The organism is Methylocella sp. (genome assembly GCA_037200525.1).
Lineage (GTDB): Bacteria > Pseudomonadota > Alphaproteobacteria > Rhizobiales > Beijerinckiaceae > Methylocapsa.
In genome coordinates this window covers 1,142,428-1,255,967 of record JBBCGG010000001.1, presented here as the reverse complement: position 1 = coordinate 1,255,967, position 113,540 = coordinate 1,142,428, and the positions used below count along the sequence as shown (strand labels likewise).

Below are 113,540 nucleotides of genomic sequence, written 5' to 3'. Positions count from 1 at the left end.
TCTGGCGAATGGCAGGCCGCCGCCGTAGGCCAACTCCATTCCAATCTTGTAGAATGACGCGCTGTCGCCGAGCGCGCGCACCATTGCTTCTGCTTCCGGCAGCGTCGCAAAATCGAGCGCGACGATGAGCTTATCTCTTGCGGCGGCTCGCTTTTGATCGGTCAAAGCTGCGGCCGCGCCGATCATAGCGGGGTTGATTTGGAGTTGCGCGATTTCCCAGAGTCCGGCTTCTGTGTTGTCGGCGCCGGCCGGTCTTGCCCCTTCTTCAACGTTAGCCGGGCTTTGGCCCCGTCGATCTCACGTTTCAGGTCGATATGAATTTTCTCGGCGCCCGTTCGAAGCCTCTCAAAGAAATCTTGCGCCGGCTTTGCTCGCCGCGCGGCCAGATCCTCTTCGGTTGCGGGTCGATAAACCCAAACGCGCGCGGGCGGCAGATTGAGCCAAACCGACGGCGAACGCTCGGCTGCAAACGCCGGCGGCAAGGCTTTGTCGCGCGGCATGGGGGAGGCGGGACCATAGGTGAACTGGATGAAACATCCGTCCGGCGCCATGCAATCGAAGGCGTCGGCGAGCAGATCCAGCCGTTGCTTTTCTGGTTTCACCAGCAGCGGCAAACTCGACACCACAGATGTCGCAGGCTCGCTCAGCCGATCGGCGACAAGCGCCTTGAAATTATAAGCATCGCCCCTGATGACATGAACGCCGGGAAAGCGCTGCTGCAAACGTTCGCAGAAATTGGGGTCGAATTCGATCAGAAAGAGCCGGCCTGGGGCGACGCCGCGCGCCAAAAGCCCCTCAGTAATTGCGCCCGTCCCCGGCCCGAGCTCAATCACCGGCCCAGTTTTCAGAGGATCGACATAGCGCGCCATCATTCGCGCCAAAGAGCGGCCCGACGGCGAAACAGCTCCCGCTCTCAGCGGATTGTCGAGCCAAGACCGAAAAAACCGCGCCTCGTCGGCGAGGCGCTCTTCAATGGGCATATCGATCCTTGACGGGTCGCGCTGGTCCGCGCGGGAAGGTCGGTTTTGCAAGAGAGATCACCGCTTCTGAGACAGGTCACAAAAGATGGCGCAAGATAGCGACAATGCGGAAGGCGTCAAGCAACCGCGCGGTTAAAGCCGCGCACGCCCTCCCGACCAGCGCTTGGCGGCGCTGGAAAAGCGCAGATTTTTCGGAGACGAATATGTGTTGGAGGAAAGAGATCTCGAACATGATCACTTCAAGTTGAAGTGATCATGCTTTAGAAAAGATCCTTCATCTTGGCGAAGAATCCCGAAGCTTCCGGATGGGTTTTGTGTGAGGATTCCGCCTCGAATTCCGCCAGAAGCTCGCGTTGCCGTTTAGTAAGATTTTGCGGCGTCTCGACGGTGGCTTGAATGTAAAGATCCCCAACATCGCGCGAACGCAGCACGGGCATGCCTTTGCTCTTCAGCTTGAACTGCTTGCCTGTCTGGGTGCCTTCAGGAATTTTGACCTTGGCCGAGCCGCCGTCGAGCGTGCTGACGCTGACTTCGCCGCCGACGGTCGCCTGCACCATCGAAATCGGAACGCGGCAGAACAGGTCAGCCCCATCCCGCTGAAAGAATGGATGTGGTTTGATCGAAACAAAAATATAGAGATCGCCCGCCGGACCGCCTCGCGATCCGGCCTCCCCTTCCCCGCTGAGCCGGATGCGCGTGCCATCCTCGACGCCCGACGGAATATTGACCGAAAGGTTGCGTTCGCGCGTGACCCGGCCCGATCCGCCGCAGGACGCGCACGGATCGTCGATGATTTCTCCGCGTCCATGGCACTGGGGGCAAGCCCGCTCAATCGCGAAAAAGCCCTGCTGAGCGCGCACGCGACCTTGGCCGCCGCAAGTCGGGCAAACCCTTGGCTTTGCTCCAGACTTCGCCCCAGACCCAGAACATGCTTCGCAGGTGACTGAGGTCGGCAAGGTCAGCGACGCAGTCTTGCCGTGGAATGCTTCCTCGAGCGCGATTTCCATGTTGTAGCGGAGGTCCGAGCCCCGCGCCGGACCGTTGCGGCCGCCCCCGCGCCGATTCATCACATCGCCGAAAAGATCGTCAAAAATATCCGACATTGACGCGGCGAACCCATCGCCGCCGCCAAATCCGCCGCCGCCCTGCTCGAAAGCGGCGTGGCCGTAACGATCATAGCTCGCGCGCTTTTGCGCATCGGAGAGCGTCTGGTAGGCCTCGTTCAATTCCTTAAATTTGACTTCGGCGCCCGCATTGCCAGGGTTGCGATCGGGATGACAATCCATCGCCGCCTTGCGGAAGGCGGATTTCATCTCGGTTTCCGTGCAACTCCTGGAAACGCCCAAAATTTCGTAGAAGTCGCGTTTCGCCATCGTCCGTAGAGTTCCAATCGTTACGGCCGGCGCCGCCTTGCTTTGGTCGCGGCTGGCCAATCGTTCTTGACGTTATGTAGAAGCGGAAAACTACCGCAAAGCATATTCAAGTTTTGGCGGCGGGATCAAATCGAATCCGCCGCCAAAGAAACTATGCTCAAGCAAAATCCGTGCTTGCGCAACATAAAAGGAACAGCAAACCAGTTAGTCCGCAGCGCCCCAACATTCGGCTCGCAACGTCTTCCGACGTCTTCAGCCTCAATGCTCACGCGCCCGGCGGAGACCCAGAGGTCCCCGCCGGCTCATATCAATCAGGCCGATTTTTTCTTGTCGTCCGGTCCGACTTCCTTGAAGTCGGCGTCGATGACGTCGTCCTTGGGAGCCTCCTGCCCGGCTTCCGCGCCCGGCTCCGAGCTTCCAGCCTTATACATGGCCTCGCCCAGCTTCATTGAAGCCTGCACGAGATCATTGGTCTTGGCCTTGATCGCCTCGACGTCTTCGCCTTCCAGAACGCCCTTCAAGGCCGCCACAGCGGTCTCAACCGCGCTCTTGTCGGCGTCGGAGACCTTGCCGGAGAACTCCGTCAGGGATTTCTCGGCCGTATGGACCATCGCCTCGCCCTGGTTGCGGACGTCGACGAGCTCGCGCCGTTTCTTGTCTTCGGCGGCGTGCAGCTCAGCATCCTTGACCATCTTGTCGATGTCGGATTCGTTAAGGCCGCCCGACGCCTGAATCCGGATCTGCTGCTCTTTATTGGTCGCCTTGTCCTTGGCGGTCACATTGACGATGCCGTTGGCGTCAATATCGAACGTGACTTCAATCTGCGGCACGCCGCGCGGAGCGCCCGGAATGCCGACGAGATCGAACTGGCCGAGCAACTTATTGTCGGCCGCCATCTCGCGTTCGCCTTGGAATACGCGAATGGTCACCGCGGTCTGATTGTCTTCGGCGGTCGAGAACACCTGGCTCTTCTTGGTCGGAATGGTCGTATTGCGATCAATCAGACGGGTGAAGACGCCACCGAGCGTTTCAATGCCGAGCGACAGTGGGGTCACATCGAGCAGCAACACATCCTTCACGTCGCCCTGAAGCACGCCGGCCTGCACCGCCGCGCCGATCGCGACGACCTCATCCGGATTGACGCCCTTGTGCGGCTCCTTGCCGAAGAAGTTTTTGACGATCTCTTGCACTTTCGGCATGCGCGTCATGCCGCCGACGAGAACCACTTCGTTGATTTCGCCTGCCGTGAGGCCGGCGTCCTTCAGCGCCTTGCGGCACGGCTCCACTGTCTTCTGAATGAGATCATCGACCAGCGCCTCGAATTTCGCGCGCGTCAGCTTCAGGGTCAGATGCTTCGGTCCCGTAGCGTCGGCGGTGATATAGGGCAGGTTGATTTCGGTCTGGGTCGCCGAGGACAATTCGATCTTGGCTTTTTCGGCGGCTTCCTTGAGCCGCTGCAGAGCGAGCCTGTCCTTTTTCAGGTCGATGCCGTTTTCTTTCTTGAATTCATCTGCCAGATACTCGACGAGACGGGTGTCGAAATCTTCGCCGCCGAGGAAAGTATCGCCATTGGTCGACTTCACCTCAAAGACGCCATCGCCGATCTCCAGGATCGACACGTCAAAAGTGCCGCCGCCGAGATCATAAACGGCGATGATCCCCGCAGCCTTCTTGTCGAGGCCATAAGCGAGCGCGCCCGCAGTCGGCTCATTGATGATGCGCAGGACTTCGAGGCCGGCAATCTTGCCAGCATCCTTGGTCGCCTGACGCTGTGCGTCGTTGAAATAGGCGGGGACCGTAATCACGGCCTGGGACACCGGCTGACCGAGATAGGCCTCGGCGGTCTCCTTCATCTTTTGCAGAATGAAGGCGGAAATCTGCGAAGGGGAATATTGCTTGCCATCGGCCTCGACCCAGGCGTCGCCGTTCGAGGCGCGAATAATTTTGTAGGGAACAAGACCCATATCCTTTTTGGTCATCGGGTCTTCAAAGGTGCGGCCGATCAGCCGCTTAATGGCGAAAAAAGTGCGCTCCGGATTGGTGACGCCCTGGCGCTTGGCCGGCTGCCCAACGAGACGCTCCCCATCATCCGTGAATGCTACTATGGAGGGCGTCGTCCGCGCGCCCTCGGCGTTCTCGATTACTTTCGGCGTCGTCCCCTCCATGACGGCCACGCAAGAATTCGTGGTGCCAAGGTCGATTCCGATAACTTTACCCATGATCAATCTTCCTTTCGATCCGCAAGACCACCGGATCCCGAAGCGATCCGACAAATGGGCGGACGGATTTCCGCCCGGTCCCCGACTATGTTCAAATTGGCATCGCAGCGCGTGAACGCAAGATGGCCGGTATATAAGAGGACGATCCGACGACGCAAGGCGAGCCGTGGCTGCAAAGCGCCCCTATTTAGCGCCTTCCCCTAGGCCGTGGTGACGAATTCGGCGTTTGGGGGATTCTCGCGAGGATCTTTCCATGATTCAAGGCTGATTTTTGGAGATCAGCCTTGATGATTCGGGATGTCGATGCGCTGCGAGACGATCAATGGGAGCGGCTTTGTGATCTTGTGCCAGGCGGAAGAGCCGGCCAGCGCGGGCCGCGCTGCGACAATCGACGCTTCGTCGACGCGCTGTTATGGATGGCCCGCTCGGGCGGCCGCTGGCGCGATCTGCCCGAACGCTTCGGCGACCATCAGGCGGTGAAACGCCGCTACTATCGCTGGATCGAGCGCGGCGCCTTGGACGGATTTCTTGAGGCATTCACCGCCGAGGCCGATCTCGAATGGCTGATGATCGACTCAACAATCGTGCGCGCCCATCAGCACGCGGCCGGCGCAAGGATCGCCAAAGGGGGGCGGATGCCCAAGGCCTGGGCCGCTCTCGCGGTGGTTTGAGCACCAAAATCCACGCCGCGACAGACGCACTCGGCAACCCCGTTCGGCTCCTTCTCGGACCTGGGCAGCGCAACGACATCACAAAAGCGCACGCCCTGATCGAAGGCTTTGCGGCCGATGCGATCATCGCCGATAAAGGTTATGACGCCAATCACTTGCGCAAGGCTGTTCTTATGCGTGAGGCTGAGCCGGTGATCCCATCAAAATCCAATCGCCGCGCGCCGCTCCCCTACGACAAGGCGCTCTACAAGGAGCGCAATCTCGTCGAGCGTTTCTTCAATAAACTGAAGCAGTTCCGGCGCGTCGCAACCCGATACGACAAGCTCCTCGCAAACTACCGAGGCTTCGTATTGCTCGCCGCTATTGCTATCATGCTCAGGTAATTCGTCACTACTGCCTAGCTTGAGCAGGGCCTGACCGAAAGCGCCGTTGGAGATTTCGCTTACCATGATTTCTTTTGCCTGGTCCAAAGGTTAGTGTGTTCCGCGATGATCAAAGCGGGAGTTCTTTTGAAACCTCTTATTTTGCCGGCGCTGCTGGCCTCCGTTTTAACCGCATCGCCGGCGTTTGCGCAGATGCTGTTGCCGGGCGCTCTACAGACAGGGCCGGATAGCGCGGGAAAGCCGCTAAATTCATCAGGAGCCGATTCCGGCGGCGGCCCGGCGAAGCTGAGACCCATAACTCAACGGCCGCCCGGGGAAGAGACGGTCATCGGCCGAGACCTCTCGCGCAACGGGTCCGAAGGACTCATTACGTTTCAGCGGGCTCCGGAGAAAACGCTCGAAGTTACTGGTTTGTCGATGAGCGGCGAGGAAATCGCGCATCCCGGAGAACCATGCCGCATCGATGTCGTCGCCGGCGCGCCGATCGACGCCAAACCGATGGGCAGGCCGAGGGGCCTCCTCCGCTACGACGTCGAGATCGAAGCCTGCCGATTTTCGCTCGAGGTTTTGGATGGCGCCGTCCTGGTCGCGCGGGAGCCGCGAACCTGTGATTTCGTCGCCGCGGATTGTCGGGTCGATCCGACGGGACTTTGGGGCCCCTCTGGAAAATCGATCGACGCCGCGCAGATTAAGCAAATGGAGCGCGCTCGCGGTTTCGCGGAGACGACCATGCGGAGTAATTTTCGCGCTTTATTGTCGAGCGCGGGCAAGGACAAAGTCGCGATCAAAAGGATTGCGGGCGAGCAGGCCGGATTTTCGTCCGAGCGCGAAGTGACGTGCCGCAATTACTCGGGCGAAGATGTCCACGGATTTTGCGCGCTGCATCTGACGCAAGGGCGTGCGCTGAACCTTCAGGCTGAATTCGAGGCGAACGCCAAGGATCGCGGCGACGCCAAGCCCACAAAGGCGGCGCTGAAAAAAAAGCAGCAGCCTTGATGCCTGGCAGCCTGTAACAGCGAAAAAATCCCGCTAGCGTGAACGAGGGCGAGTTTATCTTGCGGTTGCGCTGTTTGCGAGAACCTATAGCTTGACAAGGAAAGCAACTAGCGCTGTTCGCGGAGGTTTGGGGCATGGCTACAATGGGCGAATTAAACCAGCATTCCGCCGATCGCCCCCAGGCGGACGCTGTTCAATCTGCGCCGCATGGGATTCCTGTGATTCGCACGATCGCGATGCCGGCGGACACCAATCCTGCAGGCGACATCTTCGGCGGCTGGCTGATGGCGCAGATGGATCTTGCGGCAGGCAGCGTCGCGACTCGCCGGGCGCGGGGTCGTTGCGCCACGGTGATGGTGGAGGGAATGACTTTTCTGAGCCCCGTCTTCGTCGGCGATGAGGTCAGCCTTTACGCCGAACTTGCGAACGAGGGGAGAAGCTCCATGAAAATCAAGGTCGAAGCCTGGCGACGTCATCGCGAGGAGGAGTCTTTAACCAGAGTTACCGAAGCCATCTTCACCTTTGTCGCGATAGGCGGCGACCGACGGCCGCGAGCGTTGCCTCCGGCCGATCCGGCGCCAAGGACAACTGCCTGACGCCCCGCAACCCTTTGCTTGACCGTATGAAATCCCGCAAATTTTAAGGCCCGCGGCGCATCTGACGCCAAGCTTCTCCAGAGCCCATTCGCGACAATTTAGGCAGCTCTCGGCGACAGGATCGCATGGAGCAAATCGCCGCGGTTCAACAAATCCGCGACCGTATATTTGTCGAGCACCGCTATAAAAGCACGGGTGGCCTCCTGGAGAATCACAGGCAGCGCGCAGGCTGGACGGATGGGGCAGGCGCTGCAATCGACCAGCTTGAACCCAGCGCACCAAGGTTGATCTCCTCCGGCGCCCGACCGAGGCGCAAGCCCCCATTTCGGATCGCATTCACTGTGAGTTCTTCCGCCCCGCCAGCGAACTGTTGGCCGCCTAGTTCTGGGGAGAGTTCGGCATCGGGGGGGCAGGTGCGGCGCCGCCCTCGCGCAGGAGGAATCAGGGCCGGGCGTCGCCGTTGGGTTGCCGAGCCCATGATCGTCGAGGCGGCGCATCTCTACGGTCGAATGCGTCAGGATCTGGCAGTTCAACCGTCCGAGCGGACCCAGCGCCGCATAAAACCTGGGGCAACGTCAGTCCACCCGGACGATTTCCGGGCGTTGGCGATGCGAAGCGGCGGTTTTACCGAGCGTCTTGTGGGGTGGGTGAGGCGGTTAGGTTTGGTTGCGGGGACAGGATTTGAACCTGTGACCCTCAGGTTATGAGAATGAAAGTCTTGCTATCCTGAGCATTCCCTAACGTTCTTTGTCGTACACAATCTCTTGCAAATCAAACGTTTACTTAATACGTGGGTTGACGACGCCGCCTCCAGTTTCTTTTCTGGTGGCGACTGGGTGGCGACACGAGGCCCATGCGATGCCTGTTACGAAATTAACCAAGCGCATGATCGATGCGATCAGCGCGGACGTCTGTCCCCTCACTCTATACGACACCGACCTCAAGGGTTTCGGGCTCCGGGCGGCAAAAAGCGGTGCGAAAAGCTGGTTCGTCGAGTACCGGCCGGGCGCTGGAGGGCGTAGCGTGGCAAAACGGCGCATGGTGCTCGGCGCCGTCGGAACGCTGACGCCCGACCAGGCCCGCGCCGCGGCAAAGGAGATATTGGCCGAGGCTGCGCTTGGCGCAGACCCGGCGGCGTCACGCTCGCGCGCGCGGAAAACGCCAATATTCCGCGACTTCGCCGAACGCTATCTTGCCGAACAGGCTGTTGCTAAGCTTAAGCCGAGGACGGTGGTCAACTACCGCATTTACCTCCGCAAGCACGCCGCTCCTGTTATCGGCGCCATTAAGCTCGACGTTGTCAGCGAAAGCGACATCGTAAAATTGCACCATCACATCGGGGAGACAAAGCCGATGACGGCAAACCGCGTCATCGAATGCATTGGCTCTGTCTACCGCTACGCGGCTGCTTGCGGGTTGGTGAAACGCGGGCACAATCCGGCGGCCCATATCGAGGCCTTCCGCGAGCAGCGCCGCGAGCGCTTCCTCACATCAGAAGAGCTTGCGCGTCTCGGCGACGCCGTCCGCGAGGCGGAAACCACAGGGATCCCATGGCAAATCGACGCTACGAAGCCAACGGCCAAGCACGTTCCGAAGAAGAATCGCGTGACCAACATTGGTCCGCACGCCGCGGCTGCTCTCCGGCTCCTTATCCTCACCGGCGCCCGTCTACGCGAAATCCTCGAGCTTAAGTGGGATTATGTCGATATCGAGCGGGGTTTGTTACTGCTGCCGGACAGCAAGACTGGCCGCAAAACCATTGTGCTCAACGCACCAGCTATGAAGGTGCTGGCGGACTTGCCGCGGATGGGCGTCTACGTCATCGCCGGCCAAAGCAGCGGCGCCGATCGCGAAACTCCACGCGCTGACCTCCATCGTCCTTGGATTCTCGTCGCAAAGCGCGCTGGCCTGATCGGCGTGCGCCTCCACGACCTGCGGCACACCCACGCCAGCTTCGGCGCCGCCGCCGGGCTTGGGCTGCCGATCATCGGTAAACTGCTTGGCCACGCGCAAGCGACGACAACCGCACGCTACGCTCATCTTGACGCAGACCCACTGCGCCGGGCCTCCGAGCAAATCGGCGGCATGTTGACCACCACAATGGGAGAGTCGGACAAGGGCGCCGCAGATGTGGTTGTGCCGCTGCGACGCGCGGACCGAATTTGAAGGGTGAACAGGGCGTTGAAGCGGGAGCCGGTCCCCTTGAAGAGTATGCAATATACGCCATTTCCAAACATTGCTAAAAATATAATCCGGTCCGGTTGGGGCCGAGAGCAGTCGGTCTGCTTCGAAGTCGCCAGTACGTCAAAGCAGACATTCGCACCGTAGTTTTGCACAATATATAACTGATTTGTTTGCTTAGAATACTCGGTGCAAAACTCTTGATTTCCGCGCCTTCAAGATCGGGGTAGCAAAGTTGCGGGAGTCCGGGCAACGTGAGATTGTAGGCTAAGATAGAAAGTTTTTGGACTGTGGACCAGCTTCGGAGTGCGAAGCCGCACGCGCATGCTCAAATCAATCCGATTGTTTTAGAATTAAAGCGCAGCAGAATGCGGCACATCAGGCTGCCGCCGAGGCTTGCAGAGCAAGCCACCAATAAATCGATGGCGCACCACGTGTTGCTTAATTCTTGATACATGCACGAGCCGAATCGGTCGATACGCCTTCGGCGGCTTGCAGCTAAAGTGCCCTGGCTTTGCCGGGGGAACATGCCCCAATCGCAGTCGGCGCGCCGACGCATTTTGATTTACACTGTATAGCGATGGGCGAGGCGAAGCGCAAAAGGGAAGCCGTTTTGAATGGACCGTGTCCATGCGGGTCGGGAAAGCCTGCGCGTCTTTGCTGCTTCAACGGACACGACTGGCATAAACCCCCCGTCGTCCTTGGACTCAAAGCGCTGCCCCCGGCCCAGCGTGTAGAAAAGTGCTACATGAGGGAGTTGGGTTCGTGCGTTCCGCCTATATCGAGCGAACATATAATTTCTGCCTCCGTCTGTCAGGTATTGATGGGAGACGGTGAGTTCTCCATCTCCGGTGTGCCATGGCTTGAGGCAGACGAGGTGAAGATAATCGCTCCGCCACAAGCGAAATGTCTTTGTACTAAACACAACAGCGCGCTTAGCCCTCTCGATGCTGCCGCGAATTACTTCTTCGCCTCGCTTAAGTCGTATCTCGAACATGATGGTGGGTCGCGTCATGCAATTATTTCGGGGCATGACCTAGGCTCAGGACCTATTAAATTTGCCTGAGATGTGATTCCTGGTCTCCGCATGGGGAGGCTGGGATGAGTGATTTGTTTTTGTTGGGCGAGCGGCAGATGGCGCGGCTTGCGCCGCATTTTCCTCTGTCGCATGGCGTTCCGCGGGTTGACGACCGTCGGGTGGTCAGCGGAATCGTCTATGTGATCCGCAACGGCCTGCAATGGAAAGATGCGCCCAAGGATTACGGGCCGCACAAGACGCTTTACAATCGCTTCATCCGCTGGAGCCGGCTCGGCGTCTTCGACCGCATATTCGCCGCGCTCGCTGGCGAAGGTCCAAAGCCCGAGCGCATCATGATCGACGCCACGCATCTGAAGGCGCATCGCACAGCGGCGAGCCTGCTCAAAAAGGGGCTCTTCCCCGCCGTATCGGGCGCACGAAAGGCGGACTGAACTCGAAGCTCCACGTCGTTTGCGACGGCGCCGGCAAGCCCCTCGTCATGTTGCTCTCGGAGGGCCAGATGAGCGACCACAAGGGCGCGCGGCTGATGCTCAAGGCTTTACCGCCCGCTTCAATGTTGATCGCCGACAGGGGCTACGACAGCAACTGGTTCCGCGCCGCGCTGAAGGCCAGGGGCGTCGAGCCCTGCATCCCGCCAACCAGAAGCCGCAAGCTTCCCATTGCCTATGACAAGACGCTCTACCGCCAGCGTCACAAAATCGAGAACATGTTCGCCAAGCTCAAGGACTGGCGGCGCATCGCAACCCGCTATGATCGATGCGCCCACACCTTCTTCTCCGCCATCTGCATCGCAGCCGCCGTCCTCTTCTATCTCAATCAATGAGTCCTGAGCCTAGAACGCTGGCTTTTGAAAACGGCAAAAGCTGCGGCCGTCTCAAGGAATCTAGCACGCGGAGGGGAACGACTGTCCGGCGCATTCTCACGGGACAAAGCGATACTCGACATGCTAGACGACCCTAGCTCCTGGCCGGAAGGGGCTGGGCTGTACTGCATCATGAACCCGGGCGACCTGACCGAGAATACGCTACGATTCCAGCTCCAGCCCCTTACGAACAAGCGCGACGACATTGAAGCTTTGGCAGTCAACATACTTGGGTTTCGCTTCGTGTTGCTGCTCGACGCCCAGGAATTAAACAAATATCCAGGCCTGCGCGACGCTCAATATCGGCCAGGACGGATTTTGATCTCGTATCCCGTTTCAACAAATTGGGTTACCCTGAGCTGGGACGATGGCAAGGCGCATGATGCGCTGACCGTCCAATGGGTTCAGCCGCGCTGACGGGATGACCGCATATGAATTCAACACCGATTGATGTTTGGAATCTGGGCACGCCCGACGAGGCTCTCATAAGCCTGGATTGACGGTAGAAGGAGACCAAAGGAGGTCAAGCATGAAGATCGACCATAACTACCTGAAGAAGCTTTTGGAAGCATGTCAGGCGTCCGAAAAGCCTACCTTCGACATCGAAGATTTAAAGGCAGCCGGTTTTGATTATAACGACCTAGATTTTGAATTTCACATGGCTATTTTAGCTGACAAAAGGTTCATCCAGCAAGATGATTGCGATGGGGGGTTCGGGCTAACAAGAAGTGTAGATGGTTTCTTATCGTGGTCTGCTCTTCTTTTGCGCCTAACCGCCTCGGGGCATGATTTCCTAGATACCGTTCAGAATCCTGAAGTTGGGTCTAAGACGAAAGCCGCCGCAAAGAAAGTCGGTGGTGTCGGGTTTGACCTTTTTCTTCAAATTGCCGAAGCCGAAGCAAAACGATTTGCCGTTGCGAATTTGGGCCTGCCGTTCTACGAGGTCATTCAGCACGAGCCAGGGGACGCATTCGATCCAGAGATTGTTGGGTTGTTTGCCTCGATTGGGATCAAAAAGGGCAAACCCTTCGCGCCGGACGATCGAATGAAGTCCATCCTTACCGATGCGATCGGCGTGGCCAATGCGACGGCCCGCGCCATCGTATTCGCTCCCCGGGACGATCGCGTCAAGTTCTATTCCGATCGACAGTGGGCGACGGCGTTTATCCGTGGCAGCTACGCATTCTACGACAAGGGCGAGCGAATGCTCGATGCGCGTACGCTCTTCCACTACTACGCAACCGGCATCACGCCGGCGATGGCGAACTCCACACCGGGGACCGGCTCCGCCTATGCCTATGCCACTCGCGATAGCAAGGGCGAGTACCTCGACGGCGCCAAGACTTACAAGATCACACTTCCAGCGCCGATCCCGGCGAAGCAGTTCTGGTCATTCATGGTCTATGACGGGCAAACGCGCTCGATGTTAGAGACAGATCAGAAGCTCGCCGGTCTCGATAGCAATGACAAGAACATCAAGTCGAACCCGAACGGGTCGGTGACGGTGTGGTTCGCTCCGGAGCCGCCGGCGGGCCAAGAGACCAACTGGGTGCAGACTATCCCCGGAAAGGGGTGGAACACGCTTCTTCGCCTTTACGGTCCGCTGGAGCCCTGGTTCGACAAGACGTGGAAGCCGGGCGACTTTGAGCTTGTGAACTGAAACGAGTTGGGTCGAGCTATGCCATGACAGTACGTCGAGGCTATCGAAGGCTAGGAAGTGGCGGGGTTTGAAGCCGCTGGAATTGCCTGAACGGGGCCTTTCGGGAATCATGCTGAAAGCGCGGAACGGCCAGAATGGGCGCGAAGCGGCTATTCATTCGCGCGGTGAACCTCGCCTTTGGGTCTCAGTTCGCCCGGGCGATGCTTCGGCCTTGGGGTCAAGAGGATGCTGTACGGCCGTTCGGATTTCCGGCAACCGAATAGCTCGCGCGAAGTCGATTGCGCTAGCATGGTTATTCCGCTTAAGCTTCTATAGCGGCACGGAGAGGTGCGGCAGAGAATCGCTAAACGGCGAGTTCGTCCTGCGCCGCGGCCATAGCCAAGCCAAGTCTTAAAACAGGAAGAGCATGACCGCGATTATTCCAATCGGCTTCGTCACGATTGACGAAGCGGCGGAGATGATCGCCAAATTGCTCTATATGGGCGTCGAGGACGGGGAACTGGTCGCGACGCTTTGGCAATCCGGACTGAATGTCGTGGCGGAGGGGCATTGGACGCCGCCATCTCAGAGATCTGGCGGGCGGCGGACGCCGGACGACTGAGAGTGATGGGCATTGGCGGTAATTCCCGCAAAATCGTTAAGCTTGACCCCGAAGATCTCAAAGAAATTCCCTTCCTCAGGAGCCCGCGAGGCGGCAATTTCCATTTCCTTCGCCCTTCAAACAAAGTCTACGGACAAGTGACGAAATGGTTTGGCCCGCAATGGGCCGATGCCATCATCGCATTCCGCGAGAAAGAAGTGGCGGCTCTTACACGCTTTGTCTTGCGAAACCGCAGAAAGAAGCTGGCGTCCGGCGACGCTAAGAAATCAGGACGTCCGGCGCTGCGTCCAGAGATGATCGGCGTCATCAAAAAAACTATCGAAGGCGGAAAATGGAATCCCACGATGTCGCTCAAGGCGCTGACGCGGCTTGTGAACGTTCACGGTGGATTGGCGCAGAATGTCAGCGAAGACACAGTGACCCGCGCGATCGATGATCTCTTCGACCAGACGGACAATCGGCTCTTTCAACGACGAAAAAAAGTTCAGCGCGGCGCCCGCTAAGCAGGGATCTATCCTCTCCTGACGCGGATTTTTTCGGGCGCGGCGCCAAGTGCGATCCCCTCCTCTATTTTCGAACAGATCGGCAGCCTTCGCATGACGTTCGGCGATTGACCGCTCGGCGCCCCGATATTCGGCGCGAGCCCGTCAGTCTTTCAGTCAGGGCCAGCACGTCATAAGCGGTCAAACTTGCGGGGGTGGCCCCCGCCGATTTTTATTTTGCGGCAACAAACCGAAATTTTGCGACGAGGCCTATGAGATCCTTCGTCCATGGCAGACAGACGAAAGAAAGGCCTCATGGAACCGTTAATAAAGGCGAGCAGCGCCGATTCCCTTTTGCACCCGAAAGACGCGGCGAAAGCCCTCAACCTTTCATCATCATGGCTGGCGAAGGCGAGACTGTCTGGAACGGGTCCGAGGTTCGTGAAAATCGGACGCTCGGTTCGATATCCGGATTCGAGCCTGCGCGAGTTCATGAAGGCGCGGATGTGCGGATCGACCAGCGAATATTGATCGAAAATTATGCGCCATCCGGGGGCGCGAGGGACCAGTTCGGGCTCTCGCGCCCTTGGCAATTGAGCGGGGATGAGTTTCCATCCTTATACATCCAAATACTACAGGATGACACAAGAAGAACTAAGATTAGGATCGTATATATTCTTACATAAAGCCAGTAAATGCTTGACGTAATCCTAATTTACTTCCATATGATACCCAATCCACCCAAATGAACTCCGGCGCTCGACGAGGCTCCCCTAATGAACGATCTCAGTCCCCTGGCTTCCGTTGCCGCACGTTCGCTCGGCTCCGTAATTTCTTTAATAGAGCCCTCTTTCGAGGACGCCGCCGTCGCGATCGCCGGCGATCCAGATTTGTCGGACGACCTGAGGCGACACTGGCCCTGCTCGCTGCGCCGAATAGCCGCCGTCCTCGACCGGCCAATGGTTTTGATCCCGGCGCGGTGGTCGGCCGTTCGCATTCAAATCAGCCAATTGAAAGCCGTTCGACTTGGAATAACCCAGAAAACGTTGAGCAATCACGCATCGAATGTGCGCGCCGCGCTGGCCTGGATGCACAAAGAAAAGCAGACGCCAGCGCGCGGCGCCCCGCTGACGCCGGAATGGCGGGCGTTGTACGATGAGTGCCCGAGTTCGCCTCAACGGACGCGCCTGGCGTCGCTGATGCGATACTGCTCAGGGCGAGATATCTCGCCGGACTGCGTCGACGAAGCAGTCATCGACGCTTTCTTTGCTTATCGCCTGCGCACCACATCGCTTTCTGCGGACGCGGCGGCGCGGCGGGTATTAGCGCATCATTGGAACGACCGCGCTCGAACCATTGCCGGATGGCCAAGCCATTTTTTGGTCGAGCCCCCGTCTCGACAATGCGAAGCCTTCCCGCCTTGGGCGGATTATCCGATCGGATTGCGCGACGACATCGAAGCCTATTTGACCTCTCTCACGCGCGTCCGCAAGACTGCCAAAGGCAGGCGGCTGCGCCCGGCCAAAGCAACGACCATCCGCGGTCGCCGCGCCATGCTCGAGGCGGCGATGCGCACGGCGACGCGAATCGGGGTCGGCATGGAGCAACTGACGTCGCTCGCCTCTCTTTTGCATCCAGACGTCAGCCGCCGCATTCTCGACGCCTATTGGGAAAAGAGCGGCGAGCGGCCGTCAATTTTCACCATTGACCTGGCTCGGCTGTTTGTCAGCCTCGCGCGGAGCGCCCAGCATTTGTCCGCGGCAGAGTTTGAAGCGCTCGACGACATGCGCTCCGAACTCGAACACCATAGTCCCGCGGCGATGACGGACAAAAATTTGGCCGCCATCCGAACCTTTATGCAAAGCGACGCCTGGCGCGCGCTGCATCATCTGCCGCGCCTTCTGATGGATCAGGCGAAAGAGGCGTCATATTCGTCTCCGGTCAAGGCGGCGGTGCGAGCCCAGATGGCGGCAGCGATCGGGATTCTCAACGTCGCTCCGATTCGCCGCGCCAACCTTGGGCAAATTCGCATCGGCGAAAATCTCATCCGCAGCGGCGGCCCGAAAGCGCCTTACCGACTCGTTTTCCCGGGCTATGACGTCAAGAACCGCGTAAACCTCGACTTTCCTCTGGACGCCGAACTGACGGCGCTGATCGACGACTATCTGTTCAACTATCGCCCTGCTCTCGTCGACCAAGCGGATGGTTCATGGCTGTTTCCGGGAGAACGGGACGACCACAAATGTCTTGCGACGCTGAGCGGTCAGATCACCGCCTGCATCGAGAAATCGATCGGCCTTCGCCTCACCGTTCATCAGTTCCGCCATTTGTCGGCGGCGATCATCCTAAAACACCAACCGGGTAACTACGAGCTCGTCCGCCTGCTTCTCGGCCACCGCACCGTGCAGGTCACGATCCGCAATTATATCGGTCTGGAAACCACGCACGCCAGCGAGGTCTACGGCGATCTCGTCCGCAATCTGCGCGCTCGGCGCGCGGAGGAGGAAGACGATGCATAAACTAGCGGGCGATCAACCCTCTTGTGGACAAAGACGTCTAGCCGCCTCTCCGCCGCACCGTCCTCAAGCGCCGCAAATCCGCTCAGCGCCAATCGCCGAATGGTCGATTGCTGACCGCGCGGCCTGGGCGCGCGCGATCGCGCCGGGCGTTCGCCTCCGCAAGGGCGGCGCCGGCGCGCATCTGGCTCGCATTACGCAGGGCGATCTCGCCCGCCGCTATGGTTATTTTGTCGATCATCTGATGCGCACGGGTCGCTTTGAACCGGACGCTGCGGCCGCTGGGCAGGTGACCCCCGACCACATTGAGCGGTTTCTAGAGGAGCTCCGATCGCGGATCGGCTCGGTCACTCTCGCCGGTACGATCTATAAGGTGCGTCGCGCGTCCGAATTGCTTGCCCCCGAACGAGACTTTGCGTGGCTCGGGGAGATTGAGAAGGACCTTGCCCTGGTGATGCGGCCCCTCTCAAAAAGCCATCGCGTCGTTGATCCTGATCGCCTCGTTGAAGCCGGGCTCACTCTCGTGCAAGAGTCGAACGACGACCCGACTCTCACGCCGTTGCGCCGAGCCCGTCAGGTCCGCAACGGCGTGATGATCGCCCTTCTCGCGCTCTGTCCGATCCGTCTTAAGAACTTCGTCGCCCTCGATCTGCAGACCAGTTTTCGCAGAATTGGATCGAGGTGGTGGATTGTGCTCGATCGCAAGCACACCAAAAGCGGTCGTCCGGACGAACGCCGCGTGCCGCGCGACCTCGACGCCGCGATCGCTTCGTATCTTTTGATCCATCGTCCTGTGCTGAGGGCGATTGAGAGGAGGAAGAATGGCGCAATGTCTGACATCGGGCATTTGCTCGCCAACGGCGAAGACGCCGCATTGTCCTCCGCCGAGACGCTGGATGCAGCCGCAGGCCCGCTTTGGTTGTCGTCAAACTCAGGCCAGCGCATGAGCTATTCCAGCGTCGAGCTCGTCATAACCGAGACCACTCTATTGACGCTCGGCGTCAAAGTCAGCCCCCATCTGTTTCGGTCCTGCGCAGCTTCCGCTATTTGCACTTACGCCGGAGACAACCCGAACCTCGCCAGCGCCGTCCTGCAACATACCGACCGAAGGGTGACTGAAGAGCACTACAACCGCGCAAGCAGCGCCCAGGCGGCGCGACAATATGCCGAGATCGTGAAAAGCGCCGCTCGTTAATGAAGCCGTGAACGTCATGGCGTACTTCGCCGAGACGATCGTGTTCTTATCTGGGCTCGCTACACGGATTCTGCTGAAACGACAGTGCCAACTCCAATGAGCCGAAAATAGTTCTCACACGACGAAGCAACCAGAGCGCAACCTTGCCAAGGTTGGGGTCGAGGGTTCGAATCCCTTCGCCCGCTCCAGTTAAACCAATGGCTTGACCGATAGGCCGCCAAGATTCCCAACCGCTTGGCGAATGGGTCGCCGTCAACAATCTGACGGTTCGCGGCTTGAGCGACCTTGCCACAGACTCTCACCTCCCGCGCGGGCAACCGCGCAAGTCATGGCGGCAAGGCTCCCGCATTGTCGCGGACGCCGAAACCCGCGCGGCGGTGACTCTTTCGAGCGGACCGCTCTTTCACGGTGACCGCCTCTACAGCCTGCGCGAGGGGCGACTTTGGGCTCGAGGGTCGCGCACTTCTAACCTGTTGCAACGGCAGCTCCGTTTGACGCCCTTTGACATTGCGGCGTAACAGTCGCCCACGACAAACGCTCGGGGGCAAAGCGCTAAGAGCTTGCATCGGGCGGGCCGCCTCCCTCCAAAAGGTTTCATATGAGCTTCAACATCAGCAAGATCGTCTCGGCGTCGTGCGGCCTTCTTCTGCTTAGGTCCGTCGCCTGCGCCGGAGATTTAGCGTCTGTCTGGCCAGACACTCTGCTCGCGCGCGTAGAGGCGTTGGCGTTGGTGCAAACGCTGAACAGCGATCTGCTCAGCCATGACAGCGCGACGCTGACCCTCGATCGCTGGTGCGAGAGCCATCAACTTGCATCCCCGGCGCGAATTGTCGCGGAGCGGGTGCGCGGCGAGGACAAGACGGCGACCCCGGAGCAGCGCCAGCTCCTCGGACTAAGCCCGAACGACGAGGTGAAATATCGCAGGGTTCGCCTGCATTGCGGCGAGCATGTCTTGTCCGAGGCGGACAACTGGTATGTGCCGAGCCGCTTGACGCCGGAAATGAATCAGCAACTCGAAACAAGCGACATATCGTTCGGCCGCGCGGTGCAGGCACTGCATTTTCGCCGGCAAACGCTGTCGGCGAACCTATTGTGGATGCCCCTCCCGCAAGGCTGGGAGATGGGCGCTTCCGCGCGGGATGACGCTGGCGCGGCGCTTAACATCCCCTCGAAAGTTCTAGGCAGTAGTGACGAATTACCTGAGCATGATAGCAATAGCGGCGAGCAATACGAAGCCTCGGTAGTTTGCGAGGAGCTTGTCGTATCGGGTTGCGACGCGCCGGAACTGCTTCAGTTTATTGAAGAAACGCTCGACGAGATTGCGCTCCTTGTAGAGCGCCTTGTCGTAGGGGAGCGGCGCGCGGCGATTGGATTTTGATGGGATCACCGGCTCAGCCTCACGCATAAGAACAGCCTTGCGCAAGTGATTGGCGTCATAACCTTTATCGGCGATGATCGCATCGGCCGCAAAGCCTTCGATCAGGGCGTGCGCTTTTGTGATGTCGTTGCGCTGCCCAGGTCCGAGAAGGAGCCGAACGGGGTTGCCGAGCGCGTCTGTCGCGGCGTGGATTTTGGTGCTCAAACCACCGCGAGAGCGGCCCAGGCCTTGGGCATCCGCCCCCCTTTGGCGATCCTTGCGCCGGCCGCGTGCTGATGGGCGCGCACGATTGTTGAGTCGATCATCAGCCATTCGAGATCGGCCTCGGCGGTGAATGCCTCAAGAAATCCGTCCAAGGCGCCGCGCTCGATCCAGCGATAGTAGCGGCGTTTCACCGCCTGATGGTCGCCGAAGCGTTCGGGCAGATCGCGCCAGCGGCCGCCCGAGCGGGCCATCCATAACAGCGCGTCGACGAAGCGTCGATTGTCGCAGCGCGGCCCGCGCTGGCCGGCTCTTCCGCCTGGCACAAGATCACAAAGCCGCTCCCATTGATCGTCTCGCAGCGCATCGACATCCCGAATCATCAAGGCTGATCTCCAAAAATCAGCCTTGAATCATGGAAAGATCCTCGCGAGAATCCCCCAAACGCCGAATTCGTCACAACGGCCTAGAGCATCGCGCTTTGCTGACGCTACCTGACGGCACGCCCTTTAGCGAAGTCGTCGAGACCTACACGAGTGAAGTGCTGTCTTTTCCGCCGCCTACGCGGCCCTGACCAATTTTAGACTTTTGCCGCGGAAGATCGAGCCCGCGCGATCCATAAAGTTTTCTGGGCGCCATCGAATCGAACATTGTGCGGCTGCTGCGTCACGGCGTGCGGCCGCTGTAGGAAAGCCTGCGATCTGAGCAAAAACTCAACCGTTTGGCGCCAGACTGTCGGCCTCAGGCGCGCGGGATGTTTACGCCTCCCCAAAGCGAACCACTCCAACAAAATTTTGAAATTCGGATCCTCACGCAGCACGATCAAAATAGCGCCGCGCCCAGAGCGGAGTCTCGGCTGGATTCGATACAGCCAAATTGCGCAAATGGCCTTTTTGCGCCGGTAAGGCTCACAGGCCCCGCCGCGCCACTCGCATTCGATCCATCCGCCTCGTGTTGAGAGCGCGCGTGCGGAGGAGCCGGTCGCGATCAAAGCGCTGCAACCGGTAGGATACTCAGAAATGTCCACAGATGTGATGTTGGCGTTGTTGTCTTAATGCGCAATCGAGTAAGGTCGAGGTTGTCGTTAGACCATGCAGGCATCATAGCTCCAACTATTCCAAGATGTTATCATGTAAAAGTTTTGTCGTTTCTGAATAGCAACGAAATTTTATAGTTTTTTTATTTCTAACCGCCCCTCATCTTTTTGACTTTTACGCCCACTCCGCTTACGCTTAAGACGCTGCGCCTGGTTTGACCGAGTCGGTTCGAGAACCCCTCGCCAAGTGAACCGGCTTGAGCGCCATCATCGATCTGTGGCCAGCCCCATTGCCGGATCGACGGCTTGGTTAGTCATTTGAAGAAGGAATCATGGAATTGCTATCGAGAGACCTCCTGACCGATCAGATCTTCGGGTTGAACGGCCTGGTCAATCTCTCAAATTTGGCGTTTCTATTGGCCTTCTCGGTGCGAGATTTCCTCAAGCTGCGCATTCTATCGTTCGCATCCGACGTCATGATACTGCCGTACTACTATTTCCAGCACGAGCCGCTCTGGCCGCCGATCTTCTGGGCGATGGCGTTCATGGTCGTCAACGGTATTCGGATCGTGACCCTGATCCTGGATAGGCGCCCTGTAATCCTCACCGATAAAGAAGAGGAACTGCACCGCGTGGCCTTTAGCTCCATCAGCAAGCGAGATTTTGTAAAAATGGCCAGCCTTGTCCGCTGGGTCGACTGCTCGCCTGGCGATGGAATCCTCAAAAAGGGTCGGCCGATATCTGACGCGATCGTCCTTATTTCCGACGAAATTGAAGCGGTTGCCTATGATAAAGCTATTTTGACGTACCATCCTGGACAGCTCATCGGGAGCGTCAATGCGTATAGCGGCCTTGTCAGCCCAATCGACGTGGTGGCGCGCGGGCCGGCAAGGCTTGCGATGTGGGATTTGGAGCATCTCATAGAGTTCACGCATAGCAGGCCGGAACTCCGCGCTAAACTTCTGCAAATTACCAGCGCCGATCTCGCCGCGAAATTGCGCGAAACTCTCGCCATTGAATTGAAACGAGTTGAATCAGAGTCATTCCTGATCGATTAGAAGTAGGCGGTCGACTCGTTCGGATCGCTTCACGCCAAGATCGCCGAGCAGGCGAAGGCGCTGAACATCAGCCGCAACAGCATCTGTCGTCTGCCCGGGCGCCGCCGTTCCCACCTTATCCCGGTCGCATGAGACCGAGCCGCATGGGCTGTCGGCTTGACCGTGATGGGCAGGGATATGTCCTAGACGCCGCGATCGACGAGCCGTTCGAACAGCTCCCGCGAAATCATGGCTTGACCCATCTCGCGGCGGTAGGCGTTGCGGTCATCATGATCGATTTGTCCTGAGCTTTGAGCCCCGCGACCCTGCCGCCGACGTCGACGGCATGTCGCAGAGCTCGATCAAATCCCTACTCAGCTGAATTTGACTTCGCTGATGTTGATGAAGACCATCAGCATGTCTTTGATCGGTCGGCGGTCGGGGCCGCGCGTATAAGCCAGTCGTTTGCTCGGCAGGCGCAGGCCCTGAACTTCGACGTAGTCGGATGTCAGCTGCGCGGCGCCGAAACCGCCGGCGACATCCACGCTGTAGTCGTGTCGGCGCACCAGGAAATCGTCCCCGAAGAAAAAATCCTGCACGGGGCTATGGGTTGCGATGGAATCCGGAAAGTGAGCCCTAAGCACTCGCCACGTTTCCGCGCCCTCGGTCCAGGGCTCCGTCTCCTCGACTTCGACGCCGGGCAAACCAAGCAAGAACGGGGTGGTAAAGTAGGTCCACAAAGCTTCGCCGTTAAAGTAGGCGTAGTGCAGAGGATCCCAAGGCGTGCTCATCTGGTGCCCTGCGAACGCATCGTGCGGATGCAGGCGTTCAGCGACCATTGTTCCCTCGAGCTTCTCGATGGCGACGCGCTCCGGCGCGAAAGTCATGCGCAAATCCGGCGCGCCACAAGGCTGCAGCGACGTCTTTTCCTCGTGCAGCCAAATGCTCGTGCGGGGGGGTTCGAGTCCGGGAGAAATCCCTTCAGCGGAAAGAACCCGCCGCCGCTCACGATGGTGGCCTCGACTTTCTGGAAGCGGTCCCAAGTCGAGTCGCCGTGAGCTGCGATAATTTTTTCTAATAAAACGTTCATCGAAGTCCTCTGCTGATGCGAAATAAAACGTGAGATCAAGATGCTTTGATCCGCCTCGATTTCAGCTGACCGGGGAGGCGCTCGCGAGGCGCGCTTTCCATTGGGCGATCTGCTTCGGGCGACGCCGCAGACAGCAGCATCCTATCTTTATGCGACCTTCGGTCTATGCTTTTTTCTTGTTGTAGACGTCGAAGAACACGGCGATCAGCAGAACGGTCCCCTTGATGACCTGTTGCCAATCTATGCCAATGCCAAGGATCGACATCCCATTGTTCATGACGCCCATCACGAAGGCGCCGATCACCGCCCCCGTCACTTTTCCGACGCCTCCAGAAGCGGAAGCGCCGCCGATGAAACACGCGGCGATCACGTCAAGCTCGAAGGACACGCCGGCTTTGGGGGTCGCAGTGTTCAAACGCGCAGCGACAACAAGCCCGGCCAGCGCGGCGAGAGACCCCATGATGGCGAAGGTGAAAAACACCAGCCGCTCCGTATTGATCCCCGACAGCTTGGCCGCTTTCTCGTTGCCGCCTAGGGCATAAATCCGGCGCCCGAAGGTTGTCCTTGTTGTCACGAAGGCGAAAAGCACGATCAGTCCGAACATCAGCATCGCCACGTTCGGCAGACCGCGATAGGACGCGAGAAGGTAACTCGCGTATAGAACGACCCCGACGAGGATCGCGTTTTTGACCCAGTATACCGCGGCCGGCTCAAGGTCGACTCCGTGACGCTGGTTATTGGCGCGTTCGCGCCATCCGGCGTAAACCGAAAGCCCGGCAACCGCCGCGCCAATCAGCATTGTCGTGAGGTGGAATCCGGCGACGCTGAAAATGTCAGGGATGAACCCCGAGCTGATCTTCTGGAACGCCACCGGGAACGGCCCGATCGACCGGCCATCGAGAAGCCAGAGGCTCAGTCCGCGGAATATCAACATGCCGCCGAGGGTCACGATGAAGGCGGGCATCTTATGGTAGGCGACGAGGTAGCCCTGACCAGCGCCGATGATCGCGCCGACCAGCAGGCACAAGAGCGCGGCGATTGGGGCCGGCACATCGGCCTGAACGATGAGGACCGCCGCCAGCGCTCCTATGAAACCAACCACCGAGCCGACGGACAGATCGATGTGCCCGGCGACGATGATCATCATCATGCCAAGGGCCATGATGATGACGTAGCTGTTTTGTAAAATGATATTGGTGACGTTCAGCGGCGACAACAGCGCGCCATGCGTCGCCACCGCAAAGAAGCCGATGATGGCGATGAGCGCGATCATCATGCCGTAATCGCGCAGGTGGATGGCGAAGCCCATGCCGCCCGATTGTTGATTCTGTTCCGGGATGCTCGTCATGCTAAATGTCCTGCGGACTGGACGATGGATCGCATGATCCGTTCTTGCGAGGCTTCGGCGATGTCCATTTCGTCGACAAACCTTCCTTCGTTCATAACGTAGATCCGGTCGGAAATGCCCAGAAGCTCCGGCATCTCTGAAGAAATGACCAGGATCGCCTTCCCCGCATCAGCGAGTTGGTTGATGATCGTGTAGATCTCATATTTGGCGCCAACGTCGATCCCGCGCGTCGGTTCGTCGAGCATCAGAACCTCAGGATTCGAAAACAGCCATTTCGAGATGACAACCTTTTGCTGATTGCCGCCGGATAAATTCACCGTTTTCTGAAAGACGCTGGAGGATCTGATATTGGTCTTGCGACGATAATCCTGCGCCACGCTCAATTGCCGGATTTTATCGATGACGGAAAATTTCGAGGCTACGGCTTCAAGATTCGCGAGAACGATATTGTCTTTGATGTCTTCACTCAAAACCAAGCCATATTGCTTTCTATCTTCGGTGACGTAGGCAATTTTATTGGCGACGGCCTTGCGGACAGTGGAGACATCGATTTCCTTGCCATGAAGGCGAACTTTGCCGCTGATGTTCTGCCCATAGGCGCGGCCAAATACGCTCATTGCGAATTCGGTTCGGCCGGCCCCCATGAGGCCCGCGATTCCGACAATCTCGCCCCGGCGCACATCGAGGGACACGCCCTTGACCATCTTGCGCGCCGGATGCTGCGGATGATCGACGCTCCAATCGGAAACGCTGAAGACGATCTCGCCGATCTTGGGTGAGCGCTTGGGGTAGCGATCGGACAATTCCCGCCCGACCATTTGCCGGATGATGCGGTCCTCGCTGATTTTTTCGTGCCGGCAGTCGAGAGTGTCGACGGTCGATCCATCGCGCAAAACGGTGATGCGGTCTGCGACCCGTGAAATCTCATTCAATTTATGCGAGATGATAATCGAACAGATGCCCTTTTCCTTGAATGCGAGCAGCAGCGACAATAGCGCGGCGCTATCGATTTCGTTCAAGCTCGCCGTTGGTTCATCAAGGATCAACAGCTTCACGTCTTTCGCCAAGGCTTTGGCGATTTCCACCAACTGCTGTTTGCCAACGCTCATGTTGGTGATCAAAGTGTCGGGGGATTCATTCAGACCGACTTTCTTCAAAAGCGCCCGGGCGCGGGATTTGGCCATTCCCCAATCGATGACGCCATAGCGCGCCGGCTCATTGCCAAGAAACAAATTCTCGGTGATCGACAAAAGCGGCACCAACGCCAGTTCCTGATGGATGATGACGATGCCCAGCGCTTCGGAGTCCGCGACGTCATGAAACCGGCATTCCTTTCCCTCATAGCGAATGGCGCCGCTATAAGTTCCGTGGGGGTAGACGCCGCTCAGCACCTTCATGAGCGTTGATTTTCCGGCCCCGTTTTCTCCCACGAGAGCGTGGATTTCACCGCGATTGATGCTGAGGTTGACGTTGTTCAACGCCTTGACGCCAGGAAACGTCTTGGTGATACCCTGCATCTCCAAAATCGCATCCATGTCTTCCCCCTATTATCATTAGTTGGAGCAAGGCCCCGCGCAACGCGCCAATCGCGGGAGGCCTGTTCGACGAGCGGGATCAGTGAATCTGGTTTTCTTTATAATATCCGCTGCCGACGAGAATTTCCTTCCAGTTGGACTGATCGACGCTAACCGGCTTCAACAAATAGGCTGGCACAACTTTCTTGCCATTGTCGTAAGTCTTAGTGTCATTGATCTCCGGAGCCTTGCCACCCATCAAGGCGTCGACCATTCCGACCGTCGCCTTGGCGAGGGCGCGGGTGTCTTTGAACACGGTTGAAGATTGCTCGCCGGCAAGAATCGACTTCACCGATGGGACTTCCGCGTCCTGCCCGGTCACCACCGGCATTTTGAGGCCGCCGCTGCCATAGCCGACGCCTTTCAGCGAGGAGAGAATGCCAATCGACAAGCCGTCATAAGGCGACAGCACGGCGTCGACATGCTCTTTCCCGTAATAGGCGCTGAGGATATTATCCATGCGCGACTGCGCCACCGCGCCGTCCCAACGCAAAGTCGATACTTTGTCCATGCCGGTTTGGCCGCTGCGGACAATGAGCTTCTTGCTGTCGATATAAGGCTGCAACGCCGACATCGCGCCATTGTAGAAGAAGAAGGCGTTATTATCGTCAGGCGATCCGCCAAAAAGCTCGATGTTGAATGGACCCTTGCCATCCTTCAAGCCGAGGGCGTCGACGATGTACTGGCCCTGAAGGACGCCAACCTGGAAATTGTCGAAGGTGGCGTAATAATCGACATTCTCCGAATTGCGGATCAGCCGATCATAGGAGATGAGCTTGATCCCCTTTGTATGGGCCTGGTCCAGAACATCGGACAGAGTCGTGCCATCGATCGCGGCGATCACCAAAACCTTGGCGCCTTTCATGACCATGTTTTCGATCTGGGCGAGTTGGTTCGGAATATCGTCATCGGCATATTGCAGGTCGGGCGTGTAGCCGGCGTCCTTCAAATATTTGATCATGTTATCGCCGTCGGTAATCCAACGCGCGGAAGATTTAGTCGGCATCGAAACGCCGACCATCCCCTTGTCGGCGGCGATCGCCGGCTGCATTGCATTGACGAGGCTCAACGCCACGCCGGCCAACATCGCTTTGACGCTATTTTTCATTTCGTTTCCTCCGATATTGCGGTGAGGTTCTTATGGGCGCCTCACCTTCGGCCCCTCCCGGCCCCCGAACTGAATGCGGTACGGATCTCCGGCTCGCGTCTCGGCTGCGCGTCGCTCGCCGGCCAGCGGACGCCAGGGGGAGGTCACAAACAGGGCGCGCAAATCGGCTCCCCCGACGGCGAAGCGAGTTCATAGGCCGCAACCAATTCTCGCGCCCGCTCTGCAACAACCGCAGCCGCATCGCCAGGCCGGTAAAGCGCTGCGCCAATGCCGAATCCGTGCGCGCCGGCGGTTTTCCAGGCCCCAAAATCCTGCGGTCCGACTCCGCCAACCGCGTAGCAACGGGTCTCAGACGGCAGCACTGCGGCCAGCGCTTTGAAGCCATCGAGGCCGAGCTTGAACGCGGGAAACAGTTTCAGCCCGTTCGCCCCGGCCTTCAGCGCGGCGAAGCACTCGGTGGCGGTGAAGACGCCTGGCAAAACGGTCAGGCCGTGGTCGCGCGCGGCGCGGATAACGTCGGGATCGCAATTTGGCGCGAGGATCAAGCGCGCCCCGGCGGCTGCCGCCTGCGCCACGTTCTGCGGGTTGAGAACGGTGCCGGCTCCAATCAGCGCTTGCGCGCCGAAGCGGGCGCTCAAAGTTGCAATGCTGGCGAAGGGCTGTGGCGAATTCAGCGGCACCTCGATCTGAGTAACGCCGGCCGCGATCAGGGCCGCGCCGACGGCTTCCGCGTCTCGCGGCGGCAGGCCGCGCAGAATGGCGATGATTTCACGCATATTTCAGTCCTTCCCAGGCGGCGGATAGGCCGGCGAGGGTCATGGCCTCGGCGGAATGCGTTTCGGCATGAACTCCGACTTGCGCGAACGCGCGTCGATACAGCGCGCAGAGCGCGTCGGCTCCGATCAGCGCGATAGGCGGGCCGGAAACGCTGCGCAGGCCATAGCTTACTTCCGCCCCGATCAACTCTCCCGACAAACGCGCGCGGGCGGCTCTCCCGTCCAACCCGCGCAGCAAAGCCCGCGCGCGAAGACCAAAGAGGCGCCGGGTAAGCCCAGCCGGATCAGCCAGAGCCCCTTGCACGGCATCGTCGAACTGCTCCAAATTCCAATCGCTCTCGGAAATTGAGTTTTCAGCATGGACCAACCGGCGCAAGATGGAATGAGAGCCAAGGAGCTGGAACAGCTCCCCGGTCATGCAGGTAAAGAAATGGCGCAGGCGACCGCCGTCGACTCTCGCCCATTTGGTATGCGTGCCGGGCAGCACGATCCAGCCGTCGAAATCCGGTTGCGTCGCCATTAGTCCGGCGATCTGGGTCTCTTCGCCGCGCATCACATCCGGCGGATCAGCCTGACTGACGCCTGCGAGGATATAAACCCGCAGCCGGGCGGAGCGCGTCGGCGCGATCGTCGCGGCCGTGGGCGTCCCGAGGACCGCCGGCGCGGAGCGATAGCCGGCCTCGACCCAACCTTCGCGCGCTCCGGCCATGCCGCAGACGATCGCTCTCGTCGTTGCATCTGGATCGGCCCAACCCGCGATCATCTCCAAGAAGCGATCCTCGAATTGATCGGCGGCGAGGTCGCCCATGCCTTGACCGCTCTGGCGCGCGGCGATGACCGCTCCATCAGCCGTCATCGCCCAGCCTCGCAGGCGACTTGTGCCCCAATCGACTGCGATCCAGTCCGCCGCGATTGCGTCGGCCCTCGTCCGCCTCGCCATCGCCTCAGTGGCTGTCACGGGGAAGCCCCTTGGTTTCGGCGATATTCTGGTATTTGACCGAAAGTTCGAGCGTCGCGCCGGTTTCAAACTGCCCAACGAAACTGCGCTGAATCTCCTGCCACGGCGTTTGGTGGGCGGGATAAGCGTAGCCCCCTTCGGCTTCCAGCGCCGCGCGTCGTTCGGCGAGCTCTTCGTCCGAAATCAGAACATTCACCGTGCCCACATTGAGATCGACTCTGATCCTGTCTCCCGTGCGCAACAGAGCGAGATTGCCGCCCGCCGCCGCCTCGGGCGAGGCGTTCAGGATCGAGGGCGAACCGGAGGTGCCAGATTGCCGCCCGTCGCCGATGCAGACCAAGGCGCTGACGCCCTTGCGGATCAGATAATCCGGGGCGCGCATATTGACGACCTCGGCGCCGCCTGGATAGCCGATCGGACCGGCGCCGCGCATGAACAACAACGTGTCGGCCTCGATACCAAGCGCTGGATCGTCGATGCGAGCATGGTAATCTTCCGGACCGTCGAAGACGACCGCCCTGCCTTCAAAGGCGTTCGGGTCGGCGGGGTTACTCAAATAGCGGTCGTAAAACTCCTTCGAGACGACGCTCATCTTCATAATCGCGGATGAGAAAAGATTGCCGCGCAGAACGCGAAACCCAGCCTTTTTCCTCAATGGCCGATCGAACGGGCGAATGACCTCCTCGCTCAGGATTTCAGCGCTGCGGCAGTTCTCCCCGATGGTCTTGCCGTTGACCGTCATCGCATTTTCGGCGATCAGGCCTTTGTCCATCAGCTGGCGCACGACGGCAGGAACGCCTCCAGCGTGATAATAATCCTCGCCAAGATATTCGCCGGCCGGCTGAAGATTGACCAGAAGCGGAATGTCTTCGCCATAGGTCTGCCAATCATCGAGCGAGAGTTTCACTCCGAGATGGCGGGCGATCGCATTCAAATGGATCGGCGCGTTCGACGAACCGCCAATGGCGCTGTTGACGCAAATGGCGTTGATGAAAGCGTCTCGCGTCATGATGTCCGACGGCTTCAGATCGTCGTGCACCATCGCCACAATCCGCTTGCCGGTCCGCCATGAAATTTCCTGGCGATCGCGATAGGGCGCGGGGATAGCCGCCGAGCCCGGCAATTGCATCCCGAGCGCCTCGGCGAGGGAATTCATGGTCGTTGCGGTGCCCATGGTGTTGCAGTAACCCGTGGACGGCGCGGAAGAGGCGACGAGATCTATAAATCCGGTGTAGTCGAGCTGCCCCTTCGCCATCATCTCGCGCGCCTTCCAGACGATGGTGCCCGATCCGGTGCGCTCGCCCCGGAACCATCCGTTCAGCATCGGCCCAACCGACAAGGCGATGGCGGGAATATTGACGGTCGCCGCCGCCATCAGGGCCGCCGGAGTGGTCTTGTCACAGCCGATTGTGAGGACGACGCCATCGAGCGGATAGCCGTAAAGAACTTCGACGAGCCCCAGATAAGCCAGATTGCGGTCAAGTCCTGCGGTCGGGCGCTTGCCGGTTTCCTGGATCGGATGCACCGGAAATTCCAGCGGGATCCCGCCGGCTTCGCGGATGCCATCTCGCACGCGTTCCGCCAACACCAGGTGATGCCGGTTGCACGGGGAAAGATCAGAACCCGTCTGGGCGATGCCGATGATTGGCTTGCCCGATTGCAGCTCCTCGCGCGAAATGCCGTAATTCATGTAGCGCTCGAGATAGAGCGCCGTCATATCGGCGTTATGCGGATTGTCGAACCAGGCGCGAGAACGCAACCTGCGCAGAGCTGGCGTAGTCATTGTTTCCTGTTCCTTCAATAAAATGCTTTGGCGATTTCACGCGCGGCGATGAGATGCGCGTCGGCGACGAGGTGCAGCGGGCGCGCATCGACCCCGATTCGACGTTGATCGATCAAGGTCGCGAACCGTTCGTAAACGCCATCATATTCAGCTTCAGGAGGCAGGATGGCGGCTTTGCCTGCAAGGGTTAAAGCGCCGCCGCCTTTCGACAGATGCAGCTGGCCCGCATCGGTTTCGACCGTGATATCCCAGGTCTGCGGCCCGGTTTGCCGCCAATCGAACTCCGCTTCGACCACCACGTCATCGAGACGAAGAGATAGCCGCGCGGCGATTGGGGTCTGGCGGTTTTCCGGGAAGATCAGGGTTGCGCTGGCGACACTGAGATCGCCCGGCAAAATCACGCTGGCGATCGACAATGCGTTGATGCCCGGATCGAACACGCCGAAACCGCCCGGCTCCCAGATCCATTCCTGGCCGGGGTGCCAAAAATTGACATCCTCCTTCCAGATGATGCGCGCCGAGCGGATTTTGCGGCCCGCCAACCACGCTTTGGCCACTGCCGGCGCCGGCGCGAATTGCGAATGCCACGCCGCGAACAAACATAGCGACCTCTCGCGGGCGAGTTCGATCAGATGATGAACCTCGCTGGTCGAGGCGCCGGGCGGCTTTTCCAACAACACATGTTTGCCGGCGAGCAGGGCGGCGCGGGCCAGGGCGTAGCGGGGCGCGGGCGGCACGCACAAAGCCACTGCCCCCAAGTTCGGGACTGCCTCCAGCATCGCCGCAAGGCTTGGATAGGAGGGGATTTTGTCGATGCGATTGACGCCATGATCATGGCTGGCGGTGGCCGCCAGAACATAACGGGGATTGCGGCTGAGGGCTGGGACATGCTGGTCGCGAGCGATCTTTCCGACCCCTAGGAGACCGACGGCGATGCTTTCTGCGGTCATGGCTTGGAGTGTCCGGTCTTGGCAGCGAACGCATCGCCGGCTTCGATCCTGCCGACGGCGGCAAGAGACAAAAGCGCAGCCCCAAAGACCAGCCTCCACTGGCCGGGCCTGCGCGCAAGATTTCCGACGATCGAGCCTCCCATATGCCTCACTCTTTCGAATTCATCCTTGCGAATTCATCCTTGTTTTTTTCATTGATTGTATATTATATGATAAATAGCAAGATGGATTTTGGTGACGCTTAATGAACGATGCGCAAGGGCTGATCCAACTCGTCGATGGCGAGGGAGTTGAGGCCGACATCCTGCCTTTCGGCGCCGCCTTGCAATCTCTGCGGGTCAGAGATCGCGAAGGGCGGACAGCGGATGTCGTTCTTGGACACGCGAGCGTTGAAGGCTATCGGGCGCATCGGAACAGCTTCTTCGGCGTCACCATCGGGCGGGTCGCCAATCGGATCGCCAAAGGCTCATTCTCCCTCGACGGACAGGCATATCGAATTGCCGCCAACAACGGGCCGAACGCCCTGCACGGAGGACTGAAGGGGTTCGATACCGCAGTCTGGCGGCTGATGCGGCGCTCCGAGAATTCGGTGCAGTTTGGCTATGCGAGCCCCGATGGCGACGAAGGCTTTCCGGGGAGCCTTGAGGCGCGAGTTAGCTACAGCCTTGAGGGGAATGCGCTGGTCATTTCCTATGAGGCGCGCTGCGATCGCCCAACGATCGTCAACCTTACCAATCACAGCTATTTCAATCTCGCCGGCGAGGCGTCTTCCGAAGGCATATTGGATCATGTGCTGACCTTGGAGGCCGACAGTTATTTGCCGGTCGACGCCACCGCGATTCCGCTCGGGGCCGAAGCTCCGGTGAAGGGAACCGCCTTCGACTTCCGAGCTCCTGCCGCGCTCCGCGCGCGAGTTCTCGACTTGGGCGACCCGCAGATTGCGATCGGCGGGGGCATCGACCATAATTTTTGCCTGCGCGGCGGCGTGACCGTGACCCCTCGGCTTGCCGCGACGGTCTATCATCCGGGCTCTGGCCGCGTAATGACGATGTCGACGACGACGCCCGGCGTTCAAGTCTACAGCGGCAATTTCCTCGATGGCTCGATCAAAGGCAAGACGGGACGGCCCTATCCTCGCCATCACGCGCTGTGTCTTGAATGCCAGCACTACCCTGATTCCCCGAACCAACCGAATTTTCCGTCCATCCGCCTCGATCCTGGCGAGGTCTATCGCCAGACAACCATCTATGCCTTTTCCAACGCGGCAGGCTGAGCGGCGTAAGTCATAGAAAGGATTTTTGGTCTGTTTCACGTTGTTGGTAATGCCATCCTTTGGGTCTCCGGCCGGAAGCGTCAGACGATGCAACACATTGCGGCTTCACCATGAGCATGCTTGAAAACGGGTTTTCGGCCCACAAGGCGCGCAACAGCCACGCCGACGTCGCCGAGCAGCTTGGTCGGGCCATCACGCATGGCGATTTCCCGGTTGGCCAAAATTTGCCCGGCGACGCCGAATTGCTGGCGAGGTTCCAGGTTTCGCGAACGGTGCTGCGTGAGGCGATGAAAACCTTGTCGGCGAAAGGGTTGATCACATCCCGCGCCAGAGTCGGCACGCGCGTCTGCGAACGCAACCGCTGGAACTTGTTTGACGCCGACGTGCTCGCCTGGCATCTCGAGACGGAATTGGACAGCGCTTTCTTCGCCAACATCAGCGAAGTCCGCCTGGCGTTTGAACCATTCGCAGCGGCGCTCGCCGCTGAACGAGCGAGCGCGGACGACATCTCCCGTCTGAAAGACCTCGCCAAGGAAATGGGCCGCCAAGATCACACGCCGGAAACCCTGGCGGTGGCAGACTTGAACTTCCATCTTGCGCTTGCCGAAACCTCGAAGAATCCATTTCTGCGTTCGGTGGGCTCGATCATTGAAGCCGCCTTGTTGGCGGCTTTCCGGCTCAGCTCCTCGGACAAGGTGGCGGAGCGGACGGAAGTCATCAGCGAGAATCATCTGCGGATCGTCGAAGCCATTGAGCAACGCGATCCGCAAGCCGCGCATGCCGCGATGAAGAAGGTGATCAGCATCGGCGTCGAACGCGTTACCCCAGGCGCCGATCGGAGCGCCTTCGCCCATTGGCTCAATCCGCTAGACATGACGGCGACGGTCGAGCGGCAAGCTTCATCAAAGCTTGACGGCGGTCGTCGGGGAGGCCTGCGCAAGACCTGAACAGACTCGCGCGAAACGGGCGTGGACGCCGCAGGCGACGCGCGAATTGTGCAAGAGGACAGGCAGCCCGGCCAAAAGATGCGGCTCGGCGGACAGAACCAGACGACCGTCGCCGCTTGAATTGAAAGAATCGAAGAATGAACAAGATTGATTTGAATGGTCGGGTTGCAATCATCACCGGAGGCGCGCGCGGGCTCGGCTTTGCGGCAGCTGAGCGCATGCTCGCCTCTGGCGCGATTGTCGAGCTATGGGATGTCGACGCAGGCCGATTGGCCGAAGCGACAGCCGCTCTCAAGACGCTTGGCGTCGTCACGGCAAGGAGCGTGGAGTTGACCGACGAAGCTTCCGTCCAGAAAGGCGCGAAAGCGCTCGCCGAACAGCGCGGCAGAATCGATATTCTCGTCAATAACGCCGGAATCACTGGCGGCAACGGCAAGCTATGGGAGCTTCCGGCCGATGTTTGGCGCCGCGTGGTCGAGGTCAATCTCATCGCGCCCTTTCTGACCTGCCGCGCCATCGCGCCAGAAATGCTCAAGAACAATTGGGGGCGGATCATCAACGTCGCCTCCATTGCCGGAAAAGAAGGCAATGCGAACGCCTCCCATTATTCAGCATCCAAGGCCGGCTTGATCGGCCTTACGAAATCGCTCGGCAAGGAGCTCGCGACGACCGGCGTTCTCGTCAACGCGATTGCGCCGGCGGCCGCCAAAACCGAACTTTTCGATCAGATGAAGCAGGAACATATTGATTTCATGCTGTCGAAAATTCCGATGAACCGATTCCTGCAGGTTGAAGAAGCGGCGGCGATGATCGCTTGGCTCGCCTCGGAGGATTGCGCATTTTCGACCGGCGCCATTTTTGATCTCTCCGGCGGACGCGCAACTTATTAAGAAAGGGCCTCATCCTTCGTCCAAGGGTGATGCTTTGCCATAGCGCTCGACATCGACGACGTTTTAGACGTGCGACAGCGCCGATTTACGCGGCGCATTGGCGAACGAAGCGTTCGCGATCGCGCAGGCATCAACCCCGCCGCGCAAGCGATGAAAGCCAGGACGGCGCGATGACAACTAGCTGATTGCGCTAACATTGATCTTGACAGATGACCGTGTTGCTCCACAGTCTGACGTAATGGCCGCAAAGACCGAACAGATCGGCTGGCCTTCGGGAGGAAATAATGAACCGACGCGAAGTCGTGACGGCGATTGGCGGCTTGGCCGCACTCAGCATGTCGCCCGGCCTGGCGCGCGCTCAAAATAAGCCGCTGAAGATCGGTTACAACGTCTCTACGCTCGCCAATCCCTATTTTCAAGGCATGACCAAGAGCGTCGTTGAAGCAGTAAAAGATTATCCGGGCGTCACGCTCCTCAACACCAACGCAAATGGGGACGCCAATACTCAGGCCAGCATGGTCATCGATCTCATCAACCAACAGGTTGATGCGCTGATCCTAAACCCAGTCAACGCCAACGCCATCGCGCCCGCCGTTCAGCAGGCCGACAAGAAGAAAATTCCGGTGTTCACGCTCGACCGCGGCGCGGCCTGCGGCGATTGCCAGACCAACTTCCTCGAAACCGACAATGTAGCGCTCGGCCAGCAAGGCGCGCAGTTCATCGCGGACAGGCTGAAACAGCGGTACGGCAAGATTCAGGGCAACGTAGTCAATCTGGTGGGTCTGCTCGGCGCTACGGCTGGCGACGCGCGCGACAAGGGTTTCATGGATGAGTTCAGCAAGCTCCAGGCCGGCAATCCCGGGTTGAAGCTGGTGGCGCGCCAGGAAGCGCAATTCGATCAGGAAAAAGCGTTTAACCTGATGAGCCAGATCATGGCCGCCAATCCACAAATCGACGCGGTGTTCAACGGCAACGATGACAATGCGGTCGGCGCACTGCGAGCGATCCGCCAAGCCGGCCGGAACGCCCCGCTCGATGATCCAAAGCACATTATTATTATCGGGATCGACGGCGCCGAGCAGGCCCTCACGGCCATCCGCAAGGGCGACATGAATGCGACGCTATCGCAGAACCCGCTCACGATGGCGATCCAGGCGGTGCGATACGTCGACGTTTATTTCCACGGCGACAAGACGCGCATTCCAGCGCACGAGTACTGGCCTCATATCCTCGTGACCAAAGCTAACATCGATAGCGCGGAAGTAAAACGCTATGGCCTTTGGGCCGACAGCGTCTAGAGCAGATTGAGGAGCGCTTGCGATGTCTCATCTTCTTGACATGCGCCACGTTTCCAAAGCGTTTTTGGGAGTGTCGGTATTGACCGATGTTTCACTCACGCTCGATGCCGGCGAGGTTCTCGGCATCGTGGGGGAGAACGGAGCCGGCAAGTCGACGCTGATTAAGATTCTAGCGGGCGTTCATCAGCCAAACCATGGCTCGATATGGCTGCAGGGAAAGCTCTTCGCGCCTTGCGACCCGCGCGAGGCGCTGCAGGCGGGCATCACAGTGGTGCACCAGGAACTCAGCCTGTTTCCGGACCGGACCGTCGCGGAAAACATCTTTGCGGGCGCGCTGCCGAGGAACGGCTTTGGCGCGATCCGCAGGACGCGCCTGCTCTGGGAGACGCGCGCCGCGCTGAAGCGGATCGGGCTCGACATTTCCCCGACCACAAAGATCCGCAGCCTCTCGCTGGCGCAGCGTCAACTGGTCGAGATCGCGCGGGCTTTGCGCAGGCGGGCGCGCATCATCGTCATGGACGAGCCGACGGCGGCCCTGACCGGCCACGAAGTCGAACTTCTGAAGAAGAAGATCCGGGCGCTCAAGGCGGATGGCGTCGGCGTCATTTTTATCAGCCACCATCTCGAAGAGGTGTTCGCGATCTGCGATCGCATCGCGGTCATGCGCGACGGCCTTTCCGTGGAAGTTCGGCCGGCCGCGGGTTGGACCAAGGAAGCCTTGGTGCAGACCATGGTCAATCGCCCCATCGACAAATTCTTTCCCAAAAAAGCTATCGCGCTTGGGGCCATCGTTCTCGACGTGCAAGGACTTTCGAGCAAGGGCCGGTTCGAAAATGTGTCGTTCAACGTTCGCGCCGGCGAAATCTATGGCCTTGCCGGGCTCGTCGGAGCGGGCCGGACGGAGGTGCTCAAGACCATCTTTGGAGCGCTGCCCGCCACGGCGGGGCGCCTCAAAGTTTCGGGAAAGGCTTTCGTCCCTTTTTCGCCGCGCCGCTCCTTGCGGCAAGGCGTCGTGCTGACGCCGGAAGACCGCAAGCTGGAAGGACTGATCCTTTCGTTTTCCATACGTCGGAATCTGACGATGTCCGCCCTCGAAGCTTTATCGCGTTGGGGGATCCTGTCAGACCGCGCGTTGGAGCAGTTCGCCGAGAGCTCGATCAAATCGCTGCGCATTCGCGCCGACTCGTCGAGGCAGGAAGTGCGGCGGCTTTCCGGCGGCAATCAGCAGAAGATCGTTCTCGCACGCGCCATCGGCATCGGGCCGCGCGTGTTCATGCTGGATGAGCCGACGCGCGGCGTCGATGTCGGAGCCAAGGTTGAAGTTTACAATCTGATCGGTGAAGTCGCGGCCAGGGGAGCCGCGATCCTGATCGTGTCCTCGGACCTGCTGGAGCTCCTCGGCTTATGCGATCGCATCGGCGTTCTGCGCGCCGGTCGAATGGTTGGCGAAGTCGAACGCGCGCAATTCAGTCAGGATCGCATCATGTCGCTCGCCGCTGTCGGATAAATATCATAAGCCACAATGAAACCATGACTGAAACCGATCAGAAGCGCCCCTTGTGGCGATGGCTCGAGGCCGATGTCAGCGAGATCGCGATCATCATCGCGTTCGCGGCGATCGTGCTCTACCTGTCCCTCATGACGTCGTCATTCCTGTCGACGGCAAATATCATGGCGATCCTGGCGGCGAGTTCGCTGATCGCGATCGTGGCGTGCGGACAGACCTTCGTGATCATCACGGGCGGGATCGACTTGTCGTCCGGCGCAGTCGTAGCGTTGTCGGGCGTAGTCGTCGGCATGGCGCTGCACGCTCATGTCCCCATTCCGGCGGCTGTAGCGATAGGGATTCTGGTCGGGGCCGGCTGCGGGATCTTCAACGGCGTGGCTGTCGCCTTACTCGGCATGAATCCCTTCATCGTCACGCTCGCGGCTATGGCGATGGCGCGAGGCCTGTCTTTCATCCTGCCGAACGGTCAAACGATCTTCGGCTTCGACGATGCTTTCGACGCAATCGGGGGCGGCCTCATTGGCTTTTTCCCTATCGCGGCCATCATCTCGCTCGCGGCCCTCGGCATAGGGGCTTTCGTGCTCAGCAAAACGGTGTTCGGCAGCGAGGTCTATGCGGTAGGCGGCAATCGGGAAGCCGCCGTCATGGCCGGCATTCCGGCGCGGCGCACATTGATCCTCGTTTACGTGATTTCGGGCGCCTTGGCGGGCCTTGGCGGCGTTGTCCTGACCGGGCGGCTTGACTCGGCGCAGCCCATCGCCGCGAGCGGATTGGAGCTCAACGCGATTGCAGCCGTGGTGATCGGCGGGGCGTCGCTGTTTGGCGGTCGCGGCAGCATGCTCGGCACGATCCTTGGGGTTCTGCTGATCGGCGTCATCAACAACGGACTGACCTTGAATAACGTCGAACCCTTCTGGGTGCAGTTCATCCAAGGGGCCGTCATTTTTCTGGCGGTGCTGTTCGACTCGATAAACAACCGGCGCAAGGCCTCATAATTCCCAGACGTCCGTCCATGTAATGGAGCTTGCCGATCGCGTGGCCAGACTGGCCGGCGGTCGATCGGGTCGGGTGGGGCCTTCGGGCCGCCCATATGCTTGAACTTGACCGCCATTCGCCCTCAATGCTGCCGTTTGACGGCGGCTTATCAGCGCCGTCTTCGGCGCTAAAGCCTCGCGCCTTGTCCCAAGCGCTATCTTCAGCGGCTGATGGGTAGCCCCGCGACTAATTCAGCCTCGCCGACAGCCAAAAGCGCGGATTCATTCGGCTGGAGCGGCCTCCCGATCCCAATTGCCCGCCGCACCGCACCATCCGCACTGCAGCATTCACAACACATTGATTTGATGGGCGACTAGCCCGGCTTCGCAGTGCAGCAGGGTGCGACACATTCTCCGCCTATATTGCATCGCAGCACGGCATCGACTATCTCCGCGTCATTGGAGCGAGCGGTCCTCCGGGTGGCCATCTCAAGCGTCGGACGAGGCGGATAGCTCAATCCCGCAGGTTTCCAAAGGCCTGCCTTTAGCCGAAAGGGCAAAATTATTATGAAGATAATTCAAGCGCTTGGCGCAATAGCCATACTCGCGAGCTCAACGGCCGCCACATACGCTCAGAGCGGGCAAATCACCCATCGTAGCGCAGGCGATTATGCTGTCGCCGCCGGTTCAAATGAACTCACCGCCGGACGCTCAGTCGGCGTGAAGAACGCTCCCAGCGCCAACTGCCAGCGGAATGAACCCTCGGTCTCAGCCAATGGCAATCCCTCTCTGAGCGAGACCCCTATTTGTCGCGGCGCAACTCTCTGACCCTTGCTGCGTTGGGTTAGGTTGTATTTCAACCGGGAGTAGCCTGTCTTATAAAAGAAAGGCGATCAATTATGAAGATGCTTCAAGCACTTAGCGTCGCGGTCCTGCTTGTGGCGGCGACGGGCCAGAGCCATGCCCAGGGCGAACGCCGTATGGAACGCGACCCTGGCAATTATCCGACGACCTTAGGTCCTGAGGATATCAGAACCGGGCGTTCTACCGGAACCGGCAGCATGCCCAGGGCCAATTGTGAGCGGAATATGCCCTCGGTCTCTCCGAACGGCAATCCGTCATTGAGCGACACCGGCCTCTGCCGGTAAAAACACTCAGTTAACTGTTTCCTTCAAACTCTCTTCTTCGCAAAGAACTAGAGATGGGTTGTCTGCGCTGGTTTTTTTGGGGAGCGCCCTCTTCGAACTTACCGCGAGGATGCTCCACAAAATTAGAGAGGTCCCGGCGACTGCAGTCCGCGACCCCCCATTATCGAATTTATCGAGCCTTCGTCGTGGCCGATTCTTAGAACGTTATGCTGACGCGGACGGCGCTGACGATAACGTCCTTGAAGAAGTTTGTGCCGCCAGGGTTGTGGATATACTCCAAGCTGCCCTTGAGGTTCAGCCAACCAGTGGCTTGAAGCCCATAAAACACTTCGGTCGTAAGCTCGCCGGTTTGCGTAAAGCCCTGACCAACGCCCGCCGCATTGGCGATTGCCTCTCCGTCGGCGATCCGCGGGTTGACATGGGTCGTGCCTATTGCAAAGCCGATGTCGTCATTGGGTCGCGAATCGAAGGGGCCGTGGTAGAGGAAGCCGCCGGCGATTTGACGATCTGTGGTCGAGGTTCTGTCGTCGGTGAAGGTGGCGTTAAAGAAGCCAAACAGGCCGTGCTTGGGATCAGCGCCCGTTGGGTCCGCCGTCACCTGCTGCTTGAAGTTGATGTAATAGCCCCAGCGCCCCGTGTCTCTCTGGGGAGTGCCGCCGAAAACCAGCGGCTGGCCTGCGGTATTCAGCAACACGTCGTTGGCCGTGGAAGTATCATACCAGCCGCCGAATTTGTAGCTGCCGGCCAGATTGCCGAAAGTCGGAAGCCAAGCAGCTTCGACGGGTATCATCACGCCGGTCGAGCCATTCGGGAAGGACGGCGCCAGAGCAATTCCCGGATTTAAATCGAGATTTGATGGATTGATATCGTAGGCTCCCACCTGGACGTAGCCGAAGTCGCCGATATTGGCCTTCGCGACCGCGGCCCACTGGCTGACGGGCCAGTTGAAAATATAGCCGACAAGGTTGCCAGGAGGTGCGCCGCAGAAGGTCAGATTGATGAAATCGCAGGAAAAGGCCGCGAAAGTTCCACCATAGGTCAAGCGGCCGATTTTGAAGTCGAATGCGCCATTGTCGAATTTCTGATCATAATAAAAATCAGTGAGACGAAAAATGTCGCCGCGACCGTAGATTTCGTTGACGAGCTGCAAAGTGCCAAGGTTCGCATCGGCAGCAAGGTTGCGGCCATTGCGTTCGACGACGGTGACCTGGAACGAGCCGCCCTGAATGCCGAATATCTGCTGGAGATCGAAGGTGCTTCCCAGTTGGAACTGACCAGCGTTTTCTATGAGGTGCTTATCGCCGCCCATCCAGTTGGTTACGGTTTCAGACGCATAGCCCAATTGAAAATCGACGCCTTGATTGTGCAAGGAAGTCCGCAGTCCGTTCCAATCGCCAAAGAGGTTCGGCGAGGTCATGACGTCATAACCTTGCGAAGGGGCCGCCGTCTGGGCATTGGCGGGCAGACTGAGAGTCGCCCCCGCTAGGATTACCAAGCTTTTTGCAACGAGCGAAAAAATGCGCTTGTTTTTTGGTGCAGCCCGCCGTTCTGGCGAAACCGCCGCAATGGCGAAATTATCGGCGCCCCTCATGAATACTCCCCCCTTTTTGTTTTGCTCTATGGCTTCGGATCATGACCGCGCCGGTGTGCATTGCGCCACGCGCTCACGCCCTCAATGCATGCATCTTCAGTCTCAGCGCCTTTGTTGGAACTTCGGCGCTTGCTACGTCACGGCCCCAGTTCGGACGTAGCCTGCTCGTTACGGCCCACACTTACGAAGCGCGCTCAGCCATCCATTTTACAGAGCGGCCCAACCACAATGCCGCCACCCTCAGACTTGCAAAGCCGCAATCCATTTAGGCGATACAGCTCAACAAATTCCTGCTCCGAGAGCGCCAAGAGCGCTTCCGCCTGGCGGCGCGTTGCGCGCTTGACGCTGACGATATTAGCTTGAGGATTTTGGGAGCTCCGGAGACCGACGACCTGTTGGCGTCGCGGCTTCCCATCTGTGCGTTCCCCCCCAGGGCGCGCTAAAGACGAAATTGTCTACCACTCATCAATGTCACGGGGGTTTCCTCACGCGGTAAGCGAAATGTGATTATCATTGCGATGATCTTAGGCTTCATAAAGTTGAGCAAAGAAGATCGGTTTTTGAGAAACACCTTCCCGCTTTCTGCAATAATGAAATGAGGGATCTCAGGGAGCGACCGCGCGAAATAATCGCTGCCACGCTGGTCCCCGAGGGGGAACGAAGAAAACTTATCGTGGAAGAAAGCCGCTCACCAGCCGATCGCAGCGGATTTGCGATGCGCAATCCCATTGAATTCGCCGAAAGCGCTATCCACTTCGAACGCTATTTGCCAGGCGAGTTGTATTACGGCAACAGGATAGACTGCGATTGATCGGCGATTTTCATTTGTCCGTCGATCTAATGGCGCTCGATAGCCTCTCATCCAATGGATCAATCGTTGATGTGCGGCGAGCGCATCATGTCCATGTGTGCGTCGCGGCCATTCAGTTCGAGGCGCTCATTGCTCAATGTGGCGCAACGGGAAAGACCTGAAGGTCGTCCAATCTCGGCTACGCATTTTTGCGCATTGGTTTACTGAAATTGATTCTTTTATACCAGGCTCGATTTCTGCGAGAAGTCATCGTTGCAAGGCATCCGAAAGGCCGGATGCAAATGGAGTAAGCGGATGCGGATTATTTCACATTATATTGACGGTGCCCGCTTCAGCGGCGCCTCGTTCGGGGCTGGCGATGTTTACGATCCCAATGTCGGCGTCGTGCAGGCGCAGGTCGAACTTGGCGGCGGCAAGGAGCTCAACGCCGCTGTCCAAAGCGCGCTCGCTGCGCAGACCGCTTGGGCTGCGCTCAATCCGCAACGCCGCAGTCGAGTCATGTTCGAGTTCAAGCGTCTGCTCGAATCGAAGATGGACGAACTCGCCAAGATGCTCTCTGCGGAGCACGGCAAAGTGCTCGCCGATTCCAGAGGCGACATCCAGCGCGGACTCGAAGTAGTCGAATTCGCCTGCGGCATCCCGCATCTTCTCAAAGGCGAATATTCTGATGGCGTCGGGCCCGGCATTGACGTTTATTCAATGCGGCAACCGCTGGGCGTCGTCGCCGGCATAACGCCTTTCAATTTTCCCGCGATGATTCCGACGTGGATGTTCGCGCCCGCGATTGCGAGCGGCAATGCGTTCATCCTGAAACCGTCCGAGCGCGATCCGTCAGTGCCTGTGAGACTGGCAGAACTCGCAATCGAGGCGGGATTGCCGAAAGGCGTACTCAATGTCGTTCATGGCGGCAAACCGCTTGTTGACGCGATCCTTGAGCACCCCGACATCAAAGCTGTAAGTTTTGTCGGCTCTTCCGATATTGCCCAATATGTTTATGGCAAAGGCGCCGCGGCGGGCAAACGCGTCCAATGCATGGGCGGGGCAAAGAACCATGGAGTCATCATGCCGGACGCCGATCTCGATCAGACGATCGCTGACGTGCTGGGCGCGGCCTACGGCTCAGCCGGCGAGAGATGCATGGCGCTGCCCGTCGTTGTCGCTGTCGGGGAGAAAACCGCGAACGCCTTGCGGGCGAAGCTCATCCCGGCAATCGAAGCGCTGCGGGTCGGCGTCTCGACCGATTCCGAAGCCCACTACGGGCCTGTGGTTTCGGCGCAACATAAGGCGCGGATCGAAAATTATATTCAAATGGGCGTCGATGAAGGTGCGGAGCTCGTCCTCGATGGTCGCAACTTCAAGCTGCAGGGCTATGAGAACGGCTATTTTCTGGGCCCGACCCTATTTGATCGCGTCACGCCGGAAATGCAGAGCTACCGGGACGAGATTTTCGGGCCGGTTTTGCAAATAATGCGTGTGGAGAGTCTCGAGCAGGCGATCCGTCTGCCAAGCCAGCACGCCTACGGCAATGGCGTCGCCATCTTCACGCGCAATGGACAAGCCGCGCGCGAATTCGCCCATAAGGTTGATGTTGGAATGGTGGGCATCAACGTTCCGATTCCGGTTCCCGTCGCCTATCACAGCTTTGGCGGCTGGAAACGTTCGGGCTTTGGCGACGTCAATCAATATGGATTGGAAGGCGTCCGTTTTTACACGAAGGCGAAAATCGTAACGCAGCGCTGGCCGCAGGGCGGCATTGTAACCGACCAAAGCTTCATCATACCGACCATGAGTTGACGCGTCAGCCGCGTTACATCGATCGGGGCGCGCCTACTTCTCTCGCACGCCTCGACGAGCAATCATAGAGGGCGCATAAGGCCGCGCCCTTTTGGCTGGCTTTCGTTCGAGAAAGAGCGGCGGCCGCGACAATGACCGCCGCGGCCTCGCCCGAGATAGGTTTGGGGCAAGGCAGCTTCCGTATCTTTGCGCTTCAAAGTCACAATATGGCGTAGAGATCGGCGATGACATCGATGCAAGACGAAGACAATTCGGCGATGGCGCAGGGCGCGCCGGATCGGGCTCTGGCGTCCACGGCCGACCTATTGGCGATCGCGCTCGAATATTTTCGCGCTGGCCATCACCGCGACGCCGAGGAAACTTACACGCAGATCCTCGATCTCGAGCCCGATCATTTTCTCTTTCTGCATCATCTCGGCCTCATCGCCCACCATCGCGGCGAACATGCCGCCGCGGCGAAGCTCATCTCGCGGGCGATCGAAATCAAACCCGACTATGTCGAGGCTCTCTCCAATCTGGGGGCGATCTTTCGCTCCATGGGCAAGACCGAGGAGGCGATTGACGCCACCCAAAAAGCAATCGCCTTGCAGCCGGATTTCGCGCAAGCTCATTCTAACTGGCCTGCCCCCATGGGGTGATCCAGTTTGAATGTTAGTGCATTGTCGGCCCTGGCGCTATTGCTGGCGTGGCCGGCGAAGCTGGTCCGGATTGCGAAGCCGGCCATTGCAGGGTCTCCGGGGCTGGCGGCTTGTAGCCCAGCGATGAGTGCGGGCGCACGGTGTTGTAGTGGCGTCGCCATCGCTCAATGACGACCTTCGCCTCCTTGAGAGTGTAGAAGATTTCACCATTCAAAAGCTCGTCGCGCAGCTTCGAGTTGAAGCTCTCGCAATAGCCGTTCTCCCAGGGACTGCCCGGCATGATGTAGGCGGTCTTCGCGCCGACGGCGGCAATCCAGTCACGCAACGCCTTGGCGATGAACTCCGGGCCGTTGTCGGAACGAATGTGGATCGGAACCCCTCGCAAGATGAAGAGGTCCGAGAGAACGTCGATGACGTCCGCTGCCTTCAGCTGCCGGTTAATCCTGATCGCGATGCATTCGCGGGTAAATTCGTCGATGATATTCAGCATGCGATATTTCCTGCCATCATGAGTGCGGTCCTCGACGAAGTCATAGGACCAGACGTGGTTGGGGCATTGCGGGCGCAGCCGGACGCACGAGCCGTCATTGAGCCAGAGACGCCCGCGCTTGGGTTGTCTGGCCGGAACTTTCAGCCCCTCGCGTCGCCAGATCCGCTCGACCCGTTTGACGTTGACCTTCCAGCCTCGCTCCCACAACATCGCCGTGATGCGGCGGTAGCCATAGCGGCCGTACTGGATGGCGAGCGCCGTGATGTCGGCGGTCAATGCCGCTTCGTCATCGGGCTTGGTCGGAACCTTGCGCTGCGTGGAGCGATGCTGACCGAGAACCCGGCAAGCGAACCGCTCGGAAACGCCATGTTCGGCGATCACATGCTCCACGCAGGCGCGACGACGCGCGGAGCTCAGAAGTTTCCCGAGGCAGCCTCTTTCAGGATCAGCTTCTCAAGCGTCAAATCGGACACCGCTCGACGGAGCCGCGTATTCTCCGCCTCCAGCTCCTTCAGCCGCTTCACCTGATCGCCCTTCAGGCCGCCGTATTCCGACCGCCATCGATAGTATGTAACTTCCGTCACCCCTATCGAGCGGATCGCCTCCGCGACCGGTCGCCCTTGCGCGCTAAGCACTTCGACTTGCCGTAGCTTCGCGACGATCTCTTCCGCCTTGTGTCTTTTCCTCGGCATTGCGCAGTCCTCCATCAGGCTCATAAGCCCATACTTCACGGAGGATCACTTTTCAGGGGGCAGACCAATCATCGCGCGGCGCCCCGATGCGCCCGAGCCCTATTTCAGCCTCGGCAATATTCTGAACGAGCTGCGCCGGCCCGGACCGGCGATCGACGCCTATCGCAGGGCCCTGGCGCTGCGGCCGAATTTCGCTGAGGTCTATGTCAATCTCGGCAATGCGCTGCAGCTCAGCGAAGCGTTTGAAGAGGCCGTCGACGCCTATGAGCAAGCCATCGCCCTGCGCCCGACTCTCGCGGATGCGCACGCCAACAAAGGCGCGGCGCTGGAGCGTCTCGGCCGCCTTGGCGAGGCCATCGCATCCTTTCGCCGCGCCGTCGAGCTCGATCCAAGCTTGCTCGCGGTTCGCGTGTGGCTGCATCACAAACGGCGCATGATCTGCGACTGGAGCGAGATAGACGCTGATGAGGCCGAGTTGCGTCAGCTTATCTCCGCGCGAGACGAGCCGGTGCATCCGTTTCCTGTCCTCAGCATGGCGACAAACGCCGATGAACAGCTGCGCGTTGCGCGTCGTTTCGCGTCCGGATTTTCAATCGGCGGTCCGGGGTTTGAGCACAAGAGAGACGCGTCAGGACCCCGCAAGCTCCGCATCGGCTATCTGTCCAGCGACTTCTGCCGTCACGCGACGGCGCTTCTGACAGCCCAATTATTCGAGCTTCACGATAGATCCCGTTTCGAGATCACCGCCTATTCTCATGGCGTCGACGATTATAGCGAACTCGGCGCGAGGCTCCGCAAGGCTTTCGATCATTTTGTCGATCTTCGCGCGTTTTCGGACGACGAGGCCGCAAAGCGCATAAACGCCGACGGAACGGATATTCTCATTGAGCTGAAAGGCCATACTGACGGCGCGCGCACCGGCATTTCAGCGCGAAGGCCCGCGCCGGTGCAGGTGAGCTTCATCGGGTTCCCGGGGACCTTGGGGGCCGATTTCATCGACTATGTCATCGCAGACCCTTTCGTGCTGCCGATGGATCAGCAAAGCCGCTTCAGTGAAAAGATCGTCCACCTTCCCCATTGTTATCAGCCAAACGACACGAGCCGGCTGATCTCCGACGTGACGCCGACGCGGGCGCAATGCGGCCTCCCCGAAAAGGGTTTCGTGTTCTGCTCGTTCAACAACAACTATAAAATCACGCCTGCTTTTTTCGATGTGTGGATGCGGCTTTTGCTGGCCGCGCCGGGGAGCGTGCTGTGGTTGCTTGAGGCGAATGATCTCGTCAAAGACAATCTCCGCCGTGAAGCCAGCCAACGCGGCGTTGATCCCAGCCGTCTTATATTCGCGCCCCGGCTCGCCTCGCCCGAACGCGGCGACGGAGGTCATTTTTGGCAAGACGCACCAAAATCAGATCGTCGGCCATGACATGGAAAGACAGCGTCCGATTTCAGCCTGCATGGTCGAACGGGTGGCGCGCCACGCGTCGGGCGGCAGCTGGCTCGATGTCGACTTCGGCAATGGCTCGCTGCTGTTCGCGGCGGAAGAATGGGGTTTTGTTCCCGTCGGGCTTGATCTACGTGGAGACAATGTCGAGACGCTGAAAACGCTAGGCCGTTGTGACGAATTCGGCGTTTGGGGGATTCTCGCGAGGATCTTTCCATGATTCAAGGCTGATTTTTGGAGATCAGCCTTGATGATTCGGGATGTCGATGCGCTGCGAGACGATCAATGGGAGCGGCTTTGTGATCTTGTGCCAGGCGGAAGAGCCGGCCAGCGCGGGCCGCGCTGCGACAATCGACGCTTCGTCGACGCGCTGTTATGGATGGCCCGCTCGGGCGGCCGCTGGCGCGATCTGCCCGAACGCTTCGGCGACCATCAGGCGGTGAAACGCCGCTACTATCGCTGGATCGAGCGCGGCGCCTTGGACGGATTTCTTGAGGCATTCACCGCCGAGGCCGATCTCGAATGGCTGATGATCGACTCAACAATCGTGCGCGCCCATCAGCACGCGGCCGGCGCAAGGATCGCCAAAGGGGGGCGGATGCCCAAGGCCTGGGCCGCTCTCGCGGTGGTTTGAGCACCAAAATCCACGCCGCGACAGACGCACTCGGCAACCCCGTTCGGCTCCTTCTCGGACCTGGGCAGCGCAACGACATCACAAAAGCGCACGCCCTGATCGAAGGCTTTGCGGCCGATGCGATCATCGCCGATAAAGGTTATGACGCCAATCACTTGCGCAAGGCTGTTCTTATGCGTGAGGCTGAGCCGGTGATCCCATCAAAATCCAATCGCCGCGCGCCGCTCCCCTACGACAAGGCGCTCTACAAGGAGCGCAATCTCGTCGAGCGTTTCTTCAATAAACTGAAGCAGTTCCGGCGCGTCGCAACCCGATACGACAAGCTCCTCGCAAACTACCGAGGCTTCGTATTGCTCGCCGCTATTGCTATCATGCTCAGGTAATTCGTCACTACTGCCTAGGCTATGAGGCTCATTGCTTGCCGATTGAAGAGCTCGGCCACGACGAGCGCTATAGCGTCATCAGCATGGCCGACGTGCTGGAGCACATGCCCTTTCCCAACGCGGGGCTCATCGCCGCTCGTCGGCTGCTGCGTGCGGGAGGCGTGCTGTTCCTGTCGATGCCGAATATGGACAACATGGTCTGGCGTTTGTTGCACGCCAATAACGTCAAACCCTATTGGGGCGAGATCGAGCATTATCACAATTTTACGCGCAAGCGTCTCTACGCCCTGCTGGAGGAGCACGGATTTGAACCCGTCGAGTATGGCGTCAGCGAACGCTACCGGGTCTGCATGGAAGTCATTGCGGTCAAGAAATGAGCGTCTTCAGGATCGGGGATGAAAGCCTTTTGGCTTCGCGCGTCTAGCGAAGCACGACGACTTTCGCGCCAACCTTGACCCGATCTGCAAGATCAATGACATCGTCATTGGTCATCCGAATGCAGCCTGATGAGACCGCAGCCCCGATTGTGTCAGACTCGTTCGAGCCATGAATGCGATAATAGCTCGAGCCGAGATAGATCGCCCGCGCTCCCAGCGGGTTGTCGATCCCGCCCGGCATATAGTGCGGCAGATCGGGACGGCGCTTGAGCATTTGCGGCGGCGGAGTCCAACCCGGCCATTCGCGTTTCATCGACACCGTCTTCGTGCCCGACCAGGCGAAGCCTTCCCGGCCTACTCCGACGCCATATCGGATCGCTTTCCCATCGCCGAGGATGTAATAGAGGCGCCGCTCGGTGGTCGAGACGACGACGGTGCCCGGCGGATAGTCGGCGTTCCAGGCGATGATTTCGCGCGGAATGGCCGGCTCCTGAAAAATATTGAGAAAGTCCGCGACCGGCCCGTGGGTCAACGGGTTCAAAGCGGCAAGCTGCACGCCGCTTAGCGGATTATCGAAGGCGAGCGCCGGAGATCCATTCAAGGCTGCGACGAGGATGAGGGTGCGGGCGAACGTGCGGGGCAATTGCTATCCTTGAGTCGTGTCGGCGGGAGAAACATGCGTCAGCCGACGCCGCACTCTTGTGAGTTTTGAGGCCAAAGTTGGGCGGCTTCGGCCAGGCTCGCTGGAAGCCTCATCTTTGACCGAAGCCGCCGTTCGCGAAATCTTGCCGGTTATGCAGCTTTTTGAGCCGAAAGATCGGCTTTGCTCGCATTGCGATTGCATGGGCGGCGAGCCTTGTCATCCGCGCCAAATACTTCGCAAATTGATCAACCTGAGCCTCTGAAGCATGTAAGGCAACACAGGCCGTCGTCGATTGCGCTGCCTGAAAAACCGGAGACAAGCAAAGCATGCCGGGAAGGCGGCTCTTGCCTTCAGATTGTCATTTACGGTCCACAGGATTCTTCGTGACCAAAAGACATTCGGCGTAAGTGTCGAGAATCCACTGTTTATCCACCAGCGCGCCAGTCCCGCAAAACGAGTCAAACCTTTTTCCTTCGGCGCATACGATGAGTTGCAACAACGTGAGAGCGACCGCCTCTTGGGAGGCGTCCGGCGGGATATGGATTATTTGCGACTCCTTCATGGCTCCCTCCTGTTTGAAACTGGCGTGATTAAACTTGGCTCGCGCGGAACGGCGTCCAAAAGCAATAAAGCCGGAATGTCCGAATTTCCAAGAAAAAACAGGGCCTGGGCGGACGGCAACGCTTCCTTTCAACAGTCCAAAGGCGTCGCGGTTCTCATTTTCTTCCTGGACCTTGGAAATATTACGCCCTCTTCCGCGCGGCTTATCCCCGTCCCGCCACCGCCGCGTGGATTGCATTGCAATGCCGCACAAGATTTGGCTGCGACGATAAAAATATCTTAAGCGGCGTCTCTATCTTGAAGAAATAAATATTGGCGACAAATCCGTAAATTCCGGCATCGGCGCTGCAGGGGTCGGCCCCGAACACGAATCCGGTTTCCGGAATCAAATTCGCCAAAACCCGCAGATCGGCGAGGCCGCGCGCGAAAACGGCGCCCGGCTCATAGCGTCCGATCCCCTGATAGTGGTATCTCTGGAAATTATATTCTCGCGACTGTTCGAGTTCGCCCGCCGTTACGTTTCTGTGCGTCCTGAGGATTTCGTCCCTGAAAAGCGGCCAGAAATCATCGTCGCGCCAACGGGAATAGGACATCACCCAATATAGATCATCGAGCATCCTTCTGATCAAAAGATCCGTCATCTGCTGCGAGTTAGTCAACGACCGGTCGATTGGCAGATTATATTGCTTGATGAGATGAGCGATAATCGCATCGCTATCGCCGATATGCTCGCCGTCATCGATAATATAAGGCAGCTGGCCGCGCGGCGCGGATTTCGCATCAAAAATATGCTCATGTCGAAAAGCCAAGCCGCACAGCTTTAAGAACGCGAAAACCTTCAGCCCGTAAGGATTATTGTCCGCGACGCCAAAAAGCTCAGGATATGAAAACAGGGTTATCATTGGCTCTTCTCCCGAATGAGCCGCGCAAGCCGCGCTGGCACGTTAACGCCGGTTCCGGGGCGTCGCAACGCAGGCTGAAGTGGAAGCGTCGATGTATGCTGAGGCGCGGGCGAATCTTTTGCGCTTGACCCAGCGCCGCCAGTTCAAGCGGCGGAAGGAGAAAATCCACTCGGAACCTATCCACCCGCCGCTTGCGCCGCCGCCTCCCTTCGTCTAGACCGCTGCCTTCGCCCATTCAGAAATCCAGGCCGCCCTTTGTCCGCCATCACAAAACCCATCGCCATCATCATGGGCAGCCAGTCGGATTGGGAGACGATGCGCCATGCCGCCGAGATGCTGGATCAGCTCCAGATCGGTTTTGAGGCCTTGATCGTGTCGGCGCATCGCACGCCCGAGCGATTGTTCGACTTCGCCAAAGGCGCCAAGGCGGCCGGCTTCAAGGTCATTCTGGCTGGGGCCGGCGGGGCGGCGCATTTGCCGGGCATGACGGCGGCGTTGACGCCGCTCCCGGTATTTGGGATTCCGATGGAGACAACGGCGCTGCGCGGACAGGATTCGCTGTTATCCATCATTCAGATGCCGGCGGGGGTTCCGGTCGGCGCGCTGGCGATTGGCCGGTCCGGCGCCATCAACGCGGCGCTGCTCGCCGCCGCCGTGCTGGCTTTAACCGACGCGGCCATTGAGACGCGCCTTATCTCCTGGCGGGCCGCGCAAACGGAAGCGGTCGCCCTGCAGCCCTTGCGTGAGGGCTAGCGCATGAGTTTTGTGCTTTCTCCCGGTTCATTAGCTCCCGGCGCGACGATCGGGATTCTTGGCGGCGGCCAATTGGGCCGGATGCTAGCCTTGGCTGCGGCGCGGCTTGGCCTCAAAACGCATATTTTCGCGCCGGAGCCAGATAGTCCCGCATTCGACGTTTGCACCGATCGAACCGTCGCCGCGTTCGACGACGAAGACGCGTTGGCCGAATTTGCCGCCAAAGTCGATGTGATCACGTACGAGTTCGAAAATGTCCCCGCGCGCACGGCGGCGCTTCTCGCCGATCTTTGCCTTGTGCGGCCGGGGCCAGCGGCGCTCGCGGCCTGCCAGGATCGCCTCGTCGAAAAGGAGTTTTTGGCCGAAATCGGCATCGCGACCGCCGCCTATATGCGAGTCGACGACGCCGGCTCGGTTGCCCGCGCGGTCGGACAGCTTGGCCCGCCCTTGATCCTCAAGACGCGCCGCTTCGGCTATGACGGCAAAGGTCAGGTCCTTGTGCGCGAAGGCGCCGATTTGGCGGTTACTTTCCGCTCGCTCGGCGGCGCGCCCGCGATCCTTGAGGCCATGGTGCCATTCGCCAAAGAGATTTCGGTCGTCGCAGCGCGGGGGGCTGACGGCGCTTTCGCAGCCTATGACGTTTGCGAAAATAGCCACGAGAATCACATCCTGAAACTTACGCGCGCCCCGGCCCGTTTAGCGCCGGAGACCGCCGCCGAGGCGATCGAGCTTACGCGAACCATCGCCGACGCGCTCGATTATGTCGGCGTTCTCGCCGTGGAAATGTTTGTCGTCGATCCATCGGGCGGCGCCGGCGAAGGGGTTGCGGCCCTTCGCGTCAATGAAATCGCGCCGCGGGTCCATAATTCCGGCCATTGGACCCTCGATGGGGCCGTGACATCCCAATTCGAGCAGCACATCAGGGCGGTCGTCGGCTGGCCTCTTGGCTCCACGGCGCGTCATGGCGCGCATGTCGAGATGGAAAATCTCATCGGCGCAGAAGTTCTCGCCTTCGAGCGCATTTTACGCGAGCCCGGCGCTTGCCTCCATTTTTATGGCAAAGCTGAAGTCAGGGCGGGCCGCAAGATGGGGCATGTGACGCGCGTGTGGCCCTTGAGCGCGACCCCTTCCAGTTGAAACCGGCCCAACCGTTACAATTATGCTGCGGTTCTAAGATTTTCGCGGCGGGAAAATGGGCGAAACTCTGGACAGCAAGCCTTGATGCTGCTATTCGCCAGTCTTTAAATCTTCTGGTGCTTTTCAGCGCCGGTTTTTTTGTTCCGTCATTCCTGTCAGGCCCGTCGCATCAAGCGATGGCGTGACGTCACATCAAGGACTCATGCGTGCAAGTTCTCGTTCGCGACAATAATGTCGATCAGGCGCTCAAGGCGCTCAAGAAAAAGATGCAGCGCGAGGGCATTTTCCGCGAAATGAAGCTTCGCGGCCATTACGAAAAGCCTTCCGAAAAGCGCGCCCGCGAGAAAGCCGAAGCCATTCGCCGCGCCCGGAAGCTCGCTCGCAAGAAAATGCAGCGCGAAGGCCTGTTGCCGATGAAGCCCAAGCCCATTCTGGCCGCACGCTGATATTTCTCATCCCTAGAGGGTAGGAAAACGCGAATGGCTCGGCCGGCGTTGAGCTATCGCTTCATTTGCGGCGCGACGCGATAGAGCAGCAGACGCGCCGACGATGGATGAGGATGACTGAATGACGGCCTTCGCGATCATGGCCAACAGCGGGACGCGTGGGCGGCGTCGGATTCTGTCGCATTGCGCGCTGAGTCTCGTCGCCTCACTGGCGTTGGCCGGATGCGAATCGACAAGCAACATTATCGGCAAAAGCGGGACTGGCGTCGCCGAAGTCGCCAACCAGTCGCCGGAGGAAGCCGCGGCCAATCTTGCCTCCCTTACCGACGTGGTGCAGCGTAACCCAAACAGCGCTGAAGCCTATAGCACCCGCGGCGTCGCCTACGCGAAGATTGGCAAGTTTCCGGAAGCGATCGCCGATTTCAGCCAGGCGATCAAGATTTCCCCCAACGCGGCGACCTTGACCAACCGCGCTCTCGCCTATCGTCAGGTCAATCGCAACGACGCCGCCCTCGCCGATTTCAATTCCGCCATCGCGGCCAATCCGAACCATGCGCCAGCCTATCTCGGCCGCGCCAATCTTGAACGGGTGCAGGGCAATCTCGATGGCGCGCGCGCCGATCTTGATGATGCCATCAGGCTCAATCCCGAAAGCGCTCAAGCCTTTCACGCGCGCGGCTTGATTTATCAGCGTGAGGGCAACCATCCGCTGGCGATCACCGATTTCGACAATGCGATCGATCGCGATCCTTTCGCCGCAGCCCCCTATCAGGCGCGCGGACAGAGCCTGATCGCCACCGGCAAATACGACAAGGCGATCGAAGATTTCAACGCCGCGCTCAACGTCGACAACAAGAACGCGGAAGCCTGGGCCGGCCTTGGCCTCGCCTATGAGAAATCCGGCAATCGCGCCAAAGCGATCGAATCTTACCAGCGCGCGCTGGTGTTCGACCCGGCGAACCAGCTTGCGAAGGAAGGCCTTTCACGCACCGGCCGGGCTTGAAGCGTCATCTTAAGAGCAAGTTATTATTGCTTTTGTCCCCGCAGCGCTTCGACGCCTGGAAGCAACTTGCCTTCGAGCCATTCAAGAAAAGCGCCGCCCGCCGTCGAGACATAGGTGAAATCGTCGAAACAACCAGCCTGGTTCAGCGCCGCGATCGTATCGCCGCCGCCGGCGATGGTTTCGAGAGAGTGGGTTTTGGTCAATTCCGCCGCGACTTTGGCGATCGCCACGGTCCCGGTCTGGAAAGGCGGAATTTCGAAAGCGCCCACCGGTCCGTTCCAGACCACGGTTCGAGCGGCCCCTAAAATTCCCACAACCTTAGAGATCGTGCGTGGCCCGATATCGAGGATCATGTCATTTTCGCCGACTTTATCGATATCGACCGCGCGCGTTGCAGCGTGCGGCTCCAGCTTGGAGGCGACGATAGCATCGACCGGAAGCACGACCTGGCAATTGGCGGCGTCGGCGTCGGCCATGATTTTCCGCGCGACTTCGGCGAGCTGCGATTCATAGATGGATTTGCCGACCGACTTGCCGCTGGCGGCGAGGAACGTATTGGCCATGCCGCCGCCAATGAACAAATACTCGACGCGGCGCATGAGATTGCCGAGCAGCTCCAGCTTGGTCGAGACTTTGGCGCCGCCGACGATCGCCGCCATTGGGCGTTCTGGATGCGCCAACATGCTAGTGAGCATTTCGAGCTCGCGCTGCATGGTGCGTCCGGCATAGGCGGGCAAGCGACGGGCGATGCCCTCTGTCGAGGCATGCGCGCGATGAGAGGTTGAGAAGGCGTCATTGACATAAAGGTCGCCGAGTTCGGCGAGGGCCTCGACGAAGGCCGGATCATTCTTGATTTCGCCGGAATGGAACCTCGTATTCTCAAGCAGAAGTATATCGCCGTTGCGCAAGGCGGCGACGGCGCTTTGGGCGACAGGCCCGACGCAATCCGAGGCGAAAAAAACCATATGCTTGAGCTCATGCTCAAGCGCGACCGCCACGGACTTCAGCGAGGTCTCCGCTTCCGGTCCGTTTTTCGGGCGCCCGAGATGCGACAAGATAATGACCTTGCCGCCCTTTTCCGAAATCTCCCGAATATTCGACAGAATGCGGTCGATCCGGGTCAAATCGGTGATTCTGCCGTTTTCCATCGGGACGTTGAGATCGACGCGAACAAGAATCCTTTTGCTCGCCAAAACCGCGTCGTCGAGAGTTGGAAACGGCGATAATGACCCGGATTTCGTCATAGAAGTTTCCCCATTGCGACGGCTGTATCGGCCATGCGATTCGAAAAACCCCATTCATTGTCGTACCAGGACAAGACGCGGACGAACGTGCCTTCCAACACCCGCGTCTGGTCCATGTGGAAAATGGATGAGTGCGAATCGTGGTTGAAATCGGTGGAGACGTTTGGGCTGTCAGTGAAAGATAGAATGCCTTTCAACTGCCGATTTGCGGCGCGCTTCACCGTCTCGTTAATCTCTTCCGCGCTGGTCGCGCGGCTCGCTACGAATTTGAAATCGACAACCGAGACGTTGGGCGTCGGCACGCGGATCGCGGAGCCGTCGAGCTTGCCCTTCAGCTCCGGCAAAACGAGGCCGACCGCTTTCGCCGCGCCCGTCGAGGTTGGAATCATCGACAGCGCAGCGGCGCGCGCGCGGTAGAGATCCTTGTGCAGCGTATCGAGCGTTGGCTGATCGCCGGTATAGGAATGGATGGTCGTCATGAACCCCGTCTCTATCCCGATCGCATCATTCAACACTTTGGCGATGGGCGCGAGGCAATTTGTTGTGCAGGACGCGTTCGAGACGACGAGATGATCTTTAGTCAGCTTGAGGTGATTGACGCCGAAGACGACCGTCAAGTCGGCGTTGTCGCTTGGCGCGGAGATGAGGACGCGTTTGGCCCCGGCCTTCAAATGCGCGGCGGCCTTCTCGCGCGAGGTGAAAATTCCGGTGCATTCCAAAGCGACGTCGATGCCGAACTCCGCATGCGGCAGCTCGTGCGGATCGCGGACGGCGGTTACCCTGATCGGTCCAGCGCCGAAATCGATCGAATCGCCTTTGACTTCGACCTTGCCCGGAAACCGGCCGTGAATCGAATCGAAACGGAGAAGATGGGCGTTGGTCTCGACGGGGCCAAGATCGTTGATTGCGACGATCTGAATGTCCTTGCGTCCGGATTCGGCGATCGCCCGCAGAACATTGCGTCCGATCCGACCAAACCCGTTGATAGCGACTCTAACCGCCATCTCTCATGCTCCTTCCCTGGCGGCGCTCGGGTCTGGAGCGCCGCGTTGTTTGATAGCGCCAGTTTTGAGACTTGGACGCTTACCCGCCGCTTATCGTGATCCCTGCGCCAATACAAGACCCAACGAGAGCCCAACGCATTGGGCTAGGCTTCGCGTCGCCCCTCAAAGCTTCCGGCCGACGATCGCAAAATCGCCTATCCAGAACTACCTTCAGAGGTATTATTCGCGTCATGCGCGCAATCATCTATCGACCTAGCGCGGCAATCTTTATTTGCAACGCAATATATTAGCCTTAACTTTGATAACATTGGCTATGTTACTGTCAACGCAATGCTTATGCTTCTTTACGTCGCATCCGCCGGCGCTGTGGACGCAGCTGAAAAGCGCAAATAAAATGCGATTCGCGCAGACCTTTGCCGCCCAAGCGATTGCCTCCTGCCCAGCTTTGGGCTCAATCACTTTCTCTTATCCCAAACTTTTCGATGCACGATCGCACCCGAAAACTTAGAGACTTTTCTTGATCATGCGCTATTATCGCAAAGCTGAATGCGAGCGCAAAATGACCACTCATGAACGTCTCGAGGCCGCCTTGAAACGACTCGTCTCGGCGCTCGACCAGCTCGAGGCCGCAAGCGAGCGCCGCGTCAAGGCGGAAGGTTTGCGCGCCAATCTCGAAGAAGAGCTTGCCGTAATGCAGGACGATCGCTCTCGGCTCGCGGTTGAGCTCGACGGCGCCGTCGCACGGTCTAATTCGCTGGAAATGGCTGCCGACGAGGTCGCGCGCAGATTGAAAAACGCCAGCGCGACCATTCAGGCCGTCTTGGCCGCCGCGGATGTTCGCGAAGGCTAAACGTTTCGGGGAACGGAGCAATGACGCAAGTTGCGGTGACGATCGCGGGCCGGATCTATCGCGTCGCGTGCGAGGAGGGCGAGGAAGCTCATCTTGCCGAGATGGCGCAATTGGTCGACGCCAAAATCACCGCCATGCGCCAAAATTTTGGAGAGATCGGCGATCAGCGGCTAACCGTCATGGCGGCCATCACCATCGCCGACGAACTGGCGGAATCCAAAACCCGCGTCGCTCAATTGGAAGCTGAACTCGCGGACGTCAACGGAAATGTCTCCAACGCCATCCGCGGGCGGGACGAGTGGGTCGACCGCGTCGCCATTTCCCTCGGCGAGGCGGCGCTGCGGATCGAGCGCGTCGCGCACGATCTCAACGGCGCCGGACGGAGCGACGAAAAAACGCTCTGATCCGAAACATGGGCGGCGGAAACTCGATCAAGCGCAATTGTGCTTTTGCGAGCATGACCCTCTGGCGTTTCATCGGCTTAGACCCTAAGTTGCACTAGCGGAGCTGCGGGGTGCGTGCTGGATCAGTATTCCCGGGGCCTTATCGATCTCAAAGGGAGCTGTCCCTGGCCTTGCCCGTGGGCTTGGCCACATGGCGCCCACCTACGTTGTAGGTTCCCGGGATCGATATCCCACGGCCATCGCGGCCCCGCGCTTTTACGCCACCCGTGGTTTTCAGCCTCCGACCCAATGCAGCTTCCCCACCCCAAAACGGTTTTGCGTTCAGAGGCTTTGGCGCGCCGCCGCGCGTCCGGGGGCGTCGATCTCGCCGCCTTCGCCGACCGTCTCGCCACCGCCGGGCTCGAGCTTGTCGAGCGATTTCGGCCCGGCATCGTCTCGGCATATTTTGCCTTGCGCGATGAGGCTTCGACCCTGCCTCTCCTTGAGCGGCTGGCGGACGCGGGCGTTTTGACGGCGCTGCCGATCACCGGCCCTCGCGACACGCCTCTCACCTTCCGGCTATGGCGCCCGGGCGATGTCTCGGTCACGGGCAAGATGGGTATTACCGAACCGTCGCCCGCGGCGCCCGAAGTCGCCCCTGATTTGCTGTTCGTGCCGCTGGCCGCGTTTGACAGAACCGGCCACAGGATCGGCTATGGGGCGGGTTATTATGACCGCACCCTCGCCGGACTCCGCGCCAAGAAGAAAATATGCGCCGTCGGCGTCGCCTATGCGAGCCAGGAGACTCCGAAAATCCCGCATGAGGCCCACGACCAGCGGCTCGATTACGTGCTAACAGAGCAGGAATTGATCGACTGCGGGAACGATTTGACGTCTCCATGAGGCGCAAAAGGATTCCCGCTCGGCGATCTCCTTATTTTCCCGCGGCAAGACATCTTCGGTTCTGCCGGGAAATCCGCCTCGATGGATCAAAATATGCGCCTGCTCTTTATCGGTGATATCGTCGGCCGCGCCGGGCGCACCGTTTTGCTGGAGCAGTTGCCAAAATTGCGCCTCGCCTGGAGCCTCGATTTCGTGGTCGTCAATGGCGAGAATTCTGCAGGCGGATTTGGCATCACCGAGACTATTTGCGCCGAGTTTCTCAGCGCTGGCGCGGATTGCGTGACGCTTGGCAACCATGCGTTCGACCAGCGCGAGGCGCTGGTCTTCATCGCACGCCAGCCGCGCCTGATCCGTCCATTGAATTATCCGCGCGGAACGCCGGGCCGGGGCGCCAATCTCATCGAGACCGCCGCGGGGGGCCGCGTTCTCGTCGTCAACCTCCTTGGCCGCGTTTTCATGGATTCGCTGGACGACCCCTTCGCCGCGATCGAACGCGAATTGGAGGCCTGTCCCTTGGGAGTTGGCTGCGACGCCGTAGTCGTCGATTTCCACGGCGAGGCCTCAAGCGAGAAGCAGGCGTTTGGCCATTTCGTCGACGGCCGCGTCTCGCTCGTCGTCGGCACCCATACCCATGTGCCGACCGCCGATCACCAGATCTTGCGCCACGGCACCGGCTACATGACCGACGCCGGCATGACCGGCGATTATGATTCAGTGATCGGCATGGAAAAAGAAGAGCCGATCCGCAGATTCACGACGAAATTGCCGGCGTCCCGGTTTGAACCCGCGACGGGAGCTGCGACCCTCTGCGGCGTCGCGGTCGAAATCGATGCGAAAGGACTGGCGACGCAGATTGCGCCGGTGCGCATCGGCGGCAGGCTGGAGCCGGCGCGGCCGAGTTTCTGGGAAACGGCCGAGGCTGCGGCTCTATCTTGATCTTGGCCGCACGGCAACGCGCGTTTGCGCGAGACGCGGTTTGACCACAATTGACGGATTGAGTGACTTTAAGAATTGGGCTCGCGCGAACGGGCCAGCGGGGACGGGGTGGGGACCTCGATATCGACACCCAGTTTGCGTCTTGAATAGCGTCCCGGCTGTCTCCAAGGTTTATTTATGAACCAGTTCAACCTGTCCTTCGCGCCGCTGCTGCCTTGGCCGCTCCTTGCCGGCTTCGGCGCGCTCGCTCTCATCGTCAGTGGTCTTGGCTTTTACGCAGGGCGGCGCGGGACATGGCTCCGCGCGCTGGGCCTTGCCCTCTTGTTGCTGGCCCTCTTTGATCCATCTCTCGTGCGGGAGGATCGCACCGGCTTGAAAGACGTCGTGGCGCTTGTCGTCGATGAAAGCGGCAGCCAGACCATCGGCGAGCGGCAGGCGCAGACGGAAAAGGCCCGCGCGGAACTGGAAAAGAACCTCGCCGGCCTCGGCAATGTCGGTGTTCGCGTCATCGAGAGCGGTCGCACGGATGCGGAAGAAGATGGCACTCGCCTATTCTCGGCCTTGAACGCCGGGCTCGCCGACGTGCCTTCCGAGCGAGTTGGGGCCGTTTTCATGGTCACCGACGGCCTCGTCGATGATATTCCGGCCGATTCTGCGGCGCTCGGCTTCAAAGCCCCGCTGCACGCGCTGATCACCGGCCACGAAGGCGAGCGCGACCGGCGCATCGAGCTTCTCGAAGCGCCTCGCTTCGGCATTGTCGGCAAGGATCAAACGATCGAACTCCGCGTGCTCGACACCGCCAATAAAACCGATCCCGTCGTTCTGAAGGTTCGTCGCGACGGCAGCCCCATTGCAACCATTATCACGAAGCCTTCTGAGCGCGTTCGCGTGCCGGTGCGGATCGAACATGGCGGCCAAAACGTCGTCGAGCTCAAAGTCGAGGCTTTGCCCGACGAACTGACCGCGATCAACAATAAGGCGGTGGTGACGATCGATGGCGTGCGCGACAAGCTGAAGGTGCTTCTCGTTTCAGGCGAGCCGCACCAGGGCGAGCGCATGTGGCGCAATCTTCTGAAGTCGGACGCCAATGTCGATCTGGTGCATTTCACGATTCTGAGGCCGCCGGAAAAGCAGGACGGCACTCCGATCAATGAATTGTCGCTGATCGCTTTTCCGACCGCCGATTTGTTCGGCCGCAAGATCAACGAATTCGATCTGATCGTGTTCGACCGCTATTCCAACCAGAGCGTTCTGCCGCTGATCTATTTCGACAATATCGTGCGTTATGTCCGCGAAGGCGGCGCGCTGATGCTGGCGGCTGGCCCCGATTTTTCTGGACCGGATGGTCTGTATTATTCGCCGCTCGGGCGGATTTCGCCGGCGCGGCCCGCCGGCGGCCTGACCGAACGCGCCTTCCGCGCCGCGATCTCCAAGGAAGGCGCCAAACACCCGGTCACGCGCGGCCTGCCCGGCGGAGATCAGAGCCCACCGACGTGGAGTCCTTGGTTCCGCCAGGTCAACGCTGAGGTTGCGCGCGGAACCAGCGTCCTTGAAGGCGCCGACCAGAAGCCATTGCTGGTCTTGTCGCGCGAAGGCAAGGGCCGCGTCGCGCTTTTGCTCAGCGATCAGATGTGGCTATGGGCGCGCGGCTTCGATGGCGGCGGCCCGCACCTCGATTTGTTGCGCCGCCTCGCCCATTGGCTGATGAAAGAGCCAGAGCTTGAGGAGGAGGCGCTGCGCGCCACCGTGCGCGGGCATATGATCGAGATCGAGCGCCAGAGTCTTCTGCCCGAAACGCCGCCGGTAAAAATCACCGCGCCGTCAGGTCAGGAAACCACCGCAACGCTGACGCCGGCTGAGCCGGGACTTTCCCGCGCGTCCGTCGACGCCTCGGAGCTTGGCCTTTATCGGCTGAGCGATGGGGCCTTATCCGTTCTCGCCAATGTCGGGCCGGAAAATCCGCGCGAATTTCAGGATGTCGTCTCGACAACGGAGCGATTGAGAGGGCTGGCGGAGGCGACCGGCGGCACTGTGCGGCGGATCGCCAATGGAGAGGACGGAGAAATTGCTTTGCCGCGCCTTGTCGCGATGCGGGAAAGTCCGGTCTATGGCGGCTCGGACTATGCCGCGATCAAGCGCACCGGCTCCAGCGAAGTCAAAGGCGTCGGCGTCGTTCCGCTCGCGATCGGCTTTCTCGGGTTGATTGCGCTGCTGGGCAGCGTTGTGACGGCCTGGCTTTATGAAGGGCGAAGCGGCTCGAAGGTCAAAGAGACTTAGGGCGAGGATCGAAAACTAAAGCCCGCACGGAAGACGTACCCCCCTACTGCAAACAAGATTCACTGAATTGGCTTGGCCAACGAATTTAAAGGATCAAGCCTCCACCCTCGCGCGCAAAACTTTCCCCCGCGCCTCTGCGAACGCGCCTTCGACAAGCTCGCAATAGAGCAGACGATCGGGGTCGACGGGGCCGACGAAAATAAGCTGCCCAGGCGGCGCGGGAACAAAGCCCATTCGGCCATAGTAGGGGAGATCCCCCACCAGCAAGACCAGGCGGTGGCCAGCGGCGCGCGCCGCCTCAAGGGATTTTTGCACCAGCGCTTCGCCGATGCCGCCGGACTGAAACGCCGGATCGACCGTCAGCGGGCCGAGCAACAGGGCGGGAATTTCGCCGCAGCGAATCTGCGTAATCCGGTTCGCGCCGACGAGCAAAGTGCCGACCCTCGCGACAAATGACAGGCCATAGTCGGGCTCAACCCCCTCACGCAGGCGGTAGGCCGAGCGGGCGAATCGGCCAGGCCCGAACGCGCGTTCGTCAAGCCGCTCGATCGCGGCGAGATCGGCAGGCGTTTGCGGGCTAAGAACGAGGGAAAGATCTGGCATAGCGGTCAGGGCATCTTCGGTCAGGAGGATCACGCCATCTTATCTGCTTTTTGAGGCATGATTCCACTGTCGGAAAGTCCCCGACTTTTATGCCGACGTCCGGCGTTAATCCGGGCGAGCGCGCCTCCAGAAACTGGCGTCGCCCTGAGCCCTACCAGGTCGGCGCGACGGACAGTCCATGCAAAACTTCACCAACCCGCGCGCTCGTTCCCCGGCTGCGGGCCACCGGCAGTTGATCAGGCGCGAAAAATCCCGATTGAGCGGCGGCAGCGTCAAAGTCATCCGGCTGAGGGTCGCTGCGGAAATTGCGGACGACGTAACATGCGACATTCTCGCGCGCGCTCGCATTGAAAAAGAGTCCATGCAAATAAGGCTCGCCGGCCATGGCGATATTGCCTCTTTCCTGAAGTTCGCGGGCGAGGGCCATCAATGCGCTTTCGTTCCGTTGGACGGGGCCTCCGGGCAGTTGCCAGCCAGCGACGAATCTATGTCGCACAAGAAAAATCCGTCCCTTCTCGTCGAGGAGAAGGCCTCTGACGCCGAGGCGGGCTGATCTTCCGGATTTCTCAACCCGCTCATGCGATCCACGGAGCAATTGCAACATAATTCAACAAACCCCCATTGTTGAAAGAAAAGCTAGGCGATATGTCTCGAAAGTCCATTATCCTAATGTGTCAAAACACACATTTCGCGTTAGCCTCATTATCGAGCCGCGCCGCGCTCCTCGGCCTCGCGCTCAATGGATATTGTCGTCTTCGTGGCTTGACGCGCGTGGCGACGCGCTGCAATACGCGGTTGTGAGTTTTCTTCTTGCCCATCTGTCCGACCCCCATATCGGACCTCTGCCGCGGCCGCGCCGGCGCGAACTCTTCGGCAAGCGCGTAACCGGCTATCTGAACTGGACGCGAGGGCGCTCGCGGGTCCACGACATGGCGACGCTCGGACATATAATTGCCGACGTCAAAGCGCATCGTCCCGACCATATCGCCGTGACCGGCGATATCGCCAATATCGGTCTGCCGGCCGAATTTCAGCTGGCGAGACACTGGCTCGAGACGCTGGGCGCGGCCACAGACGTCAGTTTCGTGCCCGGCAATCATGACGCTTACGTCCGCGGCTCGCTGCCGGACCTCGCCCGCGTCTTTGCGCCCTGGACGACCGGAGAGACCGATCGGGAGGAGCCACGCGCGGCGAGCCGGTTTCCCTATCTGCGGGTGCGCGGCCAAGTCGCTCTCATCGGCCTTTCATCGGGCGTTCCGACGCCGTTTTTCATTGCCTCGGGTCGATTGGGGCAGCGGCAGTTGGAGGCGACGGAAGCGCTGCTGCTGGAATGCGCCCGGCGTGATTTGGTCCGCGTTGTGATGCTTCATCACCCGCCGCGCGCGGTTGCCTCCAATGTCGGACGCGGATTGAGCGACGCCCGCGATTTCGAGGACGTGATTCGGCGCACGGGGGCGGAGCTGATCCTCCACGGCCACAATCATAAACAAGGCGTCAGCTACATTGAGGGTCCTGCGCGGCCGACCCCCGTCGTCGGGGCGCCGTCGGCCTCGGCAATCAGGCCCGCGGGGCATAATCGCGCCGCTTATCATCTGTTCGAGGTTACCGGAAGCAGCGCGCGGGACTATTCGATCAACGCCTGGGCGCGCGGCCTTTTGCCGAACTCGACGACGATCGGCGATCTGGGTCCTGTCGCGTTATAGCGTCGGAGACCTGACGATTGGCGCGCCGCTTGACGCAACCCTTGCGGGCGGACGTTCGACCCCAAGTTGATGGGCCGAAGCCGGATCGAAACGATTTCCAGGAATTACGCCTGCGCGGGGCGCACCTCGCCGAAAACTCCGCCGCATGGTTCAAATTTGTCGACCGTCCGACTTCTCTTGGAGCGAAGTTCTTGGATCGGCGCAAAGGCTTTTGTGTTCCCATGCGCGGAACGTTCGCGCAATTCGTCAAAATGACGCAGAGCCTCTTGTTTTTAGCGCGAGTTCGACATATGATTACAAGTGTCGTGTTTTTGCCGACGACTTGGCCTCGCATTTTTGTGCGCCTGCTGACGACCTTCTTAAAACGACGATGCGACACCGGCGTCATCGATTGACGTCCGTTTCTTTACGATTCTAAGGATATACTATATGACGACGGGAACTGTGAAGTGGTTTAATCCGGACAAAGGATACGGCTTCATACAGCCAGATGATGGCGGCAAGGACGTATTCGTCCACATCAGCGCTGTGGAACAATCTGGGATGCGTCACCTGCAAGAAGGCCAGAAGATCAACTACGAAGTAATTGCCGATAAGCGAACCGGCAAATCTTCGGCAGGAAATCTTCGCGCAGCTTAAGGCACGCAATATCCTCGCAGAGCCCTGGCAGAAACGCCGGGGCTTTTTATCGCCCGCGCCGTGACCGGGCGCGGGAGCTTGATCGATTCAAATTGAATTGATCAAGCAACTATATTGTTATTTTAAGTAGCCTTCGCCCGAAGCCGGTTTTGAGATTTCTGCTTAACTCGGCAGTTTCTCGATGTTTGGGCCAAAAGCGTGCGGCAACAGCGCCTCGATCGTGAACTCGGCGCGGACGCCATCCGGCACGGCGACATGAATCCGTGCGCCCCTCGCTGGCGAATTCAAATATGCGCTGCCGACAGGCTCCGCAGGGCGTCACCAAAGCCGCGCCTTCGCCGATAATCAGAATTTCAGCGATCTGCCGCTCGCCGGCGACCACCATTGCGGCGATTGCCGCCGCTTCCGCGCATATGCCAACCGGATAGGCTGCATTCTCGACATTCGCCCCGGAGAAAATTGCCCCGGAAGGCGTGCGAAGCGCCGCTCCCACGGAAAAACCGGAATAAGGCGCGTAAGCTTGCGCGCGGGCAGCCACCGCCGCCGAAAACAGCAGCTCAATCGTTTTCATGTTTTCCGCGTCGGCCCTCAAACATCCCGGCAAAAAAACGGCAGCGCATTACACGCTGCCGAATCCGCCGCGACGATTGCGGAATTCTCCGATCATTCGGTCGCCAAGGTTTTTTTCGGGCCGCCGTGAGAGGCGTGCCCGCCTTTACGGCCAGCCTCGGACGCTAGCGTGTGATTACGCGAGAAGCTGCGCTTGTTGGGGTTGACGCTCTGTCCACCCTTGCGTCCAGCTTCAGCTGCTAGACCTGGATTTTGTGAAAAGCTGCGCTTTTCATGCGGAACGCTTTCGCCGCCCTTACGTGCGATCGCCCGCTGTTTCTCAGGATCCATCGAGGCAAACCCGCGGGTCGACATCGCTTTCTTCGTCGTCTCAACTGCGCTCATTGCTCTACTCTCCCTGAAATCGACTGCTCCTTATGGAATGTTTGGCGCCGGTAAAGGTTTCGAAGAAACTTTCAAGTTCGCGTCAGAAACGATGTTTTTTATAGCGAGCAAGGCATAGCTCAAGACGCTGGCCTGTCGCTGGTCGCCGATCGAACCTTGCAGAACCGCTCCAGTCGGCTGCCATCCGCAAGTTCACAAGCTGCGGCTTGAGCGATTAACACAGGATCAATGCAGCATTGTTAGTCCATGCGTCTGCAGGGCCTCGATGATCCCATCGAAGATCAAGGCCACGCCAATGGCCGACACGAAGAAGCCGACTATGCGGGTAATCGCGCCAATGCCCATGTACCCCAAGCGCGAAACCAACGAACCCGCATAGGCCAGACATAAATAGTTAACGAGCATAGTGGCCACAATCGCGCTGACAATGGCCGCGAAGGCGGAGGTCTCGGATTGGGCCTTCTTGACGAACGCAGCCATGCCGAGGATGGTCGCGATCGCGCCTGGACCGAACATGATCGGCATGGCGAGCGGCACGAATGCGATGTTGGAGTCGCTCTGCGCGCCTTCCGGCGGGATGATCGATGAAGAGGGCGAAGGCGCGAAAAGCTCGAAGCCGATTTTCATCAGGATGATGCCGCCGACGATGCGCACCATGCTCAAGGGCACCCCGAAAAACCGCAGGATCAATGTGCCGAACAGCAGAAAGAACAGCATCAACAGCAAAGCATAAAGGCAGGATTGGCGTGCGACCGCCGCATGTTCTTCCGGGCTCTTGCCGAGCAGAAGCCTGAGAAAAACCGGTAGGGCCTCCAGCGGGTTGATGATCGCGAGAAGCGTCGCAAATGTGCTCAGAAACAAAGTGAATTCTTGGCTCATAAACCAATTCCCCAAGGCCGATTTGGATCTTCAGGCATCCGCGCGCAGCGCAGCGCTAGGCTGGCTTCAGCGTCACAACGCCGGAATTGATGCTCTGTAAACGCGGCGCCTTAGCACGTCTGCGGCCAAGATCAAGGCGTACGAGGTAGCGGGGCGAGCCGTCAGGCTTTAAACAAGCCGGAGCTTGCGGCGTCTCGCGGCCGCCCGTAAAACTACCCTTGATCTTGGCCGTTAGTGGGAATTTGTCGAGGCGACATGACGGCTTTTAGGCGCGCGGCCGCGACCGCGATTATAGCCCTCGCCTGCTTTGCCCTGGCTTCCTTGCCGGCTGCGGCCGCCGGACTTGACGGCTCAAAACTACCCCTGCCGCTGGCGCTGCCTTTCGTCGGGATATTGCTGTCGATTGCCCTTGGGCCCCTTCTCGTCAAGCAATGGTGGCATATTCACTACGCCAAGGCCGCCGCGTTCTGGGCGTTGCTGGCGCTCGCCGGACTCGCAGCCGTTGCGGGGTTTCCCGCGACGCTCCACGCTCTCTTCCACAATATGGCGCTCGACTATGCGCCCTTTATTCTCATGCTGTTCGCGCTGTTCACCGCAGCGGGCGGCATCGCCGTTACCGGCAGGCTCGCCGGATCGCCGCTCGTCAATACCGCGATCCTTGCTTTGGGCGCGACGATAGCGAACCTTATCGGCACCACGGGGGCCTCGATGGTCCTGATCCGGCCGCTCATTCGCGCCAACGCAGGGCGGCGCTTCAATGCGCATGTCGTGGTGTTTTTTATCTTTCTCGTGTCGAATATCGGCGGGGCGTTGACGCCCCTCGGCGATCCGCCGCTGTTTCTTGGCTTTCTGCACGGCGTCGATTTTTTCTGGACATTGCGAACGCTTTGGCGCGAGACATTATTTACGGCCGGCGTCTTGCTCCTGCTGTTTTTCCTCATTGACGCCTATTTTTGCCGGCGCGAAGCAAAGCCCGCAATCGCGCAGGCTGAAGGCTGCGATCTGCGCGTCGCCGGCCTCATCAATATTGCGCTGATCGGGGCGGCGATCGCCGCCATTGTCGCCAGCGGGGTTTGGCGCCCGGGCATAAGCTTCGATCTGCTCGGGACAAAGATCGAACTGCAAAGCCTCGTGCGCGAGGTTGCGATGATCGGCGTCGGCCTCACCTCGTTGGCCTTGACCGATAAAAAGGTCCGCGCGGAAAACGGCTTCGAATGGGAGCCGATCCGCGAAGTCGCCTATCTCTTCGCCGGCATTTTCATATGCATCATCCCGGTTATGGCAATGCTCCAGGCCGGAAGGAATGGAGCGTTTTCCGAAATCATCGCGCTTCTCGAGCACGCGGACGGCTCGCCGAACAATCCGGTCTATTTTTGGGCGACAGGATTGCTGTCGTCCTTTCTTGATAATGCGCCGACTTATCTCGTGTTCTTTGAGCTCGCCGGCGGCGAGCCGGCATCGCTGATGGGTCCGCTCAGCCATACGCTGGCGGCGATTTCGCTCGGCGCGGTGTTCATGGGGGCCAATACCTATGTCGGCAACGCGCCGAATTTCATGGTCTACGCAATCGCCCGCAACGCCGGCGTCAGCATGCCGGGTTTCTTCCCTTACATGCTGTGGTCCGGCGCGATCCTGCTGCCGCTCTTTGCGCTTGTTACCTGGTTGTTTTTGTAGGGCGCGATTAGATCAGCATGCCGACGACGGCGCCGCTCATACACGTCGCCAGCGTCCCGGCGATGATCGAACGGAAGCCCAGGGCCACAATGTCGTGTTTGCGCTCAGGCGCCATGGCGGTGAGGCCGCCGATCATGATGCCAAGACTGCCGAAATTGGCGAAGCCGCAGAGCGCGTATGTCATGATCAGTTTTGAGCGCACGCTCAAAGCCTCCGTCGGCAGGCGCGATAAATCGATATAGGCGACGAATTCGTTAAGGACGGTTTTCGCACCCATCAGCGTCGCCGCCGTAGCCGTCTCGGCCCACGGAATCCCTATCAGCCACATGATCGGCTGAAATCCGAATATGATATTGGCGACTATCCCGATGCCGTCGTGGACGCCGCGAGCGATGGCTTCCATGGCGGTCGAGGGGGGATCGACCAGTTCGAGGCGCGCGGCCTTGCCTGCGCTCTGATCAAACGGAACCATGATGGCGGCGACGGCGAGCGCCGCTGGCGTCGAGATGATCGAGGCGATGAGAATATGGCCGAGCGAATCCGGAATGACCGGACGAAGCAAGGCGGCGTAGATGACCATCACAGTGCCGGCGATCCCGGCCATGCCGCAAGCCATGAGGGCGAACAACTCGCCGCGCGACATGGTTTTCAGGTAGGGCCGCACCAGTAGCGGCGCTTCGATCATGCCAACGAAAATGTGCACCGCGGCGCCAAGACCGAGCGCGCCGCCGACGCCGAGCGTATGGCGCAGCGCGAACGCGAGGGCGCCGACGATGCGCTGAAGAATTCCGAAATAGAGCAGGAGCGACGCCAGGGCGCTGATGACCAGCACCAGCGGAAAGGCGCGAAAGGCGAGAATGAAACTGGCGCTAGGCTCCGTCTCCGCGAAAGGCGCCGGGCCGCCGCCGAGATAGCCGAACACAAAAGAGGTCCCGGCGTCGGTCGCTGTCTGCAAGGCCAGGACCGCCGCGTTCAACGAGAAGAAAAACGCGGCGGCGGGCGGAAATTTGAGCAGCAGCAGCGCCAGGCCGATTTGCAGCGCGAGGGCGGCGCAAACGATGCGCAAGCGCAGATGGCGACGGTCTTCGCTGATTAACCAAGCTAGGCCGAGAAGCGCAATGAGGCCGAGAGCGCCGCGCAGAATATCCATCAAGGCTCCTCTTAACAGGTTCCGCTGCGGCTGAATGCAAAGCGAAGGCGCCGCTATAACCGTCAGTATAGGCGACTGATTGGAGCCGGGCGCTGTGGCAAATCATTACCTATCGCAACGCAGAAAAAGCTGCGTTAACCTTAATGAAACTTTAAGATTTACGGTAATGTAATAAGGTGAGACCGTCTTAGCGGCTGGCATGGCCAGCCCCGCCGGGAGGCTCGCGATGCGTAAGATCGTCGGTATCTGCGCTATTGGATGCGGTCTATTGTCCGCGACGCAAGCCGAGGCGAGGGTTTATATCGCCATTGATCTCAGCTCGCAAACGATGCATGTGAACGCCGAGGGCGCCAGTTATGATTGGCCCGTCTCGACGGCGCGATCAGGTTATGCGACTCCGCGCGGGCATTTTCGGCCAAGTCAATTGCAGCGAATGCACTATTCGCACAAGTATCATATGTCGCCAATGCCCTATTCGATCTTTTTCAACGGCGGCTATGCAATTCACGGCACCTATTCGACTGCCGATCTCGGCCGCCCTGCTTCACACGGATGCATTCGTCTTGCTCCCGGCAACGCCGCGCTGCTGTATGGCATGGTGCAGGCGGAAGGCGCCGACATTTCGATTTCCGGCGTCCCGCCACACAGCGCTCATTATGCAAGGTCGGAACGCCGGCGCGGGGTCTACGCCCGCCACCAGCGCAACATCGAAGAGAGCTATGCAACAGCATGGTCATGGCGCTCGCGCGAGCCGCTCGCCTACGCGCCGATGCGGCGCTCGGCGATTTCCGCCAGAGCTTGGCGGATCATGCATCCCGTTCTGCCATCGCCAATGTGGGACGACGGCTGGTCTCAGAATCAATAGATTTACCGGAGGCTGCAGGGCGGCCTCCACATTGAGGCGGCGCGCGCTCAGGCGGCATTCTCAGAGGTCGCGGCCTTCGACGTCGAGAGTAAGCTTCTCGACCGTCTCTTTGACATCCGGCTGCTCAGGGTAAATTTCGAGCGATTTGTTGAAGACCTCCAACGCCCTTTTGTCGAATCCGGCGCGCTGCAAGATCATGCCCATCCCAGCCAGCGCCCCGAAATGACGCGGCTCCAGTTTGATCACCTGATCGATGTCGGCCATGGAGCCATCCGGGTCATCTGTTAGAAACCGGATGGTCGCGCGCTGATTCCAAGCCTCCGCCCAGCCCGGCTCCAGATCCAGAATTTTATCGAGCAGCGAAAGCGCCACAGGATAATCCTGGCTCCGAATCGAAAGTAACGCGCGCTGCATGAGCAAATTGGCTGTATCGGACTGGGATTGCAGCCATACCCGCTCTACAGCCTGCGCAACATCCCTCGCCTCCCGCGGATCGGTTGCGGCGCGCAGCTGTTTGAACAGTTCATCAAGCGCGCGCTGGCGCAGCGCGGCGGGGTCTGGCCTTGGGGCCATCGCTTTCTTGAGGTTTTCGGCGCGGACCCTGGCTTTGGCAGCTTGCGCGGCGGATGCATCATTGGCTGAATTCGACGCTCCGCTTGGAGCGCCCGGCGCCGTTTTGCGCTCGCCTTGCTCCAATCTCTTTTGTCCGAGGCCGGGCGCGAGGCGGGGAGACTGGACCAAGCCATCGAGGCCAAAATCGAAAGGCCGCGGAGGCGATTGCTCTGGCGTCTTACCATCGCCGAGCGTGCGCCAATCGCCCGGGAGGCCGCCCGGCCGTTTGTCGTCGGCGAAAGCTTGAGCGACGAACGCCGCGCTAGGCAATTGCGCCAAGCATATCAAAAGAATGAGCGGTTTGCGCATCGGCGCAGCCTAAAGAGACAAGCTCAAAAGGTCAAAGTCATTTGAATTCCGGCGCGCTTATTGCGCCGGAACCATCAGCCCTGACGGGCTTTGTAGCGCTTTTGCGTCTTGTTGATGATATAGACGCGGCCCTTACGCCGCACCAGCTGGTTGTCGCGATGGCGAGTACGCAGCGATTTCAACGAATTACGGACTTTCATCGGACAGATCCCAGAATATAAACAACCGGCCGCTGCGGCCGGTTTGAAACCAATCGCGATCCTATGCCCTATCGGCGGCCGTCAATCAACAGAAAATCGATATGCCCGGCGAAGCTTCCGGCTATGATGCGGCGCGACTAGAGCGTGGGGCTTGTTTTGGCGCAAAACTTGCTTGTAAACCCACTCGGCCCAAACGCACTTTTTCCATCATTGGCCGGAGACATGGATGAGCGGCGACTTCACTCCCGAACAAAAGCGCTACCTTGAAGGCTTTGGGGCGGGCCTGCAGATTGCTCGCGTCGGCAAGGGGTTGGCCTCTGCCTCGTCCCTCGGCTCCTCCCCGGCCCCAAGCGGACCCGATGCGCCGCATCTTGCGGCCATGGCGCGCTTCGAGGCGCAGGGCAAAAAGCTCGCCGATCAGGAAAAATGGAAACGCGAGGAACATCCGTTCGACGCCTATGATCGCCTGAAAGGGCAGGCGGCTCGCGATGAATTTCCCAAGCCCGCGGATAATTTCCGCTGGCGTTACTATGGCCTGTTCTACGTCGCGCCGACGCAAGATTCCTACATGTGCCGTCTGCGCATTCCCAACGGCATTCTCAAATTCTGGCAATTATCCGGCCTCGCCGATGTCGCCGACCGCTTCGCCGGCGGCTATTGCCATGTGACGACGCGGGCCAATCTCCAGCTGCGCGAAATCCAGGCGAAGCACGCGACCGATGTTCTCGAAGCGATCCAGGATCTTGGCCTCTCTTCGCGTCATTCGGGCGCAGACAACATTCGCAATGTGACTGGCGATGCAACCGCCGGCATTGGATTATCCGAACTCCTCGACACGCGCCCCTATGCGCGCGAGTGGCATTTTCACATCCAGAACGATCGAACGATGTCCGGTCTGCCGCGCAAGTTCAATGTCGCCTTCGATGGCGGCGGCGCGATTCCGACCCTTGAAGACACCAACGACATCGGCTTCCAGGCCATTGAGGTTCTGCCAGGAGCGAGCATTCCAGCCGGCGTCTATTTCCGTGTGATTCTCGGCGGCATCACCGGCCATATGGATCTCGCCCGCCCGACCGGCGTCGTCATCGACCCCGCTGAGGCGACGAAGGTCGCCAACGCCGTCGTCCTGGTTTTTATCGATCGCGGCGACCGCACCAATCGCAACAAGGCGCGCCTCAAATATGTGCTCGACGATTTGGGCGTCGACGCCTTCCTCAAATTGGTCGAGGAGAAACTGGGTAAGCCGCTGCCCCGCGTCGAGGCCGCCCACATCGCGCCCCGTCCCTTGCAGGATCGCCACGCTCATATTGGAGCGCATCCGCAGAGCCAGCCTCGGCTGTCTTATCTCGGCTTGGTGCTTCCAGTCGGCAAGCTCACCAGCGATCAGATGCGCGAACTGGCCGAAATTTCCCGCGATTGCGGCGACGGGGATATCCGCCTGACGGTTTGGCAGAATCTGTTGATCTCCGGCATTGCGCAAGAAAATCTCGGCCTCGCGCAAGCGCGGGTCGAGGCGACGGGTCTCGACTGGAGGGCCTCCAGCATCCGGGCCAGCCTCATCGCCTGCACCGGCTCGCGCGGCTGCCGCTTCTCAGCCGCCGACACCAAGGGCGCGGCTCAGGAGATCGCCGCATGGTGCGAGCCGCGCGTCAAACTTGATCAGCCTGTCAATATCCATCTCACCGGCTGCCATCACTCCTGCGCACAACACTATATCGGCGACATCGGGTTGATCGGGGCGCGGGTGCCCGTCAACGAAGAAGGCGACGCCGTCGAGGGTTTTCACGTCTTCGTCGGCGGCGGATTTGGCGCCGATGGCGCGATCGGCCGCGAGATTTTCCATGACGTAAAGGCCGAGGAAGCGCCGCGGGCCGTGGAGAGTCTGCTCCAGGCCTATCTCGCCTACCGGACCACGCCGGATCAGACATTCCAAAGTTTCACGGCAAACCGCACAGTTGAAGCTCTCAAAGATATGGTCGTAAAAGTCGCCGCATGAGCCTGCATCAATCTCCCCCGCCTATGCTTCCGTTGATTCCGGAAAGCGCGCCTTTTACGGCTGAGCAGCGCGCTTGGCTCAATGGTTTTGTCGCCGGCCTGATCGCGCCTGACATCTCTGCGGCGCAAGGCGCGGCCGTCATGAGCCCGGTTGAGGCCGAAGAGGAAATCACCTGGCACGACCCATCGATTCCGCTCGAAGATCGCACAAAGCTTGCGGCCGGGCGCCCCTTGCGTCTGCGGATGATGGCGGCGATGGCGCAGCAGGATTGCGGCCAGTGCGGCTATGATTGCGAAAAATATGCGGACGCCATCGCGGGCGGCGCGGAAACGAGGCTCAATCTTTGCGCGCCCGGCGAGAAGCCGACGGCCCGCGCGTTGAAGGCCTTGTTTGAGGAAGCTCAAGCAGGCGGTCCGCCTCCAGCGCTAGACGAGGCGCCGGCCTCTGCGGCTGCCGCAAAACCGCAAAAGCCCCTCGGCTCTGCGCGGGAAAATCCCGTGGAAGTCAGGTTTTTATCCCGCGCGCGGCTCAACAAAGAAGATTCGGAAAAGTCGACTTTCCATATTGAATTTGACCTTAGCGAAAGCGGTCTTGCCTACGCCGTTGGCGATAGTTTGGGCGTTTTTCCGCAAAATGATCCAGCCCTTGTAGACGCCGTATTGCGCGCGATCGATGCGCCGGCGGATTTTCCCATCGCCGGGCGGCATTTGCGGGAGGTTCTTTTGCAGGATCTCTCGCTCGGCGCGGCGCCCGACATCTTGTTCGAACTGATCTCCTATATGGTCGGCGGGGAGCGTCGGCGAATGGCGAAAAGCCTCGCCAAAGGGGAAGACCCGGAGGGGGACGCGGCGACGCTCGACGTTCTCGCGGCGCTCGAGAAATTCCCCGGCATTCGTCCCGATCCCGAAGCCTTTGTGGAAAGCCTCGAGCTGCTGCAGCCGCGGCTCTATTCGATCTCCTCCTCGCCCAAAGCCGATCCGCATAGGGTCTCGCTCACAGTCGATCACGTGCGCTATCTGATCCATGATCGGGTCCGGCGCGGCGCCGCCTCGTCCTGGCTGGGCGAGCGCATCACGCCGGGGGCACGGCTCAAGGCCTATGTGCAGAAGGCGCATAATTTTGCGCTGCCGCCCCAGACCGATATCCCGATCATTATGGTCGGCCCCGGTACGGGAGTGGCTCCGTTTCGCGCGTTTTTACAGGAGCGCATGGCGACCGGCGCCGCCGGGGGCGCGTGGCTATTTTTTGGGCATCAGCGCCGCGCCGCCGATTTCTTCTACGAAGACGAATGGCAAGGCTTCTTGGCCAAAGGCGCCCTGTCGAAGCTCTCGCTTGCCTGGTCGCGCGATGGCGGCGTCAAAACCTACGTGCAGGATAAAATGCGCGAAGACGGCAAGCTTCTGTGGAAATGGCTGAGCAAAGGCGCGCATTTCTACGTCTGCGGCGACGCCAAGCGCATGGCGGCCGACGTCGAGCGCGCGATGATCGACATTGTTGCGGAGCATCAGGGCGTCGATCTCAAATCGGCGCAGGCCTTCGTGCAGGATCTAAAGAAAAGCGGCCGCTATCAGGCTGACGTGTATTGAGCTGACGTCGCATTGAACCGGCTTGCGCCGGACGTCGAATTCGCGCTCACCCACGGCATGGTTCCTGCTTGCCTGGACTCGAACCGCCGGCGGACGGTAGGGCGATGCTTTGATCGATCGCCTCCGTGAGCGCTGCCGGAGAGGCGCGCCTTATGAATTCCGCTTCCGCCGATACTGTTGCCGTTAAAGCGCCGGCCTCGCCGGCCGTGCGGTCCAGGACGCGCTCGGTCCAGCTTCTGCTCGGGTTGATCTGCATGATGGCGATCTCCAGCCCGCAATATGTCTGGACGCTTTTCGCTCGGTCCTGGGGTGCGGAACTCGGCGCAGCGCCCGCGGCGATTCAGGTCACCTTTTCGCTGCTGATTGTGCTGCAAACCTTCTTCTCCCCCGCTCAGGGCTATTTGATCGACCGCTTCGGTCCGCGCCTGCTGATAGCCGCCGGCGTGGCGCTGACCGGGATAAGCTGGGTCATTTCCTCGGGCGTCACCTCGCTGGTGGGGCTATATTTATCTTATGGGCTGCTCGGCGGCCTTGGCACCGGCATCGTTTATATCGGCGTCGTCGGGCTGATGGTCCGCTGGTTTCCGGATCGGCGCGGCTTCGCGGTCGGCTTGGTCGCAGCAGGCTATGGCATGGGCGCCATCCTCACTACCTTTCCGATCTCCTTCATCATCGCCTCAAGCGGCTTCCGTCACGCGCTAATGATCTACGGCATTATCTTCGGCGTCGTCGGCGTGCTGGCGGCGCTCGGACTGAAAACGCCGCCGGCGGGCGGAGAGCATGTGACGAAGTCCGAAGCCTCGGGGCGAGACACAAAGCCCGGCGCGATGCTGCGTACGCCGCTGTTCTGGCTGATGTTCGCGATGATGGCCCTGATGTCCACCTCGGGGCTGATGGTCACCTCGCAGATGGCCACCTTCGCCGCTGACTACGGGCTGAACAAAGCGCTGGTATTCGGCATGGCCGCGGTGCCGCTGGCGCTGACGTTGGACCGCTTCACCAATGGATTGACGCGGCCCTTCTTCGGCTGGGTGTCGGACCAAATCGGGCGCGAGAACACCATGTTTCTGGCCTTTGGGCTGGAGGCCGTCGCGATGGCCGCGTGGATGCTGACGCTGCACAATCCGCTGGCCTTCGTCTTGCTCTCGGGCGTCGTCTTCTTTGGCTGGGGCGAGATTTTCTCGCTGTTTCCTTCGACGCTCACCGACACCTTCGGCATGCGGAACGCGACCACCAATTATGGCTTCCTCTATATGGCGCAGGGGGTTGGCTCCATTCTCGGCGGACCGATGGCGTCGTTGCTGCATGACTACACCGGCAGTTGGATCCCCGTGTTCAGCGTCGCCATTGGAGCCGATACGTTGACCGCAGTTCTCGCCATCGCGGTGCTGAAGTCGATGCGCCGGGCCTGGATGGCGCGCTGAGGCGGCTCCGCCAGAGCGAAGGCTCGCGAAGAGAGCGGCAGTCTCCCTCAGTCTTTCCGCCCGCGGATGCGAATGCGTCGCCGCAGCTAGCTGGCGCAAGCGTGACGATACGGATCATAGATTTTTTACCAAACCGTGATTTCGATATCTCGAGGTTACTTTCACGCCGCCGGGAAATCCCGTGGCGGCTTCGCCTCGCTTTGGCCGGACTTTTGCGCTCAAAGATTCTTTTAAGTCTAGAGGCATGAACAGAGGTTGCTGGTTGAGGCTCATTTTCGCGGCGCTTTTCGCCTTCGGGCTCACACAGGCCGCCATGGCGCATCCGCACGTCTGGGTCACGGCGCAAGAGCAGCTGATTTTCGGGCCGAAAGGCGAGATCGAGGCTATTCGGCACTCCTGGGTCTTCGACGAAATGTATTCGGCTTTCGTCACGGAAGGTCAGGGCAAGAAGGGCCAGCTTCTCACCAAGGAAGAACTGGCCCCGCTCGCCAAAAGCAACGTCGATGATCTTAACGAGTTCGACTATTTCACCCACGCCAAGATTCACAACGTCAAGGTCGAGTTCGGCGCCCCGTTCGACTATTCCCTGGAGGAAAGGCCGGACAAGCTCGTGGTATTGCGCTTCACGCTGCCGCTAAAAATCCCGGCGGCGCCGAAACTCTTTTCTTTTCAGGTCTATGATCCAACCTATTTCGTGGCTTTCGATCTCGACAAAGAGAATCCGGTCGGCTTCGTCGATGCGCCGAAAGGCTGCTCGACGAATGTGACGGGAGCAAAGCCCCTGGCCGCCGAGGAGAGCAAAAAGCTCACGGAATCGTTTTTTAGCGGCCTATCGCCAGGCTCCGATTTCGGCGTCAAACTGGCGGCCGCCGTCATCGTCGCCTGTCCGTGAGGATTGTTTGAAACGCCCTTCGCATCATTCGCTACGAGTTTGGCCGCTTGCGCCGCTGGCTTTGCTTTGCGTCGCAATGGCGCTTTCAACGCAATGTCTTGCGCAAGGCGCGCATCATCCTTTCGCGGTCGGCGTCAACGAAGGCGCGGCCAGCGTCGACGGGGTCAGCGGCTGGATTCTGGCGCAAGAGAGCTGGTTCTATCGCCTGCTCACCGGCGCGGTCCGCGCCACGAAGGAGAGCGGAGCCGCCGCTTGGACGCTGGCGGGTCTCAGTTTCGGCTACGGGGTTTTCCATGCCGCCGGCCCCGGTCACGGCAAAGCGGTGATCGCCTCTTACATGGTCGCCAATGAAAAAATTCTGCGGCGAGGCCTCGTCATTTCGTTGGCCGCTGCGCTCCTTCAAGGTCTGGTCGCCGTGGCGCTCGTCGGAATTGCGTTCCTTATATTGGGTACTACGGCAAAACACATGACGGTCGCCGCGAATGTGGTGGAAATCGTCAGCTACGTCGGCGTCATCGCCCTCGGCGCGACCCTGGTCATCGCCAAAGGCGCTGCGCTGGTCGCCGCCTGGCGGCAGGCTCCGGTGGCGAGCTTTGCCTCCACCGCGTTCACGCCCGCAGGAGCGACCGGCTCCGTGAGCGGCCGCTTCTTCGCCGATGATTGCAGCGCAGCTCATGTGCATGGTCCAGGCTGCGGCCATTTCCATGCGCCCGATCCGAGCGCGCTTGACGCCGGTTTCTCCTGGAGGACCGCTGCGCTGACCGTCGCCGCCGCCGGCTCGAGGCCATGCTCCGGCGCGATCCTCGTCCTCGTATTCGCTTCGGCGCAGGGGATATTCATCGCCGGCTGCGGCGCGGTCCTCGCCATGTCGCTCGGCGTCGCGATCACCACGGGCGCGCTGGCGAGTTTGGCGGTGCTAGCCAAGCAAACCGTCGCCCATTACGCCAAAGCCGACTCTTGGCGGGTGATGATTTCGGGGCGCCTATTCGAGTTCGCCGCGGCGCTCGCCCTCACGGCGTTTGGAGCGGCTTTGCTCATGGCGGCGCTCTCTGGGGGGCGCCTCAGCGGCTAAGCATGATCCCGAAAAGCGTCGCGCTTTTTGGATAAGACCCAGCGTTGAAACCGGAATCAGAACTGCAGAAACTAACCGCCCGCCGAAAAGACTCAGCGTCCTTGCGGCGGCGGCGCAGCGTCTACAATAGTGATTGTGCCGGGCGCCGGATTGGACGCCGCCGCTCTACTGGTGAAATGCGCGCTATCCAGAAAATTGGATGCGGCGCCAAAGACCGCCACATAGCCCGCCGATGGCCACGTGGACAGCGCGTCCGGGATGATCCGCGCGGCTTGGCGCAAGCCGGTGACGGCTTGGCCCAAAACCGATTCCGCAGGGGAGCTGGCCGTGGGCGTTTCGCTGGTGAGCTCGCGGAAATTCGATCGATCAAGCCGCGCGGCCACGATCTTGGCCGACTGCTGGCCCGCATTTGCGTCCGCCGCCGATGAGCGCAGCGTCGGCTGCGCGCCTGCGGCATAGGCCAGCGCGGTCGATGGCAGCAGATTGGCCTGATCCTTTGGTCCTTGCGTGATGACGACCGGCAGACTCGCGGCGCGGGCGAGCGGCCCGAGCGCATCGGTTCTGGCGACCGGCTTCACATTTGCGGCAGCGGGGCTCGCCTGCGGCGTCAAAGCGGCGACCTGAGTCAGCTTGTCAGGCCGCGTCGGAGGCGTCGGGATATCCGCATAAGCGACAAGATCCACCGGGCGCGACGGCGGCATTGGCGCCAACGTCGCGAATGTTTTGCTCCTCAGCAGGCTGGCGGTCGAGCCGTCGGCGTCGTCGGGAGCGCTGCGCTTGTCATGCGCGGACGCCGGGTCGAGGCTGGCGACAATCGTCTTGTTTACGCTCGCAGCCGGCTCCGGCTCGCTACGCTGCGGATTGGCGGCGACGCTCGCGGCAGGCGGCGGGGCGGCGACGGGCGCCTTCGGGGCTTCGGCCGCGCCTCGCTTCGTCGCGGTCTTGTCGGGAACGGTCTTGTCGAGGGCGGCGACTTGCGTCGTCCGGGCGCGCGGAGCCGGCTCACGCGTCGCCTCGGCTTCTTCCTCGCGGTCGTGATTGCCAAACAGCCATCCGAGCAACCCGCCGCCGCCCTGCTGCGATGAAGTCGGCGCATCGCTCGCAATGCCGCCGCGCGCGGTAATTTCCGCGCGCGCTTCCTCATAGCGCGGGAGGGCTCGTCCGTCGGCGGCGAGATCGACGCTCTTGCCGTCCGGGAAGATTCGGGCGAGCTGGTCATAGCCCATGCGCGGCCAGTAGCGCACATTGCCGACATCGAGATGGACGAAATTCTCACGCGGGTAATAGCCGACGCCGCCTCTTTGCAGTCGCATGCCGATTTCGCGAATCCTTTCCATCTGCATGCCGGGCATGGTCGTATCCATCGCCTTGCCGAGCATGTGCTGGGAATATTCGGCCACGGCGTGCGAGCGCCGGCGCAGCATCGCGTTGGTTTCCGGCGAGCGATAGGCGGAGAAGATGACGATCGGCTGGGTCGAGCCGGCGGTCCGATAGACCTCCCAGATCACGTCGAACAGCCGGGCGTCCATTTTGGTGTGATCGTTGTTGCGCCAGTCGCGCAGGAACCAATTGAGCTTTTCAAGAACCGCTGGATCATAGGCGCCATTGACGCGGAAGGTCGCTTCGATCGATTCGCCGGTGTGAGAATGATAAAGACTGAGGGTGCGCGTATCGCCGTTGGCGACCGCCGTCTCCGTCGAGGAGGCTGCAAATAAACTGCATAAAACCGCCCCGACATAAGCCGCCGCGGCTAGGGCCTGCTTTCCGGGAGCCATGCGGGGGCGCGTTTGACGCAATGGAATCTCGCAGTTCTCGGTTTGGCGGCGATGGCCACCGCTATGGTGACCGAACTCATTAAAACTCTAACGGTTAATGTCGCGTAACGATGATCGACGTTGACGCGCAGGCAAAGATTGACCCTGATTCATGCGCAAATGAGTGACCGTTTAGATTAAGCCGTTGAATGTGGCGAGCATGTGTCCGCGCGAACTATCGCGCATCGAGCTGGCGCGCCTGACCAAACGACCGCAACGCGGCGACGAGCAGCCGCACGCCGCTCAAGCGGGTTTATGTTGCTAAACGAGCAGATGACGAGCCCGATCGTCGAGGCGACCGCGCTCGCATTTAGGCGGCGAGGTCGGCGACGACGGCGTCGAGCACCGGAAAGCCCTCCGCGCTCACTCTGATGCGTCCATCCGGCGTGTATTCCACCATGCCGTCGGAGATGAGCGAGGCCACTCGGCGCGGGTCTAGGCTACGGCCGGACATGGCGTGAAAGCGGTTCGGTTCGATGCCCTCGGCGAGTCTCAGACCCATCAGCAGAAACTCATCGGCCTGTTCTTCGCGCGACAAAAACTCGTCCTCGATCAGCGCATGGCCATTGCTCTCGACGATGGTCAGCCATTTATCGGGATCGCGCTCCGTCGCCTGAGCGCGGCGCCCGTTCGCGGTCAGGATGCGGCCATGCGCCCCCGGCCCGACGCCGGCATATTCGCCATAGCGCCAATAGATCAGATTGTGCCGGCTTTCGGCTCCGGGGCGAGCATGGTTGGAGATCTCATAGGCCGGCAGCCCCGCAGCATTCATCGTCTCTTGCGTTGCGTCCCAAAAATCGCGGCCAAGGTCATTGTCGGGGATTTTAAGCTTTCCGACATCGCGCAGACGCTGAAACATCGTGCCCGGCTCGATAGTGAGCTGATACAGCGAGAGATGGTCGCGCGCATGTTGAAGCGCCGCGTCCAATTCCAGACGCCAGTCCTTCACGCTTTGTCCCGGCCGCGCGTAAATCAAATCAAAGGAATAACGCTCGAAGATCGAGCCGGCGAGCTGCACGGCGGCCAGCGCCTCCGCCGCCGTATGGGTGCGGCCGAGCGCCTTCAGATCGGCGTCGTTCAGCGCCTGGATGCCGAGCGAAACTCGATTGACGCCGGCTGCGCGAAAGCCGCGAAAACGCTCCGCCTCGACGCTGGTCGGGTTGGCCTCGAGCGTGATTTCCGCGTGCGGCGCAATGGCCCAATGCGCGGCGATCGCATCAAGAATGCTGGCCGCTGTCCCGGCCTGCATCAGGGAAGGCGTGCCGCCGCCGAAAAAGATCGATGACACGGTGCGGCCAGCGGTCAAGCTCGCGCGATGAGCGAGTTCCATCTTGAACGCCGAGATGAAGCGCTTTTCGTCGATCGGATGCTGGCGGACATGGCTGTTGAAATCGCAATAGGGGCATTTCGACAGGCAAAACGGCCAATGCACATAGATGCCGAAGCCAGGATCAGCGACGATGAGGTTTTGATCAGACATGCTCATCTTATCTCACGCCATGCTGCGGCAGTCACGCGGCTTGCGCCGGCCGCGGCATTTGCCGCAAGAATTCCGCCCCCTCCAAGAATTCCGCGTGGTCAAAGTCACGCCTTAACTAAAGTCAGAGTCACAACTTTAAAGTCTAGAGTCAAAACCCTTGGTTTGCGCGTACATGCCTTCATCCGAATAAAAGATTCGGCTTGATTGCTTAAGAAAGCGTTCACCACGTTTCGGTACAATTGCGATGCGAGCTTTTGCGCGCCGACAACGCTTAAGAGGAATAGGTCTAAGATTTGAGTTATCTGGAGCCTCCGCCGATGCCGGCGCCCGTTATCGTCATGAAGGACGTCGGCGGCTATGTGGACAAGTATCAAAATCAGACCGAACTCTACCGGGCCTCGGATCGGGAGGTCAGACTGCACGAATGCCGTTCTGCGTGCACCCTTGCGCTTAGCCTTCCCAACGTCTGCGTTTATCCGGACAGCACGCTAAAATTTCATCTGGCTTACGATCCGCGCGACCATCGCAGCAACCTCGAGGCGTCGCAGCGACTATTCGATTCCTACCCTGCGGCCGTGCGGGCGCGGCTCGGAGCCTTAACGCGCACCTACAAGGTTTTGCGCGGCTCGGAATTGATCGCGCTCGGCATACGCGATTGCAACGCGCCGCGCGTCATGGTGGCCGCGAACGCCTCGCGCAAAGGGGCCGCTGCTCCCAATCAGGCGGAACTCCAGCCCGCCGAGCAGGGATCTATCTTTGGCGGACTGGTGCGCAATGTTGCGTGGGTCTTCGACAATTTGGCGGGAAGACGAGAGCCCGCGGTCGCCGACAAGACAAAGCAAGCCGCCAATGAAATGAGCGTCGAAGCGGCCGACGAAACCGCAGCGACGCGGCGGCCCGAAGCCACCAATGCGCAATCGCCGACCAGAAAGCCGGCGAATATAGGCTTCAGCTATGATTACAAAATGGCGCGAGTAACCTTGCCCAAGGTCATCGCCGGCGCGCAACCCATCCTTCCGGCGCGCTTTACGGCCTATGCTGAATTGGTTCGCTAGCGCATGACGGCTTAAAAAGCGCGCCCGAGATCTAATACCTCATTCGAAAAGTCTGACTTTTCAGGATCATGCTTCAAGGCGCAATCGCCTATGGCCTGCTTAGCCTAAAGACGCCGCGCCCTGACAATCTCCGAGATTACGCGACTGAAGACGACGGGCGGAGAGCGCTGCGAGCGCCGGGGACAACGCGCCGGCTCGCCTTGCGCTCTACGACCACCGTGCGAGGCACGCGGCCGCCCGAGGTGACGATTTGCTCGGCTTTACGCAGTGGCGCGCTCTTGAACAATTCGGCGCGCACCTCTTCGACCGGGAGATCCATCAGCGCGGCGGCGATCTCAACCTGCTCCATCAGCTGGTCCGTCAAACCTTGGGCCGCAAGGAGAGCTTCCTTGAGCGTCGGCGGATCGTAGCGCACGCGGCGCGATCCATATTTGGTGTTCCAGACTACCGACATAGCGCGCCCTCCCTTGAGCCGCGGCAAGCTTTATTGCACTGCAACAATAATATTGTGCGGAGCACCTGAAATCAAGCCATTCGGCCCCAGTTTATGTGAAGCCTAATGACGCAGGCAGTCAGGCGGGATTCGAGCCGCCTCGACCGACCAAGCAGGCGCGCGCAAAAGCCTGGAACGCCCGCGCGCGATGGGACAGGGCCGGCGATCCGTCGCGCGGAATGGAATGCTTTTCCTCCAGCGTCATTTCACCAAAAGTCTTGGTCAAATTGTCGGGGAGGAAAATCGGGTCATAACCGAATACTAGCGAGCCGCGCGGCGGAAAAACCAGCTGGCCATGCACCGCGCCCTCAAAGCTTTGCGTCTCGCCATCCGGAAACGCAAGGGTGAGCACGCAGATGAAATGGGCCTTGAACGGCGGCTTCGCCCCAGCGGCGAGTAGCGCCTCTTCGACCTTCGCCCGTCCTATTACGAAATCTCGCGTCGGACCCGCCCAACGCGCCGAATAAATGCCCGGCGCGCCATCGAGCGCATCGACGCAGAGCCCTGAATCATCGGCCAGCGCCGGACAATTGGCGCCTTTCGCCGCAGCCCGCGCCTTGAGTTCGGAATTGGCCTGAAAAGTCGAGCCCGTTTCTTCTGGCTCAGGCAGGCCAAGTTCGCCAGCCGAGATCGCTTCGACGCCATAGAAATCGAGCAGCTCGCGCATTTCTGCGAGTTTGCCTTCATTGTGCGTGGCGATGACGAGCTTTCCGTCGAAACCGCGCGGCATTTACGCGACCGTATTTTTCTGCAGCTCCACGAGCTTTGCAATTCCGGTTCGAGCGAGCGCCAGCATGGCCTGCAATTGAACCTCGCTGAACACTGCGGCCTCCGCCGTCGCCTGCACTTCGACTAGGGAGCCGGAACCGGTCATGACGAAATTGGCGTCGGTTTCAGCGGCCGAATCCTCGGCGTAATCGAGGTCGAGAACCGCGCCGCCATTGGAGATGCCGCAGGAGATCGCGGCGACGTGATCGCGCAGGGGATGGTCCTTGATGATCGAGCGTCCGCGCATCCATTTGAGGCAATCATGCAAGGCGACCCAGGCGCCGGTGATCGCAGCCGTCCGCGTGCCGCCATCGGCTTGCAGAACGTCGCAGTCGATGGTGATCTGCCGCTCGCCGAGGGCCTGGAGATTGGTGACGGCGCGCAGGCTTCGGCCGATGAGGCGCTGAATTTCCTGCGTGCGGCCAGACTGTTTCCCCGACGTCGACTCGCGGCGGGTGCGGGTGTGAGTCGCACGCGGCAGCATGGCGTATTCGGCGGTGACCCAACCCCTGCCCTGGCCGCGCAGCCAGGCAGGCGGCTTGTCTTCAAGGGAAGCGGTGCAAAGCACATGGGTGCCGCCGAATTTAATCAGGCAAGAGCCTTCGGCATAGCGCGCGACACTACGTTCGAGCGTAACTGGCCGCAATTCGTCGGCGGCGCGATTGGAAGGACGCATGAAAAAACCCCGGGGATGAGGGTCGCTTCTAGAGCGTCGGCTCTATTTAGGCAACCGCTGGGCTGTCACGCCTGTTCAATTCGCTTTGAGGGCGCTAAAACCAAAAGGGAAGCCGTTGGCCGTTGAAAGGTCGAAAATGCGTCTCAGTCCTGTCGCCGCAGCACTCATGATTTTTTCCGTCGCGCCCGCGATCGCCGCCGAAAAGGCGACAAGGTTCTGGAACCTCACTTCCGCGACCGTGACCGAACTGCGGCTCTCGCCCTCCGGCGCGGCCGCCTTCGGCGAGAACCAATGTCTGAACGACAAGGACCGCGAAGTCGATCACGACGAGCGGCTGAAAATCACCGATGTCGCGACGGGCCAATATGACGTGAAGATCGGCTTCGAAAAAGGCCGCGTCTGCGCCGTGAAGAATCTATCGATCGAGGCCGGAAAAGTGTTTTCGATCGAAGACAAGGACCTTGTCGACTGCACGAAGTAGCCGGCGTTTAGACCGTAGCTTGTCGAGACGCCGCGCCAAAGGCCGCCCTGCCGGCGAGACGCGCGCCGAACTTGCGCGCCCTCCCGGCTGAGCAGTTTGTATCAGAGAGGGCCTAAGCGTATTGGGCCACGCCATTGCCGAAGGACCAGTTCTCCTTGCGGACCTCGACGAGGGTGATGACGACATCCTCTGGTCGCAAAGCAAGGCGTTGATGCAATCCGTCCGCCACCGCCTTGTAGAAGGCGCGCTTCATATCGACCGTCCGTCCATCATTGAGCGTAACCTGAATGATGATGCACTCGGCTGACCTAGCGATCCCGAGATAGGTCGGATCGATGATCAAGTCGCTCGCCGGATGTTCGGCGATGACCTGAAAGCGGTCATCCTTGGGGACGTTCAGAGTCGCGACCATTGCATCGTATACGACGTCGCCGATGGTCCGGCGGTATTCTTTTGTCTTGCCTTCGGCAAGGTCGATTCGAACGAGCGGCATGGTCTAACACCTCTTGGATTGCCGGGACATCTATCCCCTTGAAGCAGCGCGGCGAAAACCGATGGCGATGCTGTTTCGGGCGTCCATTAGGGCGATCGCAACGCCAAGGTCAACGCGTTCTTTCTCCGTGAGGCTCTGGCTGGAATTTTGGGGTTGATCAGGCGGTGAGAGATACAGCCTTTGCTTGCAGCGCGGCGCAGGCATCGCGCGGGTTGAGCCGCACCTGCGAGCCGCGCTGGCCGCCGTTGATGAAGACGAAGTCTTCCTGCAGCGCCGCCTCTTCGATTCCGGTCGGAGCCTTGCGCTTTTGGCCGAATGGACTGATGCCGCCGACATGATAGCCGGTCAGCCGCTCGGCGTCGGCTGGACGCATCATTTTGGCCGATTTGCCGCCGAAAGCCGCCGCCAGTTTCTTCATGCTCACCTCGCGGTCCGAGGGAACGATGACGCAGACCGGCTTGCCGTCAACTTCCGCCATCAGCGTTTTCAGGACGCGGTGAGGAGCCTCGCCAAGCGCCGCGGCCGCATGCAGACCGATGCGCTCGGCGTCGGGATCATAGGCGTAGCTACGCACCGTGAAGGAAACGCCGGTCCGCTCGAGGGCCAGAATGGCGGGCGTGCTCTTCGACATGCGGCGCATTTTAGCGCCTATCGGGAGGTCAGGCCATGCTGTTGTAGCGCTCGCCCTTGCCCAGCAGGACTCCGTTCGTCCCGGCGATGCCGAGCTCCAGACTCTCGGCGACCCGTCGCGCCCGCTCGATGAAATGGTCTGCGGCCTGCGGCGGGCAGATTTCGCGCGCCGCGCTCTCGAACAGCTCCAGCCAGCGGTCGAAGTGCTTGGCGTCGACCGGCAATGGCAGATGCTTTTGCATTGGCCGACCGTGGCAGCGCCCGCTCAGCCAGCGACGACCAGAAGGCGAACGTCTGCTGCAGATGCGGCTCCCAGTCGACGATCTTGGCCGCAAAAACCGGCCTGAGCAGCGCGTCGACGCGAACGCGATCATAGAAGGCCCGCACGAGCTTCTCGATCATTGCATCATCAATCCCGGTTTCGGTCTCAATCTTATCGATGGTCTGCCCGCGGCGCTCAGGTTCGGAAAGGATCTTCTGCGTCATGTCAAAGCCTCAAAGGTCGAATGGCGGCCCACGCGTAACCAACTGATCGCCGCCTCATGCGCGGCGGGCGGCGCAACGGATGGATCTATCGCGGGCGGCGATTGGTTTGATGGATATAGTCGGCCAGAACAAGCGCGTTATTATGCTCCGCATCATGCGCGGCGTAGAGAAGCGTCGCGCGCCCTTTTTTCAAAAGATCCCGAAGCTGCGCCACCGCGTCCGGGTTGGCGTCCAGTTCAGAGCGGTAGCGGCTTTGAAACTCGCTCCAGCGCGCCGGGTCATGATCGAACCATTTGCGCAGTTCCGTGCTGGGAGCGATCTCTTTCAGCCATAGCGTCAGGGCGGCGGCCTCTTTGCTTACGCCGCGCGGCCAGATCCGATCGACCAGAATGCGCATGCCGTCGCCAGCCTCCGGCGGATCGTAAACGCGCTTGATTTTGAGATCGAGGCTCATCTTGGAAAATCCCGTTCGCCGAAAAAGCCATAGCCAATAGGTTTTCTTCGCAGCTCAAAAGCGCAAGGGGCGGGCTGGCTATTGCCACCTGGCTATTTCCGCCGGGCCAGACGCTCGGCGAGGAAATCGCAAAGAGCCTCGACGCGGGCGGGACGCGGACCGCCGGGCGGCGTCACGAGGTAAAGGCTGCCCTGGGGCGTCAGCCAATCGGTCAGGACGATCTCGAGACTTCCATCGGCAAGCGCTTCCTTGACGATGAACTCCGGCTGATCGCCAACGCCAACGCCCGCGAGCAAGGCGGGCATCAGCGCGTCGCCATTATTGACGCGCAGCGGGCCCGCGGGTCGAATCGCCACTTCCTCGCCGGCCGCATTGGAAAAACGCCAGACGTCGGGGGTCGCAAGATAAGCGTAGCCAAGACAAGCGTGCTCGCTGAGTTGCGCTGGATGCGTCGGTCGCCCATGCCGTTTCAGATAGGAGGGCGCGGCGACGGTAAATCGGGGCGTCGCGCAAAGCCGACGGGCGACCAGGGAAGAATCCGGCAGAAAACCCACCCGCAAGGCCGCATCAAAACCATCGCCGATGAGATCGACCGTGGCGTCGCTGAGATGAAGATCAACGGAAACTTCCGGGCAGCGCGCAAAGAACTCCGGGAGAAGGGGCGCCACCTCCCTGAGACCGAACGACATCGGCGCCGCAAGCCGCACCAGCCCGCGCGGCGTCGCCGACTGCGCCAGAAGGTCTGCCTCGGCGGCTTCGGCGTCGGCGACGAGGCGAATCGCTCGCGCGGCCAGCTGTTGACCCGCGTCGGTAAGCGCGAGCCGGCGCGAGGTGCGATTGAAGAGCCGCGCGCCGAGGCGCTTTTCAAGCCGGCTCAACGCCTTGGAAACGGTCGGCGCGGAGAGCCGCAGATCAGCCGCCGCCGCGGCGATCGAGCGCATCTCCACCACCTTGGCGAAGATCGCGAGTCCCTCAAGATCGGGGAGTTTTGCCATAAAAATCTCGAACGGGTGACTTTCCAGACTTTCTATTTTTTTATCATACACCGGTCGTAAATATAGCGAAACAGCTCGAGCATGGTCGTTCACCGTGAAACGATAGCGCTCTTTGAGGACGCGACAGAGGATTTGAAATGATCGAACGCAGAAGCTTCAAGGGACTTGCCGGAGCCGACCATGGGTGGCTCAAGGCCAAGCACCATTTTTCCTTCGCCAGCTATTATGACCCAAAACGCATGGGCGTTGGCGCTCTGAGGGTGTGGAACGACGACGAGATCGCTCCGAACACCGGCTTTCCCGCGCATCCTCATGCCGACATGGAGATCATAACCTACGTCCGGCAAGGCGCGATCACGCATCAGGACAATTTTGGCAATAAGGGACGCACCGAGGCCGGCGACGTCCAGGTGATGAGCGCAGGCACGGGCATCCGGCATTCGGAATATAATCTCGAAGCCGCGCCAACGAAGATCTTTCAGATCTGGATCGAGCCGACCCGTCGCGGCGGCGCCCCGTCATGGGGTGCAAAGCCCTTTCCGAAATCCGACCGCGATGGGCGTCTCGTTGCATTGGCTAGCGGCTTCGAGGGGGATGCCGACGCCTTGCCGATTCGGGCGGATGCGCGGGTGCTCGGCGCCACGCTGAAGACCGGCGAGGTTGTAGAATATCCGCTCGGCGTCGAGCGCAGCGGCTATCTAGTCCCGGCGCAAGGGGCTATCGAGGTCAATGGCGTGCGTCTTGACGCGCGCGATGGCGGGGCCATCCAGAACGAAGCGGTCCTGAAAATCAAAGCTCTCGAAGATTCAGAGATCGTTCTGGTCGACGCGGCCTAATGGCGACCCGCCATTTCTAAAGTCTGACTAACCAACTTAAAGGGATAAAATGGCTAAAGTTCTCGTTCTCTACTACTCGGCTTACGGCCACGTCGAAGCTATGGCGTATGCCGTCGCGGAGGGCGCCCGTCAAGCGGGCGCCACAGTCGACGTCAAGCGCGTGCCCGAACTCGTCTCCCCCGAAGTCGCCAAAGCGTCCCATTTCAAAGTCGATCAGGCGGCCCCGATCGTCACCATCGACGAGTTGGCTGATTACGACGCGATTATCGTCGGCACGGGCACGCGCTTTGGCCGCATGAGCGCGCAAATGGCCAATTTCCTCGACCAGGCGGGCGGCCTGTGGATGCGCGGCGCCCTCAACGGCAAAGTCGGCGGCGCGTTTAGCTCAACAGCTTCGCAGCATGGCGGTCAGGAGATGACGCTCTTCTCGATCATCACCACCCTGCTGCATCTTGGCCTCACCATCGTCGGATTGGACTACGGCTTCGCCGGCCAGTTGAAAATCGACGAAGTGACGGGCGGCTCGCCCTATGGCGCGACCACCATCGCCGGCGGCGACGGCTCGCGCAAGCCAAGCCAGAACGAACTCGACGGCGCCCGCTATCAGGGTCGCAAGATTGCCGAGACCGCCAAAAAACTGCACGGCTAAATGCTCGGCCGAGGCGGCCGAATCAACGTTTGAAAGGCAAACCCGATGATTTATCTGCAACGTTACGCGCCCGCCTTGGGACGACTGTTTTTGGTGGCGCTGTTTTTTGTGAGCGCCATCGGCAAGCTGACGGCGCCGGCCGCGACCAAGACCTTCATCGTCTCGGCCGGACTGCCGTTCCCCGATCTTTGCTACTGGATCTCCATCATTGTCGAGCTCGGCGGCGGTGCGCTGTTCCTCCTTGGCTATCAAACCCGTCTCGTCGGCGCGGCATTGGCGCTCTATTCGCTTTCGACGGCGTTGATATTCCATCACAATTTTGGCGATGCGAACGAGACGCTGCACTTCCTCAAGGACGTCGCCATAGCTGGCGGCTTCTTGCAGGCGGCGGCGTTCGGCGGCGGCGAAATCAGCCTGGACAATCGCAGGCTCAGCTGAGGCTAAAGCCCCCGACGGGCAGCCTTGATTCCCAAGTTTGGGCATCTCATCGATCGGGCGACTGCATCCGATCGAAATATGCGCCGGCGAGCGCCAGTTCGGCTGGTTCAGGCTTGGGCGGCGCGCAATCGGAGCGGCTGACCCTCGAGCGGGCCGCTCGCGATCTCGGCGATTGAGTCCAGCGCTTTTTCGCGACCGTCGCCGACATATGACTTTCCGAGGTCGGCAAGCGCCTCTTCCAGGCGATTCCTCGCGTCTTCGAGTTGGCTCATCAACTCCTCAGACGATCGATGCAGATTGTCTCGGCGCGTGCGGGCGGCGCGCGCATAGGTCGGATAAGCGAAGTGAGAAGTGTCGAAGATTCCGGCGCGCTGCTCCTCGAGCGCAACTTCCTGGTCGAGTTCGCGCGCGATTTTGGAAAATTCGGCCACCATGGATTCGATTTGCGTGACGCGGCGGCGCTTTTCCTCGATTTGAAACCGCTTGAGGCGCACGACTGTTTCCTGCAGCTTCATACCCTTGAACTCCAAATGAGCTTTGCTTCCGAGCAGCGGGTTAACCCTGAGCGGAAAAGACCCAGAATTTCTTCCGACTCGCAAAGTTTGCAGCAGCAAAGTTGCCCATTCGTTACCGGCGCGAGATTGCTTGAAATTCGGGCTCCGATTCCTTCAACTTCATCAAAGAGATTGCGGCCATTCCCTCCTTGCCCGCCATTTTCGGCCCATCCCACAAAATTTCACTTAAAAATGCATTTATCCTTCGTCGCGCAAGCTAGTTCCGCCAATGTGTGATGAGTGATGGCGATTGCGAATCGGCAGTTCAACCTTTTTGGAAGAATCAGATCCGCCGAAGCGAAAATCGTCATTCAGCGGGAATGTATTTATTAACCAATGCCCGTTAAGGTTACGAAATTCGTGGCGAGGAGTTAACGCAATCGGGCCGAACCGCGAGCCCGGCGGAGCCTCCAGACGATCTCGCGCGCCGGCAGGCGGCCGACGGGGGCAAGGTGGGGACCTCAGATGCGCGTTTTACTGATTGAAGACGACAGCGCGACAGCGCAAAGCATAGAGTTGATGCTCAAATCTGAGAATTTCAACGTCTATACGACGGATCTCGGAGAGGAGGGCATCGATCTTGGCAAACTCTACGATTACGACATCATTCTCCTCGATCTCAACCTTCCCGATATGTCGGGATATGAGGTGCTTCGCACCTTGCGGATCGCCAAGGTCAAGACGCCGATTCTGATCCTGTCGGGGCTCGCTGCGATCGAGGATAAGGTCAAAGGCCTCGGCTTTGGCGCCGATGATTATCTGACGAAGCCCTTTCACAAGGACGAGCTCGTCGCCCGCATCCACGCTATTGTGAGGCGATCGAAAGGACATGCGCAATCTGTCATCTCGACAGGCGATCTCATCGTCAATCTCGATCAGAAGACCGTCGAGGTCTCAGGCTCCCGCGTCCATCTGACCGGCAAGGAATATCAGATGCTGGAGCTGCTTTCGCTGCGCAAAGGCACCACCTTGACCAAGGAGATGTTCCTCAATCATCTCTATGGCGGAATGGATGAGCCGGAATTGAAGATCATCGACGTGTTCATCTGTAAACTGCGCAAAAAACTGGCCAATGCGAGTCAGGGCAGCAACTTTATCGAGACAGTCTGGGGTCGCGGCTATGTCCTGCGCGAGCCGACCGAGGAAGAAGAACGCATCACAGCGTGATTTTGGGCTTGGCTTTCGATTTTGTCGCGATGCGGGTCATGCCGCTTCGCCACAGCGTTGAGCCGCAATCTGGCTGACGCCGCTTCATCGCGGCGCAGAGCCGGTAGACTGAATACCCTCTTGAAAGCTCGCCGCTCGTCCGAGCGGCAGGCGCACTCCCCCCAAAGCAAACTACGCCTCAAAAGACGAGCGAGCCGGTGACCTTTGATCCATTCTCGACTTGGCGCGACATCCGTCTCAATCGAGCCCTGGGTTTCCAGACGGCCCTGCTCTCAAAGCGCAACGGCTTCGACAGTCAAGCGCTGAGGCTCCTGTCTCACCCATTGTCCGCGACTTTTCGGATTATGCCGCTCGATGCGAAGACCGTGTCTAGGCCACCACCTTAACTGTCGCTGGGACCACCGACAGAGCTTCGATTGCGACAAGGTCGCTCTCTAAAGTGACGGTCAGCGCCATATTCGCCGCTTTGGCGACAAGTCCGGCGTAAAATGGCTGGATGCCTTGGGCGTCGACGGGATTTCCATCGGGGTTCCCTGCAAGCAAGTTCGGCACCTGGCTGGCGAGCTTGGCGTTCGCGCCCTTGGCCGAGACCTTGACGCGCAGACCGTGCCCGGAGGGATTATCGCCTGCCTCGCCCGTCGTCACTGTGATGACCCCGCCGCGCGGAATGGCTGCCGCCGCGATGAGGCACAGATTCAAAATGAGCTTGACCTTATCTTTTGGCATCAGCACGCGGGCGGCTCGCCATTCCAACTGCGTCCGCTGGTCGGCAAAAAGACCGCGCGCCACTTTTTCGGCGTCGCCGGTATCGATCGAGGCGCCAGCCGAACCCGCGGCCCCAAAAGCCAGCCGGCAGAATTGCAGCCGCGCCGAAGCAGTCGCAGCGCTTTTCTTGATGAGATCGAGGGCAAAGCCGCGCATTTCCGCGTCTTTTTCCTCTTCGAGAACTTCAAGACCGTTGACGATGGCTCCAACAGGGCTGATGACGTCGTGGCAAACTCTGGAGCAGAGCAGCGCCGCGAGGTCCAGCGCGTCGAGGGCGAAATCCGTCATAATTATCTTTCGCGGCTAGAACGCGATTTTGCAAAAATCGCAGATTTTTCACATCGGGTCATGCGCTGAAGTAAGCAGGCGCGGCCCTTTTGTAGATTCGCACATTTCTGCTCCAATCAGGTTAACAAAATCACCCAAAGAGTCAGCTGTTTGCGGCGGAATGGCGGATCGCATCCGCTCTAAGCCCATTGGCGATGGCGCAAAAAAGAGCGATGGCGCAAAGAAAACGGGAGCGCCCAAATGAGCGCTCCCGCATATCTTTGAAAGCAAGTTTTCCGGGAAAGTCTATTCGGCGGCCACGGCAGGCTTGCGGCCAGCCTTGAACTGCGCGGTTTCCGTCGATTCGCTCATGGCGGTGGTCGATGAAGAGCCGCCGGAGAGGGCGACCGCCACGGCGTCGAAATAACCGGTGCCGACTTCGCGCTGATGGCGGGTCGCCGAATAGCCGGCCTTCTCCGAGGCGAATTCCGCCTGCTGCAGCTCGGAATAGGCCGCCATGCCGCGATCACGATAGCCGGTGGCGAGATCGAACATCGAATGGTTCAGCGAGTGGAACCCGGCGAGGGTCACGAACTGGAACTTGTAGCCCATCGCGCCAAGTTCACGCTGATATTTCGCAATCGTCGCCTTGTCGAGCTTGGCCTGCCAATTGAACGAGGGCGAGCAATTATAGGCGAGCAGCTTGCCTGGATATTTGGCGTGAACCGCTTCGGCGAATTTGCGCGCGTCGTTGAGGTCTGGGTGCGAGGTCTCCCACCAGAGAAGGTCGGCGACTTCGGCGTAGGCGAGGCCGCGCGCGATGCAATGATCAAGGCCGGTGCCTTCCTTCAGCCGAAAGAAGCCTTCGGGAGTCTGGCTGTTCGGCTCGATGAATTGCCGGTCGCGCGGATCGACGTCGCTGGTGATGAGGCGAGCCGATTCGGCGTCCGTGCGGGCGACGACCAGGGCCGGAACGCCAAGCGTGTCCGCCGCGAGGCGGGCGGCCGAAAGGCTGCGCTCATGCTGGGAGGTCGGGATCAGGACTTTGCCGCCAAGATGGCCGCACTTCTTTTCGGAGGCGAGCTGGTCTTCGAAATGGACGCCCGCCGCGCCAGCCTCGATATAGGCCTTCATGATCTCGAAGACGTTGAGCGGGCCGCCAAAGCCGGCTTCAGCGTCGGCGACGATCGGCGCGAACCAGTCGCGCGAGACTTGGCCTTCCGCGTGCTCGATCTCGTCGGCGCGCTTGAAGGTGCGGTTGATCCGGCGGGCGAGTTCCGGCCCGGAATTGGCCGGATAGAGCGACTGATCCGGATACATGGCGCCGGCGACATTGGCGTCAGCGGCGACCTGCCAGCCGGAAAGATAGATCGCCTCAAGGCCGGCGCGCACCATCTGCATCGCCTGATTGCCGGTGACGGCGCCCAGCGAATGAACATAGGGACGCTCGTGCAGCAATTTCCAAAGCTTGTTGGCGCCGCGCTCCGCGAGCGTATAAGCGATCGGAAACGAACCGCGCAGCCGACTCACGTCTTCAGCGGTATAAGGACGGCGGATGCCGTCGAACCGTCCCTTGGGAGCGGAGGGGACCAGATCTTCAAAGCCGAGCGTCTTGCTCATTTCACTCTCCGATTTCAGAAATTGACACGGATTGACAAGAGTCGCCCGTCCAGCGAACACTGCTGCGGCCATATAGCGGGCAAACTGTCTGGTTAGGCAAGCATTTAGGCCTCGGAATGAGGTTTCAATGAAAATTCATTACAGTGTAATGTTGTAAGTATGTAGCGAGATTTACAGATGTCGGCCGAAATTTCGCCAAAAAAAATCTTCGCCGGCCCGCGACTGAAGCGGCTCCGCCGCGAGCGACGCCTGACGCAGGCGCGCATGGCCGATGAACTCGACGTCTCGCCAAGCTATTTGAACCTGATGGAAAGCAATCAGCGGCCGATCACCGTGCAGGTTCTCATTCGGCTCGCCGACGTCTATGGCATCGATCCGCGCGATTTCATGGAAATCGACGGCGAGCAATCAGTCGGTGAGATGGAGCAAATTCTGGCCGATCCCCTATTCCGAGAGACCACGGTTCCCCGCGGCGAAGTACGCGACGCGGCGGAACATGCTCCCGCCGTCCTGGCCGCAATGGTCCGACTTTACCGGGCCTATTCCGCCGCGCGGGAGGCGAGCGAAGCCGGCGTTTTCTCCGGCGCCGACCGCGATCGCGCCGAGCCGCTCCTCGGCGAAAGCCCGATCGACCGGATACGCGGCGCCCTGCAGGAGGCGCGCAACCATTTCCCTGACCTTGAAGAGGCGGCGGAGGCGTTCGCGGCGTCCCTGCCTGTCGCGACGAATGGTCTCTTCTTCGCTCTCACGGATTATCTTCGCGCCCGCTACGGCATTCGCGTGCGCGCCCTTCCGCTTGAAGTCATGGGCGACCGGTTGCGATGGTATGATCACCATCGCAAGCAACTGCTGATCTCCGAAATCATGGACCAGCCCGGACGAACCTTTCAGGCTGCCTACCAACTGGCTTTGAGCGAGCTCGGCGATCTTCTGAACGACATTGTCTCGCGGCTCGGCGAGCATGACGAAGTCACACGGAAACTGCTGCGCGTGACGCTCGCCAATTATTTCGCCGGGGCGCTGATGATGCCTTACGCCCGTTTCTTCGAGGCGGCCGAATTGGTCGGCTATGACGTCGAGATTCTGGCGGCGCGCTTTGGCGCGAGCTTTGAGCAAGTGTCGCATCGGCTGACGACTTTGAGCCGGCAGACTGCGCGGGGGATTCCCTTTTTTCTCGTGCGCGTCGATATCGCCGGGAACGTCTCGAAACGATTTTCTTCGAGCCGCTTCCCTTTCGCCCAGTCAGGCGGCACCTGCCCCTTATGGAACGTTCATGCAACCTTCGCCAATCCCGGCCGTATCCTGACGCAGGTCATTGAATTGACCGATGGATCGCAATGGTTCTCGATTGCCCGCACCGTGCGCCGATCGATTACGCCCTGGGGCGCGATTGAACCGCGTTTCGCCATCGGGCTTGGCTGCGAAATCAAATACGCGCGCCGGCTCGTCTACGCCAAGCGGCTGGAAACGGAGGCTCTGGACGCGATGCCGATCGGCATCAACTGCCGCCTCTGCGAGCGGCCCGCCTGTCCTCAGCGCGCTGCCCCGCCTGTCTTGCGGACCTTGCTCGTCGACGAATCGATGCGCAATGTTTCGCCATTCACGTTCAAGGACGTATGAGGCGACACGGACAATGATGGCGAGTGAGCCGAGGCCTCGCAAGATCACCGTGGGGGCGCCGGCGAGCCTGCGAGACCAGCGGCGGAGATATAGTTCCGAACGCCGGTTGCCTGGCGTTAGCGAACCTTACTTGTATCCGCCGCCGGGCAACGGACCATGATAGGGCGTGTGGCGGCAATGACCCCAAGGCCCACGCCACGATCGCGGACCACAGCCATTGCCATATCGATATCCGCCGCCCGGCAGCGGGCCGCGATATGGCGTGCTTCGGCAATGGCCCCAGGGTCCGCGCCAACGGCCGGGGCCGCAGCCCTGAGCCGTCAACATAATATCGGATGCCGCGCCGACGTCGCGCTGGATCGGCATCGCCGCGGCGGGCGTAAATGATAAGGCTCCAAACAGACCGGCGGTTGCGGTCAAAACGGCAAAAAAGCTGCGCATTCGACTTCCTTCGTTACAGCGCGCTTTGACGCAGCGCTGAACCTCCAACGTGTACTTCTCTAACGAAGAAGGCTTAACCCGAGCTTGCGCGATTCCAGCGCCCGCTCACAAATGAATTTGCCGTTTCTCCACCGCCATCGCAGCCTCGCGCACGGCCTCCGACAAGGTCGGATGGGCGTGGCTGGTGCGGGCGAGATCTTCCGACGAGCCGCCGAATTCCATCAGCACGCAGGCCTCCGCGATCATCTCGCCGGCGGCGGCGGAGATGATGTGCACGCCGAGCACCCTGTCGGTCGCGGCATCCGCAAGGATTTTGACGAATCCTTCCGTTTGCCGCATGGCCCGCGCCCTGCCATTGGCGGTGAAGGGAAATTTTCCCACCTTGTAGGCGATGCCTCTCGCCGTCAGCTCTTCCTCAGTGGCGCCGACTGTCGCTATCTCCGGCATGGTGTAGATGACGGAAGGAATTGCCTCGTAATTCACATGGCCATGCTGTCCGGCCAGAATTTCGGCGACGGCGATGCCTTCATCTTCGGCCTTGTGGGCGAGCATCGGACCGCGCACCACATCGCCGATGGCGTAAATGCCGGCGACATTGGTGGCGAACCGTTCGTCGATCACCACGCGGCCGCGCTCGGTCGCAACGCCCACGGCCTCAAGGCCAAGACCTTCAGTAACCGCGCGACGCCCAATCGCCACCAGCACGACATCGGCCTCAAGCATCGAGGCATCGCCCCCGGCGGACGGCTCGATCGCGACGCGCAGCCGCGCGCCCTTATCGATCTTCGACACTTTTTGGCCGAGCTGGAAGGTAAACCCCTGCTTTTGCAGGATGCGCTGGAATTGTTTTGCGACTTCCGCATCCACGCCAGGCAGGATGCGATCCAGATATTCGACCACCGTCACATTGGAGCCGAGCCGGCTCCAGACCGAGCCGAGTTCGAGACCGATGACGCCGGCCCCGACGACGAGCAGATCCTTCGGCGGCTTTTCGAGACTGAGCGCGCCGGTCGAGGAAACGATGGTCTTTTCGTCGATTTCGACGCCCGGCAGTTGGGTAACGTCCGACCCCGTCGCAATGACGATGTTTTTGGTCGAGAGCGTCTGCTTTACGCCATCCTCGGCGGTGACCTCGACCTCGCCCGGCGCCGCGACGGCGCCAAGGCCGAAGAAGGATTCGATCTTATGCTTCTTGAACAGAAAGGCGACGCCGTTGACGTTGGCGGCGACGGTGTCGTCCTTATGTTTCATCATCGTCGGCAGATCGAGTTTCGGCTTGCCTACGATGACGCCGAAAGCTGCGAGCTCATGATCGGCCTCGGCGAATTTCTCAGAGGCGTGAAGCAGCGCTTTGGAGGGAATGCAGCCGATGTTGAGGCAGGTCCCGCCATGCGTCTTCGTCTTGCGTTTTTCGACGACGGCGACTTTCATGCCGAGCTGCGCGGCGCGGATGGCGCAGACATAGCCGCCGGGTCCGGTCCCGATGACGATAAGATCGTAAGTTGACATGGAGCCTCACAAAATTCGACCGCGGAGACGCCGGCGGCCAACGTCTTAAGGGATGATTGCGATGCGCCGCACGCCTGCCTTCAGAAGCAGGCTCCGCTGCGAATCTTTTTCAGGAAAGCTGCGCGCTACTCTCTTCAGATATCCAACACCAGTCGCGCGGGATCCTCCAGCGCTTCCTTGACGCGGACGAGAAACGTCACCGCATCCTTGCCGTCGACGATCCGGTGATCATAGGAGAGCGCAAGATACATCATCGGACGAATTTCGACCTTGCCGCCGACGGCGACCGGCCGCTCCTGAATTTTGTGCATCCCCAAAATGCCGGATTGCGGCGCGTTGAGAATCGGCGTCGACATCAGCGATCCATAGATGCCGCCATTGGTGATTGTGAATGTGCCGCCTTGCAGTTCCTCGATCTTGAGCTGCCCGTCCCGCGCCCGCTTGCCGAGGGCGGCGATGGTCTTCTCGACGCCGGCGAGGCCCAGCTGATCGCTGTCGCGCACGACCGGGACGACGAGACCTTTCTCGGCCCCGACGGCGATGCCAATATGGTAATAATTCTTATAGATCAGATCCTCGCCGTCGATCTCGGCGTTGACCGAGGGAATCTCTTTCAGCGCGCCGACGCAGGCTTTGACGAAAAAGCCCATGAAGCCGAGCTTTACGCCGTGCTTCTTCTCGAAAACGTCTTTGTATTTGGCCCGCAGCGCCATCACTTCGGTCATGTCGACCTCATTGAAGGTCGTCAGCATGGCGGCGGTATTTTGCGCATCCTTCAGCCGGCGCGCGATGGTCTGGCGCAACCGGGTCATGCGGACGCGTTGTTCGCGCTCGGCGTCGGAAGGAGGCGAGGGCGCTCTGACAATCGCCGTCGGCGGCGAGGAAAGAGGGGCTCGAGCGACCGGCGCGGGCGCCGCTGGCGGCGGCGCGATCGTCTCCAGAACGTCGCCCTTTAGAACCTGGCCGCGTATGCCGGAGCCTTTGACGGCGGCAAGATCGACGCCGTTATCGGCTGCAATTTTTGCAGCGGCCGGGGATGGCGGCATGGAGGGCGGGGTCGCGGGGGCGGCGGCGGGGGCAGCCGCCTTCGCAGCCGCTGTTGGCGCTGGGTCGGGCGCGGGTTCGGCTTTGGCCGGCGCGGCGGCGGCTCCGTCGCTGATTTGCCCCAATAGCGCGCCGGCCGAAACCGTCTCGCCATCCTTTACGGTGATTTCCGCCAGCACGCCTGCGGCTGGCGCATTGACTTCGAGCGTCACCTTATCGGTCTCAAGCTCGAGAATCGGCTCGTCCAGTTTGACGGCTTCGCCCTTCTTCTTGAACCAGCGTCCAATCGTTGCTTCGGTGACGGATTCGCCCAAAGTCGGAACCCGAATTTCAATCGCCATCTGTCCCGCCCACGCCATGCGGCTGCTAGAGAACTACCATGAGAGGATCTTATTGTTGCACTCTTGCGACGGGATCGCCACCGACGTCCCGTCCAAATCCTAAGTCCGTCCTTTTTTGGAAAGGACGTTGTCTTCGATCAGGCGGCAAAAACCTCTTCCATAAAGGTTTTCAATTGGAGCAGATGTTTTGACATCAGCCCGGTCGCCGTCGCGGCCGCAGCCGGGCGCCCGGCATAACGGGGCCGCGCGCTCTTGCCGCCGACTTGGCCAAGCACCCATTCAAGGTAGGGATCGACAAAATTCCATGCGCCCATGTTCTTTGGCTCTTCCTGACACCAAACCACATCCGCCTGCCGGAACCGGGACAAGAGCACGACCAGAGCTTTCAGCGGGAAGGGATAAAGCTGCTCGACGCGCAGCAAATAAACATCATCAACGCCGCGTTTCTCGCGCTCCTCAAGGAGATCATAATAGACTTTGCCGGAGCAGAGGACCACGCGCCTTATCTCGGCGTCCGGCTTTAGCTTGAATTCGGCCGGAAATTTTTCCCCGTGATCGCGCAACACGCGATGGAACGAGGAGCCTATGATCATTTCATCGAACCGCGAGACGGCGCGCTTATGGCGAAGCAGCGATTTCGGCGTCATCAGGATCAGCGGTTTGCGAATGTCGCGTTTCAACTGACGGCGCAGAATATGGAAGTAATTCGCCGGAGTCGTGCAGTTGGCGACTTGCATATTGTCCTCGGCGCATAATTGCAGATAGCGCTCGAGCCGGGCGGAGGAATGTTCCGGCCCTTGGCCCTCATAGCCGTGAGGCAGCAGGCAGACGAGGCCGGACATGCGAAGCCATTTGCGCTCGCCCGACGATATGAATTGGTCGAAAACGACCTGAGCGCCATTGGCGAAATCGCCGAATTGCGCTTCCCATACCGCCAAGGCGTTGGGTTCGGCCAGCGAATAGCCATATTCGAATCCAAGCACGGCCTCTTCCGAAAGGATCGAATTGATCACCTCGAAATGGGCTTGCTCGTCGCGGATATTGTTCAAAGGCACGTAACGCGCCTCGGTCTGCTGATCGTTCAGGACGGAATGGCGTTGCGAAAAAGTGCCCCGCTCGCTGTCCTGCCCGGACAGCCGCACCGGATGGCCTTCATCGACCAGCGTCCCAAACGCTAGCGCCTCGCCCATGGACCAATCGATCCCCTCGCCGGTTTCGATCATCTTGCGCCGATTATCGAGTAGGCGCGCGATGGTGCGATGCAGGTGAAAACCGTCTGGAGCCGCCGTCAGGCGAAGCCCGATCTCCTTCAACCGAACTGGATCCACGCCGGTGCGGCCGCGTCGATCGTCCTCGCCGCTCACCTGCGCCGGTTTCAGGCCCGCCCAGCGGCCATCGAGCCAATCCGCCTTGTTTGGCTGGTAGGTTTGGCCGGTTTCGAACTCGGTTTCGAGGCGTTGACGCCAATTGCTTTGCAGCTTGTCGAGCTCGCCCTGAACCAGAACGCCCTCAGCTAAAAGCTTGGCTGCGTAAATTTCCAAGGTCGTCGGATGCGAGCGGATCTGCTTGTACATGATCGGCTGGGTGAAGCTCGGCTCGTCGCCTTCATTATGTCCGAACCGGCGATAACAGAACATGTCGATCACGACCGGCTTGTGGAATTTCTGCCTGAATTCAATCGCGATCTTGGCGGCGTAGACCACCGCTTCCGGATCGTCGCCATTGACGTGAATGATCGGCGCCTCGATCATTTTCGCCGTGTCGGACGGATAAGGCGACGAGCGCGAATAGCGCGGCGACGTGGTGAAGCCAATCTGATTATTGATGATGAAATGAATCGACCCGCCGGTTCGATAGCCTTTTAGCCCCGAAAGGCCAAAACATTCGGCGATGACGCCCTGACCGGCAAAAGCCGCATCGCCGTGAATCAGCAACGGCAGGACTCTTATGCGGTCGACGACGTCATGCAGCTGGTCCTGCTTGGCGCGAACCTTGCCGAGCACGACCGGATCGACGATCTCGAGATGCGAGGGATTCGCGGTCAAGGAAAGATGGACGTTGTTATTATCGAAATTCCGGTCCGATGAAGCGCCGAGGTGATATTTGACGTCGCCCGATCCTTCGACATCGTCCGGGGTCAGGGAGCCGCCTTTGAATTCATGGAAGATCGCATGATGCGGCTTGCCCATGACTTGCGACAAAACATTGAGCCGGCCGCGGTGAGCCATGCCAAGGACGATATCCTTGACGCCAAGCGCGCCGCCGCGCTTGATGATCTGCTCCAGCGCCGGAACCATGGCTTCGCCGCCATCGAGGCCGAAGCGCTTGGTGCCGGTGTATTTGACATCGAGAAATTTCTCGAACCCTTCAGCTTCGATAAGCTTGTTCAGGATTGCGCGCTTGCCTTCGCGGGTGAAGCTGATCTCCTTGCCGGGACCTTCAATGCGCTCCTGCATCCAGGCCTTCTCCGCCGGATCCGACATATGCATGAATTCAAAGCCGATGGTGTCGCAATAGGTGCGGCGCAGGATCGGCAGCATCTCCCTGACTGTCGCATATTCGAGCCCCAGCACATGATCTATGAAGATCTTGCGATCATAGTCGCTATCGGTGAAGCCATAGGTCGCCGGATGCAGCTCTTCATTGTCTTTGGATTGCTCAAGGCCGAGCGGATCAAGTCTGGCGTGCAGGTGACCGCGCATCCGATAGGCCCGGATCATCATCAGCGCGCGCACCGAATCGCGCGTTGCGCGCTGGATGTCGGAATCTGAGGCGGGGCCGATAGGCGTCGGTTTGTTTTCCGCCTTGCCGTTCAATTTGGCGATCTTGTCCTGACGAACCGGCTGCGGCTTCGCTTCAGCCTCCCTCCAATCGCCGTCGAGCGCAGACACGAGTTCGCCGTTGGCGGGGATTGGCCAGTTCGGCTTCCGCCACCGCGGCCCATTGGCGCTGGCGTCGACCGCCGCGCGATCGTCGTTCAATTGCGCGAAAAATGCTCTCCAATCCGGATCGAGCGAGGATGGATCGCGCTCAAAAGCCGCCTGAAGCTGCTCGAGATAGGCGGCGTTGCCGCCATAAAGAAACGATGTCATCGTGAGCTTGGCGTTCGGCTCGGAGCGGCCAGCGCTCGCCCCGCTCGAACCATTTGATGTCTCATTGGCATCCCGACGAGCCATTTGATCTCCGTCCTCGAATTCGGGTCTGGCCGCGGACGGCGAACCCTGCGGCGGACCGGCAAACCATGCGATTGCCGGGCGTCGCGCCTTTTTCAACCTGTCGAGCCTAAGTGGGACAAGAACGCGGTTGCTTCAAGTTGAATCGATCAACCTATCTTTTATTTGTTCCTGCGCACGGCTTCTTCAAAAATTCTTCAACTTTTCGGGCCATGCTTGAGTTGAAGCCTTACCAAAACGTAAGAAACCCGGGCATCAAAGATTTGGCCAACGGCCGGAAGGCCTAACCCCGCAACACCTCGACCAGCGTCTTGCCAAGCCTTGCTGGGGAAGGCGAGACGCGGATGCCAGCGGATTCCAGTGCGGCGATCTTGTCTTCCGCGCCGCCCTTGCCGCCAGCAATAATGGCGCCGGCGTGCCCCATGCGGCGGCCAGGGGGCGCAGTGCGGCCGGCGATAAACCCGGCCATCGGCTTTTTGCGGCCGCGTTTGGCCTCGTCTTTGATGAATTGCGCAGCGTCTTCCTCGGCCGCGCCGCCGATTTCGCCGATCATCACAATCGATTGGGTGTCGGGGTCTTTCAAAAACAATTCAAGAATCTCGATGAATTCGGCGCCTTTCACCGGATCGCCGCCGATTCCGACGGCTGTGGTCTGGCCAAGGCCCTCGCGGGTCGTTTGGAATACGGCTTCATAGGTCAAAGTGCCCGACCGCGAGACAATGCCGACGGAGCCCTTCTTGAAAATATTGCCGGGCATAATGCCGACCTTGCATTCGCCGGCGGTCATGACGCCGGGGCAATTTGGTCCGATCAGACGCGATTTTGAGCCAGAGAGCGCACGCTTGACCTTGATCATGTCCTCGACCGGAATGCCTTCGGTGATGCAGACGATCAGCGCGATCCCGGCGTCGATGGCCTCGCAGATTGCATCGGCGGCGTTAGGCGGCGGAACATAGATGACGCTCGCCTCGGCTCCGGTGGCCTGCCGCGCCTCATCGACGGTATCGAAGACCGGAAGGCCAAGATGCGTCGCGCCGCCTTTTCCAGGGGAGGTGCCGCCAACCATCAAAGTGCCATATGCGATCGCCTGCTCGGAATGGAATGTGCCGTTCTTGCCGGTAAAGCCCTGACAAATGACCTTGGTTTCCCTGGAGATCAGGATTGACATAATTCAGACTTTCCGCACAGCGGCGACGATTTTCTTCGCGGCGTCGTCAAGATCATCTGCGGATATGACATTGAGGCCGGAGTCGCTGATGATTTTCTTGCCGAGATCGACATTGGTGCCCTCGAGCCGCACCACGAGGGGCACGGCGAGACCGACCTCCTTCACCGCGGCGATGATGCCTTCGGCGATCACGTCGCATTTCATGATTCCGCCGAAGATGTTGACCAGAATGCCTTTGACCTGCGGATCAGCGGTGATGATCTTGAACGCCGCCGTCACTTTGTCTTTCGTGGCGCCGCCGCCGACGTCGAGGAAATTGGCGGGCGCTGCGCCATAAAGCTTGATGATGTCCATCGTCGCCATGGCGAGGCCGGCGCCATTGACCATGCAGCCGATTTCGCCGTCGAGCGAAATATAGCTGAGATCATATCTTGAAGCTTCGATCTCCTTGGCGTCCTCCTCTGATTCATCGCGCAGCGCCAATATATCTGGGTGACGGTAAAGCGCATTGGAATCAAAGGACATTTTGGCGTCGAGGCATTGCAAGCGTCCCTCGGCCGAGACAATCAGCGGGTTGATCTCAAGCATCGCCATATCCTTGGCGACAAAGGCGGCGAAGAGCCTTTCGGTCAGTTTTTCCGCCTGTTTGGCGAGGTCTCCCTCAAGGCCCAGGGCTTTGGCGACCCTGCGCCCGTGGTGCGGCTGCGCGCCGGTCACCGGATCGATCGAAAAGCTGACGATCATTTCCGGCGTATTATGGGCGATCTCCTCGATTTCCATGCCGCCTTCGGCGGAAACGACAAAAGAAACCCTGCTCGTCGAACGGTCGACCAAAAGCGAAATATAGAATTCTTTCGCGATATTGGCCGCTTCTTCAAGATAAATGCGGTTGACGCGCTTGCCGACCGGGCCGGTCTGGACGGTCACGAGGGTTCTGCCCAACATCTCGCCGACGAAGGTCTCGACCTCCTCGATGGATTTTGCTACCCGCACGCCGCCCTTATCGCCTGCCTCCGGCTCCTGGAAGCGGCCGTTGCCGCGACCGCCGGCGTGAATTTGAGACTTTACGACCCAGACCGCTCCGCCGAGCTCCGCCGCTGCAGCGGCGGCGTCAATCCCCTTAAAAATTGGAATTCCCCGAGAAACCGGAACGCCAAATTCCCTGAGAACCGCCTTGGCCTGGTACTCGTGAACGTTCATTTCGATGTCTCTTTAATTTATTCTTAATATTTTTCTTGTCTCGGCGGAGAATAATTTCATAAGCGCCAGCTTGCAAACCTAGCCCGGAACGCGGCGCAAACCGCCAGCCATCAACCGGCGAGGGCTGGACTGATCGTCTTGCAGGCCTCGACGAGGTTGTGCACAGAGGCGATCGATTTGCTGAACATCTCTTTCTCGGCGTCATCGAGCTTGACCTCGACAATCTTCTCGACGCCATTGGCCCCGATTACGACGGGCACGCCGATATAGAGACCGTTGACGCCATATTCGCCGCTGAGCTTGGCCGCGCAAGGCAGAACGCGACGCTTGTCCTTGAGATAGGACTCGGCCATGTCGATCGCCGATGCGGCCGGCGCATAGAAGGCGGAGCCGGTTTTCAAAAGGTTGATGATTTCGCCCCCGCCCTTGCGGGTCCGCTCGACGATCGCGTCAAGCCGCTCGCGCGTCGTCCAACCCATGTCGACGAGGTCGAGCAAAGGGATGCCCGCGACTGCCGAATAACGGAGCGAGGGCACCATATCGTCGCCGTGGCCGCCGAGCACGAAAGCGGTGACATCCTGGACTGAGACTTTGAACTCTTCCGAGAGGAAGTAACGAAACCGCGCAGAATCGAGAACGCCCGCCATGCCAACGATTTTGTTGGCCGGAAGACCCGAGGCCTTCTGTAGCGCCCAGACCATCGCGTCGAGAGGATTGGTGATGCAGATCACGAATGCATTGGGGGCATGTTGCTTGATGCCGTCGCCGACCGCGTCCATGACCTTGAGATTGATGCCAAGCAAATCGTCGCGGCTCATCCCGGGCTTGCGCGGCACGCCGGCCGTGACGATGACGACGTCGGCGTCAGCCACCGCCGCATATGAATTGGCGCCTTGCAAGGAAGCGTTAAAACCATTGATCGGCCCGGATTCGGCAAGATCCAGCGCCTTGCCCTGCGGCGTCCCTTCCGCGATGTCGAAAAGAACGATATCGCCAAGCTCCTTGAGGGCCGCGAGATGAGCCAGGGTTCCGCCGATCTGACCGGCTCCGATCAATGCGATCTTGCTACGCGCCATTTTTATCTATCCTCGTCGTGCGCCAATCCGCGAAGGCTTGAGAAGCCGTTTGTTGAAATGCGGCAAGTACCCGCGGGGCGCGAAGCTGGACCCGAAGGCCAAATAAATCAAGGTTCCGGACTGTCAATACGTACAATTGAGCGGCGACCGCCGGCGCGCCGCAGGCTCGAAAAGCGAAGATCTCGAGTGAAAGCTCCGCGACCGAACGATAACGGAATTCACCCCCCGCCGCCAGCATGCGCGCTCAAATGGATTGGCGGAATTTTTGCGCGGAAGCTGCTATAGGCGGCGCTCCGAAGTCGGACGTAAGCTTCAGGTTTCGACGAGTCCGCTCGCATCGCCCGAGCCGAGCGACGCGATAGAACCATGCGGCAAAGCCATGTAGGCCGTCGAGCGCATTTCAATCAAACGCGACGCCGTCCGCTCGAACTCGAACGCCTCGCGTCCTTCGACGCCGAGGTAAAGACCGCCGGGCTCCGCTTCGGCGGAGGCGATCAGTTTGACGTGCTGATCATAGAGCGTATCGATCAATGTGATGAAGCGTTTGGCGGCGTCGCGCCGCGCCGCCCCGAGAATCGGGATTGCATCGATGATGACCGTATGGAATTGCCGCGCGATGGCCAGAAAATCGGTCGGCCCCAGCGGCGCCTCACAGAGATCGGCGAAAGAAAATCGCGCGACGCTGCCGAACGCCTCCGGCGCCGCGAGCGCGCGCCCCAGCACGCGGAGCACCACAGGCCGGCCCCGCTCCACGCCGGTCAAAGCCTCGAAAGCGCCTGATAAGGCGGCCGCCGATTCTTCGTTCGGCGGAACATAATAGACTTTGCGTCCCTCCAATTTCTCGCGCCGGAAGTCCGTCCGGGCGGCGAGCTCGACGACCTCCATCCTCGCCTTGATGAGATCGATGAAAGGCGTGAAAAGCGCGCGGTTGAGGCCATCTTTGTACAGCTCGTCCGGCGCGACGTTGGACGTTGCGACGATGACGACGCCGCGCTCGAACAAAGCCGTGAAAAGCCGGCCAAGAATCATTGCGTCGGTGATGTCGGTGACGTGGAATTCGTCGAAACACAGCAGCCATGTCTTCTCGGCGATGGCCTCGGCCACCGTCGCGATCGGATCGGCGCTTTTCGTCTTGCCGTGTTTCTCGTCCTGCCGGAATGCATAGATGCCGGCATGCACATTGGCCATGAATGCATGGAAATGGATGCGTTGCTTGCGATCCAACGGCGCCTCTTCGAAAAAAAGGTCCATCAGCATCGTTTTGCCGCGTCCGACCCCGCCCCAAATATAAAGGCCGGGCAAAAAAGGCTCGCTGCGTTTGCCGCCAAAAAGCCGAGCCAGCCCATTCAATTTAGGTGCCGGGCGGTAATCGGAAAGCGCGGCTCGCAAGACTTCGAGTTTGCGCAAGATAAGCGCCTGACCGGCGTCGCCTTCAATCAGACCTCGATCGACCCGGTCCTTGTAGCAATCGAGAAGAGAGGTCGACGCGGAGGCGCTCATGGCAAACGCTTTAACTCACGATAGACGCGGCGCCAGGACCGCCGCGCTCAGGCACCACATATATATCCGTCGCCATGCCAAAGCCATCTTTGCGTAAGTCACCTGCTGCATAATCGATTCGCGGTGCGGCGATAAGGCGCGCGGGCGCGCGATCAGGTCAAATCCCTCCTGTCCCTTGCGGATTCTGCCGCAGCATCAACGGATTGCTACAGTTGGACACGAGATTTTAATAAATATCGCTACAAATGGAACGACGGCAGGTCTGCCTTTTTCTGTTCGCATTCGCAAAATACAGTTCTATGAAATTGCATTAAGTGACGTTAACGTTCGGGTGAGTTTAGACAGGAGAATCAAGGCATGTTTCATAAAGGTAGAATGCATGCCGCGACTCTTTGCGTCTTCCTTTTTGGCACATCTTCTCATTTCGGAATGTCCACCGAGGCATCCGCCGCCCCGCTCCTCCAGCAACAGATGTCAGGCGAATTGTCGCAATTCGGCGACGCGCAGATCTCTCCGGTGGTAGTGTTTGGACGCAACAGCCGGCGCACTGTCGAGCAGTTTGCGGCCGCAGAAAAGCTGGATCCCGTCGAGCTTCGACATAGGTTTTCAGCCTCGGGTCTGATCGAATGCGGCGCAGCGCACGGCGCTGGCCAATTGACCCTCACCGATGATCTTGTGACGACGGCGGCGCATGTCTTTTTCGACGAATCAGGCGTTCCGCGCGCAAAGACCTGCTTCTTTGTCATCGACGTTGACGGCAAGCAGATTCGGACGCCCATCGACGCCGCGTCGATAATCGCCGGCAGCAAAAACCCTTATGCGATCGCGCCAGTGCATGATTGGGCTGTGGCGCGTCTTGTGCGTCCGATCCAAGGGGTGACGCCATACGGTTTGGCTGGAGCGGCAACGCCGAATACGCCGGTCGAATTCGTAGCGCGCGGCCATATCGACTGGGGCGAGGGACGTCAGCTGTCGATGGAAAAATGCACGCTGCATGATGAATTAACGGTTGGCGACGAAGGCACGCGAGAGTTCTCCTTCGATTGCGAGACAGGCGATGGCGCATCCGGCGGCGCCCTCATGGTAGGCGCGAAAAATTCGGATCCGCGCGCCGACACTTTGGAGATCGGCGCGATCTTGGTCGGCTGGCGCAGCAATAAACCGTTCCACTCGGCGCCGTTCTCGCAGACGCATTATAATTTTGCGGTCACGATCGAAGGCGCCTTCAAGAAAGCTATAGTCGCCGCCGCCGCGAAGGTTTATGTCGCTAAATAATTTAGTATCGAAAACCGACGCCGCTGCGGGATATAACAGCGACGTTGTCGGCATAGCCTGTTCGCTGTTAAAAATCCGCTAATTCAGTTTTCATCGTGATGCGCCTCGCTATCTGCGCGGAGGCATGAGAGAAAACAAAAACCGGTTCGACGCCTGTCGAAGCTATTTTGGCTCGTTGCCGATAAGACATGAGCCTTATTTCGCTCCCAACTTTTTCGATGCTCATCGCCGCCGCGTTCGCGGCGGGGTTCGTCGACGCCATTTCAGGCGGCGGCGGCCTCATCACTTTGCCTGTCTTGACGCTCGCCGGGCTTGATCCGGTGAGCGCCATCGCGACCAACAAGCTGCAATCCTCTTTTGGGTCTGGTTCGGCCATGCTGGCTTACGCTCGAGCGGGGCATTTGCGATGGCGCGACGTCCGGCTTCTCGCGGCGCTCGCTGGACTTGGCTCTGTCGCTGGCGCGACGCTTGTCTCGCATTTGCCTCTGGGATGGGTCTCCGCCATCTTGCCGGGGGCGCTGATCTTGATCGCCTTCTACTTCGCTCTATCGCCGCAGCTCGGGGATGCGCAGACTCGCGCTCGCATGGGAACGAAGCCGTTCATGCTCACAGTGGCGCCGCTGATTGGCTGCTACGATGGCATGTTTGGTCCAGGCGCCGGTTCGTTCTACATGCTGGGTTTCGTCGCGCTGCTGGGTTATGGCGTGGTGAAGGCGACGGCGCAAACCAAGGTCGCGAATTTTGCCTCGAACATTGCAGCGCTGGCGACGCTGAGCCTTACGGGCCATGTCTATTGGACGCTAGGCTTTTCGATGGGCGTCGCGCAATTTTTTGGCGCGAGGCTTGGCGCGCGCACCGCGATCCGCAACGGCGCGAAACTCATTCGGCCGATGCTGGTTACAATCTGCTTGCTGTTGGCTGCGCGGCTCGCCTGGAATCAGGTCTGAACGCCATCGCGAAAAACCGCGGTCTTTCGAACAAAATTGCGCGAGGATTGCGCGGCGACACGAAGCATGCACTTCGAAAGGTTGCAGCTCCAAGGCTGCCGCCCCAACAAGCCTACCATCGCATCAAGGCGCTGCCCCAGGTCATTCCGGCGCCGATCGCCATCATCGCGATGAGATCGCCCTTCTTCAGGCGCCCGGCCCGATTAATCTCGTCCAGCGAAATCGGCAGCGACGCACTCGACGTATTGCCGTAGCGTTCGAGATTAAGCCAGCATTTTTCCAGCGGGATGCCAAGCCGCTCCAGAACCGATTCGACAATGCGCGCATTGGCCTGGTGCGAGACGATATGGTCGATATCGTCAACTTCTAGGCCGTTGGCGTCGAGCGCTTCAAGGATGGCCGGCGGCAGAACCCGAACTGCGAATTTATAAATCTCGCGCCCGTTCATGGCGATCTTGTGCATGTTGTTGGCGAGAACTTCCGCGGATTGCGGATGCCGGGAGCCGCCCCCCGGTATCTGTAGCATGCCTGCCGCGGTTCCATCGGAATGCAGATGCGTCGAGAGCAGACCGCGGCGCGGATCGGAGGTCGGCCCGACGACCATCGCGCCGGCCGCATCGCCGAAAAGAACGCAGGTATTGCGATCGGTCCAATCGACGAGCCGGCTCAAAAGCTCGGCCCCGATGACAAGCACCCGTTTGGCTTTGCCGCCGGCGATGAATTGATCGGCGATGCTGAGGCCATATAGCGACCCGGCGCAGGCCGCCGCCAAATCAAATGCGACGGCGCGCGTCGCGCCCAGCTTCGCCTGAACGAGCACAGCGCAAGATGGCAGAGGCATGTCGGCCGAGATCGTGGCGACAATAATCATGTCGAGGTCTTCAGCGCGGCAATTGGCCATCGCCAGCGCATGCCGCGCGGCCACGACCGCCATGTCCGAAGTATCTTCCCCTTCCGCCGCTATCCGGCGTTCCTTAATCCCCGTGCGGCCGCTGATCCATTCATCGGTGGTCGCGACCATTTTTTCGAGATCTTGGTTGGTGAGAATCCGCTTTGGAGCATAGGCGCCAGTCCCGAGAATATGGGAATAAATCAACCGGGCCCCACAGGTTGGCTACGAAACAGCCGCAATATGCGACTTGAGCCGAAATGGATAAGCCCAAACGGCCCGCTTGCCCAGCCGTCTCTCTCCGATCTCCACGAAGAACTAGCGCCACGCCATCAAATGTCATTCACATATTGAAATAAAATGGGCTTGTTAATCGGCGCGGACGTAAGGCTCCGCGAAAAGCAAGTCTGCGGGCTCAAAAAAAGAGTGGAAAGCGGCAAAAGGCCACGTCAATCACAGTCGAAAAACCGCTATGGTTTATTGAAGATCGTTCTTGCTAGCAGGATTAGAGTCCGGCGCTGCAGCATTTTTGCACAGCTGCCGGAACCTGCGGCCGTCCTGAGGAGCCCTTATGGCATATTGGCTGGTGATCGTCCTTGCGGGGGCGACGGCCCCTCTCCACGTCGGAAACTTCGCATCGCTCGCCGACTGCCAAAGCGCCTCCAATGACGCTGTCGTGGAAAGCCGGGGTCACGGGACGGCGCCGGGCTTTGAGCAAAATCCAGTTACTTTTCTCTGCGTTCGCGCTTCCGATGGAAAGTTAAACCCGCCGTCTTGATAGGCTCGCTTAGCGGCGCCGCCGGATGCTCTGAGCCAGTGCGTCATTCGCATTCAGCTGATAAGTCCGCTGCAGAAAATCGATAGCGCTGCGGGCGCCGCGCAGGGACTTATTGTCGACCCGCGGCCGCACCGCCGCCAGGGTCCAATTAGCGAGTCCTTCCTCGGCGCAATCTCGCGACTGAACCAGAATTTCACTGACCTGTTCGAAGCCTTCACACTGCTTCAGAGTCTGCAAACATACCGCCTGAAGCTCGGCGCAAGATCGAATTTCACGCGTCATAGAAACTCCCCAAAACAACTATCCCACAGCGGAGAAGATGGCTCCAAAGCAACTGCTTAGAGCCCATCCACCAGGAATAGGTGGCCACATCGTTTATCGCGAATGGTGAACGCCGCAGTCCAACATCTGTTCCCTGCGGCGCGGCGCCAGCTCCAGCAAACGGTTGCGGCGCAGCAGAAGGTTGATCGCAAGATCAGGGTTACTTGACCGCGGCTAAAAACAAAAGTTAGGGTAATGAAGCGCCATTTTGACGCGATTCTAGGCACAGGTGGCTGCTATGCGCTTTTTGTTTGGAATCATTGTTGGCGTGCTGCTCACCGTCGGCGTCGCCTATGTGTTCGACTCGACGCGCAAATCCGAAGGCCCCGACGGATCGGCCGAACAGAAGATGGTCAATTGGGATGTGGTCCAGAAGGAAATCAAGGATTTATCAGCGGACATCCATGATGGCTGGAATCGCTTGACCGGCCACAAAGACGGCTGAGGCTTTCCCCGTTCCTATTCAATCTTTTCGTTGGGATAAACGCCCCAGAGATTAGCCTGCTGGATATAGCCGCTAAAGCCCTCCCCCCAGATCCGGCACCAGACGCCATCGCAGCTGCGGACATTGGCGATGACGTTCGGCTGCAATATCGCAACTGAAGCCGACTGCGCGCTGGCTTTTTCGTAAAGCATTGAATCAACGCTTTTCTTCCACGGTGCAACGAGGGCTGTGCGCCGCCCGGACAGAAGCGAATGCAATACCCAGCCTTCAGTGCCTTCCGAATCGCGAACCTTGCGCCAGATTTCGAATTCGGCGGTGACCTCGACTGGAAGCCCGGCGCGGAGAAACACCCAATTCGTGCGATGCTCTTTGGAAGGGCCTTCGCGCAGGTTCACGCGATCCGACTTCAAGCTGACGTAACGCGGAATGGCCAAGCCGCTGGCCGAGCCGATTTGCTCCGCCAGCGCCGGAGCAGCAGCGCCGATGACCCAGAGCGCCGCGGCGCAGAAAATGGCCAATCCGATCAATTGACTGCGAAATAAGAGTCGGCCCCTTCGCCTCATCGCTGCGTCAGTCCCCTATTCATGCTGGCTCTCGTCGCCGTGCGGAAAACGCCGTTCTTTTAGGGCGTTCTTGTCTTTGACAAGCCATCTGCTACGAAGACGATGAGCAATTTGGAAGGAAGATCCTGTTTTTGCTCCAGTCGGGGTTAAAGCCGGGTGAAGACAGAATCGATTTCGTCCCGCGCGGAGAGGCGTTTCCCGCCTTTGGCTGGGCGCCTGCTGGTCCCGAACAGCGCGAGACGCCCGGAGGACAGGAAATAGGATGGCTCGGAAAAAACCGCTCGTTGTCGTCACGCGCAAATTGCCCGATACCGTCGAAACGCGAATGTGCGAATTGTTCGATGCAAGGCTCAACATCGACGACAAGCCGATGTCGCGCAGCGAACTTGCGGAGGCGTTGCGCGTCGCCGACGTCATCGTTCCGACCGTCACCGACCGCGTCGACGCCGAGTTGATCGGCATTGCCGGCGGCCAGATGAAGCTGATCGCCAATTTTGGCAACGGCGTCGATAATATCGATGTGGCCGCAGCCTCGGAGAGAGGAATCACCGTCACTAATACGCCGGGCGTTTTGACCGAGGACACCGCCGACATGACGATTGGGCTGATCCTCGCCGTCGCGCGCCGCATCGTCGATGGAGCCAAGGTCATTCCGGCTGGAGAGTGGACCGGATGGACGCCGACCTGGATGCTCGGGAGCAGGATCACGGGCAAACGGCTCGGCATTGTCGGCATGGGCCGCATCGGTCAGGCGCTCGCCCGCCGCGCGAAGGCTTTCGGCATGCAGATCCATTATCACAACCGGCGTCATGTCGCCTCGGCGATCGAGGAGTCGCTCGAGGCGACCTATTGGGAGTCGCTGGATCAGATGCTGGCTCGCATGGATGTCGTGTCGGTCAATTGTCCCCATACTCCGGCGACCTACCATTTGCTCTCGGCGCGGCGGCTGAAATATCTGCGGCCGCATGCAATTCTCGTCAATACGGCGCGCGGCGAGATCATTGATGAAACGGCGTTGACCCGCATGCTTGAAGCGGGCGAACTGGCCGGCGCCGGACTTGACGTTTTCGAACATGAGCCGGCGGTTTCGCCAAAATTGATCCGGCTCGCCGCCTCCGGCAAGGTGACGCTGCTGCCGCACATGGGATCGGCGACGACGGAGGGTCGCGTTGACATGGGCGAGAAGGTCATCATCAATGTGAAGACCTTCATGGACGGTCACCGTCCGCCCGATCGCGTCCTGCCATCAATGATGTAAGGCGATTCGGCGCAGCCAAAGCTTAACCTTGGCTGCAGCCCGATTCTGGCTCATTTCATCCCTTGGGGCCGCCGCGCGAGACGCCGACTTTGGCCGGGCGAAGCACGCGCTCGCCGATCACATAGCCGGGCTCGACCACCTGAACCACCGTTCCGGTTGGCACGGTTTCGTCCGGCAACTCAAACAAAGCCTCATGCTGGTTCGGATCGAATTTCTGCCCGAGCGGGCTAATCTTCTTGACGCTATAGCGCTCCAGCCGCGAAGCAAAGTCGCGGGCGGTCAGCTCAAGCCCTTCGATCAAAGTCTGCACGGGAGCCTCCGCCCGGGCGCGGACTTCCGGCGAAACATTGGCGATGGCGCGATGCAGATTGTCGGCGAACGTCACCATGT

Annotated in this window: 108 protein-coding genes, 1 other RNA gene and 7 pseudogenes (2 of these 116 only partly in view); 64 read left to right on the top strand and 52 right to left on the bottom strand. The window is 59.8% G+C overall.

The window, feature by feature from the left end:
- The 4 genes from pyrF to dnaK all read right to left on the bottom strand — a co-directional run.
- Positions 1-186, bottom strand: the 5' end (the start) of a protein-coding gene (gene pyrF, locus WDN46_05925; protein MEJ0092962.1) for an orotidine-5'-phosphate decarboxylase. It extends 546 nt beyond the left edge of the window; only the first 186 of its 732 coding nucleotides appear in the window; it begins with the start codon at positions 184-186; its stop codon lies beyond the left edge, outside the window.
- Positions 183-980, bottom strand: a complete 798-nt coding sequence (locus WDN46_05920) for an rRNA adenine N-6-methyltransferase family protein (protein MEJ0092961.1) — start codon at positions 978-980, stop codon at positions 183-185. The genes pyrF and WDN46_05920 overlap by 4 nt, the downstream gene beginning before the upstream one ends.
- Positions 981-1,240: 260 nt before the next feature.
- Positions 1,241-2,353, bottom strand: coding sequence for a molecular chaperone DnaJ (dnaJ, locus tag WDN46_05915; protein MEJ0092960.1), 1,113 nt, complete (start codon positions 2,351-2,353; stop codon positions 1,241-1,243).
- A gap of 311 nt (positions 2,354-2,664) precedes the next feature.
- Complete coding sequence (gene dnaK / locus WDN46_05910; GenBank protein ID MEJ0092959.1) at positions 2,665-4,572, bottom strand: molecular chaperone DnaK; 1,908 nt, start codon at positions 4,570-4,572, stop codon at positions 2,665-2,667.
- Positions 4,573-4,859: 287 nt separating this feature from the next.
- On the opposite strand from dnaK, the pseudogene WDN46_05905 reads away from it, so the two are divergent.
- The 14 genes and pseudogenes from WDN46_05905 to WDN46_05840 all read left to right on the top strand — a co-directional run bounded on the left by WDN46_05905 (position 4,860) and on the right by WDN46_05840 (position 18,877).
- A pseudogene (locus WDN46_05905) lies at positions 4,860-5,626 on the top strand (IS5 family transposase).
- A 126-nt stretch (positions 5,627-5,752) separates the two neighbouring features.
- Entirely contained in the window at positions 5,753-6,622 is an 870-nt protein-coding gene (locus WDN46_05900; protein ID MEJ0092958.1) for a hypothetical protein, read from the top strand.
- Positions 6,623-6,756: 134 nt separating this feature from the next.
- Entirely contained in the window at positions 6,757-7,218 is a 462-nt protein-coding gene (locus tag WDN46_05895; GenBank protein MEJ0092957.1) for an acyl-CoA thioesterase, read from the top strand.
- Between the two features lie 885 nt (positions 7,219-8,103).
- Positions 8,104-9,384 (top strand): tyrosine-type recombinase/integrase, encoded by a 1,281-nt coding sequence (locus WDN46_05890; GenBank protein ID MEJ0092956.1) that lies wholly within the window; start codon positions 8,104-8,106, stop codon positions 9,382-9,384.
- 1,116 nt (positions 9,385-10,500) lie between these two features.
- A pseudogene (locus WDN46_05885) lies at positions 10,501-10,671 on the top strand (transposase).
- The gene (locus WDN46_05880; protein MEJ0092955.1) at positions 10,638-11,261 is read left to right on the top strand and encodes an IS5 family transposase; all 624 of its coding nucleotides are present in this window, start codon (positions 10,638-10,640) and stop codon (positions 11,259-11,261) included. The pseudogene WDN46_05885 and the gene WDN46_05880 overlap by 34 nt, the downstream one beginning before the upstream one ends.
- Before the next feature lie 171 nt (positions 11,262-11,432).
- Entirely contained in the window at positions 11,433-11,717 is a 285-nt protein-coding gene (locus WDN46_05875; GenBank protein ID MEJ0092954.1) for a hypothetical protein, read from the top strand.
- A gap of 112 nt (positions 11,718-11,829) precedes the next feature.
- Complete coding sequence (locus tag WDN46_05870) at positions 11,830-12,960, top strand: DUF1214 domain-containing protein (GenBank protein MEJ0092953.1); 1,131 nt, start codon at positions 11,830-11,832, stop codon at positions 12,958-12,960.
- A gap of 406 nt (positions 12,961-13,366) precedes the next feature.
- The gene (locus WDN46_05865; protein ID MEJ0092952.1) at positions 13,367-13,561 is read left to right on the top strand and encodes a hypothetical protein; all 195 of its coding nucleotides are present in this window, start codon (positions 13,367-13,369) and stop codon (positions 13,559-13,561) included.
- Positions 13,510-14,064 carry a hypothetical protein gene (locus WDN46_05860; GenBank protein MEJ0092951.1) on the top strand — a complete coding sequence of 185 codons (555 nt, stop codon included), beginning with the start codon at positions 13,510-13,512 and terminating at the stop codon, positions 14,062-14,064. Before WDN46_05865 ends, WDN46_05860 begins: the two co-directional genes overlap by 52 nt.
- A gap of 267 nt (positions 14,065-14,331) precedes the next feature.
- On the top strand, positions 14,332-14,574 hold the full coding sequence (locus WDN46_05855) for a helix-turn-helix domain-containing protein (GenBank protein MEJ0092950.1): 243 nt from the start codon (positions 14,332-14,334) through the stop codon (positions 14,572-14,574).
- Positions 14,575-14,819: 245 nt separating this feature from the next.
- Positions 14,820-16,562 carry a tyrosine-type recombinase/integrase gene (locus tag WDN46_05850; protein MEJ0092949.1) on the top strand — a complete coding sequence of 581 codons (1,743 nt, stop codon included), beginning with the start codon at positions 14,820-14,822 and terminating at the stop codon, positions 16,560-16,562.
- On the top strand, positions 16,555-17,754 hold the full coding sequence (locus tag WDN46_05845) for a site-specific integrase (GenBank protein MEJ0092948.1): 1,200 nt from the start codon (positions 16,555-16,557) through the stop codon (positions 17,752-17,754). The genes WDN46_05850 and WDN46_05845 overlap by 8 nt, the downstream gene beginning before the upstream one ends.
- 598 nt (positions 17,755-18,352) lie before the next feature.
- Positions 18,353-18,877, top strand: a pseudogene (locus tag WDN46_05840) (hypothetical protein).
- A gap of 72 nt (positions 18,878-18,949) precedes the next feature.
- On the opposite strand, the pseudogene WDN46_05835 reads toward WDN46_05840, so the two are convergent.
- Positions 18,950-19,716: pseudogene (locus WDN46_05835) on the bottom strand (IS5 family transposase).
- A gap of 985 nt (positions 19,717-20,701) precedes the next feature.
- On the opposite strand from WDN46_05835, the gene WDN46_05830 reads away from it, so the two are divergent.
- Both WDN46_05830 and WDN46_05825 read left to right on the top strand, forming a co-directional pair.
- Complete coding sequence (locus WDN46_05830) at positions 20,702-21,427, top strand: hypothetical protein (protein ID MEJ0092947.1); 726 nt, start codon at positions 20,702-20,704, stop codon at positions 21,425-21,427.
- A 143-nt stretch (positions 21,428-21,570) separates the two neighbouring features.
- Positions 21,571-21,714, top strand: a complete 144-nt coding sequence (locus WDN46_05825; protein MEJ0092946.1) for a hypothetical protein — start codon at positions 21,571-21,573, stop codon at positions 21,712-21,714.
- A 66-nt stretch (positions 21,715-21,780) separates the two neighbouring features.
- On the opposite strand, the gene WDN46_05820 is transcribed toward WDN46_05825, so the two are convergent.
- The 8 genes from WDN46_05820 to WDN46_05785 all read right to left on the bottom strand — a co-directional run bounded on the left by WDN46_05820 (position 21,781) and on the right by WDN46_05785 (position 30,993).
- On the bottom strand, positions 21,781-22,293 hold the full coding sequence (locus WDN46_05820; protein MEJ0092945.1) for a hypothetical protein: 513 nt from the start codon (positions 22,291-22,293) through the stop codon (positions 21,781-21,783).
- A gap of 366 nt (positions 22,294-22,659) precedes the next feature.
- Positions 22,660-23,844 (bottom strand): multiple monosaccharide ABC transporter permease, encoded by a 1,185-nt coding sequence (mmsB, locus tag WDN46_05815; GenBank protein MEJ0092944.1) that lies wholly within the window; start codon positions 23,842-23,844, stop codon positions 22,660-22,662.
- Entirely contained in the window at positions 23,841-25,379 is a 1,539-nt protein-coding gene (mmsA, locus tag WDN46_05810) for a multiple monosaccharide ABC transporter ATP-binding protein (GenBank protein ID MEJ0092943.1), read from the bottom strand. The genes mmsB and mmsA overlap by 4 nt, the downstream gene beginning before the upstream one ends.
- Positions 25,380-25,458: 79 nt before the next feature.
- The gene (gene chvE, locus WDN46_05805; GenBank protein ID MEJ0092942.1) at positions 25,459-26,526 is read right to left on the bottom strand and encodes a multiple monosaccharide ABC transporter substrate-binding protein; all 1,068 of its coding nucleotides are present in this window, start codon (positions 26,524-26,526) and stop codon (positions 25,459-25,461) included.
- Between the two features lie 143 nt (positions 26,527-26,669).
- A complete protein-coding gene (locus tag WDN46_05800) occupies positions 26,670-27,302 on the bottom strand; it encodes a 2-dehydro-3-deoxy-6-phosphogalactonate aldolase (protein MEJ0092941.1) in 633 nt (210 codons plus the stop codon).
- Positions 27,295-28,260 (bottom strand): 2-dehydro-3-deoxygalactonokinase, encoded by a 966-nt coding sequence (locus WDN46_05795; protein MEJ0092940.1) that lies wholly within the window; start codon positions 28,258-28,260, stop codon positions 27,295-27,297. The genes WDN46_05800 and WDN46_05795 overlap by 8 nt, the downstream gene beginning before the upstream one ends.
- Positions 28,247-30,043 carry an IlvD/Edd family dehydratase gene (locus tag WDN46_05790; protein ID MEJ0092939.1) on the bottom strand — a complete coding sequence of 599 codons (1,797 nt, stop codon included), beginning with the start codon at positions 30,041-30,043 and terminating at the stop codon, positions 28,247-28,249. Before WDN46_05790 ends, WDN46_05795 begins: the two co-directional genes overlap by 14 nt.
- Positions 30,044-30,057: 14 nt before the next feature.
- Entirely contained in the window at positions 30,058-30,993 is a 936-nt protein-coding gene (locus WDN46_05785) for a Gfo/Idh/MocA family oxidoreductase (protein ID MEJ0092938.1), read from the bottom strand.
- 8 nt (positions 30,994-31,001) lie between these two features.
- Here WDN46_05785 and WDN46_05780 point away from each other — a divergent pair, with 8 nt between their 5' ends.
- The 8 genes from WDN46_05780 to WDN46_05745 all read left to right on the top strand — a co-directional run bounded on the left by WDN46_05780 (position 31,002) and on the right by WDN46_05745 (position 39,030).
- Entirely contained in the window at positions 31,002-31,238 is a 237-nt protein-coding gene (locus tag WDN46_05780; GenBank protein ID MEJ0092937.1) for a hypothetical protein, read from the top strand.
- Positions 31,238-32,266 (top strand): aldose epimerase family protein, encoded by a 1,029-nt coding sequence (locus WDN46_05775; protein MEJ0092936.1) that lies wholly within the window; start codon positions 31,238-31,240, stop codon positions 32,264-32,266. The genes WDN46_05780 and WDN46_05775 overlap by 1 nt, the downstream gene beginning before the upstream one ends.
- A 116-nt stretch (positions 32,267-32,382) precedes the next feature.
- The gene (locus tag WDN46_05770; GenBank protein MEJ0092935.1) at positions 32,383-33,213 is read left to right on the top strand and encodes a FadR/GntR family transcriptional regulator; all 831 of its coding nucleotides are present in this window, start codon (positions 32,383-32,385) and stop codon (positions 33,211-33,213) included.
- Between the two features lie 137 nt (positions 33,214-33,350).
- Positions 33,351-34,103, top strand: coding sequence for an SDR family NAD(P)-dependent oxidoreductase (locus WDN46_05765; GenBank protein ID MEJ0092934.1), 753 nt, complete (start codon positions 33,351-33,353; stop codon positions 34,101-34,103).
- A gap of 284 nt (positions 34,104-34,387) precedes the next feature.
- Positions 34,388-35,401: a sugar ABC transporter substrate-binding protein gene (locus WDN46_05760; GenBank protein MEJ0092933.1), complete on the top strand. Its 1,014-nt coding sequence runs from the start codon at positions 34,388-34,390 to the stop codon at positions 35,399-35,401.
- A gap of 22 nt (positions 35,402-35,423) precedes the next feature.
- Complete coding sequence (locus WDN46_05755) at positions 35,424-36,908, top strand: sugar ABC transporter ATP-binding protein (protein MEJ0092932.1); 1,485 nt, start codon at positions 35,424-35,426, stop codon at positions 36,906-36,908.
- A gap of 23 nt (positions 36,909-36,931) precedes the next feature.
- Positions 36,932-37,903, top strand: a complete 972-nt coding sequence (locus tag WDN46_05750; protein MEJ0092931.1) for an ABC transporter permease — start codon at positions 36,932-36,934, stop codon at positions 37,901-37,903.
- 878 nt (positions 37,904-38,781) lie between these two features.
- Positions 38,782-39,030 carry a hypothetical protein gene (locus WDN46_05745; GenBank protein ID MEJ0092930.1) on the top strand — a complete coding sequence of 83 codons (249 nt, stop codon included), beginning with the start codon at positions 38,782-38,784 and terminating at the stop codon, positions 39,028-39,030.
- 196 nt (positions 39,031-39,226) lie between these two features.
- Here the strand turns inward: WDN46_05745 and WDN46_05740 are convergent, their stop codons facing one another.
- Positions 39,227-40,525, bottom strand: a complete 1,299-nt coding sequence (locus WDN46_05740) for a carbohydrate porin (protein MEJ0092929.1) — start codon at positions 40,523-40,525, stop codon at positions 39,227-39,229.
- A 691-nt stretch (positions 40,526-41,216) separates the two neighbouring features.
- Here WDN46_05740 and WDN46_05735 point away from each other — a divergent pair.
- From WDN46_05735 to WDN46_05720, 4 genes are all read left to right on the top strand, one after another.
- Positions 41,217-41,432: a hypothetical protein gene (locus WDN46_05735; GenBank protein ID MEJ0092928.1), complete on the top strand. Its 216-nt coding sequence runs from the start codon at positions 41,217-41,219 to the stop codon at positions 41,430-41,432.
- Positions 41,429-41,593 (top strand): hypothetical protein, encoded by a 165-nt coding sequence (locus WDN46_05730; GenBank protein ID MEJ0092927.1) that lies wholly within the window; start codon positions 41,429-41,431, stop codon positions 41,591-41,593. The genes WDN46_05735 and WDN46_05730 overlap by 4 nt, the downstream gene beginning before the upstream one ends.
- A 133-nt stretch (positions 41,594-41,726) precedes the next feature.
- Positions 41,727-43,226 (top strand): CoA-acylating methylmalonate-semialdehyde dehydrogenase, encoded by a 1,500-nt coding sequence (locus tag WDN46_05725; GenBank protein ID MEJ0092926.1) that lies wholly within the window; start codon positions 41,727-41,729, stop codon positions 43,224-43,226.
- Positions 43,227-43,450: 224 nt separating this feature from the next.
- On the top strand, positions 43,451-43,864 hold the full coding sequence (locus WDN46_05720) for a tetratricopeptide repeat protein (protein MEJ0092925.1): 414 nt from the start codon (positions 43,451-43,453) through the stop codon (positions 43,862-43,864).
- 13 nt (positions 43,865-43,877) lie between these two features.
- Here WDN46_05720 and WDN46_05715 read toward each other — a convergent pair.
- Positions 43,878-45,046 (bottom strand): IS3 family transposase gene (locus WDN46_05715; protein MEJ0092924.1). Its coding sequence is split into 2 segments (ribosomal slippage): positions 43,878-44,782 and positions 44,782-45,046, totalling 1,170 coding nucleotides; the frame shifts between segments, so codons are not numbered across the junction.
- Between WDN46_05715 and WDN46_05710 the strand changes: the two genes are divergently transcribed.
- From WDN46_05710 to WDN46_05695, 4 genes and pseudogenes are all read left to right on the top strand, one after another.
- Positions 45,027-46,469 carry a tetratricopeptide repeat protein gene (locus WDN46_05710; GenBank protein ID MEJ0092923.1) on the top strand — a complete coding sequence of 481 codons (1,443 nt, stop codon included), beginning with the start codon at positions 45,027-45,029 and terminating at the stop codon, positions 46,467-46,469. The two genes, WDN46_05715 and WDN46_05710, sit on opposite strands and share 20 nt — an antisense overlap.
- 1 nt (position 46,470) lies before the next feature.
- A complete protein-coding gene (locus tag WDN46_05705) occupies positions 46,471-46,707 on the top strand; it encodes a hypothetical protein (protein ID MEJ0092922.1) in 237 nt (78 codons plus the stop codon).
- A gap of 30 nt (positions 46,708-46,737) precedes the next feature.
- Positions 46,738-47,504 (top strand): annotated as a pseudogene (locus WDN46_05700) (IS5 family transposase).
- A gap of 35 nt (positions 47,505-47,539) precedes the next feature.
- Positions 47,540-47,881 (top strand): methyltransferase domain-containing protein, encoded by a 342-nt coding sequence (locus tag WDN46_05695; GenBank protein ID MEJ0092921.1) that lies wholly within the window; start codon positions 47,540-47,542, stop codon positions 47,879-47,881.
- 43 nt (positions 47,882-47,924) lie between these two features.
- Here WDN46_05695 and WDN46_05690 read toward each other — a convergent pair whose 3' ends face one another.
- From WDN46_05690 to WDN46_05680, 3 genes are all read right to left on the bottom strand, one after another.
- Positions 47,925-48,437: a L,D-transpeptidase gene (locus WDN46_05690; GenBank protein MEJ0092920.1), complete on the bottom strand. Its 513-nt coding sequence runs from the start codon at positions 48,435-48,437 to the stop codon at positions 47,925-47,927.
- A gap of 445 nt (positions 48,438-48,882) precedes the next feature.
- Positions 48,883-49,323: a hypothetical protein gene (locus WDN46_05685; protein MEJ0092919.1), complete on the bottom strand. Its 441-nt coding sequence runs from the start codon at positions 49,321-49,323 to the stop codon at positions 48,883-48,885.
- Positions 49,289-49,987: a glutathione S-transferase family protein gene (locus tag WDN46_05680; protein MEJ0092918.1), complete on the bottom strand. Its 699-nt coding sequence runs from the start codon at positions 49,985-49,987 to the stop codon at positions 49,289-49,291. Before WDN46_05680 ends, WDN46_05685 begins: the two co-directional genes overlap by 35 nt.
- A 288-nt stretch (positions 49,988-50,275) precedes the next feature.
- Between WDN46_05680 and purE the strand changes: the two genes are divergently transcribed.
- The 5 genes from purE to WDN46_05655 all read left to right on the top strand — a co-directional run bounded on the left by purE (position 50,276) and on the right by WDN46_05655 (position 53,326).
- On the top strand, positions 50,276-50,740 hold the full coding sequence (gene purE / locus WDN46_05675) for a 5-(carboxyamino)imidazole ribonucleotide mutase (protein MEJ0092917.1): 465 nt from the start codon (positions 50,276-50,278) through the stop codon (positions 50,738-50,740).
- Between the two features lie 3 nt (positions 50,741-50,743).
- Positions 50,744-51,877, top strand: coding sequence for a 5-(carboxyamino)imidazole ribonucleotide synthase (locus tag WDN46_05670; protein ID MEJ0092916.1), 1,134 nt, complete (start codon positions 50,744-50,746; stop codon positions 51,875-51,877).
- The gene (locus tag WDN46_05665; protein MEJ0092915.1) at positions 51,874-52,062 is read left to right on the top strand and encodes a hypothetical protein; all 189 of its coding nucleotides are present in this window, start codon (positions 51,874-51,876) and stop codon (positions 52,060-52,062) included. The genes WDN46_05670 and WDN46_05665 overlap by 4 nt, the downstream gene beginning before the upstream one ends.
- A 21-nt stretch (positions 52,063-52,083) precedes the next feature.
- Entirely contained in the window at positions 52,084-52,323 is a 240-nt protein-coding gene (gene rpsU, locus WDN46_05660) for a 30S ribosomal protein S21 (protein ID MEJ0092914.1), read from the top strand.
- A gap of 121 nt (positions 52,324-52,444) precedes the next feature.
- Positions 52,445-53,326 (top strand): tetratricopeptide repeat protein, encoded by an 882-nt coding sequence (locus tag WDN46_05655; protein ID MEJ0092913.1) that lies wholly within the window; start codon positions 52,445-52,447, stop codon positions 53,324-53,326.
- Positions 53,327-53,349: 23 nt separating this feature from the next.
- On the opposite strand, the gene WDN46_05650 is transcribed toward WDN46_05655, so the two are convergent.
- Together WDN46_05650 and gap are read right to left on the bottom strand one after the other, a co-directional pair.
- A complete protein-coding gene (locus tag WDN46_05650; GenBank protein MEJ0092912.1) occupies positions 53,350-54,570 on the bottom strand; it encodes a phosphoglycerate kinase in 1,221 nt (406 codons plus the stop codon).
- Complete coding sequence (gap, locus tag WDN46_05645) at positions 54,567-55,574, bottom strand: type I glyceraldehyde-3-phosphate dehydrogenase (GenBank protein ID MEJ0092911.1); 1,008 nt, start codon at positions 55,572-55,574, stop codon at positions 54,567-54,569. The genes WDN46_05650 and gap overlap by 4 nt, the downstream gene beginning before the upstream one ends.
- 559 nt (positions 55,575-56,133) lie before the next feature.
- Between gap and WDN46_05640 the strand changes: the two genes are divergently transcribed.
- The 6 genes from WDN46_05640 (at position 56,134) to WDN46_05615 (ending at position 60,923) form a co-directional block, all read left to right on the top strand.
- On the top strand, positions 56,134-56,424 hold the full coding sequence (locus tag WDN46_05640; protein MEJ0092910.1) for a DUF4164 domain-containing protein: 291 nt from the start codon (positions 56,134-56,136) through the stop codon (positions 56,422-56,424).
- 20 nt (positions 56,425-56,444) lie between these two features.
- Complete coding sequence (locus WDN46_05635; GenBank protein MEJ0092909.1) at positions 56,445-56,828, top strand: cell division protein ZapA; 384 nt, start codon at positions 56,445-56,447, stop codon at positions 56,826-56,828.
- Between the two features lie 97 nt (positions 56,829-56,925).
- A non-coding RNA gene (ssrS, locus tag WDN46_05630) (6S RNA) lies at positions 56,926-57,080 on the top strand.
- A gap of 36 nt (positions 57,081-57,116) precedes the next feature.
- A complete protein-coding gene (locus tag WDN46_05625) occupies positions 57,117-57,710 on the top strand; it encodes a 5-formyltetrahydrofolate cyclo-ligase (GenBank protein MEJ0092908.1) in 594 nt (197 codons plus the stop codon).
- Between the two features lie 93 nt (positions 57,711-57,803).
- The gene (locus WDN46_05620) at positions 57,804-58,646 is read left to right on the top strand and encodes a TIGR00282 family metallophosphoesterase (protein MEJ0092907.1); all 843 of its coding nucleotides are present in this window, start codon (positions 57,804-57,806) and stop codon (positions 58,644-58,646) included.
- Positions 58,647-58,823: 177 nt separating this feature from the next.
- Positions 58,824-60,923 carry a hypothetical protein gene (locus tag WDN46_05615; protein MEJ0092906.1) on the top strand — a complete coding sequence of 700 codons (2,100 nt, stop codon included), beginning with the start codon at positions 58,824-58,826 and terminating at the stop codon, positions 60,921-60,923.
- A gap of 93 nt (positions 60,924-61,016) precedes the next feature.
- Here the strand turns inward: WDN46_05615 and WDN46_05610 are convergent, their stop codons facing one another.
- Positions 61,017-61,526 (bottom strand): N-acetyltransferase, encoded by a 510-nt coding sequence (locus WDN46_05610; GenBank protein ID MEJ0092905.1) that lies wholly within the window; start codon positions 61,524-61,526, stop codon positions 61,017-61,019.
- Between the two features lie 178 nt (positions 61,527-61,704).
- On the opposite strand from WDN46_05610, the gene WDN46_05605 reads away from it, so the two are divergent.
- From WDN46_05605 to WDN46_05595, 3 genes are all read left to right on the top strand, one after another.
- The gene (locus WDN46_05605) at positions 61,705-62,079 is read left to right on the top strand and encodes a hypothetical protein (GenBank protein ID MEJ0092904.1); all 375 of its coding nucleotides are present in this window, start codon (positions 61,705-61,707) and stop codon (positions 62,077-62,079) included.
- A 244-nt stretch (positions 62,080-62,323) separates the two neighbouring features.
- Complete coding sequence (locus WDN46_05600) at positions 62,324-63,229, top strand: metallophosphoesterase (protein ID MEJ0092903.1); 906 nt, start codon at positions 62,324-62,326, stop codon at positions 63,227-63,229.
- Between the two features lie 429 nt (positions 63,230-63,658).
- Positions 63,659-63,868 carry a cold-shock protein gene (locus WDN46_05595; GenBank protein ID MEJ0092902.1) on the top strand — a complete coding sequence of 70 codons (210 nt, stop codon included), beginning with the start codon at positions 63,659-63,661 and terminating at the stop codon, positions 63,866-63,868.
- A 162-nt stretch (positions 63,869-64,030) separates the two neighbouring features.
- Here WDN46_05595 and cdd read toward each other — a convergent pair.
- The 3 genes and pseudogenes from cdd to WDN46_05580 form a co-directional block, all read right to left on the bottom strand.
- Positions 64,031-64,439: pseudogene (gene cdd, locus WDN46_05590) on the bottom strand (cytidine deaminase).
- A gap of 92 nt (positions 64,440-64,531) precedes the next feature.
- The gene (locus WDN46_05585; protein ID MEJ0092901.1) at positions 64,532-64,822 is read right to left on the bottom strand and encodes a general stress protein; all 291 of its coding nucleotides are present in this window, start codon (positions 64,820-64,822) and stop codon (positions 64,532-64,534) included.
- A gap of 225 nt (positions 64,823-65,047) precedes the next feature.
- Complete coding sequence (locus tag WDN46_05580; GenBank protein ID MEJ0092900.1) at positions 65,048-65,701, bottom strand: MarC family protein; 654 nt, start codon at positions 65,699-65,701, stop codon at positions 65,048-65,050.
- Between the two features lie 255 nt (positions 65,702-65,956).
- Here WDN46_05580 and WDN46_05575 point away from each other — a divergent pair, with 255 nt between their 5' ends.
- Positions 65,957-67,375 (top strand): sodium:proton antiporter, encoded by a 1,419-nt coding sequence (locus tag WDN46_05575; protein MEJ0092899.1) that lies wholly within the window; start codon positions 65,957-65,959, stop codon positions 67,373-67,375.
- 7 nt (positions 67,376-67,382) lie between these two features.
- On the opposite strand, the gene WDN46_05570 is transcribed toward WDN46_05575, so the two are convergent.
- Positions 67,383-68,525 (bottom strand): nucleoside transporter C-terminal domain-containing protein, encoded by a 1,143-nt coding sequence (locus WDN46_05570; GenBank protein ID MEJ0092898.1) that lies wholly within the window; start codon positions 68,523-68,525, stop codon positions 67,383-67,385.
- A gap of 226 nt (positions 68,526-68,751) precedes the next feature.
- On the opposite strand from WDN46_05570, the gene WDN46_05565 reads away from it, so the two are divergent.
- On the top strand, positions 68,752-69,390 hold the full coding sequence (locus WDN46_05565) for a L,D-transpeptidase (GenBank protein ID MEJ0092897.1): 639 nt from the start codon (positions 68,752-68,754) through the stop codon (positions 69,388-69,390).
- 60 nt (positions 69,391-69,450) lie between these two features.
- On the opposite strand, the gene WDN46_05560 is transcribed toward WDN46_05565, so the two are convergent.
- Together WDN46_05560 and ykgO are read right to left on the bottom strand one after the other, a co-directional pair.
- Positions 69,451-70,311 (bottom strand): hypothetical protein, encoded by an 861-nt coding sequence (locus WDN46_05560; protein MEJ0092896.1) that lies wholly within the window; start codon positions 70,309-70,311, stop codon positions 69,451-69,453.
- Positions 70,312-70,385: 74 nt separating this feature from the next.
- Positions 70,386-70,511 (bottom strand): type B 50S ribosomal protein L36, encoded by a 126-nt coding sequence (ykgO, locus tag WDN46_05555; GenBank protein ID MEJ0092895.1) that lies wholly within the window; start codon positions 70,509-70,511, stop codon positions 70,386-70,388.
- A gap of 226 nt (positions 70,512-70,737) precedes the next feature.
- Here ykgO and WDN46_05550 point away from each other — a divergent pair, with 226 nt between their 5' ends.
- The 5 genes from WDN46_05550 (at position 70,738) to WDN46_05530 (ending at position 77,481) form a co-directional block, all read left to right on the top strand.
- The gene (locus WDN46_05550; protein ID MEJ0092894.1) at positions 70,738-72,507 is read left to right on the top strand and encodes a NirA family protein; all 1,770 of its coding nucleotides are present in this window, start codon (positions 70,738-70,740) and stop codon (positions 72,505-72,507) included.
- Positions 72,508-72,509: 2 nt separating this feature from the next.
- Positions 72,510-74,093, top strand: a complete 1,584-nt coding sequence (locus WDN46_05545) for a sulfite reductase subunit alpha (GenBank protein MEJ0092893.1) — start codon at positions 72,510-72,512, stop codon at positions 74,091-74,093.
- Between the two features lie 152 nt (positions 74,094-74,245).
- Positions 74,246-75,517 (top strand): oxalate/formate MFS antiporter, encoded by a 1,272-nt coding sequence (oxlT, locus tag WDN46_05540; GenBank protein ID MEJ0092892.1) that lies wholly within the window; start codon positions 74,246-74,248, stop codon positions 75,515-75,517.
- 244 nt (positions 75,518-75,761) lie between these two features.
- The gene (locus WDN46_05535; GenBank protein MEJ0092891.1) at positions 75,762-76,409 is read left to right on the top strand and encodes a DUF1007 family protein; all 648 of its coding nucleotides are present in this window, start codon (positions 75,762-75,764) and stop codon (positions 76,407-76,409) included.
- A gap of 76 nt (positions 76,410-76,485) precedes the next feature.
- Positions 76,486-77,481 carry a nickel/cobalt transporter gene (locus tag WDN46_05530; protein MEJ0092890.1) on the top strand — a complete coding sequence of 332 codons (996 nt, stop codon included), beginning with the start codon at positions 76,486-76,488 and terminating at the stop codon, positions 77,479-77,481.
- A gap of 92 nt (positions 77,482-77,573) precedes the next feature.
- On the opposite strand, the gene WDN46_05525 is transcribed toward WDN46_05530, so the two are convergent.
- Both WDN46_05525 and hemW read right to left on the bottom strand, forming a co-directional pair.
- The gene (locus WDN46_05525; GenBank protein ID MEJ0092889.1) at positions 77,574-79,256 is read right to left on the bottom strand and encodes a DUF882 domain-containing protein; all 1,683 of its coding nucleotides are present in this window, start codon (positions 79,254-79,256) and stop codon (positions 77,574-77,576) included.
- A gap of 349 nt (positions 79,257-79,605) precedes the next feature.
- Positions 79,606-80,775, bottom strand: coding sequence for a radical SAM family heme chaperone HemW (gene hemW, locus WDN46_05520; protein MEJ0092888.1), 1,170 nt, complete (start codon positions 80,773-80,775; stop codon positions 79,606-79,608).
- A gap of 317 nt (positions 80,776-81,092) precedes the next feature.
- Between hemW and WDN46_05515 the strand changes: the two genes are divergently transcribed.
- A complete protein-coding gene (locus tag WDN46_05515) occupies positions 81,093-81,830 on the top strand; it encodes a hypothetical protein (GenBank protein MEJ0092887.1) in 738 nt (245 codons plus the stop codon).
- Positions 81,831-81,966: 136 nt separating this feature from the next.
- On the opposite strand, the gene WDN46_05510 is transcribed toward WDN46_05515, so the two are convergent.
- The 3 genes from WDN46_05510 to rph all read right to left on the bottom strand — a co-directional run bounded on the left by WDN46_05510 (position 81,967) and on the right by rph (position 83,767).
- Positions 81,967-82,284 (bottom strand): hypothetical protein, encoded by a 318-nt coding sequence (locus tag WDN46_05510; protein ID MEJ0092886.1) that lies wholly within the window; start codon positions 82,282-82,284, stop codon positions 81,967-81,969.
- 118 nt (positions 82,285-82,402) lie between these two features.
- On the bottom strand, positions 82,403-83,053 hold the full coding sequence (gene rdgB, locus WDN46_05505; GenBank protein ID MEJ0092885.1) for an RdgB/HAM1 family non-canonical purine NTP pyrophosphatase: 651 nt from the start codon (positions 83,051-83,053) through the stop codon (positions 82,403-82,405).
- On the bottom strand, positions 83,054-83,767 hold the full coding sequence (gene rph, locus WDN46_05500) for a ribonuclease PH (GenBank protein ID MEJ0092884.1): 714 nt from the start codon (positions 83,765-83,767) through the stop codon (positions 83,054-83,056). It abuts the gene before it with no gap.
- A gap of 166 nt (positions 83,768-83,933) precedes the next feature.
- Between rph and WDN46_05495 the strand changes: the two genes are divergently transcribed.
- The gene (locus WDN46_05495; GenBank protein MEJ0092883.1) at positions 83,934-84,248 is read left to right on the top strand and encodes a hypothetical protein; all 315 of its coding nucleotides are present in this window, start codon (positions 83,934-83,936) and stop codon (positions 84,246-84,248) included.
- 112 nt (positions 84,249-84,360) lie between these two features.
- Here the strand turns inward: WDN46_05495 and WDN46_05490 are convergent, their stop codons facing one another.
- From WDN46_05490 to WDN46_05470, 5 genes and pseudogenes are all read right to left on the bottom strand, one after another.
- Positions 84,361-84,741, bottom strand: coding sequence for a tautomerase family protein (locus WDN46_05490; protein ID MEJ0092882.1), 381 nt, complete (start codon positions 84,739-84,741; stop codon positions 84,361-84,363).
- A gap of 157 nt (positions 84,742-84,898) precedes the next feature.
- The gene (gene ybaK, locus WDN46_05485; protein MEJ0092881.1) at positions 84,899-85,372 is read right to left on the bottom strand and encodes a Cys-tRNA(Pro) deacylase; all 474 of its coding nucleotides are present in this window, start codon (positions 85,370-85,372) and stop codon (positions 84,899-84,901) included.
- Between the two features lie 28 nt (positions 85,373-85,400).
- Positions 85,401-85,857: pseudogene (locus tag WDN46_05480) on the bottom strand (group III truncated hemoglobin).
- 85 nt (positions 85,858-85,942) lie between these two features.
- Complete coding sequence (locus tag WDN46_05475) at positions 85,943-86,311, bottom strand: DUF488 domain-containing protein (protein MEJ0092880.1); 369 nt, start codon at positions 86,309-86,311, stop codon at positions 85,943-85,945.
- Positions 86,312-86,403: 92 nt separating this feature from the next.
- Positions 86,404-87,306: a LysR family transcriptional regulator gene (locus tag WDN46_05470; GenBank protein ID MEJ0092879.1), complete on the bottom strand. Its 903-nt coding sequence runs from the start codon at positions 87,304-87,306 to the stop codon at positions 86,404-86,406.
- 137 nt (positions 87,307-87,443) lie between these two features.
- Here WDN46_05470 and WDN46_05465 point away from each other — a divergent pair, with 137 nt between their 5' ends.
- Genes WDN46_05465 through WDN46_05455 form a run of 3 tightly spaced genes read left to right on the top strand, consistent with a single transcriptional unit; the run spans position 87,444 to position 89,229 of the window.
- The gene (locus WDN46_05465) at positions 87,444-88,142 is read left to right on the top strand and encodes a pirin family protein (protein MEJ0092878.1); all 699 of its coding nucleotides are present in this window, start codon (positions 87,444-87,446) and stop codon (positions 88,140-88,142) included.
- Between the two features lie 49 nt (positions 88,143-88,191).
- Positions 88,192-88,791, top strand: a complete 600-nt coding sequence (gene wrbA, locus WDN46_05460) for an NAD(P)H:quinone oxidoreductase (protein ID MEJ0092877.1) — start codon at positions 88,192-88,194, stop codon at positions 88,789-88,791.
- A gap of 45 nt (positions 88,792-88,836) precedes the next feature.
- A complete protein-coding gene (locus WDN46_05455; GenBank protein ID MEJ0092876.1) occupies positions 88,837-89,229 on the top strand; it encodes a DoxX family protein in 393 nt (130 codons plus the stop codon).
- A gap of 107 nt (positions 89,230-89,336) precedes the next feature.
- Here the strand turns inward: WDN46_05455 and WDN46_05450 are convergent, their stop codons facing one another.
- Complete coding sequence (locus WDN46_05450; protein ID MEJ0092875.1) at positions 89,337-89,744, bottom strand: flagellar export protein FliJ; 408 nt, start codon at positions 89,742-89,744, stop codon at positions 89,337-89,339.
- A 504-nt stretch (positions 89,745-90,248) separates the two neighbouring features.
- Here WDN46_05450 and WDN46_05445 point away from each other — a divergent pair.
- Positions 90,249-90,950 carry a response regulator transcription factor gene (locus WDN46_05445; protein ID MEJ0092874.1) on the top strand — a complete coding sequence of 234 codons (702 nt, stop codon included), beginning with the start codon at positions 90,249-90,251 and terminating at the stop codon, positions 90,948-90,950.
- A 369-nt stretch (positions 90,951-91,319) separates the two neighbouring features.
- Here WDN46_05445 and WDN46_05440 read toward each other — a convergent pair whose 3' ends face one another.
- Both WDN46_05440 and aceA read right to left on the bottom strand, forming a co-directional pair.
- Positions 91,320-92,003 carry a histidine phosphotransferase family protein gene (locus tag WDN46_05440; protein ID MEJ0092873.1) on the bottom strand — a complete coding sequence of 228 codons (684 nt, stop codon included), beginning with the start codon at positions 92,001-92,003 and terminating at the stop codon, positions 91,320-91,322.
- Between the two features lie 285 nt (positions 92,004-92,288).
- Complete coding sequence (gene aceA, locus WDN46_05435) at positions 92,289-93,602, bottom strand: isocitrate lyase (protein MEJ0092872.1); 1,314 nt, start codon at positions 93,600-93,602, stop codon at positions 92,289-92,291.
- Positions 93,603-93,779: 177 nt separating this feature from the next.
- Here aceA and WDN46_05430 point away from each other — a divergent pair, with 177 nt between their 5' ends.
- A complete protein-coding gene (locus tag WDN46_05430) occupies positions 93,780-95,222 on the top strand; it encodes a short-chain fatty acyl-CoA regulator family protein (GenBank protein ID MEJ0092871.1) in 1,443 nt (480 codons plus the stop codon).
- A 126-nt stretch (positions 95,223-95,348) separates the two neighbouring features.
- Here WDN46_05430 and WDN46_05425 read toward each other — a convergent pair whose 3' ends face one another.
- The 8 genes from WDN46_05425 to zapE form a co-directional block, all read right to left on the bottom strand.
- A complete protein-coding gene (locus WDN46_05425) occupies positions 95,349-95,663 on the bottom strand; it encodes a hypothetical protein (GenBank protein ID MEJ0092870.1) in 315 nt (104 codons plus the stop codon).
- A 105-nt stretch (positions 95,664-95,768) separates the two neighbouring features.
- The gene (gene lpdA / locus WDN46_05420) at positions 95,769-97,172 is read right to left on the bottom strand and encodes a dihydrolipoyl dehydrogenase (GenBank protein MEJ0092869.1); all 1,404 of its coding nucleotides are present in this window, start codon (positions 97,170-97,172) and stop codon (positions 95,769-95,771) included.
- 134 nt (positions 97,173-97,306) lie between these two features.
- Complete coding sequence (gene odhB, locus WDN46_05415; protein MEJ0092868.1) at positions 97,307-98,557, bottom strand: 2-oxoglutarate dehydrogenase complex dihydrolipoyllysine-residue succinyltransferase; 1,251 nt, start codon at positions 98,555-98,557, stop codon at positions 97,307-97,309.
- 137 nt (positions 98,558-98,694) lie between these two features.
- Entirely contained in the window at positions 98,695-101,733 is a 3,039-nt protein-coding gene (locus tag WDN46_05410; GenBank protein MEJ0092867.1) for a 2-oxoglutarate dehydrogenase E1 component, read from the bottom strand.
- Between the two features lie 280 nt (positions 101,734-102,013).
- Complete coding sequence (gene sucD, locus WDN46_05405) at positions 102,014-102,898, bottom strand: succinate--CoA ligase subunit alpha (GenBank protein ID MEJ0092866.1); 885 nt, start codon at positions 102,896-102,898, stop codon at positions 102,014-102,016.
- A gap of 3 nt (positions 102,899-102,901) precedes the next feature.
- A complete protein-coding gene (sucC, locus tag WDN46_05400) occupies positions 102,902-104,098 on the bottom strand; it encodes an ADP-forming succinate--CoA ligase subunit beta (protein ID MEJ0092865.1) in 1,197 nt (398 codons plus the stop codon).
- A gap of 110 nt (positions 104,099-104,208) precedes the next feature.
- A complete protein-coding gene (gene mdh / locus WDN46_05395) occupies positions 104,209-105,174 on the bottom strand; it encodes a malate dehydrogenase (protein ID MEJ0092864.1) in 966 nt (321 codons plus the stop codon).
- Positions 105,175-105,486: 312 nt separating this feature from the next.
- The gene (gene zapE, locus WDN46_05390; GenBank protein MEJ0092863.1) at positions 105,487-106,674 is read right to left on the bottom strand and encodes a cell division protein ZapE; all 1,188 of its coding nucleotides are present in this window, start codon (positions 106,672-106,674) and stop codon (positions 105,487-105,489) included.
- 429 nt (positions 106,675-107,103) lie between these two features.
- Here zapE and WDN46_05385 point away from each other — a divergent pair, with 429 nt between their 5' ends.
- Positions 107,104-107,949: a serine protease gene (locus WDN46_05385; protein ID MEJ0092862.1), complete on the top strand. Its 846-nt coding sequence runs from the start codon at positions 107,104-107,106 to the stop codon at positions 107,947-107,949.
- 188 nt (positions 107,950-108,137) lie between these two features.
- Positions 108,138-108,896, top strand: a complete 759-nt coding sequence (locus WDN46_05380) for a TSUP family transporter (protein MEJ0092861.1) — start codon at positions 108,138-108,140, stop codon at positions 108,894-108,896.
- A gap of 112 nt (positions 108,897-109,008) precedes the next feature.
- Here the strand turns inward: WDN46_05380 and WDN46_05375 are convergent, their stop codons facing one another.
- Together WDN46_05375 and WDN46_05370 are read right to left on the bottom strand one after the other, a co-directional pair.
- The gene (locus WDN46_05375; GenBank protein ID MEJ0092860.1) at positions 109,009-109,992 is read right to left on the bottom strand and encodes a beta-ketoacyl-ACP synthase III; all 984 of its coding nucleotides are present in this window, start codon (positions 109,990-109,992) and stop codon (positions 109,009-109,011) included.
- 580 nt (positions 109,993-110,572) lie between these two features.
- Positions 110,573-110,845 (bottom strand): hypothetical protein, encoded by a 273-nt coding sequence (locus WDN46_05370; GenBank protein MEJ0092859.1) that lies wholly within the window; start codon positions 110,843-110,845, stop codon positions 110,573-110,575.
- Between the two features lie 277 nt (positions 110,846-111,122).
- On the opposite strand from WDN46_05370, the gene WDN46_05365 reads away from it, so the two are divergent.
- Positions 111,123-111,329 (top strand): hypothetical protein, encoded by a 207-nt coding sequence (locus WDN46_05365; GenBank protein MEJ0092858.1) that lies wholly within the window; start codon positions 111,123-111,125, stop codon positions 111,327-111,329.
- 14 nt (positions 111,330-111,343) lie between these two features.
- Here WDN46_05365 and WDN46_05360 read toward each other — a convergent pair whose 3' ends face one another.
- Positions 111,344-111,847, bottom strand: a complete 504-nt coding sequence (locus WDN46_05360) for an SH3 domain-containing protein (protein ID MEJ0092857.1) — start codon at positions 111,845-111,847, stop codon at positions 111,344-111,346.
- Positions 111,848-112,154: 307 nt separating this feature from the next.
- Here WDN46_05360 and WDN46_05355 point away from each other — a divergent pair, with 307 nt between their 5' ends.
- Entirely contained in the window at positions 112,155-113,150 is a 996-nt protein-coding gene (locus tag WDN46_05355) for a D-glycerate dehydrogenase (protein MEJ0092856.1), read from the top strand.
- Positions 113,151-113,205: 55 nt separating this feature from the next.
- Here WDN46_05355 and grpE read toward each other — a convergent pair whose 3' ends face one another.
- Positions 113,206-113,540, bottom strand: the 3' portion of a protein-coding gene (grpE, locus tag WDN46_05350) for a nucleotide exchange factor GrpE (protein ID MEJ0092855.1). The gene runs 253 nt beyond the window's last position; only the last 335 of its 588 coding nucleotides appear in the window; its start codon lies beyond the right edge, outside the window; it ends in the stop codon at positions 113,206-113,208.

Bases quoted from the DNA above. Each gene is read 5' to 3' on its own strand.
- WDN46_05920 (MEJ0092961.1), bottom strand. From the start codon at position 980: ATGCCCATTGAAGAGCGCCTCGCCGACGAGGCGCGGTTTTTTCGGTCT.
- dnaJ (MEJ0092960.1), bottom strand. From the start codon at position 2,353: ATGGCGAAACGCGACTTCTACGAAATTTTGGGCGTTTCCAGGAGTTGC.
- dnaK (MEJ0092959.1), bottom strand. From the start codon at position 4,572: ATGGGTAAAGTTATCGGAATCGACCTTGGCACCACGAATTCTTGCGTG.
- WDN46_05895 (MEJ0092957.1), top strand. From the start codon at position 6,757: ATGGCTACAATGGGCGAATTAAACCAGCATTCCGCCGATCGCCCCCAG.
- WDN46_05890 (MEJ0092956.1), top strand. From the start codon at position 8,104: ATGATCGATGCGATCAGCGCGGACGTCTGTCCCCTCACTCTATACGAC.
- WDN46_05880 (MEJ0092955.1), top strand. From the start codon at position 10,638: ATGGAAAGATGCGCCCAAGGATTACGGGCCGCACAAGACGCTTTACAA.
- WDN46_05875 (MEJ0092954.1), top strand. From the start codon at position 11,433: ATGAACCCGGGCGACCTGACCGAGAATACGCTACGATTCCAGCTCCAG.
- WDN46_05870 (MEJ0092953.1), top strand. From the start codon at position 11,830: ATGAAGATCGACCATAACTACCTGAAGAAGCTTTTGGAAGCATGTCAG.
- WDN46_05865 (MEJ0092952.1), top strand. From the start codon at position 13,367: ATGACCGCGATTATTCCAATCGGCTTCGTCACGATTGACGAAGCGGCG.
- WDN46_05855 (MEJ0092950.1), top strand. From the start codon at position 14,332: ATGGCAGACAGACGAAAGAAAGGCCTCATGGAACCGTTAATAAAGGCG.
- WDN46_05850 (MEJ0092949.1), top strand. From the start codon at position 14,820: ATGAACGATCTCAGTCCCCTGGCTTCCGTTGCCGCACGTTCGCTCGGC.
- WDN46_05845 (MEJ0092948.1), top strand. From the start codon at position 16,555: ATGCATAAACTAGCGGGCGATCAACCCTCTTGTGGACAAAGACGTCTA.
- WDN46_05830 (MEJ0092947.1), top strand. From the start codon at position 20,702: ATGGAATTGCTATCGAGAGACCTCCTGACCGATCAGATCTTCGGGTTG.
- WDN46_05825 (MEJ0092946.1), top strand. From the start codon at position 21,571: ATGGGCTGTCGGCTTGACCGTGATGGGCAGGGATATGTCCTAGACGCC.
- WDN46_05820 (MEJ0092945.1), bottom strand. From the start codon at position 22,293: ATGACTTTCGCGCCGGAGCGCGTCGCCATCGAGAAGCTCGAGGGAACA.
- mmsB (MEJ0092944.1), bottom strand. From the start codon at position 23,844: ATGACGAGCATCCCGGAACAGAATCAACAATCGGGCGGCATGGGCTTC.
- mmsA (MEJ0092943.1), bottom strand. From the start codon at position 25,379: ATGGATGCGATTTTGGAGATGCAGGGTATCACCAAGACGTTTCCTGGC.
- chvE (MEJ0092942.1), bottom strand. From the start codon at position 26,526: ATGAAAAATAGCGTCAAAGCGATGTTGGCCGGCGTGGCGTTGAGCCTC.
- WDN46_05800 (MEJ0092941.1), bottom strand. From the start codon at position 27,302: ATGCGTGAAATCATCGCCATTCTGCGCGGCCTGCCGCCGCGAGACGCG.
- WDN46_05790 (MEJ0092939.1), bottom strand. From the start codon at position 30,043: ATGACTACGCCAGCTCTGCGCAGGTTGCGTTCTCGCGCCTGGTTCGAC.
- WDN46_05785 (MEJ0092938.1), bottom strand. From the start codon at position 30,993: ATGACCGCAGAAAGCATCGCCGTCGGTCTCCTAGGGGTCGGAAAGATC.
- WDN46_05775 (MEJ0092936.1), top strand. From the start codon at position 31,238: ATGAACGATGCGCAAGGGCTGATCCAACTCGTCGATGGCGAGGGAGTT.
- WDN46_05770 (MEJ0092935.1), top strand. From the start codon at position 32,383: ATGCTTGAAAACGGGTTTTCGGCCCACAAGGCGCGCAACAGCCACGCC.
- WDN46_05765 (MEJ0092934.1), top strand. From the start codon at position 33,351: ATGAACAAGATTGATTTGAATGGTCGGGTTGCAATCATCACCGGAGGC.
- WDN46_05760 (MEJ0092933.1), top strand. From the start codon at position 34,388: ATGAACCGACGCGAAGTCGTGACGGCGATTGGCGGCTTGGCCGCACTC.
- WDN46_05755 (MEJ0092932.1), top strand. From the start codon at position 35,424: ATGTCTCATCTTCTTGACATGCGCCACGTTTCCAAAGCGTTTTTGGGA.
- WDN46_05750 (MEJ0092931.1), top strand. From the start codon at position 36,932: ATGACTGAAACCGATCAGAAGCGCCCCTTGTGGCGATGGCTCGAGGCC.
- WDN46_05745 (MEJ0092930.1), top strand. From the start codon at position 38,782: ATGAAGATGCTTCAAGCACTTAGCGTCGCGGTCCTGCTTGTGGCGGCG.
- WDN46_05735 (MEJ0092928.1), top strand. From the start codon at position 41,217: ATGAGGGATCTCAGGGAGCGACCGCGCGAAATAATCGCTGCCACGCTG.
- WDN46_05725 (MEJ0092926.1), top strand. From the start codon at position 41,727: ATGCGGATTATTTCACATTATATTGACGGTGCCCGCTTCAGCGGCGCC.
- WDN46_05720 (MEJ0092925.1), top strand. From the start codon at position 43,451: ATGACATCGATGCAAGACGAAGACAATTCGGCGATGGCGCAGGGCGCG.
- WDN46_05705 (MEJ0092922.1), top strand. From the start codon at position 46,471: ATGGAAAGACAGCGTCCGATTTCAGCCTGCATGGTCGAACGGGTGGCG.
- WDN46_05685 (MEJ0092919.1), bottom strand. From the start codon at position 49,323: ATGCAATCCACGCGGCGGTGGCGGGACGGGGATAAGCCGCGCGGAAGA.
- WDN46_05680 (MEJ0092918.1), bottom strand. From the start codon at position 49,987: ATGATAACCCTGTTTTCATATCCTGAGCTTTTTGGCGTCGCGGACAAT.
- purE (MEJ0092917.1), top strand. From the start codon at position 50,276: ATGGGCAGCCAGTCGGATTGGGAGACGATGCGCCATGCCGCCGAGATG.
- WDN46_05670 (MEJ0092916.1), top strand. From the start codon at position 50,744: ATGAGTTTTGTGCTTTCTCCCGGTTCATTAGCTCCCGGCGCGACGATC.
- WDN46_05655 (MEJ0092913.1), top strand. From the start codon at position 52,445: ATGACGGCCTTCGCGATCATGGCCAACAGCGGGACGCGTGGGCGGCGT.
- WDN46_05650 (MEJ0092912.1), bottom strand. From the start codon at position 54,570: ATGACGAAATCCGGGTCATTATCGCCGTTTCCAACTCTCGACGACGCG.
- gap (MEJ0092911.1), bottom strand. From the start codon at position 55,574: ATGGCGGTTAGAGTCGCTATCAACGGGTTTGGTCGGATCGGACGCAAT.
- WDN46_05640 (MEJ0092910.1), top strand. From the start codon at position 56,134: ATGACCACTCATGAACGTCTCGAGGCCGCCTTGAAACGACTCGTCTCG.
- WDN46_05635 (MEJ0092909.1), top strand. From the start codon at position 56,445: ATGACGCAAGTTGCGGTGACGATCGCGGGCCGGATCTATCGCGTCGCG.
- WDN46_05625 (MEJ0092908.1), top strand. From the start codon at position 57,117: ATGCAGCTTCCCCACCCCAAAACGGTTTTGCGTTCAGAGGCTTTGGCG.
- WDN46_05620 (MEJ0092907.1), top strand. From the start codon at position 57,804: ATGCGCCTGCTCTTTATCGGTGATATCGTCGGCCGCGCCGGGCGCACC.
- WDN46_05615 (MEJ0092906.1), top strand. From the start codon at position 58,824: ATGAACCAGTTCAACCTGTCCTTCGCGCCGCTGCTGCCTTGGCCGCTC.
- WDN46_05610 (MEJ0092905.1), bottom strand. From the start codon at position 61,526: ATGCCAGATCTTTCCCTCGTTCTTAGCCCGCAAACGCCTGCCGATCTC.
- WDN46_05605 (MEJ0092904.1), top strand. From the start codon at position 61,705: ATGCAAAACTTCACCAACCCGCGCGCTCGTTCCCCGGCTGCGGGCCAC.
- WDN46_05595 (MEJ0092902.1), top strand. From the start codon at position 63,659: ATGACGACGGGAACTGTGAAGTGGTTTAATCCGGACAAAGGATACGGC.
- WDN46_05585 (MEJ0092901.1), bottom strand. From the start codon at position 64,822: ATGAGCGCAGTTGAGACGACGAAGAAAGCGATGTCGACCCGCGGGTTT.
- WDN46_05580 (MEJ0092900.1), bottom strand. From the start codon at position 65,701: ATGAGCCAAGAATTCACTTTGTTTCTGAGCACATTTGCGACGCTTCTC.
- WDN46_05575 (MEJ0092899.1), top strand. From the start codon at position 65,957: ATGACGGCTTTTAGGCGCGCGGCCGCGACCGCGATTATAGCCCTCGCC.
- WDN46_05570 (MEJ0092898.1), bottom strand. From the start codon at position 68,525: ATGGATATTCTGCGCGGCGCTCTCGGCCTCATTGCGCTTCTCGGCCTA.
- WDN46_05565 (MEJ0092897.1), top strand. From the start codon at position 68,752: ATGCGTAAGATCGTCGGTATCTGCGCTATTGGATGCGGTCTATTGTCC.
- WDN46_05560 (MEJ0092896.1), bottom strand. From the start codon at position 70,311: ATGCGCAAACCGCTCATTCTTTTGATATGCTTGGCGCAATTGCCTAGC.
- ykgO (MEJ0092895.1), bottom strand. From the start codon at position 70,511: ATGAAAGTCCGTAATTCGTTGAAATCGCTGCGTACTCGCCATCGCGAC.
- WDN46_05550 (MEJ0092894.1), top strand. From the start codon at position 70,738: ATGAGCGGCGACTTCACTCCCGAACAAAAGCGCTACCTTGAAGGCTTT.
- oxlT (MEJ0092892.1), top strand. From the start codon at position 74,246: ATGAATTCCGCTTCCGCCGATACTGTTGCCGTTAAAGCGCCGGCCTCG.
- WDN46_05535 (MEJ0092891.1), top strand. From the start codon at position 75,762: ATGAACAGAGGTTGCTGGTTGAGGCTCATTTTCGCGGCGCTTTTCGCC.
- WDN46_05530 (MEJ0092890.1), top strand. From the start codon at position 76,486: ATGGCGCTTTCAACGCAATGTCTTGCGCAAGGCGCGCATCATCCTTTC.
- WDN46_05525 (MEJ0092889.1), bottom strand. From the start codon at position 79,256: ATGGCTCCCGGAAAGCAGGCCCTAGCCGCGGCGGCTTATGTCGGGGCG.
- hemW (MEJ0092888.1), bottom strand. From the start codon at position 80,775: ATGTCTGATCAAAACCTCATCGTCGCTGATCCTGGCTTCGGCATCTAT.
- WDN46_05515 (MEJ0092887.1), top strand. From the start codon at position 81,093: ATGCCGGCGCCCGTTATCGTCATGAAGGACGTCGGCGGCTATGTGGAC.
- WDN46_05510 (MEJ0092886.1), bottom strand. From the start codon at position 82,284: ATGTCGGTAGTCTGGAACACCAAATATGGATCGCGCCGCGTGCGCTAC.
- rdgB (MEJ0092885.1), bottom strand. From the start codon at position 83,053: ATGCCGCGCGGTTTCGACGGAAAGCTCGTCATCGCCACGCACAATGAA.
- rph (MEJ0092884.1), bottom strand. From the start codon at position 83,767: ATGCGTCCTTCCAATCGCGCCGCCGACGAATTGCGGCCAGTTACGCTC.
- WDN46_05495 (MEJ0092883.1), top strand. From the start codon at position 83,934: ATGATTTTTTCCGTCGCGCCCGCGATCGCCGCCGAAAAGGCGACAAGG.
- WDN46_05490 (MEJ0092882.1), bottom strand. From the start codon at position 84,741: ATGCCGCTCGTTCGAATCGACCTTGCCGAAGGCAAGACAAAAGAATAC.
- ybaK (MEJ0092881.1), bottom strand. From the start codon at position 85,372: ATGTCGAAGAGCACGCCCGCCATTCTGGCCCTCGAGCGGACCGGCGTT.
- WDN46_05475 (MEJ0092880.1), bottom strand. From the start codon at position 86,311: ATGAGCCTCGATCTCAAAATCAAGCGCGTTTACGATCCGCCGGAGGCT.
- WDN46_05470 (MEJ0092879.1), bottom strand. From the start codon at position 87,306: ATGGCAAAACTCCCCGATCTTGAGGGACTCGCGATCTTCGCCAAGGTG.
- WDN46_05465 (MEJ0092878.1), top strand. From the start codon at position 87,444: ATGATCGAACGCAGAAGCTTCAAGGGACTTGCCGGAGCCGACCATGGG.
- wrbA (MEJ0092877.1), top strand. From the start codon at position 88,192: ATGGCTAAAGTTCTCGTTCTCTACTACTCGGCTTACGGCCACGTCGAA.
- WDN46_05455 (MEJ0092876.1), top strand. From the start codon at position 88,837: ATGATTTATCTGCAACGTTACGCGCCCGCCTTGGGACGACTGTTTTTG.
- WDN46_05450 (MEJ0092875.1), bottom strand. From the start codon at position 89,744: ATGAAGCTGCAGGAAACAGTCGTGCGCCTCAAGCGGTTTCAAATCGAG.
- WDN46_05445 (MEJ0092874.1), top strand. From the start codon at position 90,249: ATGCGCGTTTTACTGATTGAAGACGACAGCGCGACAGCGCAAAGCATA.
- WDN46_05440 (MEJ0092873.1), bottom strand. From the start codon at position 92,003: ATGACGGATTTCGCCCTCGACGCGCTGGACCTCGCGGCGCTGCTCTGC.
- aceA (MEJ0092872.1), bottom strand. From the start codon at position 93,602: ATGAGCAAGACGCTCGGCTTTGAAGATCTGGTCCCCTCCGCTCCCAAG.
- WDN46_05430 (MEJ0092871.1), top strand. From the start codon at position 93,780: ATGTCGGCCGAAATTTCGCCAAAAAAAATCTTCGCCGGCCCGCGACTG.
- WDN46_05425 (MEJ0092870.1), bottom strand. From the start codon at position 95,663: ATGCGCAGCTTTTTTGCCGTTTTGACCGCAACCGCCGGTCTGTTTGGA.
- lpdA (MEJ0092869.1), bottom strand. From the start codon at position 97,172: ATGTCAACTTACGATCTTATCGTCATCGGGACCGGACCCGGCGGCTAT.
- odhB (MEJ0092868.1), bottom strand. From the start codon at position 98,557: ATGGCGATTGAAATTCGGGTTCCGACTTTGGGCGAATCCGTCACCGAA.
- WDN46_05410 (MEJ0092867.1), bottom strand. From the start codon at position 101,733: ATGGCTCGTCGGGATGCCAATGAGACATCAAATGGTTCGAGCGGGGCG.
- sucD (MEJ0092866.1), bottom strand. From the start codon at position 102,898: ATGTCAATCCTGATCTCCAGGGAAACCAAGGTCATTTGTCAGGGCTTT.
- sucC (MEJ0092865.1), bottom strand. From the start codon at position 104,098: ATGAACGTTCACGAGTACCAGGCCAAGGCGGTTCTCAGGGAATTTGGC.
- mdh (MEJ0092864.1), bottom strand. From the start codon at position 105,174: ATGGCGCGTAGCAAGATCGCATTGATCGGAGCCGGTCAGATCGGCGGA.
- zapE (MEJ0092863.1), bottom strand. From the start codon at position 106,674: ATGAGCGCCTCCGCGTCGACCTCTCTTCTCGATTGCTACAAGGACCGG.
- WDN46_05385 (MEJ0092862.1), top strand. From the start codon at position 107,104: ATGTCCACCGAGGCATCCGCCGCCCCGCTCCTCCAGCAACAGATGTCA.
- WDN46_05380 (MEJ0092861.1), top strand. From the start codon at position 108,138: ATGAGCCTTATTTCGCTCCCAACTTTTTCGATGCTCATCGCCGCCGCG.
- WDN46_05370 (MEJ0092859.1), bottom strand. From the start codon at position 110,845: ATGACGCGTGAAATTCGATCTTGCGCCGAGCTTCAGGCGGTATGTTTG.
- WDN46_05365 (MEJ0092858.1), top strand. From the start codon at position 111,123: ATGCGCTTTTTGTTTGGAATCATTGTTGGCGTGCTGCTCACCGTCGGC.
- WDN46_05355 (MEJ0092856.1), top strand. From the start codon at position 112,155: ATGGCTCGGAAAAAACCGCTCGTTGTCGTCACGCGCAAATTGCCCGAT.